At 41.1% G+C, this 112,813-nt stretch carries 133 protein-coding genes and 2 pseudogenes (1 of these 135 cut by a window edge); 56 read left to right on the forward strand and 79 right to left on the reverse strand.

Features of this window, described 5'->3' with window-relative positions; translation table 11 throughout:
- On the forward strand, window positions 1-272 hold a 272-nt coding region (locus ACWIUE_RS03705), incomplete at its 5' end, for a hypothetical protein (RefSeq protein WP_454134994.1).
- A gap of 172 nt (window positions 273-444) precedes the next feature.
- On the forward strand, window positions 445-1,041 hold the full coding sequence (locus ACWIUE_RS03710) for a redoxin domain-containing protein (protein WP_454134996.1): 597 nt from the start codon (window positions 445-447) through the stop codon (window positions 1,039-1,041).
- Window positions 1,042-1,170: 129 nt separating this feature from the next.
- Here the strand turns inward: ACWIUE_RS03710 and ACWIUE_RS03715 are convergent, their stop codons facing one another.
- The 5 genes from ACWIUE_RS03715 to ACWIUE_RS03735 form a co-directional block, all read right to left on the reverse strand.
- The gene (locus ACWIUE_RS03715) at window positions 1,171-1,359 is read right to left on the reverse strand and encodes a hypothetical protein (RefSeq protein WP_454134998.1); all 189 of its coding nucleotides are present in this window, start codon (window positions 1,357-1,359) and stop codon (window positions 1,171-1,173) included.
- 14 nt (window positions 1,360-1,373) lie between these two features.
- Entirely contained in the window at window positions 1,374-3,491 is a 2,118-nt protein-coding gene (locus ACWIUE_RS03720) for a sulfatase-like hydrolase/transferase (protein ID WP_454135000.1), read from the reverse strand.
- Between the two features lie 124 nt (window positions 3,492-3,615).
- The gene (locus ACWIUE_RS03725) at window positions 3,616-4,179 is read right to left on the reverse strand and encodes a hypothetical protein (RefSeq protein ID WP_454135002.1); all 564 of its coding nucleotides are present in this window, start codon (window positions 4,177-4,179) and stop codon (window positions 3,616-3,618) included.
- Between the two features lie 172 nt (window positions 4,180-4,351).
- Window positions 4,352-6,019 (reverse strand): phosphoethanolamine transferase, encoded by a 1,668-nt coding sequence (locus ACWIUE_RS03730; RefSeq protein ID WP_454135004.1) that lies wholly within the window; start codon window positions 6,017-6,019, stop codon window positions 4,352-4,354.
- A gap of 61 nt (window positions 6,020-6,080) precedes the next feature.
- A complete protein-coding gene (locus tag ACWIUE_RS03735) occupies window positions 6,081-6,782 on the reverse strand; it encodes a YebC/PmpR family DNA-binding transcriptional regulator (protein ID WP_454135006.1) in 702 nt (233 codons plus the stop codon).
- An 87-nt stretch (window positions 6,783-6,869) separates the two neighbouring features.
- Here ACWIUE_RS03735 and ACWIUE_RS03740 point away from each other — a divergent pair, with 87 nt between their 5' ends.
- Genes ACWIUE_RS03740 through ACWIUE_RS03795 form a run of 12 tightly spaced genes read left to right on the forward strand, consistent with a single transcriptional unit; the run spans window position 6,870 to window position 15,845 of the window.
- Window positions 6,870-7,475 carry a hypothetical protein gene (locus tag ACWIUE_RS03740; protein WP_454135007.1) on the forward strand — a complete coding sequence of 202 codons (606 nt, stop codon included), beginning with the start codon at window positions 6,870-6,872 and terminating at the stop codon, window positions 7,473-7,475.
- A complete protein-coding gene (locus ACWIUE_RS03745; RefSeq protein ID WP_454135009.1) occupies window positions 7,476-7,658 on the forward strand; it encodes a hypothetical protein in 183 nt (60 codons plus the stop codon).
- Window positions 7,574-8,776, forward strand: a complete 1,203-nt coding sequence (locus ACWIUE_RS03750; RefSeq protein ID WP_454135011.1) for a glycosyltransferase family 61 protein — start codon at window positions 7,574-7,576, stop codon at window positions 8,774-8,776. Before ACWIUE_RS03745 ends, ACWIUE_RS03750 begins: the two co-directional genes overlap by 85 nt.
- Window positions 8,777-8,828: 52 nt before the next feature.
- On the forward strand, window positions 8,829-9,830 hold the full coding sequence (locus ACWIUE_RS03755) for a glycosyltransferase family 2 protein (RefSeq protein ID WP_454135012.1): 1,002 nt from the start codon (window positions 8,829-8,831) through the stop codon (window positions 9,828-9,830).
- Between the two features lie 30 nt (window positions 9,831-9,860).
- Window positions 9,861-11,054 carry an NAD-dependent epimerase/dehydratase family protein gene (locus tag ACWIUE_RS03760; RefSeq protein WP_454135014.1) on the forward strand — a complete coding sequence of 398 codons (1,194 nt, stop codon included), beginning with the start codon at window positions 9,861-9,863 and terminating at the stop codon, window positions 11,052-11,054.
- Complete coding sequence (locus tag ACWIUE_RS03765) at window positions 11,051-11,914, forward strand: NAD-dependent epimerase/dehydratase family protein (protein ID WP_454135016.1); 864 nt, start codon at window positions 11,051-11,053, stop codon at window positions 11,912-11,914. The genes ACWIUE_RS03760 and ACWIUE_RS03765 overlap by 4 nt, the downstream gene beginning before the upstream one ends.
- Before the next feature lie 19 nt (window positions 11,915-11,933).
- On the forward strand, window positions 11,934-12,308 hold the full coding sequence (locus ACWIUE_RS03770; RefSeq protein WP_454135018.1) for a hypothetical protein: 375 nt from the start codon (window positions 11,934-11,936) through the stop codon (window positions 12,306-12,308).
- On the forward strand, window positions 12,308-12,865 hold the full coding sequence (locus ACWIUE_RS03775; protein WP_454135380.1) for a dTDP-4-dehydrorhamnose 3,5-epimerase family protein: 558 nt from the start codon (window positions 12,308-12,310) through the stop codon (window positions 12,863-12,865). Before ACWIUE_RS03770 ends, ACWIUE_RS03775 begins: the two co-directional genes overlap by 1 nt.
- Window positions 12,862-13,953 (forward strand): NAD-dependent epimerase/dehydratase family protein, encoded by a 1,092-nt coding sequence (locus tag ACWIUE_RS03780; RefSeq protein WP_454135020.1) that lies wholly within the window; start codon window positions 12,862-12,864, stop codon window positions 13,951-13,953. Before ACWIUE_RS03775 ends, ACWIUE_RS03780 begins: the two co-directional genes overlap by 4 nt.
- The gene (locus ACWIUE_RS03785; protein ID WP_454135022.1) at window positions 13,950-14,855 is read left to right on the forward strand and encodes an NAD-dependent epimerase/dehydratase family protein; all 906 of its coding nucleotides are present in this window, start codon (window positions 13,950-13,952) and stop codon (window positions 14,853-14,855) included. The genes ACWIUE_RS03780 and ACWIUE_RS03785 overlap by 4 nt, the downstream gene beginning before the upstream one ends.
- Window positions 14,852-15,079: a hypothetical protein gene (locus ACWIUE_RS03790; RefSeq protein ID WP_454135023.1), complete on the forward strand. Its 228-nt coding sequence runs from the start codon at window positions 14,852-14,854 to the stop codon at window positions 15,077-15,079. Before ACWIUE_RS03785 ends, ACWIUE_RS03790 begins: the two co-directional genes overlap by 4 nt.
- The gene (locus ACWIUE_RS03795) at window positions 15,039-15,845 is read left to right on the forward strand and encodes an NAD-dependent epimerase/dehydratase family protein (RefSeq protein WP_454135025.1); all 807 of its coding nucleotides are present in this window, start codon (window positions 15,039-15,041) and stop codon (window positions 15,843-15,845) included. The genes ACWIUE_RS03790 and ACWIUE_RS03795 overlap by 41 nt, the downstream gene beginning before the upstream one ends.
- An 87-nt stretch (window positions 15,846-15,932) precedes the next feature.
- Here the strand turns inward: ACWIUE_RS03795 and ACWIUE_RS03800 are convergent, their stop codons facing one another.
- From ACWIUE_RS03800 to glmU, 11 genes are all read right to left on the reverse strand, one after another.
- Window positions 15,933-17,126, reverse strand: a complete 1,194-nt coding sequence (locus ACWIUE_RS03800) for a M48 family metallopeptidase (protein WP_454135027.1) — start codon at window positions 17,124-17,126, stop codon at window positions 15,933-15,935.
- 11 nt (window positions 17,127-17,137) lie between these two features.
- Entirely contained in the window at window positions 17,138-17,959 is an 822-nt protein-coding gene (gene lgt / locus ACWIUE_RS03805) for a prolipoprotein diacylglyceryl transferase (protein ID WP_454135029.1), read from the reverse strand.
- Window positions 17,956-18,264 (reverse strand): hypothetical protein, encoded by a 309-nt coding sequence (locus ACWIUE_RS03810; RefSeq protein WP_454135031.1) that lies wholly within the window; start codon window positions 18,262-18,264, stop codon window positions 17,956-17,958. Before ACWIUE_RS03810 ends, lgt begins: the two co-directional genes overlap by 4 nt.
- On the reverse strand, window positions 18,243-18,974 hold the full coding sequence (locus ACWIUE_RS03815; protein WP_454135032.1) for an RluA family pseudouridine synthase: 732 nt from the start codon (window positions 18,972-18,974) through the stop codon (window positions 18,243-18,245). The genes ACWIUE_RS03810 and ACWIUE_RS03815 overlap by 22 nt, the downstream gene beginning before the upstream one ends.
- A gap of 11 nt (window positions 18,975-18,985) precedes the next feature.
- Window positions 18,986-20,194: a lipid IV(A) 3-deoxy-D-manno-octulosonic acid transferase gene (gene waaA / locus ACWIUE_RS03820; protein ID WP_454135034.1), complete on the reverse strand. Its 1,209-nt coding sequence runs from the start codon at window positions 20,192-20,194 to the stop codon at window positions 18,986-18,988.
- 3 nt (window positions 20,195-20,197) lie between these two features.
- Entirely contained in the window at window positions 20,198-21,127 is a 930-nt protein-coding gene (locus tag ACWIUE_RS03825; RefSeq protein WP_454135035.1) for a zinc ribbon domain-containing protein, read from the reverse strand.
- Between the two features lie 16 nt (window positions 21,128-21,143).
- Window positions 21,144-21,872 (reverse strand): Nif3-like dinuclear metal center hexameric protein, encoded by a 729-nt coding sequence (locus tag ACWIUE_RS03830; protein WP_454135037.1) that lies wholly within the window; start codon window positions 21,870-21,872, stop codon window positions 21,144-21,146.
- 295 nt (window positions 21,873-22,167) lie between these two features.
- Entirely contained in the window at window positions 22,168-22,500 is a 333-nt protein-coding gene (gene mazF / locus ACWIUE_RS03835) for an endoribonuclease MazF (protein WP_454135039.1), read from the reverse strand.
- Window positions 22,500-22,736, reverse strand: a complete 237-nt coding sequence (locus ACWIUE_RS03840) for an AbrB/MazE/SpoVT family DNA-binding domain-containing protein (RefSeq protein WP_454135041.1) — start codon at window positions 22,734-22,736, stop codon at window positions 22,500-22,502. Before ACWIUE_RS03840 ends, mazF begins: the two co-directional genes overlap by 1 nt.
- Window positions 22,737-23,040: 304 nt before the next feature.
- Window positions 23,041-23,253 (reverse strand): sulfur carrier protein ThiS, encoded by a 213-nt coding sequence (thiS, locus tag ACWIUE_RS03845; RefSeq protein WP_454135043.1) that lies wholly within the window; start codon window positions 23,251-23,253, stop codon window positions 23,041-23,043.
- Window positions 23,250-24,611, reverse strand: coding sequence for a bifunctional UDP-N-acetylglucosamine diphosphorylase/glucosamine-1-phosphate N-acetyltransferase GlmU (glmU, locus tag ACWIUE_RS03850; RefSeq protein WP_454135045.1), 1,362 nt, complete (start codon window positions 24,609-24,611; stop codon window positions 23,250-23,252). The genes thiS and glmU overlap by 4 nt, the downstream gene beginning before the upstream one ends.
- 97 nt (window positions 24,612-24,708) lie before the next feature.
- Here glmU and ACWIUE_RS03855 point away from each other — a divergent pair, with 97 nt between their 5' ends.
- The 3 genes from ACWIUE_RS03855 (at window position 24,709) to fliP (ending at window position 27,068) form a co-directional block, all read left to right on the forward strand.
- On the forward strand, window positions 24,709-25,473 hold the full coding sequence (locus ACWIUE_RS03855; protein ID WP_454135047.1) for a motility protein A: 765 nt from the start codon (window positions 24,709-24,711) through the stop codon (window positions 25,471-25,473).
- A 15-nt stretch (window positions 25,474-25,488) separates the two neighbouring features.
- A complete protein-coding gene (locus ACWIUE_RS03860; RefSeq protein WP_454135049.1) occupies window positions 25,489-26,196 on the forward strand; it encodes a flagellar motor protein MotB in 708 nt (235 codons plus the stop codon).
- A gap of 185 nt (window positions 26,197-26,381) precedes the next feature.
- The gene (fliP, locus tag ACWIUE_RS03865) at window positions 26,382-27,068 is read left to right on the forward strand and encodes a flagellar type III secretion system pore protein FliP (RefSeq protein ID WP_454135381.1); all 687 of its coding nucleotides are present in this window, start codon (window positions 26,382-26,384) and stop codon (window positions 27,066-27,068) included.
- Between the two features lie 484 nt (window positions 27,069-27,552).
- On the opposite strand, the gene ACWIUE_RS03870 is transcribed toward fliP, so the two are convergent.
- A complete protein-coding gene (locus tag ACWIUE_RS03870; protein WP_454135050.1) occupies window positions 27,553-28,086 on the reverse strand; it encodes a hypothetical protein in 534 nt (177 codons plus the stop codon).
- Window positions 28,087-28,218: 132 nt separating this feature from the next.
- Here ACWIUE_RS03870 and ACWIUE_RS03875 point away from each other — a divergent pair, with 132 nt between their 5' ends.
- Entirely contained in the window at window positions 28,219-28,368 is a 150-nt protein-coding gene (locus ACWIUE_RS03875) for a hypothetical protein (RefSeq protein ID WP_454135052.1), read from the forward strand.
- Between the two features lie 70 nt (window positions 28,369-28,438).
- On the opposite strand, the gene ACWIUE_RS03880 is transcribed toward ACWIUE_RS03875, so the two are convergent.
- The 3 genes from ACWIUE_RS03880 to ACWIUE_RS03890 are packed head-to-tail and all read right to left on the reverse strand — an operon-like array spanning window position 28,439 to window position 29,565.
- Window positions 28,439-28,633, reverse strand: coding sequence for a hypothetical protein (locus ACWIUE_RS03880; RefSeq protein ID WP_454135054.1), 195 nt, complete (start codon window positions 28,631-28,633; stop codon window positions 28,439-28,441).
- Window positions 28,578-28,892, reverse strand: a complete 315-nt coding sequence (locus ACWIUE_RS03885; RefSeq protein ID WP_454135056.1) for a hypothetical protein — start codon at window positions 28,890-28,892, stop codon at window positions 28,578-28,580. Before ACWIUE_RS03885 ends, ACWIUE_RS03880 begins: the two co-directional genes overlap by 56 nt.
- Window positions 28,893-28,899: 7 nt before the next feature.
- Complete coding sequence (locus ACWIUE_RS03890) at window positions 28,900-29,565, reverse strand: glycosyltransferase family 10 domain-containing protein (RefSeq protein WP_454135057.1); 666 nt, start codon at window positions 29,563-29,565, stop codon at window positions 28,900-28,902.
- Between the two features lie 83 nt (window positions 29,566-29,648).
- Between ACWIUE_RS03890 and ACWIUE_RS03895 the strand changes: the two genes are divergently transcribed.
- From ACWIUE_RS03895 to ACWIUE_RS03925, 7 genes are read left to right on the forward strand one after another with little or no spacing between them, the layout of a single operon-like run.
- Entirely contained in the window at window positions 29,649-30,884 is a 1,236-nt protein-coding gene (locus ACWIUE_RS03895) for an adenylosuccinate synthase (protein ID WP_454135059.1), read from the forward strand.
- 9 nt (window positions 30,885-30,893) lie between these two features.
- Window positions 30,894-31,325 carry a flagellar FliJ family protein gene (locus ACWIUE_RS03900; protein WP_454135061.1) on the forward strand — a complete coding sequence of 144 codons (432 nt, stop codon included), beginning with the start codon at window positions 30,894-30,896 and terminating at the stop codon, window positions 31,323-31,325.
- Complete coding sequence (locus ACWIUE_RS03905) at window positions 31,322-31,852, forward strand: MotE family protein (protein ID WP_454135063.1); 531 nt, start codon at window positions 31,322-31,324, stop codon at window positions 31,850-31,852. Before ACWIUE_RS03900 ends, ACWIUE_RS03905 begins: the two co-directional genes overlap by 4 nt.
- Window positions 31,853-31,867: 15 nt before the next feature.
- Window positions 31,868-33,874: an HsdM family class I SAM-dependent methyltransferase gene (locus ACWIUE_RS03910; protein WP_454135065.1), complete on the forward strand. Its 2,007-nt coding sequence runs from the start codon at window positions 31,868-31,870 to the stop codon at window positions 33,872-33,874.
- Window positions 33,875-33,920: 46 nt separating this feature from the next.
- A complete protein-coding gene (locus tag ACWIUE_RS03915) occupies window positions 33,921-34,529 on the forward strand; it encodes a restriction endonuclease subunit S (RefSeq protein WP_454135383.1) in 609 nt (202 codons plus the stop codon).
- Window positions 34,530-34,543: 14 nt separating this feature from the next.
- On the forward strand, window positions 34,544-35,074 hold the full coding sequence (locus ACWIUE_RS03920) for a restriction endonuclease subunit S (protein WP_454135067.1): 531 nt from the start codon (window positions 34,544-34,546) through the stop codon (window positions 35,072-35,074).
- Entirely contained in the window at window positions 35,058-35,324 is a 267-nt protein-coding gene (locus ACWIUE_RS03925; protein WP_454135069.1) for a hypothetical protein, read from the forward strand. Before ACWIUE_RS03920 ends, ACWIUE_RS03925 begins: the two co-directional genes overlap by 17 nt.
- Window positions 35,325-35,371: 47 nt before the next feature.
- Here ACWIUE_RS03925 and ACWIUE_RS03930 read toward each other — a convergent pair whose 3' ends face one another.
- From ACWIUE_RS03930 to ACWIUE_RS03940, 3 genes are read right to left on the reverse strand one after another with little or no spacing between them, the layout of a single operon-like run.
- Window positions 35,372-35,557: a hypothetical protein gene (locus tag ACWIUE_RS03930; RefSeq protein WP_454135071.1), complete on the reverse strand. Its 186-nt coding sequence runs from the start codon at window positions 35,555-35,557 to the stop codon at window positions 35,372-35,374.
- Between the two features lie 15 nt (window positions 35,558-35,572).
- Window positions 35,573-35,794, reverse strand: a complete 222-nt coding sequence (locus tag ACWIUE_RS03935) for a hypothetical protein (protein WP_454135073.1) — start codon at window positions 35,792-35,794, stop codon at window positions 35,573-35,575.
- Window positions 35,760-36,008, reverse strand: coding sequence for a hypothetical protein (locus ACWIUE_RS03940; protein ID WP_454135075.1), 249 nt, complete (start codon window positions 36,006-36,008; stop codon window positions 35,760-35,762). Before ACWIUE_RS03940 ends, ACWIUE_RS03935 begins: the two co-directional genes overlap by 35 nt.
- Between ACWIUE_RS03940 and ACWIUE_RS03945 the strand changes: the two genes are divergently transcribed.
- Window positions 36,008-36,220, forward strand: a complete 213-nt coding sequence (locus tag ACWIUE_RS03945) for a hypothetical protein (RefSeq protein ID WP_454135077.1) — start codon at window positions 36,008-36,010, stop codon at window positions 36,218-36,220. The two genes, ACWIUE_RS03940 and ACWIUE_RS03945, sit on opposite strands and share 1 nt — an antisense overlap.
- On the opposite strand, the gene ACWIUE_RS03950 is transcribed toward ACWIUE_RS03945, so the two are convergent.
- Entirely contained in the window at window positions 36,183-36,359 is a 177-nt protein-coding gene (locus ACWIUE_RS03950) for a hypothetical protein (RefSeq protein WP_454135079.1), read from the reverse strand. The two genes, ACWIUE_RS03945 and ACWIUE_RS03950, sit on opposite strands and share 38 nt — an antisense overlap.
- Before the next feature lie 85 nt (window positions 36,360-36,444).
- Here ACWIUE_RS03950 and ACWIUE_RS03955 point away from each other — a divergent pair, with 85 nt between their 5' ends.
- From ACWIUE_RS03955 to ACWIUE_RS03975, 5 genes are read left to right on the forward strand one after another with little or no spacing between them, the layout of a single operon-like run.
- Window positions 36,445-37,833, forward strand: a complete 1,389-nt coding sequence (locus ACWIUE_RS03955; protein ID WP_454135081.1) for a M23 family metallopeptidase — start codon at window positions 36,445-36,447, stop codon at window positions 37,831-37,833.
- The gene (locus tag ACWIUE_RS03960) at window positions 37,811-38,488 is read left to right on the forward strand and encodes a hypothetical protein (protein ID WP_454135083.1); all 678 of its coding nucleotides are present in this window, start codon (window positions 37,811-37,813) and stop codon (window positions 38,486-38,488) included. Before ACWIUE_RS03955 ends, ACWIUE_RS03960 begins: the two co-directional genes overlap by 23 nt.
- Window positions 38,489-38,505: 17 nt before the next feature.
- Complete coding sequence (lpxC, locus tag ACWIUE_RS03965) at window positions 38,506-39,402, forward strand: UDP-3-O-acyl-N-acetylglucosamine deacetylase (RefSeq protein WP_454135084.1); 897 nt, start codon at window positions 38,506-38,508, stop codon at window positions 39,400-39,402.
- Window positions 39,403-39,406: 4 nt separating this feature from the next.
- On the forward strand, window positions 39,407-40,048 hold the full coding sequence (locus tag ACWIUE_RS03970; RefSeq protein ID WP_454135086.1) for a hypothetical protein: 642 nt from the start codon (window positions 39,407-39,409) through the stop codon (window positions 40,046-40,048).
- Window positions 40,035-41,936, forward strand: a complete 1,902-nt coding sequence (locus ACWIUE_RS03975) for a sulfatase-like hydrolase/transferase (RefSeq protein ID WP_454135088.1) — start codon at window positions 40,035-40,037, stop codon at window positions 41,934-41,936. Before ACWIUE_RS03970 ends, ACWIUE_RS03975 begins: the two co-directional genes overlap by 14 nt.
- A gap of 13 nt (window positions 41,937-41,949) precedes the next feature.
- On the opposite strand, the gene ACWIUE_RS03980 is transcribed toward ACWIUE_RS03975, so the two are convergent.
- The 11 genes from ACWIUE_RS03980 to trpD all read right to left on the reverse strand — a co-directional run bounded on the left by ACWIUE_RS03980 (window position 41,950) and on the right by trpD (window position 51,297).
- On the reverse strand, window positions 41,950-42,108 hold the full coding sequence (locus tag ACWIUE_RS03980) for a hypothetical protein (protein ID WP_454135090.1): 159 nt from the start codon (window positions 42,106-42,108) through the stop codon (window positions 41,950-41,952).
- A 202-nt stretch (window positions 42,109-42,310) separates the two neighbouring features.
- A complete protein-coding gene (locus ACWIUE_RS03985; protein ID WP_454135091.1) occupies window positions 42,311-42,967 on the reverse strand; it encodes a phosphoribosylanthranilate isomerase in 657 nt (218 codons plus the stop codon).
- A 12-nt stretch (window positions 42,968-42,979) separates the two neighbouring features.
- Window positions 42,980-43,267 carry a hypothetical protein gene (locus ACWIUE_RS03990; protein WP_454135093.1) on the reverse strand — a complete coding sequence of 96 codons (288 nt, stop codon included), beginning with the start codon at window positions 43,265-43,267 and terminating at the stop codon, window positions 42,980-42,982.
- The gene (locus ACWIUE_RS03995; RefSeq protein WP_454135095.1) at window positions 43,254-43,631 is read right to left on the reverse strand and encodes a hypothetical protein; all 378 of its coding nucleotides are present in this window, start codon (window positions 43,629-43,631) and stop codon (window positions 43,254-43,256) included. Before ACWIUE_RS03995 ends, ACWIUE_RS03990 begins: the two co-directional genes overlap by 14 nt.
- Window positions 43,628-45,013 (reverse strand): restriction endonuclease subunit S, encoded by a 1,386-nt coding sequence (locus ACWIUE_RS04000; protein ID WP_454135097.1) that lies wholly within the window; start codon window positions 45,011-45,013, stop codon window positions 43,628-43,630. Before ACWIUE_RS04000 ends, ACWIUE_RS03995 begins: the two co-directional genes overlap by 4 nt.
- 5 nt (window positions 45,014-45,018) lie before the next feature.
- On the reverse strand, window positions 45,019-47,259 hold the full coding sequence (locus ACWIUE_RS04005) for an N-6 DNA methylase (protein WP_454135099.1): 2,241 nt from the start codon (window positions 47,257-47,259) through the stop codon (window positions 45,019-45,021).
- Window positions 47,260-47,320: 61 nt separating this feature from the next.
- Window positions 47,321-47,452, reverse strand: coding sequence for a hypothetical protein (locus ACWIUE_RS04010; RefSeq protein ID WP_454135101.1), 132 nt, complete (start codon window positions 47,450-47,452; stop codon window positions 47,321-47,323).
- The gene (locus tag ACWIUE_RS04015) at window positions 47,449-47,646 is read right to left on the reverse strand and encodes a hypothetical protein (protein WP_454135103.1); all 198 of its coding nucleotides are present in this window, start codon (window positions 47,644-47,646) and stop codon (window positions 47,449-47,451) included. The genes ACWIUE_RS04010 and ACWIUE_RS04015 overlap by 4 nt, the downstream gene beginning before the upstream one ends.
- A 50-nt stretch (window positions 47,647-47,696) precedes the next feature.
- The gene (gene trpC, locus ACWIUE_RS04020; protein ID WP_454135105.1) at window positions 47,697-48,623 is read right to left on the reverse strand and encodes an indole-3-glycerol phosphate synthase TrpC; all 927 of its coding nucleotides are present in this window, start codon (window positions 48,621-48,623) and stop codon (window positions 47,697-47,699) included.
- A 9-nt stretch (window positions 48,624-48,632) separates the two neighbouring features.
- Entirely contained in the window at window positions 48,633-50,036 is a 1,404-nt protein-coding gene (locus ACWIUE_RS04025) for a hypothetical protein (RefSeq protein ID WP_454135107.1), read from the reverse strand.
- A gap of 247 nt (window positions 50,037-50,283) precedes the next feature.
- Window positions 50,284-51,297, reverse strand: coding sequence for an anthranilate phosphoribosyltransferase (gene trpD / locus ACWIUE_RS04030; protein ID WP_454135109.1), 1,014 nt, complete (start codon window positions 51,295-51,297; stop codon window positions 50,284-50,286).
- 383 nt (window positions 51,298-51,680) lie between these two features.
- Here trpD and ACWIUE_RS04035 point away from each other — a divergent pair, with 383 nt between their 5' ends.
- The 3 genes from ACWIUE_RS04035 to ACWIUE_RS04045 all read left to right on the forward strand — a co-directional run bounded on the left by ACWIUE_RS04035 (window position 51,681) and on the right by ACWIUE_RS04045 (window position 53,547).
- A complete protein-coding gene (locus tag ACWIUE_RS04035; protein ID WP_454135110.1) occupies window positions 51,681-52,250 on the forward strand; it encodes a hypothetical protein in 570 nt (189 codons plus the stop codon).
- Window positions 52,234-53,088 carry an outer membrane beta-barrel protein gene (locus tag ACWIUE_RS04040; protein ID WP_454135111.1) on the forward strand — a complete coding sequence of 285 codons (855 nt, stop codon included), beginning with the start codon at window positions 52,234-52,236 and terminating at the stop codon, window positions 53,086-53,088. Before ACWIUE_RS04035 ends, ACWIUE_RS04040 begins: the two co-directional genes overlap by 17 nt.
- A gap of 255 nt (window positions 53,089-53,343) precedes the next feature.
- Window positions 53,344-53,547 carry a hypothetical protein gene (locus ACWIUE_RS04045; RefSeq protein ID WP_454135112.1) on the forward strand — a complete coding sequence of 68 codons (204 nt, stop codon included), beginning with the start codon at window positions 53,344-53,346 and terminating at the stop codon, window positions 53,545-53,547.
- 49 nt (window positions 53,548-53,596) lie between these two features.
- Here ACWIUE_RS04045 and uvrB read toward each other — a convergent pair whose 3' ends face one another.
- Both uvrB and eptA read right to left on the reverse strand, forming a co-directional pair.
- Window positions 53,597-55,570, reverse strand: a complete 1,974-nt coding sequence (gene uvrB / locus ACWIUE_RS04050) for an excinuclease ABC subunit UvrB (RefSeq protein WP_454135113.1) — start codon at window positions 55,568-55,570, stop codon at window positions 53,597-53,599.
- A gap of 94 nt (window positions 55,571-55,664) precedes the next feature.
- Window positions 55,665-58,073, reverse strand: coding sequence for a phosphoethanolamine--lipid A transferase EptA (gene eptA / locus ACWIUE_RS04055; RefSeq protein ID WP_454135114.1), 2,409 nt, complete (start codon window positions 58,071-58,073; stop codon window positions 55,665-55,667).
- 61 nt (window positions 58,074-58,134) lie between these two features.
- Here eptA and ACWIUE_RS04060 point away from each other — a divergent pair, with 61 nt between their 5' ends.
- Window positions 58,135-58,320 (forward strand): hypothetical protein, encoded by a 186-nt coding sequence (locus ACWIUE_RS04060; protein WP_454135115.1) that lies wholly within the window; start codon window positions 58,135-58,137, stop codon window positions 58,318-58,320.
- Here ACWIUE_RS04060 and ACWIUE_RS04065 read toward each other — a convergent pair.
- The 9 genes from ACWIUE_RS04065 to ACWIUE_RS04105 all read right to left on the reverse strand — a co-directional run bounded on the left by ACWIUE_RS04065 (window position 58,306) and on the right by ACWIUE_RS04105 (window position 66,527).
- Window positions 58,306-58,854, reverse strand: a complete 549-nt coding sequence (locus tag ACWIUE_RS04065; protein WP_454135116.1) for a hypothetical protein — start codon at window positions 58,852-58,854, stop codon at window positions 58,306-58,308. The genes ACWIUE_RS04060 and ACWIUE_RS04065 overlap by 15 nt on opposite strands.
- 79 nt (window positions 58,855-58,933) lie before the next feature.
- Entirely contained in the window at window positions 58,934-59,458 is a 525-nt protein-coding gene (locus ACWIUE_RS04070; protein WP_454135118.1) for an AmiS/UreI family transporter, read from the reverse strand.
- Window positions 59,459-59,584: a hypothetical protein gene (locus tag ACWIUE_RS04075; protein ID WP_454135120.1), complete on the reverse strand. Its 126-nt coding sequence runs from the start codon at window positions 59,582-59,584 to the stop codon at window positions 59,459-59,461. It lies immediately after the preceding gene.
- A 158-nt stretch (window positions 59,585-59,742) separates the two neighbouring features.
- The gene (locus ACWIUE_RS04080) at window positions 59,743-60,756 is read right to left on the reverse strand and encodes a DNA adenine methylase (protein ID WP_454135122.1); all 1,014 of its coding nucleotides are present in this window, start codon (window positions 60,754-60,756) and stop codon (window positions 59,743-59,745) included.
- Window positions 60,756-61,892 carry a DUF91 domain-containing protein gene (locus tag ACWIUE_RS04085; RefSeq protein ID WP_454135123.1) on the reverse strand — a complete coding sequence of 379 codons (1,137 nt, stop codon included), beginning with the start codon at window positions 61,890-61,892 and terminating at the stop codon, window positions 60,756-60,758. The genes ACWIUE_RS04080 and ACWIUE_RS04085 overlap by 1 nt, the downstream gene beginning before the upstream one ends.
- A 21-nt stretch (window positions 61,893-61,913) precedes the next feature.
- Window positions 61,914-63,545, reverse strand: coding sequence for an ABC-F family ATP-binding cassette domain-containing protein (locus tag ACWIUE_RS04090; RefSeq protein WP_454135124.1), 1,632 nt, complete (start codon window positions 63,543-63,545; stop codon window positions 61,914-61,916).
- A gap of 12 nt (window positions 63,546-63,557) precedes the next feature.
- Window positions 63,558-65,444: a hypothetical protein gene (locus ACWIUE_RS04095; protein WP_454135126.1), complete on the reverse strand. Its 1,887-nt coding sequence runs from the start codon at window positions 65,442-65,444 to the stop codon at window positions 63,558-63,560.
- Complete coding sequence (locus ACWIUE_RS04100; RefSeq protein ID WP_454135128.1) at window positions 65,423-65,569, reverse strand: hypothetical protein; 147 nt, start codon at window positions 65,567-65,569, stop codon at window positions 65,423-65,425. Before ACWIUE_RS04100 ends, ACWIUE_RS04095 begins: the two co-directional genes overlap by 22 nt.
- A complete protein-coding gene (locus tag ACWIUE_RS04105; protein WP_454135130.1) occupies window positions 65,562-66,527 on the reverse strand; it encodes a chemotaxis protein CheW in 966 nt (321 codons plus the stop codon). Before ACWIUE_RS04105 ends, ACWIUE_RS04100 begins: the two co-directional genes overlap by 8 nt.
- 102 nt (window positions 66,528-66,629) lie before the next feature.
- Between ACWIUE_RS04105 and ACWIUE_RS04110 the strand changes: the two genes are divergently transcribed.
- Both ACWIUE_RS04110 and ACWIUE_RS04115 read left to right on the forward strand, forming a co-directional pair.
- A complete protein-coding gene (locus ACWIUE_RS04110) occupies window positions 66,630-67,862 on the forward strand; it encodes an argininosuccinate synthase (RefSeq protein WP_454135131.1) in 1,233 nt (410 codons plus the stop codon).
- 38 nt (window positions 67,863-67,900) lie between these two features.
- A complete protein-coding gene (locus ACWIUE_RS04115) occupies window positions 67,901-68,152 on the forward strand; it encodes a hypothetical protein (protein ID WP_454135132.1) in 252 nt (83 codons plus the stop codon).
- A gap of 104 nt (window positions 68,153-68,256) precedes the next feature.
- Here the strand turns inward: ACWIUE_RS04115 and ACWIUE_RS04120 are convergent, their stop codons facing one another.
- The 7 genes from ACWIUE_RS04120 to ACWIUE_RS04150 form a co-directional block, all read right to left on the reverse strand.
- A complete protein-coding gene (locus ACWIUE_RS04120; protein WP_454135134.1) occupies window positions 68,257-69,267 on the reverse strand; it encodes a transaldolase in 1,011 nt (336 codons plus the stop codon).
- A gap of 11 nt (window positions 69,268-69,278) precedes the next feature.
- Window positions 69,279-69,899 carry a phosphoserine phosphatase SerB gene (gene serB / locus ACWIUE_RS04125; RefSeq protein WP_454135136.1) on the reverse strand — a complete coding sequence of 207 codons (621 nt, stop codon included), beginning with the start codon at window positions 69,897-69,899 and terminating at the stop codon, window positions 69,279-69,281.
- Between the two features lie 11 nt (window positions 69,900-69,910).
- Window positions 69,911-70,309, reverse strand: a complete 399-nt coding sequence (locus ACWIUE_RS04130; RefSeq protein ID WP_454135138.1) for an META domain-containing protein — start codon at window positions 70,307-70,309, stop codon at window positions 69,911-69,913.
- A complete protein-coding gene (locus ACWIUE_RS04135; protein ID WP_454135140.1) occupies window positions 70,306-70,590 on the reverse strand; it encodes a thioredoxin family protein in 285 nt (94 codons plus the stop codon). The genes ACWIUE_RS04130 and ACWIUE_RS04135 overlap by 4 nt, the downstream gene beginning before the upstream one ends.
- Before the next feature lie 99 nt (window positions 70,591-70,689).
- Entirely contained in the window at window positions 70,690-71,955 is a 1,266-nt protein-coding gene (locus tag ACWIUE_RS04140; RefSeq protein ID WP_454135142.1) for a DNA recombination protein RmuC, read from the reverse strand.
- Window positions 71,956-71,987: 32 nt separating this feature from the next.
- The gene (locus ACWIUE_RS04145; protein WP_454135144.1) at window positions 71,988-72,839 is read right to left on the reverse strand and encodes a YihY family inner membrane protein; all 852 of its coding nucleotides are present in this window, start codon (window positions 72,837-72,839) and stop codon (window positions 71,988-71,990) included.
- A gap of 192 nt (window positions 72,840-73,031) precedes the next feature.
- Window positions 73,032-75,170: a hypothetical protein gene (locus ACWIUE_RS04150; RefSeq protein ID WP_454135146.1), complete on the reverse strand. Its 2,139-nt coding sequence runs from the start codon at window positions 75,168-75,170 to the stop codon at window positions 73,032-73,034.
- A 67-nt stretch (window positions 75,171-75,237) separates the two neighbouring features.
- Here ACWIUE_RS04150 and ACWIUE_RS04155 point away from each other — a divergent pair, with 67 nt between their 5' ends.
- Complete coding sequence (locus tag ACWIUE_RS04155) at window positions 75,238-75,465, forward strand: hypothetical protein (RefSeq protein ID WP_454135148.1); 228 nt, start codon at window positions 75,238-75,240, stop codon at window positions 75,463-75,465.
- 105 nt (window positions 75,466-75,570) lie between these two features.
- Here ACWIUE_RS04155 and ACWIUE_RS04160 read toward each other — a convergent pair whose 3' ends face one another.
- The 6 genes from ACWIUE_RS04160 to uppS form a co-directional block, all read right to left on the reverse strand.
- Window positions 75,571-75,723, reverse strand: a complete 153-nt coding sequence (locus tag ACWIUE_RS04160; RefSeq protein WP_454135150.1) for a hypothetical protein — start codon at window positions 75,721-75,723, stop codon at window positions 75,571-75,573.
- Window positions 75,701-75,919 (reverse strand): KCU-star family selenoprotein, encoded by a 219-nt coding sequence (kcuS, locus tag ACWIUE_RS04165; protein ID WP_454135152.1) that lies wholly within the window; start codon window positions 75,917-75,919, stop codon window positions 75,701-75,703. The genes ACWIUE_RS04160 and kcuS overlap by 23 nt, the downstream gene beginning before the upstream one ends.
- Window positions 75,916-78,042 (reverse strand): carbon starvation CstA family protein, encoded by a 2,127-nt coding sequence (locus ACWIUE_RS04170; protein WP_454135154.1) that lies wholly within the window; start codon window positions 78,040-78,042, stop codon window positions 75,916-75,918. Before ACWIUE_RS04170 ends, kcuS begins: the two co-directional genes overlap by 4 nt.
- Before the next feature lie 105 nt (window positions 78,043-78,147).
- A complete protein-coding gene (locus ACWIUE_RS04175) occupies window positions 78,148-78,990 on the reverse strand; it encodes an ATP phosphoribosyltransferase regulatory subunit (protein WP_454135156.1) in 843 nt (280 codons plus the stop codon).
- A 25-nt stretch (window positions 78,991-79,015) separates the two neighbouring features.
- On the reverse strand, window positions 79,016-79,138 hold the full coding sequence (locus ACWIUE_RS04180; RefSeq protein ID WP_454135157.1) for a hypothetical protein: 123 nt from the start codon (window positions 79,136-79,138) through the stop codon (window positions 79,016-79,018).
- Between the two features lie 23 nt (window positions 79,139-79,161).
- Window positions 79,162-79,959, reverse strand: coding sequence for a polyprenyl diphosphate synthase (uppS, locus tag ACWIUE_RS04185; protein WP_454135159.1), 798 nt, complete (start codon window positions 79,957-79,959; stop codon window positions 79,162-79,164).
- A gap of 96 nt (window positions 79,960-80,055) precedes the next feature.
- Between uppS and ACWIUE_RS04190 the strand changes: the two genes are divergently transcribed.
- From ACWIUE_RS04190 to ACWIUE_RS04200, 3 genes are all read left to right on the forward strand, one after another.
- Window positions 80,056-80,289, forward strand: a complete 234-nt coding sequence (locus tag ACWIUE_RS04190) for a ribbon-helix-helix protein, CopG family (protein WP_454135160.1) — start codon at window positions 80,056-80,058, stop codon at window positions 80,287-80,289.
- Entirely contained in the window at window positions 80,282-80,533 is a 252-nt protein-coding gene (locus ACWIUE_RS04195) for a type II toxin-antitoxin system RelE family toxin (protein ID WP_454135162.1), read from the forward strand. Before ACWIUE_RS04190 ends, ACWIUE_RS04195 begins: the two co-directional genes overlap by 8 nt.
- A gap of 85 nt (window positions 80,534-80,618) precedes the next feature.
- Complete coding sequence (locus ACWIUE_RS04200) at window positions 80,619-81,473, forward strand: hypothetical protein (RefSeq protein ID WP_454135164.1); 855 nt, start codon at window positions 80,619-80,621, stop codon at window positions 81,471-81,473.
- An 82-nt stretch (window positions 81,474-81,555) separates the two neighbouring features.
- Here ACWIUE_RS04200 and ACWIUE_RS04205 read toward each other — a convergent pair whose 3' ends face one another.
- From ACWIUE_RS04205 to ACWIUE_RS04220, 4 genes are read right to left on the reverse strand one after another with little or no spacing between them, the layout of a single operon-like run.
- A complete protein-coding gene (locus ACWIUE_RS04205) occupies window positions 81,556-82,008 on the reverse strand; it encodes a tRNA (cytidine(34)-2'-O)-methyltransferase (RefSeq protein ID WP_454135165.1) in 453 nt (150 codons plus the stop codon).
- Between the two features lies 1 nt (window position 82,009).
- Window positions 82,010-84,427: a motility associated factor glycosyltransferase family protein gene (locus ACWIUE_RS04210; protein ID WP_454135167.1), complete on the reverse strand. Its 2,418-nt coding sequence runs from the start codon at window positions 84,425-84,427 to the stop codon at window positions 82,010-82,012.
- A gap of 14 nt (window positions 84,428-84,441) precedes the next feature.
- Window positions 84,442-86,592 (reverse strand): flagellar hook protein FlgE, encoded by a 2,151-nt coding sequence (gene flgE / locus ACWIUE_RS04215; RefSeq protein ID WP_454135169.1) that lies wholly within the window; start codon window positions 86,590-86,592, stop codon window positions 84,442-84,444.
- A 21-nt stretch (window positions 86,593-86,613) separates the two neighbouring features.
- Window positions 86,614-86,796: a hypothetical protein gene (locus ACWIUE_RS04220; RefSeq protein ID WP_454135170.1), complete on the reverse strand. Its 183-nt coding sequence runs from the start codon at window positions 86,794-86,796 to the stop codon at window positions 86,614-86,616.
- 41 nt (window positions 86,797-86,837) lie between these two features.
- On the opposite strand from ACWIUE_RS04220, the gene ACWIUE_RS04225 reads away from it, so the two are divergent.
- Window positions 86,838-87,086: a hypothetical protein gene (locus tag ACWIUE_RS04225; RefSeq protein WP_454135172.1), complete on the forward strand. Its 249-nt coding sequence runs from the start codon at window positions 86,838-86,840 to the stop codon at window positions 87,084-87,086.
- Between the two features lie 79 nt (window positions 87,087-87,165).
- Complete coding sequence (locus ACWIUE_RS04230) at window positions 87,166-88,542, forward strand: anaerobic C4-dicarboxylate transporter (RefSeq protein ID WP_454135174.1); 1,377 nt, start codon at window positions 87,166-87,168, stop codon at window positions 88,540-88,542.
- Between the two features lie 192 nt (window positions 88,543-88,734).
- Here the strand turns inward: ACWIUE_RS04230 and ACWIUE_RS04235 are convergent, their stop codons facing one another.
- Window positions 88,735-89,529 carry a TonB family protein gene (locus tag ACWIUE_RS04235; protein ID WP_454135176.1) on the reverse strand — a complete coding sequence of 265 codons (795 nt, stop codon included), beginning with the start codon at window positions 89,527-89,529 and terminating at the stop codon, window positions 88,735-88,737.
- A 66-nt stretch (window positions 89,530-89,595) separates the two neighbouring features.
- On the opposite strand from ACWIUE_RS04235, the gene ACWIUE_RS04240 reads away from it, so the two are divergent.
- The gene (locus tag ACWIUE_RS04240; RefSeq protein ID WP_454135178.1) at window positions 89,596-90,093 is read left to right on the forward strand and encodes a hypothetical protein; all 498 of its coding nucleotides are present in this window, start codon (window positions 89,596-89,598) and stop codon (window positions 90,091-90,093) included.
- On the opposite strand, the gene ACWIUE_RS04245 is transcribed toward ACWIUE_RS04240, so the two are convergent.
- Genes ACWIUE_RS04245 through ACWIUE_RS04275 form a run of 7 tightly spaced genes read right to left on the reverse strand, consistent with a single transcriptional unit; the run spans window position 90,079 to window position 94,882 of the window.
- Entirely contained in the window at window positions 90,079-91,059 is a 981-nt protein-coding gene (locus ACWIUE_RS04245) for a hypothetical protein (RefSeq protein WP_454135179.1), read from the reverse strand. The genes ACWIUE_RS04240 and ACWIUE_RS04245 overlap by 15 nt on opposite strands.
- Window positions 91,022-91,375 (reverse strand): flagellar motor switch protein FliN, encoded by a 354-nt coding sequence (gene fliN, locus ACWIUE_RS04250; RefSeq protein ID WP_454135181.1) that lies wholly within the window; start codon window positions 91,373-91,375, stop codon window positions 91,022-91,024. Before fliN ends, ACWIUE_RS04245 begins: the two co-directional genes overlap by 38 nt.
- Complete coding sequence (locus ACWIUE_RS04255; protein WP_454135182.1) at window positions 91,362-91,976, reverse strand: hypothetical protein; 615 nt, start codon at window positions 91,974-91,976, stop codon at window positions 91,362-91,364. The genes fliN and ACWIUE_RS04255 overlap by 14 nt, the downstream gene beginning before the upstream one ends.
- Entirely contained in the window at window positions 91,976-92,590 is a 615-nt protein-coding gene (gene nth, locus ACWIUE_RS04260; protein WP_454135183.1) for an endonuclease III, read from the reverse strand. The genes ACWIUE_RS04255 and nth overlap by 1 nt, the downstream gene beginning before the upstream one ends.
- Window positions 92,591-93,796 carry a hypothetical protein gene (locus ACWIUE_RS04265; RefSeq protein ID WP_454135185.1) on the reverse strand — a complete coding sequence of 402 codons (1,206 nt, stop codon included), beginning with the start codon at window positions 93,794-93,796 and terminating at the stop codon, window positions 92,591-92,593. It abuts the gene before it with no gap.
- Window positions 93,793-94,464: a uracil-DNA glycosylase family protein gene (locus ACWIUE_RS04270; protein ID WP_454135385.1), complete on the reverse strand. Its 672-nt coding sequence runs from the start codon at window positions 94,462-94,464 to the stop codon at window positions 93,793-93,795. Before ACWIUE_RS04270 ends, ACWIUE_RS04265 begins: the two co-directional genes overlap by 4 nt.
- Complete coding sequence (locus ACWIUE_RS04275) at window positions 94,430-94,882, reverse strand: hypothetical protein (protein ID WP_454135187.1); 453 nt, start codon at window positions 94,880-94,882, stop codon at window positions 94,430-94,432. Before ACWIUE_RS04275 ends, ACWIUE_RS04270 begins: the two co-directional genes overlap by 35 nt.
- Before the next feature lie 55 nt (window positions 94,883-94,937).
- Here ACWIUE_RS04275 and ACWIUE_RS04280 point away from each other — a divergent pair.
- From ACWIUE_RS04280 to ACWIUE_RS04310, 7 genes and pseudogenes are all read left to right on the forward strand, one after another.
- Window positions 94,938-95,303, forward strand: a pseudogene (locus ACWIUE_RS04280) (GTPase); the annotation flags it as partial.
- A gap of 699 nt (window positions 95,304-96,002) precedes the next feature.
- Window positions 96,003-96,803 (forward strand): annotated as a pseudogene (locus tag ACWIUE_RS04285) (GTP-binding protein); the annotation flags it as partial.
- Complete coding sequence (locus tag ACWIUE_RS04290; RefSeq protein ID WP_454135188.1) at window positions 96,790-97,155, forward strand: hypothetical protein; 366 nt, start codon at window positions 96,790-96,792, stop codon at window positions 97,153-97,155. The pseudogene ACWIUE_RS04285 and the gene ACWIUE_RS04290, both read left to right, overlap by 14 nt.
- The gene (bioD, locus tag ACWIUE_RS04295; RefSeq protein WP_454135189.1) at window positions 97,152-97,871 is read left to right on the forward strand and encodes a dethiobiotin synthase; all 720 of its coding nucleotides are present in this window, start codon (window positions 97,152-97,154) and stop codon (window positions 97,869-97,871) included. The genes ACWIUE_RS04290 and bioD overlap by 4 nt, the downstream gene beginning before the upstream one ends.
- Window positions 97,855-99,189 (forward strand): cytochrome c oxidase accessory protein CcoG, encoded by a 1,335-nt coding sequence (gene ccoG, locus ACWIUE_RS04300; RefSeq protein ID WP_454135191.1) that lies wholly within the window; start codon window positions 97,855-97,857, stop codon window positions 99,187-99,189. Before bioD ends, ccoG begins: the two co-directional genes overlap by 17 nt.
- Complete coding sequence (gene cmoB, locus ACWIUE_RS04305; protein WP_454135193.1) at window positions 99,167-101,005, forward strand: tRNA 5-methoxyuridine(34)/uridine 5-oxyacetic acid(34) synthase CmoB; 1,839 nt, start codon at window positions 99,167-99,169, stop codon at window positions 101,003-101,005. The genes ccoG and cmoB overlap by 23 nt, the downstream gene beginning before the upstream one ends.
- A gap of 9 nt (window positions 101,006-101,014) precedes the next feature.
- Window positions 101,015-101,449: a PaaI family thioesterase gene (locus ACWIUE_RS04310; protein ID WP_454135195.1), complete on the forward strand. Its 435-nt coding sequence runs from the start codon at window positions 101,015-101,017 to the stop codon at window positions 101,447-101,449.
- Window positions 101,450-101,502: 53 nt separating this feature from the next.
- Here ACWIUE_RS04310 and ACWIUE_RS04315 read toward each other — a convergent pair whose 3' ends face one another.
- Window positions 101,503-102,360, reverse strand: coding sequence for a menaquinone biosynthesis family protein (locus ACWIUE_RS04315; protein WP_454135197.1), 858 nt, complete (start codon window positions 102,358-102,360; stop codon window positions 101,503-101,505).
- 91 nt (window positions 102,361-102,451) lie between these two features.
- Between ACWIUE_RS04315 and recA the strand changes: the two genes are divergently transcribed.
- From recA to ACWIUE_RS04330, 3 genes are read left to right on the forward strand one after another with little or no spacing between them, the layout of a single operon-like run.
- Complete coding sequence (gene recA, locus ACWIUE_RS04320) at window positions 102,452-103,513, forward strand: recombinase RecA (protein ID WP_454135198.1); 1,062 nt, start codon at window positions 102,452-102,454, stop codon at window positions 103,511-103,513.
- A gap of 54 nt (window positions 103,514-103,567) precedes the next feature.
- The gene (gene eno / locus ACWIUE_RS04325) at window positions 103,568-104,854 is read left to right on the forward strand and encodes a phosphopyruvate hydratase (RefSeq protein ID WP_454135200.1); all 1,287 of its coding nucleotides are present in this window, start codon (window positions 103,568-103,570) and stop codon (window positions 104,852-104,854) included.
- A gap of 24 nt (window positions 104,855-104,878) precedes the next feature.
- Window positions 104,879-105,007: a hypothetical protein gene (locus ACWIUE_RS04330; protein WP_454135202.1), complete on the forward strand. Its 129-nt coding sequence runs from the start codon at window positions 104,879-104,881 to the stop codon at window positions 105,005-105,007.
- Here ACWIUE_RS04330 and rfbC read toward each other — a convergent pair.
- Genes rfbC through ACWIUE_RS04350 form a run of 4 tightly spaced genes read right to left on the reverse strand, consistent with a single transcriptional unit; the run spans window position 105,004 to window position 107,621 of the window.
- A complete protein-coding gene (rfbC, locus tag ACWIUE_RS04335; RefSeq protein WP_454135203.1) occupies window positions 105,004-105,564 on the reverse strand; it encodes a dTDP-4-dehydrorhamnose 3,5-epimerase in 561 nt (186 codons plus the stop codon). The two genes, ACWIUE_RS04330 and rfbC, sit on opposite strands and share 4 nt — an antisense overlap.
- Before the next feature lies 1 nt (window position 105,565).
- Complete coding sequence (locus ACWIUE_RS04340) at window positions 105,566-106,984, reverse strand: methyltransferase domain-containing protein (protein WP_454135205.1); 1,419 nt, start codon at window positions 106,982-106,984, stop codon at window positions 105,566-105,568.
- Window positions 106,981-107,367 carry a hypothetical protein gene (locus tag ACWIUE_RS04345; RefSeq protein WP_454135207.1) on the reverse strand — a complete coding sequence of 129 codons (387 nt, stop codon included), beginning with the start codon at window positions 107,365-107,367 and terminating at the stop codon, window positions 106,981-106,983. Before ACWIUE_RS04345 ends, ACWIUE_RS04340 begins: the two co-directional genes overlap by 4 nt.
- A complete protein-coding gene (locus ACWIUE_RS04350; RefSeq protein ID WP_454135208.1) occupies window positions 107,364-107,621 on the reverse strand; it encodes a hypothetical protein in 258 nt (85 codons plus the stop codon). Before ACWIUE_RS04350 ends, ACWIUE_RS04345 begins: the two co-directional genes overlap by 4 nt.
- Between ACWIUE_RS04350 and ACWIUE_RS04355 the strand changes: the two genes are divergently transcribed.
- A complete protein-coding gene (locus tag ACWIUE_RS04355; RefSeq protein ID WP_454135210.1) occupies window positions 107,587-107,838 on the forward strand; it encodes a hypothetical protein in 252 nt (83 codons plus the stop codon). The genes ACWIUE_RS04350 and ACWIUE_RS04355 overlap by 35 nt on opposite strands.
- On the opposite strand, the gene rfbH is transcribed toward ACWIUE_RS04355, so the two are convergent.
- The 3 genes from rfbH to mraY are packed head-to-tail and all read right to left on the reverse strand — an operon-like array spanning window position 107,739 to window position 111,462.
- Window positions 107,739-109,082, reverse strand: coding sequence for a lipopolysaccharide biosynthesis protein RfbH (rfbH, locus tag ACWIUE_RS04360; RefSeq protein WP_454135211.1), 1,344 nt, complete (start codon window positions 109,080-109,082; stop codon window positions 107,739-107,741). The two genes, ACWIUE_RS04355 and rfbH, sit on opposite strands and share 100 nt — an antisense overlap.
- A gap of 38 nt (window positions 109,083-109,120) precedes the next feature.
- Window positions 109,121-110,464, reverse strand: a complete 1,344-nt coding sequence (gene murD, locus ACWIUE_RS04365) for a UDP-N-acetylmuramoyl-L-alanine--D-glutamate ligase (RefSeq protein ID WP_454135213.1) — start codon at window positions 110,462-110,464, stop codon at window positions 109,121-109,123.
- Window positions 110,407-111,462 (reverse strand): phospho-N-acetylmuramoyl-pentapeptide-transferase, encoded by a 1,056-nt coding sequence (mraY, locus tag ACWIUE_RS04370; protein ID WP_454135215.1) that lies wholly within the window; start codon window positions 111,460-111,462, stop codon window positions 110,407-110,409. The genes murD and mraY overlap by 58 nt, the downstream gene beginning before the upstream one ends.
- A gap of 68 nt (window positions 111,463-111,530) precedes the next feature.
- Here mraY and gpmI point away from each other — a divergent pair, with 68 nt between their 5' ends.
- Window positions 111,531-112,813: the 5' portion of a 2,3-bisphosphoglycerate-independent phosphoglycerate mutase gene (gene gpmI, locus ACWIUE_RS04375; protein WP_454135217.1), read on the forward strand. It continues 193 nt past the right edge of the window; the window shows 1,283 of its 1,476 coding nt (coding positions 1-1,283); its start codon is at window positions 111,531-111,533; its stop codon lies beyond the right edge, outside the window.

The following is a 112,813-nucleotide window of genomic DNA, read 5'->3' on the forward strand; positions in this document are numbered from 1 at the left end:
GCATTACCATCGTTACGCCAAATTTCGCCACTTCGCCTGTCACAAAGCGATTTTACGAGAAATACGGGCATTTTAGGATACTTCCGCACCTTGCACCACAGGATGATGTTTGGCTAAATATGAAGCTACGCCACCTAAATGCGCCCTATAATTTGAGTAATGATGAAGTGTGTAACTTTTTGCGTGAAAGATTTGGCGTGGAGCTAATCGCTAAAAACGCCCACCACACGATAGAAAAGAGCAAAAGTTGCTATATTGTGACGCTACATTAGATGATTTTCGCAGAATCTCGCAAATTTCGCAGAATCTCGTGTAAAAAAGTTACAAAAATCGCATTAAATAATAAATTTTATTATTTGCATAAGTTTTTTTAAGGTTATTTTTATAAAATTCGCATTCACTCTTTTGCAAAAAAGAGCAAATTTTTTTAAACGGAGAAATCAAATGTTAGTTACAAAACAAGCACCAAACTTCACTGCCGAGGCGATTAAAGCTGATGGCACTTTCGAAAATAGCTTTGAGCTATACAGCAATTTAGGTAAAAACGGCGCGATTTTATTTTTCTGGCCCAAAGACTTCACATTCGTCTGCCCCAGCGAAATCATCGCATTTAACAACCGCGTGAAAGAGTTTGAATCGCGAGGATTTAACCTCATCGGCATTTCAATCGACTCAAAAGAAGTGCATTTCGCGTGGCGCAATACGCCCGTGAATGAAGGCGGTATCGGCGCGGTGGCGTTCCCTATGGTGAGCGATATCACAAAGTCGATTTCACGCGATTATGATGTGCTATTCAACGGCGCGGTGGCGTTGCGCGGGACTTTTATCATCGATAAAAATAAAGTCATTCGCCACGCGACAATCAATGACTTACCGCTCGGGCGCAATGTCGATGAGACTTTGAGAGTGGTGGATGCGATTTTGTTTGTCGAAGAGCACGGCGAAGTTTGCCCAGCGGGGTGGAACAAAGGCGATAAAGGTATGAAGCCAGATGCGGCAGGCGTGGCAAGCTACTTGGCAGAAAACGCTACGAAACTTTAATATTGCTTTAATCTTACTTTAATCTTACAATATTGCGCTGATTGCGGGATTTCCCGCGATTGGCGAGAATATGTGATTTACTTCGTCATTGCGAGCGAGTGAAACGAGCGTGGCAATCTATTTTGCAATCTAAAAAGTGGATTTGCAAGTGTGGGTCGGTGCTTCGCACAGACGCTTCGTTGTTTTCGCTTCGCTCAAACTGCCTCGCAATGACGAAAACACATTAGATTCTGCGAATTTCGTGCGAGATTCTGCGTTTTTCGTCAAATCGCAGAATCTAATGCAAAAAATCCAAATTTTCGCAGAATCTAAAAACATAATTTTCGCCGAATCTACTCTTTCATATTCACAAATTCATCGATTTCTACCCAATTTTGCGCATCAAAAATATTATCGCGCACCTTAAATGCCTTGCGAATATGCCATTTATCAATGCTGTGCTCTTGCAAACGCCACGAAATAGGCAGCGTGTGAAGTAACTCCCGATTTTGCGGATAATTTTGCAAGATATTTGGCGGCACATTTGGACATCCGCTTGGCAGATTCGCGCAAAAAATGCTCACAATATCGAAGTTTGCCATCAAACGCTTATCCACCTTCAACTCCCCACGCGCCCCAAAATCCTCGAATAAAAACAGCACATCAGGACGCCAATCATTCTTATCCAAAATTGGCAGATTTATGCCATCATTGCCCGCGTGGTCGCTCACAACCAAAATCTGCGTGTTATCATAAATCCCCGCATTTTTGAGATTTTTCACGAAATCGCGCAAATAATGCAGGGCACACGCTTCGGTGTCGTAATGCTGATAAAAATTAAGCATTCGATTAAAATTAGGATAATTCATTTTTACGCCGTGATTAAAGGCACCCCACGCGCTCCACTTGCCTCCAAACTCGCATTTGCCGTCCTTAAAGTGCATACCAAAAGGCAGGTGCGTCATCATCGAGTGGATAAATTTAAAAGTCGGTTTCGCAGAATCTACGCGCAGATTCTGCGAAAATGCGTAAAAATCGGCGGTGTGGCGGATATTTGCAAGGATTTTTGCCAGACACCAATCCGCCGAAAATATCCAATTGCCATCATTGTAAATGCTACCACGAAGCGGTTTTGGCGCAAACTTAAAAAGTCCAAAGGCGAAGAGTTGCCCGATGGTGTTGCGATTATTTATCGATTTGGCGCGGTAAATGCGCTCTTTTATGCCAAGATTTTCGCCCAAATAATCCACAAAAATCTCACTCGCAGAATCTATCGCAAAAATACCATTTTTCGCCAAATTGCCAATATCGCTCCCCGTGTAGGCATTTAGCGCGACTTGAAATCCGCCATTTGCAAAGGTTTGAGTTGTGTTAATAAATGCTTTTTCTATTTGCTCTGCGAGATTCTGCGCCCTTTTATTCATATTATAAACCGCGTAATGCTCCCCGCCGATGAGCGTTGCGACACTATGAATGGTTGAATCTGTCGTGCTAATCGCGTTTGGATAGAGCGTCCATCCATCTAACGCGCTTTTAAGGTGCGGAAACTGCGTGAAAATAAAAGGCGTATGCGAACCGCTAAACATATCAAGCACGATTACCACGATATTTTTGCCCGTTTTTGAGTATGAAAAAAGCGGAGATTCTGCGTAGGGTAGATTTGTGTTATTTACGATTTGGGGGGGGGCAGAATCCATATTGTCATTCTGAGTGAGCGAAGCGAGCGAAGAATCTCTACTTTTGAGATTTTTCGCTTCGCTCAAAATGACAGAAGAATCTATGCGTTTTTTAGCGATTTGCACCGCATTCACGCCACTTACAACAATCAGCGTAACAAAAATGATTTTCCACACAACAAGCAAATATTTTAGCGCAATCGCCACAAAAAGCACGCCCACGCAAAGCACCAAAACAAACTCCCTTGCGGCACTCACAAGCGCATTTTTATCATCAAAAGGCGTCCTTTGAAACACAAAGTGGTCCATCGCGCCATAATCGCCTGTGAAAATGAAACTATACGCAATGCCGATGAAAAGTGCCACACTTAACGCAAAGGCGGGGATTTTCTGCCACTTTTGCGGGATAAATGAAAGGGCATAAATCGCGCTAAAACTCGCCAATAAAAACGCCCCAAAGAGCGCGCCAAGTGTCGCTTTTGTCTGCGTGCTATCAAACTGCGTAATATCGCTATTATAAAGCGCGTAGGGGTTAAAAACGCAGATTAGAAGCGCAATGCAAAGGGTAGCGTAAATGGCGATTTGGGGGTAGATTTGGGTGGTTTGCGTGTTAGATTCTGCGAAATTTTGATTTTTTTTGGATTGCTTCGTTGCACTCGCTTCGCTTCGTGCGCCTCGCAATGACGAAGTGGTGGGGCGATTCGTAGAATCTATGGGCGATTTTATGCTAGATTCTACATTTTCTTTATCATATTGAGTTTTCGTAGAAAACAAAATATCTCTTAAAAATCTCACTTAAAATGCCTTGTAGTTTTTGCGAAAAATTATAGCAGATTCTGCGAATTGAAGTGCTGAAAGCGTGAAAGACTTTGGGGCAGATTCACCTAAAATGAGATTTGCCCCAAAAGATTATTTGTGATTATTTACCAAAGCGATATCGGTAACCTAAATTCACGGAGAATGGCTGATTTACGCCTTGTGCGCCGTGTAAGTTCCACCCGATGATTGGTAGTTTCAAAGTGGCGTCGATTCGGCTATTTTTACCGATGCCAAATGTCAAACCTGTCCTTGCGAAAAGTGGAGCGTTGCCTTGCTCGTATTTTCCGCCCCACCAATATGAATACCCCACGCCAAGTCCCGCAAATGCGCCCACCGCACCAGAGCTAACGAAGTTGATGATGATATCCGCATTACCCGTTAAGTCAAAGTGGCTATACGGGCTTGTAAGTCCGCCAGAATACACCGCCTCTAAAAACGCTCGTGCGCCGAAATAATTATTCACAAATCCCTCTGCACCGAAGTTTAGAGAGACATTCCACGCGTCAAAATCAAAGCGTTGCTGATAGTCGCCATTGTAAATATTATACTGCGTAGAGTTGTGTCCTGCCTCTGTATTCATCGCATAACCGCCATCAAAACCTACAAACATACCCGCATTAGCGATTGCAGCGCAGGCAACTGCTGAAATTAGAACCTTTTTCATTGTAATTCCTTTCAATTAAAATATAGAGAAAATCTCTGCGTGTGTAAATCGGCGATATGAAATTTTTGTAAATTTAATTTTTGTTTAATAAAATCGCAGATTAGATTGCCACGATTTTGCTACGCAAAATCTCGCAATGACAGCGTGGATAGAGCGGGGCAGATTCTGCGATTTAGCGTGTCATATCTAACTTTTCATCATAATCTTTCGTGCTAATTTCAAGCAAATTTAAAATCGTGTGAAATACAAAATCCTGCGAATACGCGCCATCTTTTCGCGCATTTAAAGTCTCAAAGTGCGGATTTTGCGGATTTTGAAACCACAAATATGAAGGCACTTGCTTTTGCGTATTTGGCGCAAGTGCGTAGGGCAGTCCGCCGTGCATATATTGCGTGTATTCGCCCAAACTCTCCCCGTGGTCGCTCACATACCACAGCGCAGAATCTGGGATAGATTTCAGCATTTCAATGATTTGTGCCACTACAAAATCCGTGTAGATTAGCGAGTTGTCATAGGCATTTTTTAGGTGCTCTGTGTCGCATTTGCGGACTTCATCGCTTTTGCAAACGGGCAAAAATTTCTCAAAGTCCTTTGGATAGCGCAAATCATACCTTGCCCCGTGACTGCCTAAAAGTTGAATGATGATGAAGGTATTATTTGAATCGCGTGGATTTGTAGAATCTGCGTTAGATTCTGCGTTTTGTGCGATTTTTATGCGATTCCCCCCCCCCGTTTGAGTTGTAATGATATTTTGAATTGTAGGCAGCATATCGCCATCTAACTGCCCTTTTTGGTTAAAATAAATCACATTGCTTTTTGCGATTCTATCGCATACACCGCCGATACACCCGCCCCCATTATTGCTAATCCAAAAGACTTCATACCCCGCCTTTTGCGCGACATCTAGCAAAGAGTCGCTGTAATGCGAGAGATTGCGAATATACTCGCCCTGCCGATATTTCGTCAGCATACAAGGCACAGAAATCGCCGTAATCACGCCACAGGACGCAAAATCGCTAAAATATATCAAATTGCTAATCGCCTTTGTGTGCGGATTTGTATCTCTCTCATATCCGCCGTGTGCGAAGTTTTGCGCCCTTGCGGACTCGCCTATGACAAGCACGAAAAGTTTATTTTTCGCGGTGGTGGTGGCGTCCTCGCCTAATTTCGTGTAGGTGGTGGGCGTTGTCGCGGTTTCGATGATGAAATCTGCCACAGAGCGGATTGGCGCAAAGGGGTTTGCCACCCGCATCAAACTATTATTTCTAAACGCAATAATGATATTTTGCCCCTGTGTGAGATAAAGTGCGGAGATGGTGACGCTTAAAAATGCGATGATAGCGCACTTTTGCAAGATGGCGGATTTTAGATTTAGCGACTTTACGCGGATAAAATACAGCACCACAAGCGGGACGCACACAAAAAGCACCAAATGCAAGGCAAATCCAAGCGTTACAAAGTCGCCAATCTCGCGCTTATCGCTATTTAGCAACGCGGCGATAATATCAGCATTCATCTCCAAATGAAGCAAATCGATGAAATATCCCGCAACGCCGGCGATGATAAATAGCAATGCGATGAAAATTTTAGCGTAGATTCGTGCGCACAAAATCTCTGCCATAAGCAACAGCAAAAGAAAAATTGCACTTGTGGTGGTGTATTTTACAAGCGTAGATTCTGCGCTTTTATCGATAAATTCGCCTAATCTCAACCAAACTTCATCATTATAAAAGCACACTAACGCAAAAATGCTAAACGCCAAAAGCGCGTGATAGTTGAGCGCAACGCCTTTGAGTTTCAAAAATTTGAGTTTCAAAAATATGAGTTTCAAAAATCGCACGAAAAAACCTTTTTAAAAAATCACGCAAAATTTATGTGAAAGCAAATCACGCCAAATTTATTCAAAGTAAGTTCGTCCAAACGCTTTGCACATCGTCATCATCTTCGATTTTGTCGATGAGTTTTTCGATTTCGGTGAGTTGCGATTCGTTTAATTCAATAGGCGAAGTGGGGATTTGGCGAATGCCAGAACTTGCGATTTCTAAATGCAAGTCTTTTATACCACTTGCCAAATTGCCAAACTCTTTAAAATCCGCATAAAGCAAAGCCGATTCGCCCTCTACTTCGAGCTTTTCTAACCCAAAGTCGATGAGATTTAGCTCCACCTCATCGATGTCGCAACCGCCGATTTTTACCTCAAAAACCGCCTTTTTGCTAAACATAAATTCTAGCGAACCATTGGGGATAATCTGCGCGTTAAATTTGTTGCAGTAGCTTTTGAGATTGGCAATCGTGCGCGTGGTGTTGTCGCTCGCACAATCAATTATCATCATCACGCCAAATTGCGCCTTTGCCTCATAAGATATTTCGTGCAAATCCGCGTCATTGCCGCTTGCGCGTTTGATTGCCGCCTCGATATTGTCCTTTGGCATATTTTGCGCTTTGGCATTTAAAATCGCGGCGCGAAGTTTGGCGTTTAGCTCAGGGTCTGCCCCGCTTTTTGCTGCAACGGTGATTGCCTTTGCAAGTTTGGGAAAAAGTTTTGACATTTTGTCCCAGCGTTTTTCTTTACTAGCGCGTCTATATTCAAATGCTCGTCCCATTTTTACCTCTTTTGCGTAGAATCTAAAATTTGAAATTATAGCATTTTTGGCGATTTTATGTGAATCTTATTTGCAAAGGACGGAATTATGAAAAGGATTTTGCTTATACTTGGGATTTTTAGCGCGTTTTGCTTTGCTGCAAGCGAGACGAAAACTACGATTGGATATTCTTGGACGAGACTTGATAAGGCGAGCTACCACGCCATAGAGCTTGGCACTTCGGTGGTGGCGATTACCAAAAAGGGCACGGTTCGCCCCTACACAGGGGCGGAAATCTCCGTGCCATTATTTTTCGATGACAAAGGGAGCAATCAAGCGCAAGGCGTGGAGTATGAAAAGGGCAAGGGATTTGGCACGGGGCTTCAAGTGCCGCTTGTTTTTGGACTAAAAATCGGCGGATTTTACATTCAAGCGATGGCAGGATATAATCTAAATTGGTTTAGCGAAGCACTCAAAAATGCCCCGCGTGGCGCACAAATCAGCACGATTAAAAAGACAAAAACCAAAACAATTTCGCACGGATACATTTATGGCGGGGGCATTGGATTTGATTTTAATATGAATTTGACGATAGGACTGCGCTACATTCGCGGTGCAATGCAAAATGAAGTCGAAAATCCAACTGAAGGTATGTTCCCAAAATACAAAACAAACTACGAAAAAATCTACGCTTTGATTGGGTATAAGTTTTAAATGCTTACAATAAAAATCGATGAAAAAGTTGCTGGTGCAGAGTTTGAAAGCATTTTTGATGTGTGTAAAAAATATAATCTTTACAAAATCGCGCTTATTTGTTTGGATGTTTGCGTAGATTCTGCGAATTTAGATTCTGCGAATTTGGGGGGGGGCAGAATAAGAATGCAGAACCTACGCTAGATTCTGCGAAGCAAACAAAAATCACAGATTCTGCGTTAATCTCCCTTAAATCCGCCATTTTAGCAAAGCGCACCACACTTCACATTCCGGCAAATAATCCCAAAATCCATCATTTAAATTCTGCGAAAATTGGCGTTTGGGGTGGAATTTTTAAAAATGGCAAAATTATTAGCAACAGCATAAATTCTAGCAATATCGCCACGCACACACAAAAGCAGTTTGATTATGTTGAAAATCTAAATATTTTTCACATTCGCTCTTTGCGCCACCTAAAAGACTTTGCCAAAAAGATATTTTTTACGCACATAAACGCAGAATCTAGGCGAAATAGGCAGATTCTGCGGGATGAAAATATCCCAAAAGTCATATTTTTTTGCACATATTTTAGCAATATGTATCATTTTATTTTTGAGGGTTATGCGAGATTATTGCTGATTTTAGACTTTTTGCAGAATCCAAATGCAGTCATCATCGCTCCGCCAAAATATCGTGGGTTTCAAAAATATCATCGCTGGTTTATTGATGAAATTTTGGAGTTTATCCCAAAGGACAAAATTTTGTATTTGGATTATCAAAATTACAGCGTGAAAAATATCTATTTTTGCTCCAATCCGCAACTTTCATCACACATAAATACCGCCATCCAAAGTCTGCAAAAGCGATTTTATGAGGCAGATTCTGCGGGATTTGAGCGAGTTTATATCAGTCGCAAAAAGTCGCCACGAAGATTTTTGATTAACGATGATGAAATCGCAGAGATTTTGCAAACGCAGTTTGGATTTAAGCGCGTTTTTATGGAGGATTATAATTTAAAGCAAAAAATAAATTTGATGATGCGCGCAAAAATACTCATCGCAGTCGAAGGCACAAGTGCGATAAATGGACTTTTTATGACCGCGCCAAATGCGAAATTGATAACTTTGCGAAGTTATGATATGACTGAACACATTTTGGCAATCGCAGGGGGATTTAAACACATTTCATTTTTGCCAATCATCTGCGAATACGCCGATAAATCAAACGCAAAAGATGATTTGTGGGTGGAGGGCAATTTATATTTGCCAAAGGAATATTTATTGCAAAAACTCAAAGATTATGAAGTAGATTCTGCGAATTAAGATATTTTTGCTAAAATTCGCACTTTTAAATTTCATAAAAAAGGAAACACAAATGAATAATATCAACAAAAATTCACAAGATTCTGCGAAAATCGCAGAATCTAACGCCAAAATCACAGAATCTGTCTGCTGCCCCCCCCTTCTTAGCATTTTAATCCCCACTTACAATCGCCTCTCGCAACTCAAACGCGCAATTGATTCCATCCTCTCACAAAATTATAACAACGAATTTGATGGCAAAATCGAAGTCATAGTGCAGGATAATGCTTCAACTGACGGCACATTTGCATATTTGCAAACGCTAAAAAATCCGCTTCTAAAAATCTATCAAAATCCGCAGAATCTCCACATTTACGGCAATATGGTCGCTCCGCTAAAAAATGCAAATGGCAAATTTGTGATGTATTTAACCGATGATGATTATTTATTACCGCACTCTTTGCGTAAGATTGTGGCACTTTTAGAAAACACGAAATATGATTATATTCGCCTAAATTTAATCACATTTTTTGAAAAAAGCATTTCCGCATCTATTCATCGAAGTATTCCAAAAATGCTAGATTCTGCGAATGCCACTCTGCCACAACTCGCCTCAATGCTAACCTCAGCGCATATCTTAACAGGCAATATTTATCGCAAAGAGCGCGTTAGTTTAGAGATGATAGAGGAAGCGAGGGATGATGAAATACAGCGATGGTTTGCCTATGTGGTGTTAAGCACGGCGATGGTGGAAAATATGGCATTTATCCCGGAGGTTTTGATAATGCATACTTGGGAAAATGAACTCTTTTGGGATGGCGAGGAATGCAATGGCGATTACAACAAATACAGCGTGGTAACGGATGGTTTATACAAAGTATTCGCAGAATCTGCTTTAAGCGATGATTTGAAACGCGCCATTTTTATTTTAGAAGACCCAAATATCAAACTTTACCCCTACACCACAAAATATCTCACAAAAAGCGATATTTTCAAAGCAAATATGCGAAGAAGTATCATAAAAAATGGCGTAAAATTTAAAAAAATGGTAAAAAATATCGTTTTTAGATTATAATTGCGTTTTTATTTTTAAATAAGGATTTGCGTGAGAATTTTACTAAGCGGGGCGAGCGGATTTTTAGGAGGCAATCTGGCAAAAAGTCTATGCGATGATTTTGAGATTATCGCACTTGTTAGAAGCACCTCAAATCTTACGCAAATCAAAGCACTTCCCATTAAAATCTACAATGTTGATGAAATCGCATTAGAAAATATTTTCCGCACTCATAAAATCGATATTGTAATCCACACCGCCACTTGCTACGGGCGGAAAAATGAAGCATTAAGTCATTTGGTGGATACAAATCTTATTTTTAGTTTGCGACTTTTGGAGTGCGCGGTAAAATTTGGCGTGAAAATCTTTATAAACACCGATACTTTGCAAATTGATAATTTAAGCAATTACACCATTAGTAAAAAGACTTTGAGGGATTATTTACCGCAATTTAGCGACGATTTGCAACTTATAAATTGCAGAATCGAGCATATTTATGGTATCGATAATGATGAAAGCAAATTTACCACATATCTTTTAAATGCGTTTTATGCGAATGCTCCGCACATTCCGCTCACGCACGGAGCGCAAAAACGCGATTTTATTTACATCGATGATGTGATTAGCGCGTATAAAGTCATTTTAGATTCTGCGATAAAACATCCGCAAAATATTTTGCAAAGTTATGATATTGGAAGCGGGGAGTTTATTAGCGTTAGGGAGTTTGTGGAGGTGCTATTTTGCGAGTTTCAAAAATATAAAAATATTTCTACAAAACTTCACTTTGGAGCGATAAAATATCGTAATTTAGGGGAGATTAGCGAAAATATAACGCCACTCAAAAATTTGGGATTTAAGGCAAAATACAATTATAAATCCGGCATTGCAATGCTTGTAAAAGAGTATTTTGCAAATATTGCTAAAAATCCAAATTGGGGGGGGGCAGAAAGGGATAAATTAGATTCTGCGATTTTAATCGCAGAATCTGGCGTAATTTTCGCAGAATCTCACAAAAACGCAGAATCTAAAAAATATTTTTCCTCAAATAGAGTTCAAAAACAATCGAAGGGGTTGCGGTATTGCTTTGGATTATTTTCGCGTGAAACAAGTGAGATAGGACTGATTCGTCCATTGAGCGCAGTTTTATGCGAAAATAATTCAAATGATTACCCAAGACCAAATTGTCAAAACGCAGAATCCAGCGAAATTCGACACAAAACAACGCACAGCAGGAGAGTTGCGTGAAAAAGGCGATTCTCCTCACCGGCGCCACCGGTTTCATCGGCAAACAAGTCTTAAAATATCTCTTATCGCAAAATCACCACATTATCGCCCCCACGCGCAATCCAAGCAAACTAAAATCCTTTCAAAATCACCGCAATTTAGAGATTATCAAACACAACATTTACACGCAAGATTTGAATGTAAAATGCGATATTTTGGTGCATTTAGCGTGGAGCGGGATGGATAATGTGCGTGATTTTAGTCACATAGAAACAAATTTTATGCGCTCTTTGGCATTTTTGAAAAATGCTTTAAAATGCGGTGTGAGGCAAATTGCGGTCGCTGGAAGTTGCTTTGAATACGGCACACATTGGGGCAAGGTTAGCGAGCATTTTATCCCAAATCCGCAGACGAGTTATGGTATCGCAAAAGTTTTTTTGCAAAAGGCACTTTGCGAACTGCAAAAAACTTATGATTTTCGCTTAAAATGGTTGCGAATTTTTTATCTTTATGGCGAGGGGCAAAATCCACATTCACTCATCCCGCAACTTCAAAGTGCCATAAACGCGGGGCAAATGAGTTTTGATATGAGTGGCGGGGAGCAAATGCGCGATTATTTGGATATACAAATCGCGGCAAAATACATCGCAAATATCGCGCTAAATGACGCATTTGATGGCGTTTGCAATATTTGTAGCGGAGCGCCAATTAGCATTAGAAATTTATTAGAGCGATATTTACGCGACACAAATCAAAAAATCCACCTAAACTTTGGATTTTATCCATATCCAAATTACGAACCACTCGCATATTTTGGCGATGATAAGTTATTAAACGAACTATTGCAAAATCCAAATTGGGGGGGGGGCAGAAAGGGATGAATTAGATTCTGCGATTTTTGTGCTTTTCGCAGAATCTCGCAAGAAAAACGCAGAATCTATCGCAGAATCTGGCAAATTTTTCGCAGAATCTAATAAAAACGCAGAATCTATCGCAATTTTTATGTTACAAAATTTAGATTCTGCGAACTTTAAGAAATTCGCAGAATCTGGCGTAAAAATCGCAGAATCTACAATCGAAGTATTGGTTGTTTCGCTTCGCTCACAAATTCTGCGAATTGCGGTATTGCTTTGCACGAAGTTTTTTCCGTTGCGAGGAAATAGAACTAATGGTTTATGGTTGCTTCGCTTTGCTCGCAAATCCTACGGATTGACGAAGCAATGGGAAAAACTTCGTGTGAATAGAATACCCAAAGACAAATTGCAGGTGGCGTGATGGAAATTATCGCTACTTCTTTTCACAACCTTTTCATCCTAAAACCATCCATTTTTAGCGATTTGCGAGGCGAGTTTATCAAACCATTTAGCGTTGAAATTTTTAGTGAGAATAATTTGGAATGCGACTTTGTGGAGGCATTTTACTCCACCTCCAAAAAAGGCGTTTTGCGCGGTATGCACTTTCAGCTCCCGCCAAAAGAGCACACAAAACTAGTCTTTGTATCAAGCGGGAAAATCCTTGATGTGGTGGTGGATTTGCGCGCAGAATCTGCGAGTTTTGGGCGAGTTTTTAGCGTGATTTTAGATGGCACAAATGCACTTTATATCCCCAAAGGTTTCGCGCACGGATTTTTGAGTTTGGCAGATGATAGCAAAGTGCATTATATGCAAACTACTTGCTATGACAAAACTTGCGATAGCGGGATTTTATTTAGTAGTATAAATTTTGATTGGGAATGCGAGGCAAAAAAATATAATATCGATGATTTTATCATCTCGCCACGCGATAGAAGTTTTGAAAGTGCAGAATCTTTTTACAAAAAGGGCATTTTTTGAAAACGATTTTATTAACGGGCGGAAGCGGATTTGTGGGGACAAATCTCATTTTAGATTTGCATAAAAAGTTTAAAATCATCGCACTTGTAAGAAAAAATAGCGATATTTCAACCATCCAAAGCAAATGCCAGATTCTGCGATATGGTGGCGATTTTGAGGAGATAAATCATATTTTTAAAACGCATAAAATCGATGGCGTCATCCATCTAGCGACAAAGTGGATTTCATCCCACACGCCACGCGATATAAAAGACATAATTGAGACAAATATTTTATTTGGGACGCAACTTTTGGAGGCGATTAAAGCACATAATGTCGCATTTTTTATTAACGCAACGACATTTGGCGCATACTGCAACTCAAACTATTATCGCCCAGCAACGCTTTATGCAGCGAGCAAAAAGGCATTTGAGGATATTATGAAATATTACGCACTTGTGGTAAAAAAGACTATTTTTTGCAATCTTTTGATTTTTAACACATTTGGTGCGCACGATAAAACCACGCGACTTTTTAATCTACTTGATAATCTCGCGCTAAAAGGCGGGGCGCTTGATATGAGCGATGGGAGGCAGATTGTGGATTATACGCATATTAAAAATATCGTATTTGGATTTGAGTGCTTAATTGATTTGATTTATAAAAATCCGCGATTTTGTAAAAATAAACTTTTCACCTTGCAAAGTGGCAATCGCCAAACTCTGCGTGAATTGGTGGAAATGTATGAAAGATTGCTAGGCAAAAAACTGCAAATAAATTGGGGCAAAAGGGCAAAGAGAGAATTAGAGATTACAAAACCATTTAGTGGCGGGACTAAATTGCCAAATTGGGATGAGATAATTTCGCTAAAAAATGGACTAAAAGAGTTGATTTCTGCTAATTTCGCAGAATCTGGGATAGATTCTGCGATTTGCGCTAAAAATCCAAATTGGGGGGGGGCAGAAAGGGATGAATTAGATTCTGCAATTTTTATCGCAGAATCTAATATGAAATTCGCAGAATCTCGTAAATTTTTCGCAGAATCTCGCCAAAACGCAGAATCCAGCGAAATTCGACACAAAACAACGCACAGCAGGAGAGTTGCGTGAAAAAGGCGATTCTTCTCACCGGCGCCACCGGTTTCATCGGCACAAACATCATCGCCAAACTCAATAAAAAATACGACTTCATCGCCATCGTGCGGGAAAACTCAAACACAGCGCAGATAGAAAATCAATGTGAGATTTATCGCTATAAAAATATTGATGATTTTATCGCGTTTTGCAAGGGGGCAAAAAGTCGCATTTGCGGGGTTTTGCACCTTGCGACTTTGTATGTAAAAAGTCATAATTCTAGCGAGATAAAAAGCATTATTGATGCAAATGTGACCTTTGGCGCGGAGATTATCGAGGGATTGGCGAGGGTTGATTTTGGTGGATTTTTTGTGAGTGTGGGGACATTTTGGCAGTTTTATAAAAACTATCCAAATAATCCGCTAAATCTCTATGCTGCGAGTAAAAGCGCGTTTGAGCGCATTGTGGATTTTTATGCAAACACGACTGAAATGACCTTTACATCGCTATTTTTAAATGATACTTATGGTCCAAATGACACACGCCAAAAGATTTTCAATCTTTGGATAAATGCTGGCGATGAAGTGCTGGAAATGAGCGGTGGCGCGCAAAAAATCGACTTAATTTTTATTGATGATGTGATAAGTGCCTTTGAGATTATTATAAATTTAGCGACTTCAAAAAATCACACACTTTTAAAAAATAAAAAATTCACCTTGCATTGCAAAGAGCGGAAAACTTTGCGAGAGTTATCAGAGATTTTCCAAAAAGTTAGCGGTAAAACGCTAAAAATCGCTTGGGGTGCGAAAGAATATATGAAAAGAGAAAACTTTATCCCATTTGAGTTTGGCGATGAACTGCCATCGTGGGAGGAAAAAACGACCTTTGAAATGGGAATAAAAAAACTTTTAGATTCTGCAAAAAAGGATGAAAAATGAAAATATTACTAACGGGCGGAAGCGGATTTGTAGGGCGAAACTTTATCAAAACTTATAGCGCAAAATACCAAATACACGCCATCGTGCGGGAAAATAGCGACATAAAAGATATAGAAAATCACTGCGAAATTTTTCGCTATGATGGGAAAATTGCAAATCTTAAAAATTACTTAAATAAGATTTTTGCTAACGGGGGGGGGGGGGAATTTAGATTCTGCGAATAATGTGGATTTAGATTCTGCGATTTTTGATAAAAAATCTCACAAATTCGCAGAATCTTTGCCATTTGCGAATAATTTTGGCATTCTCCACCTTGCGACAAAGTATCTCTCATCGCACAAACCAAGCGATATTAGCGACTTAATTAGCGCAAATATCACATTTGGAAGCGAGATTTTGGAGGGCACTCTGCCCTTTTGCCCGAAGTTTTTTATAAATATTTTGACATTTTCGCAGTTTGCAAATAGCGCAAATTACAATCCATTGGCGTTTTATGATGGCACAAAAGAGGCGTTTTATAATATCACAAAACTTTATAGCGAGGCATTTAAAAAAACAAAATTTCTAAATCTTTTGCTTTATAATACTTACGGAAGTGGCGATGTGCGCGGGAAATTTCTCAATCTTTGGGATAAAATCTCGCGCGACAATCAAACGCTAGAAATGAGTGCTGGGGAGCAAAAAATCGACATAAGTCATATTGATGATATTATGCGTGGATTGGATTTAGCGATTTGTGATTATGAGATGATGGATTCTGCGAAAATTTACACGCTGGAAAATCGCCCACGAAAGAGTTTAAGAGAGATTGCAAAGATTTTTGAAAGCGCAACGGGACGGAGATTAAACATCGCGTGGGGAAGCAAAGCGTATCGCAAAAATGAGATTTTTGACCCGATTTCTAGCGTAGATTCTGCAAAATTTATAAAACTGCCACATTTTAGCGCAAAAATCTCGCTTGAAGATGGTATCAAAAGAGTGTTTTGCTAGATTCTGCGATTCGATATAATTTCGCAGAATCTAAAATCTGTGCAAGATTCTGCGTTTCGCGTGAAAATTCGCAGAATTTCGCAGAATCTACTCTAACGCACGCAGTCGCTCTACTAGCGGTGGGTGGCTCATATAGAAAAAGACAAATGCCTTGTGCGAGTAGGGAAACGCCTTGTTTTCGCTCACTAGCTTTGTCAAGGCATTGTATAAATCCGCCTTATTTGTGAGATTCGCGCCAAATTCATCTGCCTTATACTCCGCCTTGCGCGAAAAAAAGTTGATGATTGGCATAAAATAAAATGAAATTAGATTCGCAATCAAAATGAGAATGCAAAGCACAAGCGCACCATTTTTGCCCGAATCAAAGCTCTCAAAAAGCCACTGCGGGAGATTCCCAGCGATAAAAAATAGCGCAAAAAGCACAAATGCCATAATCGCGATATTTTTTAGTAAATCCTTATGCTTGAAATGCCCTAGCTCGTGCCCCAAAATCGCCAAAAGTTCGTCAGTAGAGACTTTTGAGAGTAGCGTGTCAAATAGCACTACGCGCTTTGCCTTGCCAAACCCGCCAAAATAGGCGTTTAGCCGTCCATCCCTTTTGCTTGCGTCCATCACAAAAATGCCGTTCGCTTTGAATCCCACGCGCTGCATTATCGCTTCTATGCGGGATTTTAGGGCTTCGTCATTTAGTGGCGTGAATTTGTTGAAAATGGGCGCAATGATTAGCGGATAGATGATATTTGCGCCCACTGCGATAAAAAGCATTAGCACAAAGCCCCAAATCCACCAAAGCGCGATATTTTCGATTAGCCACACTAGCGCAAATGCGATGACAAAGCCCAAAATTAGCGTCATCACAAAACCTTTGATAAAATCCACCGCAAACAGCCCCGCACTTATTTTGCTAAAACCAAAGGCTTTGTCGATGACTAGGCTTTTGTAGGCGTCAAGTGGGAGCGAAAAAATGCTATTTATTGCCAAAAAAATCACCACAAAAATCGCCCCAAATAGCGCACTATCAGTAAGATTTGCCACGCCGATTAGATTTTGCAATAAATTTAGTCCAAAATTCGCCCAAAAAATAAAAATAACACCACTCCAAATCGCCTCAAAAATACTAAAAATTTGCGTAGTTAGCGCGTAATTTCTAGCGATTTCAAAGTCGCTTTCACTTAAAATCACAACCTTATTTTGCGCCTTTATATGCGCTATTTGAAGCATTGCGACAATACAAATCGGTAGCACATAAAAGCAAATAAAAATCACACTTAAAAATATCATATTTTTGTCCTTTATAGTTGTAGTTTTTTAATGTCGCGTTTTCGCACGGCGATGATAAATCCAATCGCTACAAATAGCGTGATGATGGACAAAATCTGCCCCGCGCTTAATCCGTAAAAATAGCCCATTTGCGCATCCGCCTCTCTAAAAAACTCGCAAATAAATCTTGCGATTGAATAAAATAGCATATAAAAGCCGATGAGTTCGCCTTGAAAACGCAATTTTTTGCGAATCAAAAATAGCACCACAAACACGCAAAATCCCTCCAAAAACGCCTCATAAAGCTGACTAGGATGCACAAGTTTGTCGCCTACCAAAATGCCGATTGGGAGATTTGTCTCTCTGCCGACTAATTCGTGGTTTAAAAAGTTGCCGATTCGCCCCAAAATATAGCCCAAAGGCAACGCAATCGCCGCTGAATCCATAAGCATAAGAAATGATTTTTTGTTGCGCCACGCACACAAAAATGTGCCGATGATAAAGCCCACAACCGCGCCGTGATAGCTCATACCGCTAATGCCGACAAATTTGCCGTCTTTAAAGGGATTGAAAATCTCCCACGGGTGCGCTAGATAGAAACTCGTATGCGAATCATAAATCAAAATATAGCCGATTCGCGCCCCCAAAATGATGCCAATTTCTGCGTAAATGAAAAAGGATTCAAGCAATTTTGGCGAAATGGGATATTTGTCCTTTTTGATAAAGAACTGCACGGCGATTAGCCCGATGATTAGCGCACCCGCGTAAGCTAAACCATACCAATAGATATTCACGCCACCAATGCTAAATGCGACTCTATCGAAGTTTTGGTAGATAAGATTCCAGCTATTCACTCCACATATTCCTTAATCTTTATGTCAAAAAACTTATTAAAATCAATATTTTGCAAAAACTCATAAAGCCGTGAATTAGCCACGATTATGTTGATTTTCACACCGCCATTTTCTTTCAAATTTAAGATAAATCCTAGCAAGTATGAATCCACCACCACGCTATTTATAAAATACAGCGTGAGCGCGGAGTCGGCGATTTCCTCTTTGATTTGCGCCTTTATTTCGATATATTCATCATAATCGCGCAGTTTGCCATCGATTATGACTTCTTTGCCGCCTCTAACTAGCCTTGTAAAAACTTCCAAAAGTTCCCTCCCTCCGCGCAAAATGCGTAATCAAAAATGCGGATTTTGTAAGAATGTAGCATAAGTCGCTTAAAAGATTCGCCACCATAGACGCTATCGCCTAAAATCGGGTGCTTTATGCTCTGCAAATGGACGCGAATCTGGTGCGTTCGCCCCGTTTTTATGGCGACTTTTAGTAGCGTTTTTTTGCCATAAATTTGAAGCGGAGTGATTTCGCTAATCGCGCTTTTGCCGTTTTTGAAGCTAATCTCACTTTTTGCATAGTGATTTTTTGCCGTGTATATGGGCTTATCAATGATTTGTGGCTCTGCGACAATCCCGCTTACAAGTGCCAAATATTCTTTATAAACGGCGCGATTTTTAAACTCCGCTAGGGCTTTGGCGTAAAATTCGCTATCCTTTTTTGCAAGTAAAAGGGCGCCACTTGTGGGCTTATCCAATCGATGAAGCAAAGCAAAATCACCAAATTTTTTCTCCAAAATCGCGCAATCCACCGCATTTGGCTTATTTATCGCCAAAATATGCTCATCCCTAAAAATCACTTCACATTTATCGACTTCTAAGATTTTTAGCGGAGTTTTGGGGCTTATCACATCACTAGCGCGAATCTTTTTGCCCGAGCTTTCAACAAGTCCGCTATCTAGCAAACTTTTTGCCTCTCTATTTGATAAATTTTTTTGCATTGCCAAAATCTTATAAGCTTTATCCACTTTGAATCGCCCTAATCTGCGAAAATTTCGCTAATTTTATTTTGCATATTTTTTAGTGCCAAATCTTTGATTTTGCTTTTTGGGAGATTTTGCAAATCGCCTAAAACCGCGATGAGTTCGTCATTTTTGACAATCTTATAATTTTCAATCAGCTCAAAAAGGGCGCTCTGGTTAAAAATGTGTTCGCCACTGATGATTTGTGTGCCAAAAAATGCGCATTCAAGCGGATTGTGTCCGCCCATTTTCACAAAACTCCCACCCAAAATCACGCAATCCGCAATCGCATAAATATTGATGAGTTCGCCAAGCGAATCAAGTAAAATCACGCTAGATTCGTAGTCTAATCCGCTCTTGCTGTATTTTGTCGCACTTATTTTGTGCGCCTTTATGATTTCCCAAACTTCGCCAAATCGCTCAGGGTGGCGGGGTGCGATGATTAGGCGGTGCAATGGCGAATCCATAAAATTTGCCTTAAAAGCGCGTAAGATTAGCTCTTCTTCGCCTTTGTGAGTGCTAGCAGCAACAATGAGCGTTTGGCTTTGCAAATTTCTTTTAAGATTCTGCGAAATTTTGGGGCGCAAGAGTGCTTTAATATTGCCGATAGTTTCGATTTTTTGTGCGTTAGATTCTGCGCCAAGTGCTAAAAATCGCTCAATATCTGCCTTTTGCTGAACGAAAATTTTATCTACATATTTAAAAAATTGCGTGTAAAAAAACTTATATTTTTTGTATTTTGGGTAGGATTTTGTGCTAATTCGCGCATTTAGCAAAATCGTGTGCGCTCCGCGTTTTTTGGCGCAAAAAAATAGCATAAACCATAGCTCCGCCTCCAAAACTACGAGTTTTTTTAGGCTTTTTGGCATTATAAATGGGATAAAAATTTCAAATGGCAAGTAAGCAATTGCCACGCTTTTATGCGCTGAAAATAGCTCATTTGCCTTTGTGTATCCCGTGTTTGTGGTGGTTGTGATTAAGAGATTTTTTTGCAAGATAGATTCGCTTAAAATGGCTTGAAGCGAATTTATTTCACCCAAAGAACAAGCGTGAATCCACACTTCTGGCGCAAAATTTGCCGATTCAAACGCGCCATTTTTCCACATAAAAAATCGCGCTGGGATTGAGTGGCGATATTTTGGCTTAAATGCGCTAAAAAAGCACAAAATAGGGAGCATAAAAATATATGCCACGCAAAGCAGGGCATAATAGCAGATTGCAAACATACGCTATTTTTTAGCTTTGCTTTTGGTGGCGGATTTTTTAGATTCTGCGGATTTGGTGGATTTTGCGCTTGTTTTTTTCGCGCTAGATTCTGCGGATTTTTTCGCGCTTGTTTTCGCGCTTGATTGTTTAGATTCTGCGCTTTTTGTGCTTTTTGCACTTGATTTTTTGCTAGATTCTGCGGATTTTTTAGTAGTTTTTTTATCAGAATCTGCATATCTCTCTCTTTCGCTTTGCTCTAAATACAAGATTCGCCCACAATGCGGACAAGTCGTAATCGCATCAGCTTTAAATAAATCCACGAAAATTCTATCGTTGATTCGTATAAAGCACCCGCTACACGCTTGTTTTTTGATAGGCACGACACTACTATCCTTCGCCCATTTGCGGACTTTTTCATAAAATACGATGAGTTTATTTTCGATGGTTTTTGCGATGAGTGCCTTTTCGTTGAAAATCGTTTTTAGCTCATCGTGAATCACGCCCACACGCTCATTCACGCTAACTTGCGTCTCTTTGATAATCTCTTGCAATTCGTTCATTTTGTCGATGATTGCGCTCTCTTTTTCTTTGAAATTAGCGATTTTTGCCTCCAAATCGGCGATGATTTGATTTGCAAAGGTGATTTTTTCCTTTGAGATGCCATTTTCAGCGTCCAATGCGCGAAACTCTCTCTCGCTTTTTGCAACCGCCATTTTTTTCTCTAATTGCGCGATTTTCTCGCTATTTTCGGCAATTGTTAGCTCACTATTTGAAATCTCCACGCGCGATTTTTTAATATCATTGCGAATCTCTTCTAAATCCCACTCCAAGCTATTTAGCTCTTTGACTTTGGATTCAAGTTCGTATTCAATCGCGGCGATTTGTGGCTCTTTTGCAGAAGCCCTTTTGTCAATTTCTGATATTTTGATAAGATTTAGCAAGTCGTTATTCATCGTGCTGTCCTTAATTTTAACTAAATGGATTTTTTGAATCGCAAATTATAGCGTTATAGTCAATTTTTTTCAAATTTTTTTGCAAAATTGCGCAAAAATGCCCTTCGCTGTGGTAATGCCCGACATCGATGATGGAGACTTTTTGGCTTAAAAATCGCATTGCATCGTGATATTTTACATCGCCTGTGATAATGCAGTCATTTTCGCCTAACGCTTCATCGCCGATTGCCCCGCACCCTGCGCCACAAACGATGATTAGATTGTTTGCAAAGTCGCTTGAACGCGTGATTTTTAGGTTGGATTTTGGCATTTTTGCTTTGATATGCGCCAAAAGTTTGCCAAAATTATCGCAAAATGGCACTTTGATAATGAATCTATCTTGCGAAAAATTTTTAAATTTAAGCACATCACGCACAAAAGATTCATTTAAATGACTTAAATCGAAATTCGTGTGAAGCGCGATGAGCGCGATATTTTTGCGAATGAGAATCTCTAAAATATTATTTGGATAAAAATCCGCGCATAGATTTTTCAACGGCTTAAAAATCAGCGGGTGATGGGCGATTAGTAGCGAATCTTGCGGGAGATTTTGCGCGATTTCTATCGTGGCTTCAAGCGATAAAAAAATCTCTTTTATTTTTGCATTTTTTCGCCCAATCAAAATCCCGCTATTATCCCAGCCCTCTTGCAAATCAAAGGGCGAAATGCTATCCAAAAACTCATAAATTTCAAAAAGCGTTTTCATAAAAACTTCCTTAAAAATGTCCTTAAAATTTGCTAGATTCTGCGAATTATACACAAATCGCAGAATCTTAATATGTTTTCGCAGAATCTCGCACGAAAATCGCAGAATCTAATATTTTTTCGCAGAATCTCGCACGAAACGCACGAAAATCGCAGAATCTAAAATAGATTCGTCATTGCGAGACTTGCGAATGCAAGTCGTGGCAATCTATTTTATTATTTTGTTTTTGGATTGCCACGATTTGCATTCGCAAGTCTCGCAATGACGAAGCACAGCGCAGATTCTGCGACTAAAATCAATAAATTTGAAGCAACAAAGCGATATTTTTCTTTATTTGCTCAATTATATTTTTATCGCATTTCTTAATAAATTTCGCATTTCGCGCCTTAAAATCCATACTTTTTATTTGGTCGCTCAAAATCGCTCCTTCCCTATCTGCCACAGCGCAGGGCACTTCAAAGGGATAACCCTTAATTTTACTAGTAATTGGCACGCAAACGCACAAACCACTTTTTGCATTATAAGACTTCGCACTTAGCACAACAGCGGGTCTTTTGCCCATTTGCTCGTGTCCATTTTGTGGGTTAAAATCTAGCCAAATAATATCCGCATATTCAGGTATATACATTACCATTCCTTGCCTAATGAATTATCAATCCACTCGCTATCGATATTTAAATTATATTCATTGATTTCATCGCACATTTGCGCTAAATCCCTTTGTTTTTCTATGATGATTTTATCATCCTTTATTGCCATTTGCAGTTTTGAATCGATATTCAACCCTAATTGCTCTAAAAACGCACTTGGGATGCGTAATCCTAATGAATTTCCCCATTTGTTTAACTTAATCTCACTTATCATTTTTTATCCTTAAATATTAAAGTTTATACAATTATACTATAAAGATTCTGCGATTCGCTTTAAAATCGCAGAATCTAATATTTTTTCGCAGAATCTCGCACGAAACGCACGAAATTCGCAGAATCTAAAATAAAATTCTACCCACCCCCTTAATCCCCATCCGCAAGGGAGGGGGAGAGAAAAAATTTTTATGTGAATCTCTCCGCAAGGGATATAAATATAAAAGCCCCTCCCCTTGCGGGAGGGGTTTGGGGTGGGGTATTTATCGCAAAAAATGGAGAGATTTTAAGATTCTGCGAATCTCTCACCCGCCGCCCATAAATTGTAGCATTTCGATTTTATCGCCATCTTTTAAAATTATGCGTTTATAGTCCTCTTTTTTCACAAAATTCGCATTTAGCGTGATGGCAAAAATCCTTGATTTTGCGCCCTGCTCCACGCCCAAAATCGCCAAAATTTCATCGATATTTTTGCCATTTTCAAACTCCATAGATTCGCCATTTACAAACACTCTCATTTCTCACCTCCAAAAAAGCGATAGAAAAATCCCGCCTTATTCACCTGCTTTGCCCGTGCCACGACTAAATCGCCATCTTTTGCATCGCTTGTCACCACGCTCCCAGCGGCGATTAGCACATTATTTTCGATATAAATCGGCGCGACTAGCTGCGTCCCACTGCCGACAAAGACATTTTTGCCGATGAAAGATTTATGCTTATTTTTGCCATCATAATTGCAGGTAATCACCCCCGCACCGATGTTTGTGCCACTTTGCACTTCGCTATCGCCCAAATAGCTCAAATGCCCCGCCTTTATATCCATCAAATGCGAGTTTTTCACCTCCACAAAGTTGCCGATGTGCGAGTGTTTGATAAGCGAGTGCGGGCGGATTCGCGCAAATGGTCCAATTGTGCTATGCGCAATCTCGCTTGATTCAACCACGCTGTGCGCTAAAATCTTGCTATGTATAATCTTACTTTTGCCCTTCAAAACCGCGCCATTTTCAATCTCGCATTCGCCTTCAAACTCCACGCCAAACTCCAAATAGATTGTGTGTGGCAGGTGAAAAATCACCCCTTGCTTCATCGCTGAATCTCGCAATCGCTCTAACGCAAAACCCTCCGCTTTTGCAAGTTCGACTTTTGAATTTACCCCCATAAAATCGCACTCATTCGCCACAATCCCGCAAATATCATCGCTAAATTTTATAATATCCGTTAGATAAAATTCGCGCTGATTGTTATGCGAATCAATGCGTGGCAAGGCAGATTCAAGCAAAGCGCGATTTAGGCAATAAATCCCCGCATTTGCCAAATTTATCGCTTTTGTAGCCGAATCGGCGTCCTTTTCTTCGACAATCGCGCTAACTTTGTCGCCATTCATCACCACGCGTCCGTAGCCTGTGGTGTTTTCTAACTCCAAAATGCCAAGTGCGATTTGGCTTTTTGATTGCGCGAATTTTTGCAAAGATTCAGCGCGAATGAGGGGCATATCGCCACTTAAAATTAGGATTTTCTCATATTTTGTGGCGATGGGTGCTTTTGGCGTGGCAGATTCTGCGCCCTGCATTATCGCTCCTGCGGTGCCGGGATAGTTTTTGTAATCTTGCAAATGCAAATGCAGCGACTTCTCTACAAACTCGCCATATTGCTTACAAATCGCATTTTTTATCAAATCCGCTTCGTTATACAGCACGATATGAATGTCATCGCTAAGTTTTGCCACTTCATCGATGATACAAAAAAGCATTTCTTTGCCACAGATTTTGTGCATAACTTTTGGGATTTTACTTTTCATTCGTGTGCCAAATCCACCCGCCAAAATTATCGTAGAGATGGGCGATTCAGCGGGTGATTCAATGATAATATTTTTCATAAAAATCAATCCTTTTTGTTTTTTATAAAAATTTTAACACAAAAAAAGATATAATCGCAAATTTATTTTCAAACAATCTCATAAAAAGCGAGAAAAGATGGATTTAGGAAGCGTAATTGGTTTAGCATTTATCATTGTGCTACTTTTTTGGTCGACTGTGCTAGGTGCTGGAATCTCCGTATATATCGATATCCCATCGGTTATGATTACCTTTGGCGGTTCGATAGCGGCACTTATGATTGCTGTAAAGTTCGAGCAGATGCGCAATATTTTTCGCTATATGGGCGTTGCTTTCAAACCGCACACTTATGACATCCCGCAACTCATCAAAACAATTACCGAATACTCCATAAAAGCCCGTAGAGACGGCATTTTGAGCTTGGAGCAAAATGTCAATCAAGAAGAAAACGACTTTTTACGCAAAGGGCTAAGTATGGCTGTCGATGGCGCGGAGCCGGATTCGATAAGAGAGCTTTTAGAGATTGATATGGAGCAAAGTTTTTCTAGGCATAATGGCAATGCGGATATTTTCGAGCAGTGGGCGGCGTTGGCGGGTTCATTTGGTATGCTTGGGACGCTGATTGGGCTTGTGGCGATGCTTGTAAATATGAGCGACCCTAGCTCTATTGGACCTGCGATGGCGGTGGCGTTGATTACGACTTTGTATGGTTCGCTCATTGGTAACACCGTGGGTGCGCCGATTGCAAATATTTTACGCATTCGCGCACAAGATGAAGTGCTAATGCAATCGCTCGTGATTGAGGGCATTATAAGTATTCAGGCGGGGGATAATCCGCGCATTTTAGAGACGAAACTTTTATCATTTCTGCCACCTAGTGAGCGCGTTAGTCAATTTGACTAAATTTAGGATTTTATAGTGGCAAAGAAGTTTGAGCCAAAGCCAAAGGGCGGATTGCCCCTGTGGCTAGGGACTTTTGGCGATTTGATGAGCTTGCTTCTCACATTTTTTATTTTGCTTTTATCGATGGCGACTTTTGATGCTAAAAAGCTAAAAGAGGCGGAGGCGAGCATTCGCGGGGCATTAAGCATATTAGAGGGCGGTATCAAAATCGAGCCAAGCGTAAATCGCATAACCCTACCCGGCGACATCGTCCCACCGCCCGAATACGCGCAAGAAGTAAAGCTAATTGAGCAAAGTTTGATTGAGCTAAGCGAATCGCCCAAAGTCTCCGCAGGTGCGGCAAATATCATAGGCGATGGGATAAATGGCTTTATCATCACGCTCCCTACAAATATGCTTTTTGATAAAAATTTTGCTGTAAATGAAGACGCAAAGCTATTTTTGCGCCGTGTGAAGCAGATTTTTGAGCGAATGCCAAAAAATACAAATATCGAAATTTTAGGGCGGGTGAATCTTTCAAGCGCACAGATAAATTTGGAGCGCGCTTCAAATATCGCACTTGCAATCTCACGCGAACTTTATGCTTTGCAAATCGATGGCGCGAGGATTAGCACAATCGGGCGCGAGGATAAAAGTGTAGAAACTGACACGATAAACATTCGCTTCTACGCAAAAGAGGGAGATTCTGCGCCAAAAGGGATTTTGGATAAGGGTGCTAAATAATGCGATTTGCGCGATTTTTGGCATTTTTGATTTTTATATCGCCGCTTTTTTCCGCGCCAAATGAGACAAATGCGATTCAAACTCCGCCGAATCTAGATGAAAATGGCAGACTAATTTTAGAGCAACCGCGTGGCACAACGGGCAACACGATAAATCCAAGCCAAGTAACGGATTTACCCGCCACAATGTCGCCTACTTTGCCGACCGTGAATCTATCCATAAACGCCCCAAAAGAGCCGGGCGATTTGGTAAATACGCTAAATATCATAGTAATCATCACGCTTTTAGTTCTTGCGCCTAGCCTTGTGCTTGTGATGACAAGTTTTACGCGAATCATAATCGTGCTAGGCTTTTTACGCACGGCAATGGGGACGCAACAATCGCCACCCACGCAAATTTTGGTAAGCCTTGCGCTGATTTTGACATTTTTTATAATGGAGCCTGTGGCAAAAAAGGGCTATGAAGTCGGCATAAAGCCCTACATTGCAAAAGAAATCCCTTATGATGAAGCATTTGTGCGCACAATCGCGCCATTTAAAGAATTTATGCTAAAAAATACGCGTGAGAAGGATTTGGCGTTGTTTTTTCGCATTCGCAAATTAGAAAATCCAAAGACAATCGATGATGTCCCGCTAACCGTGCTACTACCCGCATTTATGATAAGCGAGCTAAAAACGGCATTTCAAATCGGCTTTTTGCTCTACTTGCCATTTTTAGTCATCGATATGGTTGTAAGCTCTTTGCTAATGGCACTTGGTATGATGATGCTCCCGCCTATAATGATTTCATTGCCTTTTAAGATTTTGATTTTTATTTTAGTGGATGGGTTTAATTTGCTGATTGGTAATCTTGTAGGCAGTTTTAAAACCTAAAAGTGCGATTGTCTTTTTGACGCTTTTGCGGGATTCTACGCACTCAAACGCTCGATGAACCATCTAGTTCTATCTCGCATTTTTGTGCTTGAAAACCCACAAAATCGCCTAAAAATACTTCCGCACAGACACTTTTTTGTTTGCGAAAAACCGCTATTACTTCGATTGTAATTTGCTACCGCAAATTATTTTAATATTTCGTCATTGCGAGACTTGCGAATGCAGAATCTGATGCAAAAAATCCGTCATTGCGAGTCCTTGCCAAAGGCAAGGGCGAAGCAATCCACAAAAAAATTGTCATTTTGAGCGAATGAAGTGAGCGAAAAATCTCTTTTGTTTGATTTTTTTGAGATTCTTCGCTACGCTCAGAATGACAAAGATTGATTAGATTCTGCGATTCGCAGAATCTAGCGCAGATTCTGCAATTTTATAAAAAATACGCATTTGGCAAATAAATGCCTTATGCGCTTTTATTTGAGATAATTTATTTTTCTTTACACGCTATGTCGTGTCCTAATTTACAGGCTTTTTTGTAAAAATGCTTTGATTTAATTTTGGCAGCTTTTTTCTCACTACCTTTTTTAGAATCAGCTTCCCTGTAATAGTAATGTCCAAGCAGATTACAGCTATTTATCTCATTGTATTCACAAGCCTTGTGTAAAAACTCTACATATTTTTCAGGATTTTCTTGCAATACTTTTCGATAGCCGTGTGCATCGCCATACTCAACAGCTATTGTAAGGCACGAAGGACCATCTCTTAAATCACAACCCTTAAAAGCATATTCTACACGCAATTTGCCGAATTCTGCTTCATAGCGCGATTCTAGATATTTGCTACTATAAAATAAAGATACGAATCGGCAAGCTTTGCCCTCTCTTGCCTCACATCTTGCCTTCAATTTCTCTAAATTATCCTCTATAATTTTATAGTCAGCATCCCTATTTATGTTTAGTCCTTCAAGGCTTATCGCAAACGCAACAACTGCAACAATCATTGATAACAATATTGCTTTCATAGCAATCCTCCGCTAAAAATGTTATTTCTTTGCTTTCAAAAACCAAAGATTCTGCGATTATAGCGCAATAAAATATCAATCCATCATCGCAATGCAATTTTAAAAATTATCAAGTTACGATTTTATGCAAAAATGAGAAGTAGGTTGCATAGATTCTGCGATTTTCGTGCGAGATTCTGCGAATCGCAGAATCTAATTTTAAATCGTCATTGCGAGACTTGCGAATGCAAGTCGTGGCAATCCAAAAAATTGTTATTATTAGCGCGAAGCGAAGAATCTTAAAAAAATGCAAATGGATTGCTTCGGCACTTTGTGCCTCGCAATGACGGCGTGAGAGTGTAATTCGCAGAATCTAATGCAATTTCGCAGAATCTAAATCGTAAAAACCCCACCCCCTAACCCCCTCCGCAAGGGAGGGGGAACAAAACGCAGAATCCTCCGCAAGGGAGGGGGAATTACAAATTCTGCGATTCGCACGAAATTCGCAGAATCTACCGCCAAAGTCGCAGTTTTCGCAAAATGCCTTTCGTCTTTGAATGCACTCCAAATTGTCGCATTGCAAATTTATAGAGATTTTCCCTGCTTTGCGTGATTTGCGAGTTACTCCGCATAAATGCGTCATCATAATTTTTATCAAAAATATTAAACAAAAAGCACTCCATCCGCCAATCAAAAATCTCTTTGTGATGAAAATCCAAAAATAGCGGTTCTCTCAACTTCGCCAAATACGCGCTTTCATCGCTATCAATGCGCTTTATTTCATCTAATATTTGCGGAAAATCACTCTCAGATTCTACGAAAATCACTGCATTTTTATTGATTCCCCCCCCCCCCCGTATCTAACGCACCAAAGGCACTTTTATCGCCCCAATAAATGGGAATCGTCCTTGCGGCGACTGCTTGGATTAACTTTTCTGTGGTGTATCCGCTCGTGCTTGAATTCTCAAAGCATAGACTGAATTTGCACTCGCTTTGAAAGGCAAACTTATCCGCCACCGCGCCACCGACATTATTCAAAAATCGCCCCGCAGAATCTACCCTTTTATATGCCGATAAAATCTCATAAAACTCGCGCCGAAGCGGATTTGCCCCGCCATTGCTAACGATAAAATTGCAGAATCTGCGTTTTTGTCGCAGAATCTCATTTGAGATGCCAAGATGCTTGTCCCGTGCGCGTAAATAATCGCCTCCATAAAACAAATAAAGCGGATAGCGCAAATATCGCTCACCAAAATTAAGATGACAAAACGCAATGGCATAATCGCAGAAATTAAAGTCCGGGGCGATATTTTCGCCTGTGTAAAAAATGCGAACGCAGTCATATTTGATATGCTCTGCGCCAAACACGCTGTAAAATAAATATTGCGGATTGTCGCTATCTAAAATCACTTCATATTTTTGCGCTAAAATCTCTAAGATTCTGCGTTTTATCCCATCCATCGTGGTAAAATCCGCAAAATGCACTCTTATTTTTTTCATCATCAAATCCTTAAAATTTCGCAGAATCTTACCAAAATTATTTAGATATAATTGCGATTTTAATTTGATTTTTGGGAGTGAAAATGAGTAAATGCGATGTTGTGGTAGGCATTCAGTGGGGCGATGAGGGCAAGGGAAAGATTGTAGATAATTTGGCAAAAGGTTATGACATTATCGTCCGCTATCAGGGCGGTCATAATGCTGGGCACACGATTGTAGTGGATGGCAAAAAAGTCGCACTGCACCTCGTGCCTAGCGGGATTTTGTATGAAAACACGCTAAATTTAATTGGCAATGGCGTGGTGCTAAATCCGCAGGCATTTTTGGATGAAATCGCGCAGTTTGAGAGTGCGGAGGGGCGCATTTTTATCAGTCCAAAGGCGCATTTGATTTTGCCATATCACGAAGCGCGTGATAAAGCAAATGAAAGCGATGAGAAAAATGCGATTGGCACGACTTGCAAGGGCATTGGACCTGCTTATGCTGATAAAGTCTCGCGCGTGGGATTTCGCGTGGGCGAAATGTGCGATATTGAAAACTTTATAAAAAAACTACGCAAAAAGTTAGAAAATATCCCGCAAATAAATATCGATGAGTTAGAGGCGCAAATGAGGGAATATTCGCAGAATCTGCGCCCTTTTATCAAAGATATTGACGCGATTTTGTGGGATGGCATTGCTAAAAATAAGCGCATTTTATTAGAGGGCGCGCAAGGAAGTATGCTAGATATCGACCACGGGACTTATCCCTTTGTGACGAGCTCTACGACAATTTCAGCGGGTGCGTGTAGCGGAAGCGGGATTGCGCCAAGGGATTTGGGCGAAGTGATTGGCATTATGAAGGCGTATTGCACGAGAGTAGGCAAAGGGGCGTTTCCAAGTGAGGATTTTGGCGAGTGGGGAGCGATTTTACAAAAAAAGGGCGGAGAAATCGGCGCGACAACGGGCAGAGTTCGGCGGTGCGGGTGGTTTGATGCGGTGGCGGCAAAATACGCAATCGCCCTAAATGGCGTTAGCAAAATTGCTTTGATGAAATTAGATGTATTAGATGATTTCCCAAAAATCAAAGTTTGCGTGGGATATGAAAGAGGTGGCGAGACAATCGCAACTTGCGAAAATCTAAACTATCCATTTGATTTAAATGATATTACGCCGCGTTATAGGGAATTTAGCGGATTTAGTGGCGTTAGCGGGGTGCGGAAATTCGATGATTTGCCACAAAATGCAAAGGATTATATTTTCGCATTGGAGGCGATTTTAGGTGTGAAAATCGCCATAATCTCCACAAGTCCCGAGCGAGATGATATTATAATGCGTTAGGATTGCGCGGTGCAAACAAAATTTAGCAAGATTCTGCGATTAAAGCAAAGCATTGTGAGTAAAATCGAACTTGAACTTATGAAAGTAAATGCGGAGATTCTGCAAAAAAAGGGCGAAATTGCGGATTTGGAGCGACTAATTAGCGAGTTTTCTTTGCCAAAGGGGAGCAAAAATTACAGCGAATTTTTGAGATTTAAAGAGGGCATTAGCAATATTCGTGCGAAAATCACGGAGGAAAATGCCTTTTTGCAGATGATGGAAGCGCGAAAAGTGGATATAACAAAGCAATTTCAAAAATCAAAAATCGAGTTTGAGAAAATCAACTATTTGCATTTAAATGAAGTGCAGAATCTACTTAAAAAAGCGCAGAGAGCGGAGCTTGTAGCGATGGATGAGATTGCGCTAAATAAATTTATGGCACAAAAAAAGGCGGAGCGATGAGAATTATTTTTATGGCGATTTGTTGCGTGGGGTGGGCGGTTTGCAATATGATTGATTGCAGTGCGATTTTTGCAGAGCGGAAAAATGAACTGCAAAGCAAACTAAACAAAATCGCCGAGCAAAAAAAGATGCTAAATATTTTATACGATGAGCAAAAACGCGCAAATAGCGATAGAATGGAGCAGTTAAAACTGCAAGAAATCAAAGTGCAAAAGCTAATCGATGAGGCAAAAATGCGAGAAAATGAAATCAAAAATTTGATTAAGCAAAATGAGGAACTTCTCGCCCAAATTGACGCCAAAAAAAGCACCAAAATCGCCGAAACCTACGCAAAGATGAAGGATTCAAAGGCAAGTGAGATTTTTGGCGCAATGCCACTAAAACAAGCAGCAGAGATTTTATTTACAATGGATGCAAAATCAAGCGGGAAAATTCTCGCCAAAATGGACGCACAAAAGGCAGCAAAACTCACAGAATTGCTAAAAAATGGTCCGCCATTTTCGCAAGATGAAATAATGGATGAATAATCAAAAGAGGGCAAAATGAGCGCGTGGAAGCTAGAAAACGATGTCGATGACTTTGTAAAGGCGACTTTTGAGGATTTGGGGCTAGTTAAAAATAGCGATTATTTTGAGAAAACCGCCTCGCCTTATATGCAGGACGCCCTAAAAGGCGCAAGTAAAAGTGGCAAGGGTGGCAAAGCTGCGATTGATTTTGTGGTGGAGAAATACAGCATTCCTGTGGTTATCGAAAATAAATTAGGCATTAAAAAGCTTTGCGCCGCAGAATCTCCGCTAGTTTTAAAAGAGGATATTCCAAGCGTTAGGGATTTCGCGCTAAATGGTGCGTTGCATTATGCAAAACATTTAGTCAAAGCAAATGCGTATAAAGAAGTCATAGCCGTAGGCATCGCAGGTGAAAGCGCAAGTAGCGTGGAGATAAAAGTCTTTTATGTCGCTGAAAATAATACTTATATCGATACAAATTACAAAGATTTGGGCTTTTTGCGCGATAAAGAAGCTTTTGATGAGTTTTATGAAAATATCAAGCTAACCGATGAGCAAAAGCATAATTTTGCCATTTATAAAAGGGGGCTTATATCCACGCACGCCAAAAATTTAAGCAAAATTATGAATGACTTTTCGATTTTACCGCACGAACGGGCTTTATTTGTCGCGGCGTGTTTGCTTGCTATGCAGGATATCAAAAGTGGCACACAAACGCTAGAAAAAGGCTTGATTCCTGATTTGCTTTTAGGCGCAGATGGAGATTACAGAGATAGTATAAAAATCCAAAATCACATAGAAAAGTTTTTGCAAAACCACAATTTAGCGCAAGATAAAATCACTCTAATGACAAATTCATTCCACAGAATGACAATTAACGCAAACAGAGACATAATTAGAGCCTTGCACAAGCATTTAGAAAAGAGCAAATATCTCAAAGGTAAAACCGCCAGCACAAATAAGCAAGTTTTTACCTACATTTTCGAGCATATTTTCAACGAAATAAATACGCTTAATAAAAACACCAAATTTTATGACATTATGGGCGAAATGTATAATGAATTTTTAAAATACGCGATGAGCGGGGGCAAAGAGATAGGCATAGTGCTAACGCCCTTTTATGTAACCAAAATGATGAGCAAAATATTAGAGATTGACAAAGATTGCAAAGTGATAGATTTAGCCACAGGCTCGGCGGGATTTTTAATCGCGGCTATGGATTTGATGATTAGCATAGCTACGCAGGACGCCAAAACGCAGAGTTTTAATCTAAAAGACAAAATAAATCAAATCAAACAAACACAGCTTTTAGGCATAGAAGAAAGCGCGGATATTTACGCCCTAGCTACTACAAATATGATTTTGCGAGGCGATGGTAGCTCACAAATCATTCAAAACGACAGCTTTAACACCGCTTTGACGCAAACCATAAAAGACTTCAAAGCCGATAGAATCTTGCTAAATCCGCCATTTTCTTATAAAGAAAACGGAATGCCCTTTATAAAATTAGGACTTGATAATATGCCACGCCACGCATTAGGCGCGATTATTATCCAAGATTCTGCGGGGAGTGGCAAAGCGATAAATACAAATAAAGCCATTTTGCAAAAACACACGCTAAAAGCAAGTATCAAAATGCCAAGCGACTTATTTGCGCCGATGGCAGGCGTGCAAACGAGCATTTATATCTTTGAGGCGGGAACTCCGCATAATTTTAGCAAAAGTGTGAAATTTATCGACTTTCGCAATGATGGCTATAAGCGCACCGAGCGAAGTTTGCAAGAGGTGGATAACCCCACAGCGCGCTATAATGACATCGTAGAGATTTATAAAAATGGCAAGGCTTCAAGCAGATTTTTGCAAAGCAAGTGGAATTTAGATGAAATCTATATCGAGGATTTTATAACGCCTAGCGGGGCGGATTGGAATTTTGAGCAGCATAAAAAGGTGGATTCTAAACCCACATTGCAGGATTTCAAAAAATGCGTGAGCGAATATCTCGCGTGGGAAGTCGCAAATGTCTTAAAAAAGGATTGTCTTTAACCCCGCTCAAATAAGCGCAAATCTCGCAAATATCGAATCAGAATTCATCGCACAAGGTGGCAAATGGGAGGAATTTAGAATCGGGGATTTGTTTGATATCGTGCTTTCAAGTGGGGATAACAAGGCAAATGAACTGCCAAGTGGCGAGATTCCGCTAGTTTCCGCAGGTGAAAGCAATAACGGCATTACAAAGCACATAAAGCACGGCGATGGCAAAGCGCAAATTTTCCCTGCAAATATCTTAACCGCCGATATGTTTGGCAATTTTTTCTATCAACCAAAAGAATTTTACGCCGTTTCGCACGGCAGGGTAAATATGCTTTTTCCAAAATCGCAATATTTTTCACGCTTCAATCGCTTTATAGGCGGTTTTATTTGCGCTTATAGCTTTAAATTTAAGTCGCTTTTTGGATTTTCAAATATGCTCTCCAAAACAAAAATAGAAAAAGAAACGCTAGAACTCCCAACGATGGATGGCAAAATCGCCTTTGATTTTATGGAATCTTACATAAAAGAGCTAGAAGCACAGCATATAAGAGAGCTAGAAGCATATTTGGAGGCTACGGGACTAAAAGATTGCGAGTTAAATGCAAAAGAAAAAACCGCCCTAAATGCCATTGAAAACGGCGCAACGAGAGAGAGAGAGAGAGAGTAAAACCGCCCGCTGATTTGCATTGGCGCGAATTTAGCGTAGGCGATTTATTTGAGAAAATTTTACGAGGCAATATCTCCAAACAAGGCGATTTAGAAAAAGACGCAATGGGGATTAGCTTCATAGCGCAAAATGACGAATGCAACGGATATGTATGCAAAGTAAGGGCTGAAAATCACAGAGTTTTTGAAGCGCACTCCATCATCATAGGGCGACAAACGGGCGTAAGCTACTATCAGCCCGAGCCTTTTGTCACAACGGATGGCGTTTTGGTTTTGACAAATCATAAAATTATCAAAAATAGATTTGTGGGATTGTTTCTAACCTCGCTATTAGCGCAACAGCTTCGCATTTTTGGATACAGCTACACCGTATCATCAGCAAAACTAAAAGCACTCAAAATCGCCCTCCCCACGATGGATGGCAAAATCGCCTTTGATTTTATGGAAACTTTCATTAGCGCGGTGCAAAAAGAGGCGATAAAAAGCGTAATTTTATGGAAGCAAAAGCGCACAAACGCCACCAAAGCGATTGTGGAAAATCGCTAGTCTAGCGAATTTATATTTTTCACACAATTCGCAGAATCTAGCCCAAAATCGCAGAATCTACTTCACTTCGTCATTGCGAGACTTGCGAATGCAAGTCGTGGCAATCCACTCACGCCGTCATTGCGAGAGAATGAGCGAATGCGAATTCTCGTGGCAATCCATTAAGATTCTGCGAATCGCACGAAAATCGCAGAATCTAACGCAGAATCTAAAATTTTGCAAATATTTAACTATTGACAGCATAAATTAAACGCGCTATAATTCGCGCACATTAAAGGCGGTGCTTTACCGCCACCCTTAAAACTTGAAACTTGCAAAATTCACATAAATTTCAACTAAAATATCCCTTAACTCACTATCAAAAGCACTTATAATATCATCTAAAAATGTCTCCATTTTATCGCTATCTATCCCCACGCCGACTTTGACTTTACCAAAAATTTGACAAGTAGAATACTTCGATGGTAATGCAATACAAATCAAAGTGCAAAAAATCCGTCATTGCGAGATTTTGCGAATTACACACAAAATGCAGAATCTGCCCCACTTCGTCATTGCGAGTCCTTGCCTTTGGCAAGGGCGAAGCAATCCAAGATTCTGTGATTCGCACTTCATTTTGTCATTCTGAGCGAAGCGAAGCAACCATCTATTTTCAGATTCTGCGATTTTGTCGCCTAATTTCATTTCAAAGTCTCTTATTTTCTCGCAAAAGGGCTGCACCCCCCCTCCCCGCTCCCCCTACGCGCCAAAAGCTCACGCTTTTCGCTTTTAGGGGGAGTGCCTCGCTTAATCCGCTTCTAGCAAAAAATCGGCGGGTTGCACTACTGCAACCTTTTTCCCGATTTTTTGCACCACGAAGCGGGCGAGATTTTGGTGCTTCGCACGGATTTATTTTTTTGGATTGCCACGATTCTGCATTCGCAGAATCTCGCAATGACGGAAAATAGCAAATTAGATTCTGCGTTTCTCATACAAAATGCAAAATGTGGATTGCCACGATTTTGCTTCGCAAAATCTCGCAATGACGGATTTTTTCGCGCTAGATTCTGCGAATTTATATTTTTCGCACGATTCGCAGAATCTCAAATTTTCGCACGAGTCGCAGAATCTAATGAAAAAAATCAAAAAACGCAGAATCTAAAATAAAAATTACCCACCCCCTAACCCCCTCCGCAAGGGAGGGGGAATTTTTGGATTGCTTCGGCGACAAGTTGCCTCGCAATGACGAAATGCGGGCAGATTCTGCGAAACACACAAAATTCACAGAATCTCGCAAAAAAATCACAAATTTTCGCAGAATCTTTACGCATTTAACGCGTATTTTTAAAGATTTTTGCCTATAATTGCGATAAATTTTAGAAAGCAGGCAAATGAAAATCACCAAAAAAACTTTTACAAATCTTTTCAAAAAGCGCAATATCGCCCCAAGCATCGGCGTTTTGCTGTGTGCTTTGATTGTGTATTTTATCCATACTTCGCCATTTTTTGAGCGAAATCCTCCGCAGATTTCCTTGCCAAATGCCTCGCATTGGAACTTAAAGTGGGATATTCCTATCAAAATCACCGATACTTCGGGCATTAAACGCTACAAAGTCGCTGTTAGTTTAAATGGAGCGCAAAAGACTTTGCTTAACAAAACGCCAGATTCTGCGTCAAATGAAGTCTCTTTTATGCTTCCCATCCCAAAGATGAATATTAAAAATGGCGATGAGTTGATTTACACAATCACCGCGCAAGATAAGAGCAAAAATCGCTTTTTTCGCGGAAATATCGCACAAAGCGAGTTGAAACTCACCATTGACACGCAGTTACCGCAAGTTAGCGTTATCCAAATGAGCAATATCATCGTGCGGGGCGGGGCGGCAGCGGTGGTATTTTATGCAAAAGATTCTGCGATGGCAAATATTTCACTTACAAATGGATTTCAAAGTTTTGTGGCGTTTCCATTTTACAAACCAAATTATTTTGTCGGCATAATCCCTTGGTATATCAAAAATCCATCCTTCAAAAGTGCCATAATCGCGCAGGATAAAGCAGGAAATACAAGGCGATTTAATATCAATTTCGCGCGTTACAATCGCAACTACCGCACTTCAAATCTGCCACTTAAAAGCACATTTATCGAGGGGAAAATCGCAGAGATTATCGAAAATGGCAATATTTACACACTTGCGGATTTCAAAGATGAAATTAGCGCATTTGCCTATGTGAATGAAACTATCCGCCAAAGTGACGAGGAAAGGATGAATGCAAAACTGCTAAATGTGCCACGCGAAATAAATGAATTTGCCACATTTAAACCCGCAAATGACGCGCGAGTGGTGGGACTATTTGGCGATTATCGAAAGTTTAGTTTTAATAAAATGGATGCGGGGGATAGCTGGCATTTGGGCGTTGATTTGGCAAATATCAAAAATATGCCTATAATTGCCTCAAATGAGGGCATTGTGACATTTGCTGAGGAACTTGGCATTTATGGCAATACGATAATCATCGAGCACGGATACGGCGTGGCGTCGCTTTACTCGCATTTGCAAAATATGGCGGTGAAGGAAGGCGATTTTGTTTATAGTGGCGATATTATCGCGCGAAGCGGGGAGAGCGGACTTGCATTTGGCGACCACTTGCATTTTAGCATTTTGTTGCAGGGACTGCCAAGCACCGCAAATGAGTGGATGGATAGCAAGTGGTTGAAAACGCACATAAATGATGTTTTAAAAAACGCAAGGGAGGTAATTGACACTTATGCCAAAGATTGAGCAGAAAAATATGCAGATTTTCATCATCCGCGCGGATATTCCGCTAGATGAAGTGGAGCGATTTGTCACGCAAAATAAGAGCGTTTTGCGACTGCACTTGCTGATGGTGGAGGATTTGAGTGCGGAAATAAGGGCGATTTTGGATAAATATGAGTTAGATTACTTGCAACCAAAAAATTTTAATTTTGGGGCAAAAAGTGGTGCAAAAAATGTTAGCGTGCTAAAAAATGCGAATTTGATACACAAAGATTCTGCGAATTGTGGGAAAATCGCAGAATCTAATTTGGATTCTGCCAAATTCGCAGAATCTCCGCAGAATCTCGCCAAAATCGCAGAATCTACCGATTTTCGCGTATTTACGGAATTACTTCGCAGTGGCGTGGAAATCAAAAGTGAGCAGAATCTAGCGATTTTCAATCGTGTGAATTCCGGTGCGAAAATTAGCACGAAAAAAAGTGCCTTTATTTTCGGCAAGTGCGAGGGCGAAGTGCGCTGTGATGGCGAATATATGATTTTATCGCAAATTGCAAATGGCAAAATTTTATTTAACGGAATGGCAATCACGCAAAAAATGCTAAAATACAAACTAAATCTAATCGCAAAAGACGGCGATATTGGACTAAAAATAAGCGACGCACTAAGTGCAATAAACTAAATTTTTAAGGATATAAAATGAAACAGCGAAGCATTAAAAAACCCGTAGAGTTAGTAGGAATCGGACTTCATAAGGGCGTAAGCGTAAAAATGATTTTAGAGCCTTTGGGCGAGAATTGCGGGATTGTCTTTTATCGTAGCGATTTGGGCGTGAGTATCCCGCTAAAAACTGAAAATGTCATCGATACGACTTTGGCAACGGTGCTTGGTGTGCGCGAAAACCCCGAAGCGAAAGTCTCCACAATCGAGCATTTATTAAGCGCGATTTATGCTTATGGCATCGATAATTTGCGCGTGGTGCTTGATAATGAGGAAGTGCCGATAATGGATGGCAGTGCGATTGGGTATTGTATGCTTTTGGAGGAAGCGGGGATTTTGACGCAGGACGCGCCAAAAAAAGCACTCGCGATTAAAAAGCCCATCGAAGTAAAAGACGGCGAAAAATTCGTCCGTGTCGAGCCTAGCAAGGATAGCATTTTTGATTTTACAATCAATTTCGAGCACACCGCAATCAAAACGCAACAATATAGATTTGAATATTCGCCACAAAAATATAAAGACGAAATCGCCCGTGCGCGGACATTTGGCTTTTTGCAAGAGGTGAATTACCTGCGCTCTATCGGACTTGCAAAGGGTGGCAATCTCTCAAACTGCATTGTGCTTGATGAAAGCGGGATTTTGAATAAAGAGGGTTTGCGCTACAAAGAGGAATTTGTCCGCCACAAGATTTTGGACGCCATCGGCGATATGAGTGTGCTTGGAATGCCACTCATTGGGACTTATGTGAGCTTTGCAGGAAGCCACAAGCTAAATCACTTTTTGACACAAAAGATTTTAGCAGATAGCAAAGCATATCAAATCGTAGAATTGCCAAGCAACGCAGAAAACTTTGAATTTGCGATAGCGCACTCGTAATTTTATGCCAAACTCGCCATTAGATTCTACGAATGAAATGCGAGATTTTGCGCTAGATTTTGCGAATCGCCCCACCGCTTCGTCATTGCGAGATTTGCCAAAGGCAAATCGTGGCAATCCACACTTTTTTGCCATTCTCGCGCGAGTGAAACGAGCGAAGAATCTCAATTATTTTTTTAGATATTTCGCTATCGCTCAATCCGTAGGATTGGATAAAGAAACTTCGGCTTTGCCTTGTTTTGCGAACGAAGTGAAGCAACCATATGACAAAGAATTCGCAGAATCTAATATAAAAAATACCCACCCCCTAGCCCCCTCCGCACGGGAGGGGGAGCAAAATATAGATTCTGCGAATCGCCCCAAATTCGCAGAATCTAATATAAAATCCCCCCCCCCATTTGCGATAAATACCCCACCCCAAACCCCTCCCGCACGGGGAGGGGCTTTCTCTATCTCCCCCTCCCTTGCGGATGGCAAATCCAAATTCTCCCCCTCCCAAATGCGCGCGGGGGACAAAGGGGGTGGGTTAATCCCAAATCCCACACTAGATTCTGCGAATCGCCAATCCACTTCGTCATTGCGAGGCGCACGAAGCGAAGCGAGTGCAACGAAGCAATCCATAGGATTTGCAAGTGAAGCGAAGTAATTATCCAAATATAGATTCTGCGAATCGCCCCAAATTCGCAGAATCTAACACACAAACCCAAATCTACCCCCAAATCGCCATTTACGCCACCCTTTGCATTGCGCTTCTAATTTGCGTTTTTAATCCCTACGCTCTTTATAACAGCGATATTACGCAGTTTGATAGCACACAGACAAAAGCGACGCTTGGCTCACTCTTTGGGGCGTTTTTATTGGCAAGTTTTAGCGCGATTTACGCCCTTTCATTTATCCCGCAAAAGTGGCAGAAAATCCCCGCCTTTGCGTTAAGCGTGGCACTTTTCATCGGCATTGCGTATAGTTTCATTTTCACGGGCGATTATGGTGCGATGGATAGATTTTGGTTTGACAAACATCCATTTGTTTATGACAGCATAGAGCCGATAATCGCGCAAATGCGGATTTTCATCGCCGTTTTGGTGGCGGGCATTCTTTTTGTGATATTTGCGCTAAAATATTTGCTCTTTGTGTGGAAAATCATTTTTGCCACGCTTCTAATCGTAAGTGGCATAGATGCGCTAAAAATCACAAAGCAAAGAATGGAGGCAAACAAAGCAGGGGAGGCATTTTTCTCATACTCCAAAACGGATAAAAATATCGTGGTAATCGTGCTTGATATGTTTAGCGGTTCGCATACGCCTTTTATTTTCACGCAGTTTCCGCACCTAAAAGGTGCGCTTGATGGTTTCACACTCTATCCAAACGCCATTTCTAGCGCAAATCTCACCATCCCTACCGCCGCATCTCTCATCGGTGGCGAATATTACACCGCGATAAATATGAATAAAAGAGCGCAGAATCTCATAACGCAAATAGATTCTGCGTTTATAAACACTGCAAATGCCTTCGCACAGGGCGGATTTAGCGCAAATCTGCTAACATTTGTAGGAAGCAATGTGGAGAATATCAAATCGCAGTTGAGCGAAAATGTCGCACTCATCGATTACAGCACAAATCAATTCGTGGATTTTTACGCGCAAAGCGAAGGTTTCGCGGATGATTTGACGCAGATAAAAGAGTTATCGAAAAACTTTGACATCGCTCAACTTTTGGTGTATGGTGCTTTTAAGTTCGCCCCTGAGTTTGAAGCGCGAAAACTGCTCTATGATGATGGTTGGTGGCGACTTAGTGGCGAAAAACGCTTAAAAAGTCGCTCCACCACTGCGATAAATTACACGGCGAATTTTTATGCGACATCGCGCATTTTGAAGACAGATTCTGCGAAACCGACTTTTAAATTTATTTGGTCGCTGATGACGCATTCGCCCTTTGGCGTGTATTTTGATGGGCAAAAATGCGACTTTTTCACGCAAAAAACGGCGTGGGATGACTTCTTGCATCCGCAAATCCGCCAAAATCCGCAATATTCTATGCACAAGTCCTATTTTCAGCACTATGACGCAGAATCTTGCGCGTTGCAGTATTTGCACGATTTCGTGGCAAATCTCAAAAATGCGGGGATTTATGATAACACGCAGATTTTCGTAATAAGCGACCACGCGGGCAATGATAATATCAACTTTCCGCTTCCAAATGATAATGATAAAAATAATGTCCGCCCCGATGTGCTGTTTTTATTCAAGGATTTTGGGGCGCGTGGGGAGTTGAAGGTGGATAGGCGTTTGATGGCAAACTTCGATATTGTGAGCATTTTTTGCGCGAATCTGCCACGCGGATGTCCAAATGTGCCGCCAAATATTTTGCAAAATTATCCGCAAAATAGGGAGTTAATCCACACTGCGACTTATCATTGGATGCTTCACAAGCACAAACCGCAAGAGTGGTTAATCTCAAATGCGCTCAAAGTGCGGGGCGATATTTACAAGGCGGAGAATTGGCGCAAGGCAGATGAATTTGTGAATATGAAGTAGATTTGTGCGGAGATTATGTAACTTTTTCCCCTCCCTTGCGGAGCGACTCTCCAAACTTCTCCCCCTCCATTGCGCTAGGGTGGCGCAGGGGGTGGGTAGATTCTGCGAAAATTTGGATTTTTTGATTAGATTCTACGAATTTTGCTTTTAGATTCTGCGATTTTTTCGTCATTGCGAGAAGTCGCACTTTGGGCGACTTCGTGGCAATCCAAATTTAGATTCTGTGATTTGCATAAAATTCGCAGAATCTCGCATAAAAATTTAATAAAACGCAGAATCTAGCGCGTTTTTCGTCATTGAGAGATTTGACTAACTCAAATCGTGACAATCCAAATTTAGATTTTGCGATTCGCAGAATCTCGCAATGACGAAGTTTAGCGCAGATTCTGCGAGTGGAGTGTTTCGATGATTTGCTTCATTTTAGCAAAATCTTTTTTGCCCTGCGTTTCAATCCCGCTTGAAATGTCAATCGCATAAGGATTGAGCGACATTGCGCGGGGCAGATTGTCCGCATTTACCCCACCTGCGAGAAAAAAGCGCGTGGCAAAATCAAAGGCAAAATACCTAGATTCTGCGATTTTCGCACTTAACTTCTCCCACTCAAACGCCACTCCACTCCCCGCATTCGCGCTATCTAGCAGGATAAAATCCGCATTAAATTCTAACGCCAAATTTAACGAATGCGAATCGCGCATTTTAATCGCCCTAATAATGGGCGCGATTGTGCCACAATCTTTTTGCATAGATTTACGCAACGCGCTAATATAGGCGTTATTTTCATTGCCGTGAAGTTGCACCATATCGATGATTTTACTTTGCACCGCTTCGCAAATGTGCTCCACAGGGCTATCTACAAACACGCCCACCGCTTTGATACCCGAATTTAGTCGCGCTTTTAACTCCCCCGCCAAAGCAAAATCCACAAATCGCTTGGATTGCCTCGCAAACACAAAGCCCACAAAATCGGGCATTAGCTCGTTTGCGAACTCAATATCACACTCCCTAAACAACCCGCAAAATTTGATTTTCATAAGATTTATCTTTTATTGAAATGTCTTGTCTGTGCAATCTTCTAAAATATTTCTTATTTTTTCTCTTAATTTTTCTTTTGTAGATAGAATATAATATATAAAAGCTGATATAACCGTGCCATTGTTGCTTTCTTTCAGTCTGCTATCTTTATAATATTCATTTATACAAGATAATTTTTCTTTGACCTCTTTTTCGCTTATATTTTTATATTCTTGTTTTGAGCATAAAACACTAAAAAGATTGAAAAAAGTTTCTCTTGGGTTAAATTGTAAAGATTTTAATATATTAACATTTAGCATAGTAAAAATGTGTCCCAAAATTATCGCTTTGCAAAACATCGTCACTGAAATTTTCATTGTCTTCAAAAATAAGCCTTAAATTATGCTCCATACTTAAAGGGATATGTTTGAAGTTTGTATTATGAAACACCATTTTGCTTTGCTTTTGATATTCTTTTTGGGTTCTAAAAAATATAATTGAAAAAGGCGTAATCATATTCTTAATCTTATCACTACCGTCTTCTGCAGCACTAATTCTATGGTTGCCATCTATACGATAGAAAACACTATCGCCTCCTTCTTCTTTTAATGTGCTTAAAATTGCATAGCCTCTAAATGTCAAAAAACCACCCAAAGAAAATTCCATTACACCTTTTAATTTCATTGCTGTCCTTCTAATATAATTTTTTCTACCTGCAATTTAGCAGATTCTAAAATATTTTTAGCTTCTTTTTGTAAATTTATAAATTTTTGTTTGCGCCTAATAATTTCATTGGCGATTTTCTCTTGCACACTTAATGGTGGCAAAGGGATTTTTAGATTTAAAAAGTCATTATAATTTATCGAACTCATAATCGAACCGCTCGCTTCTCTTTTAAGCAAAGTTTGAAATAAATTTGTGCGCAAAATGTTTATTAAAAAATCTTTTAATAGATTTTGCTTAACCTTGCTTATGACAAAAAAACCAGTTGAAGCGATTAGATTTTCTTTCTCCTCGCTCACAAGCGCAATAGCTTTCATTGAGCCACTTAAAGTTGAAACTAATAAATCGCCCTTAAACACCCTTTGCCTCGCCCTACTTGGAAAGTCTTTGTTTATTAGTATCGTGTCTTTGATAAAGCCGTTTTCTTTTTCAATACAGGATAAATCTATGTAGTTGATAAAATCATATTTTTCCATAGATTCTAATTGTTGATTGATAAATGCAATATCACGGATTTTAGCGACTTCGTATTTGCCCTGATGTATGGCGTTTTGTAGGGTGTTGTAGTAGTGTTGGTGATACTCGACGTCAAAGCGAGTGTTGCTGATTTCGCTAAGTTTGACAAAAAATATTCGCCTTTTTAAATCGCTTGTGGCTTTTGGTGGCAAGCTAATGCCTAACTTGCTTAAAAGAAAACTATCAATAGAATCTAAAATCTCTTGCGCTTCGCTCTCTTTACGCCTTTTTTCTAAATACGCGTTATCCATAATATCAACAATGTATTGCTGAATTTCTTTTGGTGGAATTTCAGGGATTTTTAAATCTTTGATTCTTTCTATTGCTAATTTTGGTATGGTTGTTTGAATGTAATTTTGTTTGATTTGTTGTTGCACAAAATCCATTTTCAAAACAATATTTAAGAATTTTGGCAAAATATTTTCAGCGACTTGCAACTTAACGCAATTTTCAGTCAAAATAACTCTATTGTGTGTATCATTGTGAAACAAAAATATTTTTCCAATAGTTCCCGCATTTGATATAGCGATTTCATTATTAAAAATTTCATAACGCTTTAATATATTAAAAATCTCTTTATCGATTGATTTTAGGGAATTTATATCAATATGTGTTTTCTCAGAATCTAAGTCATCAACTCGTAAATATTTATACATAGTAGATTCTTTCGCATAGGTTTTACCTTTGGGGATTCTCTTGCCACTTTTGATATTACAAATATGCTTTAATGATTGCGTTTTTATTGAATTTGATAGATTTGCGCTGTGATAATCAGCGTCAAATCTCCCACCGCTAATTTCGCTCCATTTTCGTATAAAGATTTCCATAAATTTTACTCTGCGATTTGTGCTAAAAAGTCGCGTAAATGTTGCGCGATAGAATCTAGCTCATTTATGCCTGTTGCCTTACCTGTGGCGTCATAGCCGATATTTTCAGCAATAGCCATAAAAATATCATAATCAAGCCCTTCTTTTTGGAATATTTGTGCTTTTTCTAGTTCATAAGATTTAATTAAAGGCGACTGCAAATTTTCTACTTGCTCTTTATATTTTTGGACTATGTCGGATTTTTTGCTTATATAAGGCTCTCTTTGTTTAGTTTCCTTGCTTGGATAGTCTTTGTTTAGCTTTTTTAATGCTTGTTTTTTGGTATATTCTAACGCAGTTATTTTGTCAATATATTGAAATTTTGTTTTTATGTGAGTTTGCAATAAAAATTTAGTTTCTTTGATTTTTTTAGTTGTTTCGCTTTTATGTTTTTGTAAAAACAGCACCGAGCTTTTTACTCCCGCGCCCGTGTGAGAAAACGCCGTTTGTGGCATAGATACCACAGCCACGATTTTATACATTTCCTCGATAGCATCGCGCACATATTGCAAACTTGAATTTGTAAGGATTCCATCGGGAATTACGATAGCCAAAAAGCCTTTTTCTTTTAAGAATCTATATGCTTGCTCGATGAACAGCACTTCTGTGTTTTGATTTTCACGCTTTTCACGTTCGACTTTGTCTTTAATATCAAGCCAATTTACTTCTTTATTGCTAAAATTGTATTGGTGCAAGTAAGCGCGTTCAGTCTGCTTAATGATTGAGCCAAAAGGTGGATTTGTGATAATAAAATCAAAATAATTTTCTTTAAAATTTGCATTGTTCGTTTTATTGGCGATGGTATTAGCATTTTGTTGCTCTAATTTTTCTTTGTCTTTACTTGAATATTCGCAATTATTTTGTGTTATGGGCGAAAGTCCATCGCAAACGATAATGTTTGTATGTCCATCGTCGTGGATAATCATATTCATTTTAGCCACTCGTGCAATTTGCTCATTTATTTCAATTCCAAAGAGGTTATTTTGTGCAAAATCGTGCCAAAATTTATAATGGTCGCTTATATCTTGCTTGTTTATGATAACTTCGCCATTTTCATATCTTTTAAGGTTACCATTTTCATCTCTTTCTCCAAAATTTTCATCAGCTAACTTACGGACTTTATCAAGCGCGTGAAGCAAAAACCCACCACTTCCGCAACTTGTATCAAGCACAATAGAATTATTATCAATCGGTAAAACTTGGACAATAAAATCTACAATTTGTCTAGGCGTAAAATACTGCCCAAAATCTCCACGAAAAAAACTCCCCATAAAGGTTTCAAATGCCCTGCCTTTGGAATCTAAATCTGTTTGTGAAAGATTTATTTTTTCTAAATATCCCACAACAGAGCGTATTTTTTCGGGGCTTAATCTAATATTATCTTTAAATACTTCTGAGTCTTTTTTGCGCCCTTGCTCATAGAGAGAATGAATCCTTTGGGCTAATTCTTCATTTAATATTTTATTGCTTACAAGTTTGCCATTTTCTTCCCTAGCTATAAATTGAAATTGATATGGTTTTTCTCTTGGCGTATTTTTTTCGTCCCAAATTTTACAAAATATAAGTTTATCAAGCTCATCAAAAGCTGTGCTTGGATTTAGCTCACCACCTCCCCAAAGCGCATTATGTGCTTGTTTAAAGGCTTGTGTTAAGTCGGATTCGCTAATTTTTTGTAAATCAAAATATTTTTGCGCACCTATTTTGCCTCCACGAACATATTTGAAATTAAGGATTTTATTTGACCCAAAAGCAGGTATATCCGGGATTGCACTTCTATCTTTTGGCTTTTTATCCAACACTTGGTAATACTCATCTTTAAGCCCCGAGCTTACCCACACAAATCTTGCGCCCTCTGCCACCGCATAGCTAAAAGCTTGATTTATGGCGTTTTGAAATTCTAAATCGCTTATTTCTTGTTTTTTGCACTCTACGATGATATGTGGAATTTTGCAGTCTTTGTCGCTATATACAACAATATCAGCTTCTTTGGTGGAAGAACCCATTTGGATAGAGGCAAAAAGTTTGATTTGCTCTTGTGGATAGCCGTATTCTAAAACTAACTTACAAAATGTAAGGGCTTGGACTTTTTCCTCTGGATTGTGATACTTGCGCTCTTTGTTTTGATATGTGTAAGTGATTAATTTTTTATCGTCACTAAAAGTTATAATGCCTTTTTGAATGGCTTTATTTATAAGTTCATTGTTCATTTTTGTCCTTTATATTTTATAATTTTAGCATTTTTACATTTGTTTTAAAATTACTTTTAGTTTATTTGGCACAAACATTTCTGCCAAATCGCTTGGATTGCCTCGCAAACACAAAGCCCATAAAATCGGGCATTAGCGCGTTTGCGAACGCAATATCACACTCCCTAAACAACCCGCAAAATTTGATTTTCATTTATCTTTTAGTCGCTCAAAAACGGCGCGATTGTGGGATTTACGCAAATCATCTAGCATTTCTTTGCGCAATTTTTCAAAATTAGATTCGCCTTTTTTAGAATCTTGCCGCAAAATCGTAGCATTCGCATTTTTTGCGACTTTTTCAAAATCGCTTAAAAATTCCTCTTTGACATTTTGGATAATTAAAGTCATTTTGCATTCCTTTTGTAAAATCTATGGCGATATTGTAGCAAAATTTGGATTCACAAATTCGCGCCTTTTAGATTTGCTAATGCGTGGGTTTTGTCGCTTTCGCGCATTAGCGATTCGCCGATGAGCACGGTGTTTATGTCGTGCGATTGCAAAAGGGCGATGTCCTCTCTTGTGGCGATTCCTGATTCGCTTACAAAGATTCTATCCTTTGGGACAAGCCTTTTTAGGCGAATGCTCGTGCCTAAATCCACTTTGAAACTCCGCAAATCGCGGTTATTTACGCCGATGAGTTTCGCGGAGGTTTGCAGGGCATTTTGCAAGGCAGATTCGCTATGAGATTCTATCAAGACACTTAATCCAAGCGATTTGGCAATGTCGCAAAACTCCACCATTTGCGCTAACTCCAACACCTCGCTGATGAGCAACACACAATCCGCGCCCAAAACTTTCGCACCATAAATCATATAGCTATCGATGATGAAATCCTTGCGTAGCACAGGGATTTTCACCGCCTTTGCAATCTTGCGCAAATAGCTATCCGCGCCCAAAAAATACTCTGGCTCGGTAAGGCAGGAAATGCAATCCGCTCCCGCATTCTCATAATCCCGCGCGATTTGGAGATAGGGGAAATCTTGGGCGATAATGCCTTTTGAAGGCGAAGCCTTTTTGACTTCGCAAATAAAGCGCATTGTGTGGCGCGAATCTACGCCATTTTGGCTTGAATCCACGCTCAAATCTATGTGCGAATCCGCTACATTTCGCGCCACATTTGCACTAGAATCTAACGCCTTTTCAAACGCAAAGGGCGGTTTTATTGCCAAATCTCGCAATGACGAATCCGCGCTAGATTCACGCGATTCGCATTGATTTTTATACAGCGATTCGGCTTTTTCACGCATTTCATTAAAAGGGATTTGCGCCTTTTCTCGCTCTACTCGCGCTTTTGTAGATTTTATAATCTTTGCTAAAATGTCCATTTATTCCCTTTATTGCGGATTTGTATGATACGCGCCTACAAACGCCAACGCCAATGCTTGATTGAAGCGGTAGCCTAGATAAATGTCTAATCGAAATCCTGCGACATAATGGCAATATTCAGCACAAGCGGCTCTACTTGTTGGATAAAAGTCTGTCTCTGGGTTTTTTCTTATTTGTTGCCTTGCTTCCTCAAATAAAGCGTTGTTTGTAGAAAAATTATTATGCAAAATCAATGTTTGTGCTTGGTAATATTGCGTAGCAGCGATTTTTATGATTTTGCTACTTGAGATATATGCAGAGCCTCTATCCCAAATTTCGCCACTATATAAGCCCAAATAACTACTAGCATAAGGGTCATATGATTGCATAAAATCAAGAATATCCTCCCAAGAAGCCTTTTTTTTGTAATCTAAAACATATTTGTTCCACCAGCCTAGCGCGTGTTTTACGCCATCTTCATCAAGTTCATATTCTGTTAATTCTGGAGCGGGGACACTCTCAAACTCCCAAAATGTAAAATACTCCAAATCATTTTGATTTACATTCACCAGCTCCCAAATCTCATCATAAACTATGCCTAATTTATTGTGCTTTGCCTTTGGGATTATGAGTTCTTTTGAATCTATGTCATAGCCTTTGAGATTGAGCGCGTTTATGGTATGCCATTGCTTTTTGATATTTTTTTCATTAAAGGGCTTATCGCCATAGATATTTGCGTGTAATTGTATTTTGTCTTTAAAGTTATTTTGCGTATATTCAAAGGATTCGCTTTTAAGTGGCAAGTAGGCTTTCATAGTGGATTTATCTTTTAAAAACTCTCTCTTAATAGAATTTGGGATAATGTCATAGATGAAGTCATAAAGCGTTAGATTTTCAGTGCCACCAACAAGCGTAGTCCAATAGTCATCAATGCCACGATATAATTCGTTGTTTGCATTATTTCTCTCTTGTAGCTTCATTTTTGCGATTGCTTCATAAATGTTTAGATTTTTGCCATTATAGGTAAATCTAAAATTCTTTTGCATAAAGTCTTTGTATGTTAATTTTGGATTATTTGTTAGCTCTTTGTGCTTTTCGTAGAGTTTGATAGTCTGCCATTGCGAAAAGATTAGCTGAGAAAATGGATATTGCTTTACCAGCAACGAAAACTCATCATTGTGATTTTTATGAAAATCTAGGACTTCAAAAATGATTTGCTTTGGCAGGGGAATCCCAAAGGCATTGTAGTCTTTGTCTTGCAAGTTTGCTAAATCTTTTGGCGTGATTAAGTCTTTGTTACGCCCATCCCAATGCAATGAATCATATTCGCTTACTAACTCAAATCGTATGTTAAGAATATTGTAGTCAAACATAGCATTTGCGACATTTAGCGTGAAAATCAACAATAGCGCGAGAAATCGTAGCTTTGGCATAAAAATCCTTTGTGTTTTTAAAATTTAAAAGTGTGATTGTAGCGAAAATTCGCGTTTTTTAGATTCGTGTTTGATTTGCGATAAAATTAGATTCACGCTAGATTCGCATTAAATTCACTAGATTTGTGTGAATTATCTAAATTCACACGCTACAAACGCAATCGACAAAACCGCCACCAAAATTACCAAACCTATTTTTTTCATTTTTTACCCCTTTTGAATCTAAAAATTTAAGCGTGAATCTTGCCTAATTTTTATTGCTCTCTACGATAAACCGCTCTAATTGCGCCAAAGCCTTGCCTGAATCAATCAGCGATTCTGCCATTTTCACGCCTTGCGCTATATCGCTCACTTTATTGGCGACATACAGCGCAGCCCCAGCGTTTAGGCACACAGCTTCTCTCTTTGCCCCCATCTCTTTGCCACTTAGAATCTCACGCGTGATTTTGGCGTTTTGCACCGCATCGCCCCCGCGAATCTCATCTTTTTGGCGCAATGGATAGCCAAAGTCGCTAGGCGCAATCTCATACTCTCTAAACTGCCCCTCTATCACTTCACACACGGCAGTTTCCGCGCTCACTGAGATTTCATCAAGTTTGTCCTTGCCAAAGACTACCATTGCGCGTTTCACGCCCAAATTATTCATAACCCGCGCTAGTGGCTTCACAAGGCTTTCATCATACACGCCCATAAGCTCCATATTCGCACCAGCGGGGTTTGAGAGCGGTCCTAAAATGTTAAAAATCGTCCTAATGCCTAGCTCTTTGCGAATGGGCGCGACATAGCGCATAGCGATATGGTAATTTTGCGCAAACAAAAAGCAAATGTGGATTGTTTGGAGTAGCTCCAAACTGCGCTCGGGCGGGAGATTGATATTTACGCCAAGTGCTTCTAGCACATCAGCTGCGCCACTTTTGGAGCTTGCCGCGCGATTGCCGTGCTTTGCCACGCTCACCCCCGCACTTGATACGACAAGGGACGCGGTGGTAGAGATATTAAACGAATTTGCGCCATCGCCCCCTGTGCCGACAATTTCAAGCACATTGTGATTATGCAAAAGTTTTATGCAATGCTCTCTCATACTCATCGCGCTACCCGTGATTTCATCGATACTCTCACCTTTTAGGCTTAATGCGGTGAGATATGACGCCATCTGCGCTGGACTAGCAGTGCCCTGCATAATCTCATTCATCACTTCGCGCGCCTCTGTGAAACTCAAATCTTGCCTTTGTGTGAGTGCCAAAATCGCTTCTTTTATCATTTTTTGCGTTCCTTTTTATCTAAAATCACAGAATCTTTAAATCGCAGAATCTGCCCCAAAACTTCGTCATTGCGAGAGAATGAGCTAATGCGAACTCTCGTGGCAATCTAAATCGTAGATTTTACTTTGATTTTTGAGAGATTCTGCACTTAAATCTTATATTTTTTCAAAAATTTTTCAAATTTCGCATATTTTTTTGCTAAAATTTCGCCTTGCAATTTTGGCATTTGGCATTTTTGCAATATTTTATTTTTGAAAGGATTGATTATGACAACTTTTTATTTTAGTGGCGTTAGTGTTTCAAATGGGGGGGGGATTTAGCTAAAACGCTCAAAATCTCTCATAACTCTTTCAAATTCTCACACACACTTCAAAAGGCATTTTTGGCGATTGTATTTGCATTTTGCATATTTGGCACAAACGCGCTAAATGCGCAGGATTGGACTATAAGCGCGAAGTCAAAAGAGGGCGCATTTGTCGGGGCGGACTTTGAGTTTGCGCCGGGGTGGAGCATAGCGGCGATTGGCGGATATCAGTGGTATTTTTATGATAAGCCACATTTTCATTTAGGTGTGCGACTAATGGGGCGTGTGGGATATTCGTATAGTTCGTATGATTATCCATTTAGCAGTTATTCTATTGATTATCACACCGTTGGCATTCGCGTAGCACCGCAGTTTATTTGGGATTTTCTAAGCATTGGCAAACACACGCTTGGGTGGAATATCGCGCCTATCGGACTTGGGGCAAATATCGTTACAACAAGCATAAGCTACAAAAACGGCATTGGCGCTTCTGGTGCTTCTAGCACAAGTGCCACTGCGGCTGCATTTGCCTATGAGTTTAGCACGGGGCTTCATTACTACTATGATATCAAGCATCAAGCGTATTTAAGCATTCGATGGGGCGGTATCGGCGGATGGATAGGGGCGGGCTATGCGTATAAATTCTAAAATTTTACGCATAATTTTTGCTCTGCCTTTGGTGCTTTTTAGCGTAGAGAACGCAGAATCTACGAAAGATTCTACAAAAGATTCTGCGCCACAGCACATTGACAAAAAAAGCGATAAATCAGCAGAATCTAAAAAAGAATCCAAAAAAGATTCAGCGAAAGATGATGCGAAAAAAGGCGCAGATTCTGCGAAAGATTCAGCGAAAAATCCCACAGATTCTGCGAGTGATGATTCAAACAAAGGCGCAGAATCTACCCAAATCGCACAATCCACAAAAGAGGAAAGCGGATGGATGATAGGCGTGGGATTTATTATGGGCGGACCTATTGGAAGTGCAGATGAAGCTAAGTTTTTTGAACCATACAATATTTCACAAAAGCGATTTGATTACGGCGCAGAAGTGATTTTGGGGCATAAAACATTCTTTGGTGAGAGCGGAATCTTTGGAATGCGCCTTTATTTAGACTATAACTACCGCAGGACAAAGGATTCTGATTTAACTGCACATTTTTTAGGATTGACTATCGATACGCTCTTTAATATCTACCAAACAGAAGCGTTCAAAGTCGGCGTGCTTGCTGGTGTGCGCTCTGGCTTTGGCTTTGGACTTAACCATCAATGCCACAAAGAGACTTATGTTTGGAGTGATTCAAATGAAGAAGTTTGCGGACAGGGTCTTGGCGATATTGATTGGACGGTGGATTTAAATGTCGGCGCGCGTCTTATAATCTACGACCACAACGCATTTGAGTTTGTGCTACAACCACGCTTTGGAGTGTGGCGTTTTAAAGGCAAAAATACGATGTATGGGATTATAAGATATATTTATACATTTTAGAGTGCGGATTGCGCGAGATTTTGAATCGTAGAAACTAATTTAGATTCTGTGATTTTTTGTCATTGCGAGTGGCATTAAGCGCAAATCAAATGCAAAAATCCTTGTCATTGCGAGGCGAATCTACGATTCGCCGAAGCAATCTATTTCAGCGACTTTTGAATCAAGGGTGAATCTCGGACTTTAAAGCGAATCTAAATGCAAATTATTTATTGATTCAAATTTGGGTCATTTATTTTTATTTTTGATTGAAATCGCGTGATTTGGATGGTTGCTTCACTGCGTTCGCAAATCCTACGGATTGCTTCGCCCTTGCCTTTGGCAAGGACTCGCAATGACGAAAATATTTGCGATTCGTGTTTGATTTGTGGATTGCTTCGATTCGGCGTTGCCGAATCTCGCAATGACGAAAAGGGGATTCGTGGATTGCTTTACGCGAATCTGCGATTCGCCTCGCAATGACAGATTTTTTTCGCGCTAGATTCTACGATTCACGCACGATTCGCAAAATCTACCCTTTGCGTATCTTTGCGATTTCATCGCGGATTCGTGCGGCTTCTTCAAATTCTAGTTTTTTACTTGCCTCAAACATTCTTTTTGTCATCTCTTTGATGATTTTATCGCGTTCGCTCTTTGGGATTTTGCCGATTTTTGGGCGCGGTTTGTGCGAAACTTCGATATTTAGCTCATCTTCTAATTTTCGCGCGGTGGTTTTTGGGATAATGTTATGCGCTTTGTTGTGTGCCTCTTGCTTTGCCCTGCGGTATTCGCTGGTATCGATTGCAGTTTGCATTGACTTTGTGATTTTTTGTGCGAAAAATATGACTTTGCCGTGAATGTTTCGCGCAGCGCGTCCCATCGTTTGAATGAGACTTGTCTCACTTCGCAAAAAGCCCTCTTTATCCGCATCCAAAATCGCTACCAAACTCACTTCGGGCAAATCCAAGCCCTCGCGCAGTAGATTTACGCCAATTAGCACATCAAATTCACCCAAACGCAAACCGCGTATCAAATGATTGCGCTCAATAGCGTCAATGTCGCTATGCAAATACTGCGTTTTTAGCCCTAATTCGTTGTAATATTTGCATAAATCCTCTGCCATTTTTTTAGTCAGCGTCCCCACAATCGCTCGTTCTCCACGCGCCAAAACCGCCTTTATCTCATCGTATAAAATCGCCACTTGATTTGCGCTATCCTTTACCTCGACTTTTGGGTCAAGCAGTCCTGTGGGGCGGACGATTTGTTCGGCAATCTGCCCCTTGCTTAAATTAAGCTCCAAATCCGCAGGGGTGGCAGATACGAAAAGATAATGCGGTGCTTTGTTGATAAACTCATCGAAATTTAGTGGGCGATTATCTAGTGCGCTAGGTAGGCGAAATCCATACTCCACAAGCACTTCTTTGCGGCTTCTATCGCCTGCGAACATTCCGCCAAATTGTGGCAGGCTCGCGTGGGACTCATCGACTATGACTAAGTAGGGCTTGTTTTTTTGCTCGAAATAATCTAACAGGCAATATGGCGTCTCCCCTGCTTTCTTGCCTGTGAGATGTCTCGCGTAGTTTTCGATGCCCTTGCAAATGCCTGATTCGCGAATCATCTCTAAATCAAACTCCGTGCGTCCCTTTAACCGCTGATATTCGACTTCTTTATTTTGCGCTTTAAATTCTGAAAGTCTAGAATCTAGCTCCACTTCGATATTGTGAATCGCCTCGCTTAGGCGATTTGCCCCGACTATAAATTGATTTGCCGCATACAGCACAAATGAATCTAGCACTTTTAGCTTTTGTCGCTCTAGTGCCTCATACACCGCGATTTGCTCCACCTCATCGCCAAAAAACTCTATGCGGATAAACTCGCTCTCATTATACGCTGGGAAAATATCCACCACCTCCCCGCTCACGCGAAACTCCCCGCGCTCAAACGCCGTATCATTGCGCGTGTAGCCCATATCGACAAGTTTGATGAGAAACTCTTTTTGGTTGCGCGACTCGCCTACCTCTATTTTTTCTATCATTGTGAGGTATTCAGCGGGGTTGCCTAGCCCGTAGTTCGCGCTCACGCTCGCCACGACTATGACATCATCATACGCAAGTAGCGAAGTAGTCGCGCTTAGGCGCAGTCGCTCCAAATCGTCATTTATGCTCGAATCTTTTTCGATAAACAAGTCCCTGCGCGGAATGTAGGCTTCGGGCTGGTAGTAGTCAAAATGGCTTATGAAATACTCCACTTTATTGCGCGGGAAAAAGCCCTTAAACTCGCTATAAAGCTGGGCTGCAAGGGTTTTGTTATGCGTCATTATGAGCGTTGGCATATTTAAGCTAGCGATGATATTTGCCATAGTGAATGTCTTGCCACTGCCCGTAACGCCTAGTAGCGTGGCATATCGCGCCCCTTGTGAAAAACTACGCGTGATTTTGCTAATGGCTTGTGGCTGGTCGCCTGCGGGGGAATATTGCGATTCAAGGGTGAAAGATTGCTTTGGCATTTGATAAACCTTAAAATGATTTCAAATCGGCGATTATAGCAGAATCTACGCTAGATTCTGCAAATCACGCAAAAATCGCAGAATCTAGCAATATTTACTTCTTAAATATATTCATCTTTTCATCAAAAATTTCGCTCTCCACGCCTAAAAATCCCAAAACACTATGAAAAATATGAAAATGCGAAGCCCTTGCCAAATCTTTGAGTCCATTAGGGCGCGAACTCCACACGATAAATGGGATTTCATATTGCTCTTTTGGCGCGAAAGCCATCGGGACGCCGTGCATATACACGCCATTTTCGCCTAAACTCTCCCCGTGGTCGCTTACAAAAATCATCGTGCTATCATAGTCGCTAAGTTTGCGCAGTTGCTCGATGATGGAGTGGAGCAAAAAATCCGTGTATAAAATCGTATTGTCATAGGCGTTTATGATTTCGCTTTGCGCACAGCCCTCGACGCTTTTGCATACAGGCGCAAATCGCGCAAACTCTGGCGGATATTTTTTGTAATAAGTCGGTCCGTGGCTTGTGCTTGTGTGAATCACAATAAGCACTTTTGGCGAATCTGCTACCTTAATCTCATCGCTTAGATTCACTATAAGCGCGGATTCATAGCCGTCATCAAACTTCGCGTATTTTTGCGATAGCTCGGTGTAGCCCATAACATTTTGAATGTGAAGCGGTGGCTCACCCCAATTTGCGCTCCGCCACGCCACGCTAATACCATTTCGCGAAAGATAATTTGGCAAGATTTCATACAAATCAGAGCTGTCCTTGTGTGAGAGCATATTTTTCACAGAGCCACTCGTGTAAGTGGTGCTTGACTTTGCCTCAAAGTGCTTTAAATGCCCCCCCCCAATTTGCGCTAGAAGCGGATTTGTCTCACGCTCATAGCCATAGAGTGAGAAATTTTGCGCTCTAGCCGATTCGCCTATGACTAGCACCACTACGGCTTTTTTGTCATCTGTGATTTTGGCATCTGGCAGTGGAATCTCGCGCTTGTTTTTTGCCCACTCGCCTTGCAAATATCGCATTGAATTGATGATATACGAATATGGCATAGAGAGTGCGCCAAGCTGTTTTGAGTGCTTGTCAAACCACAGCAAATTGTGAAAATTTATCCCAGCTAACACTATAAGCGTGGCAAATGTGAGTGCGCTACATTTGGCAAATGCCTTGCGCGTGGGCGTTGCGATTTTTTGAAAAAGCACAAAATACGCCGGGACAATGCCCAGTGCGACTATCCAAAGCACCATTTTGATGGACAAAAATTCGCTTGATTCGGAATAGCGCGTGTTGAAAAGATTGCCCATCATCGTTTTATCCAAAAACACGCCATAAGTTGCCACAAAATACACCGCCAACGCATTTGTAAGCGAAGTGAGTGCGAACCAAATTTTGGTGATTTTAAGCGAAATTAGAGAGAGCAAAAATGGTATAAATGCGGTGAGCGCGAATAAAAATAGCACAAGAGAGACAAAAAGCACACCCGCACCAAATGAATCTAGGGCAAGATTTGCACGGATAAAGGCAAGTAGCGGAAAATGAAAAAATACCACTTGAAGCGCGGATAAAATCAAAATAAAGGCGATTGCGTTAGAGCTAGATTTGTTAGATTTGTGGGAATTTTTGGTGGATTTGGCGCTAGATTCGCTATTTGTAGAGCGCGAAAAATATGTCCGCAAAAACGCAAAAAGATAATATAGTGCTGAAATTAGCGCGAGATATAGGACAAAAAGATTGTGTTTGTTGATAAGTATCAAAACCACGCAAATCGCGCTAAATAGCGCAAAAATAAGCAAACCAAAGCGCGAATCCACCCACGAAAAAATGCGCGTTTTACTAGCCACAAGCGCACCAAAAATCCCGCACACGCACCCAAGTAGCGCACCGCCTAGCACATCAATCGGATAATGCGCCCCAACGCCAATGCGCGAAAGTCCCACAAGTGCGCCAAGTAGCACAATCCCAGCAATAAAAGGCACACGCCATTTCGCAAGGCGTGGCATAAAAGCGATAAGCAACACACAAAGCGTGGTAGAAATCGTAGTGGTATGCCCTGATGGGAAGCTATTTGCGCCCATTAGCTTTTCGCCAATGATATTAAACGCATCTTCGCCAAAAGCCCGTGCAGGGCGGGGCATAGCATAGATTGCCTTTAAAAAATGCGTTAGCACAAGGGATAGCAAAGAACCAGCGATAAGCCCCTCCCAAAACTTCGGCGCAATCAGCGCAAAGCAGAGCAAAAACGCAAAAAGCACACCCGCATCGCCTAACTGCGTGAGATTGTGCGCGAGTGTGGGCGCGTGTTGCCAAAGCGCGTTTATTGCGATAAAAATGTCTTTATTTATTTGCGGATAGGTTTGCGTATCGGTAAAGCCAAATAGCGTCAGCGTCCCAAAAAAAAGCGCAAAAACGCCCACCACCGCACCCAAATGCCACAAACGGATTTGAGCGAAATCATCACGGATTTGATTATTTAGCTGATTATTTTTTTGATTCATAGTGCGAATTATACAAAAAATATTGATTGATTTTTGGAGTGTGCGGTAGATTCTGCGAATTTTGGATTATTTTAACGCGAGATTCTGCGATTTGGGGTTATTTTGTAGGGAGATTCTGCGAAAATATTTAGTGAAAATAAGGCAGATTCTGCGATTTTTGTGCGATTCGAAGAATCTAGTAAAATTCGCAAATTTCGCAGAATCTCGCCATAAATTCGCAGAATCTAATCCCCTAAATTGCGCTTAAAATCACCGCGATTATCGTAATGATAAGTCCGCTCCCCACCGCAATCCCCGCACTTTTTCGCTTATTTTTGCAAAATGAAGTCATAATGATACCAGATAGATAAAATATCGCCAACGACAGCGCGAAGCACACCGCCAGCGCGTTAAAATACACCGCGCCCTTTGCCTTATGCATCAGCACCAAAACACCATACACGCTGCGCTCCATCACGCGCACCTTCCACTCGCCACCGCTATTTTGAAGCGAGACAGAGTATTTCAGTCCGCCCATCGTAAGGGCATTTTTTTGCGTTTTTAGCTCCGTGTCGCGCGGGATTTTTAGATTATTTTCACGCAAAATCTCAATAATCGCGCTAGATTCTGCGCCCTTTTGCGGGGCATTTGGCAAGGCAAACTCTATGATTTTCGCCCCCGCCGAATCTTTAAAGTCAAATATATATCCAATGCCTGTAAGCACATAAATTAGGCACATCGGCAAGAAAAATAAACTCAAATACAGATGGATTTGCATCCAGCTTTTTTTAGAAATTCCCATTTTGTCTCCTTTGGTTTTAAATGTGGGCGCAATTTTAAGGGCGAAGTGTGAAATATTTGTGAAATTTAGTGCGCAAAATCTACCAGCTCCACACGCCTAGCAAAATCAAAATCCCAGCGAGCCACCCCGTGATTATGCCTTCAACTAGCGCAAGATATGCGGAGAATTTGCCTAAACTTTTGCCAAGCGCGCACTCTACAAATCCCGAAAACCAAAGCACCGCCCACGCCCACCAAATCATCGCACCAAAGGCGTTTGCACTGCCAAAATATCCCACAAAGTCAAGCACCCCCGCCAAAATCGCATTCACACTCACAAACAGCGAGAAATACCCATAGGGGCGCAAATCCCACGCAAAGAGATTGTTGCAGGCGTTGAATAAATATGTGATGCCAAAAAGAAGCGCGATTGCGGGGGCAAAAAAGGCGAGATTCTGCGAATCATCGGCGATTAGCAACGCCACAAATACAAAGTTGCAAAACACCGAAATTACGCCAACCACGATATTTAAAAAGGCAAGTGCTTTTCTATCAAAGCGCAGAATCCTGCCAAGCCCGTTATTTATCAGCACCAATCCAACATAAAGCAACACCAAACCTAACATTTATAATCCTTGATTTTGCGCTTTTTGTAGCCACTCTTGGCAGTCTTGTAGCACAAGTTTGCGCGTGGTAATGCGCTCTTTGTCGCGCTCATTTTTTAGGCGCAACTCCGTAGCATTCAGATTCAAGCAACACAATTTCGCGTGGCACAAGCACTAAAAAATAGTGTGGCAATTATGATAAATGGCGCGAATCCAAACGGCACAATTTGTGCAAATCTTATGTATTTTTTCATTTCATACTTCCTTTTTGAAATTTGGTAAAATTGGATTTTATCAAAAACTCACTAACTTTTTCGCAAAATATGCAAATATTCAATGGTGGATTCTTGCTTGTGATTGCGCGTAGAATCTGCCTTAAATCGCTGATAGATTTTGCTAACACGCTCATATTTGCCATAATTTTTAAACAAACTTGCGATTTGCTCTAATCCCAAAATCCCCTCATCGTTGTAACTCAAAAAAATCCACTCAAAATCCGCTTTTTTAATAAGATTTTCCAGCGCATTTAATGCACTGCCCTTTTTGCAAAAATCACTTTTTGCATACTCTCTTAGTCCCGTCTTGCCCTGCGGAGTGAAGTCATCATACAAAGCGATTGTATTTAGCAAATGGTAGTTTGCGCCGTATTCACGGGCATTGTAAGGCGGGTCAAGGTAGAGAATATCGCCTTTGATTTTAGCGATTAAATCACTTGCATTTTCATTAAAAACCTCGTGCGAATTATCATTGATTTCAAAATCCGCACCCTTAAATTCCATAGTTTTAAGCGCGGATTTTTTAAGGTTTTTTAGAAACGCACCATACACAGAGGCGACATTTGCGACTTTATCGGCGGATTCTAGTAGTGAGGCGAGCAAAAAATAATACGCGTTAGAATCTATGGCGTTTTGTTGCTTTAAATTTTCGATTTTCACGCGAATCGCATCGATTTTCATCGCGTTAGAATCGCTAAAATATAGCCTTTGGTGTGCCTTACCTTGCGTCCCGCCAAGTGAGTAATTTTCATAGATTTTGCCCTTTATGCCTTGCAAGTTATTGAGGTTTGCCACGAGCGCGTCTAGATTTTGTATGGGCGTGTGGTTTGCTATGTAGTTTTGATTTAGCACGAAACTATAAAATTCCCTATCATTTGCGATGACTTTGCGCACATTGCGCTTAAACGCCCTGCCAATCGCCCCTGTCCCCGCAAACAAATCGCAAAATACGCATTCGCGCAGTGGCTTAGATTTCGCCACTTTTTGCGTGATAGAATCCACAATAAAGCCACTTAATTTGACTTTTGAGCCTATGTAGTTCATCAAAATATCTTTTCAAAATGGATTTTATCATCACTAATTACAAATTCCACATAACAAAGTGGCAAGATATTATTTTGTTTATTAAATATCTCGCAAGATTTTTTAAATTCTCTATAATCACTAGAATCTTTATTTGTTTGCCTACAAATAATCATAGGTTGAATGTCGCAGGCACAATTAGGAATGTAGTATTGCTCAAGCCAATCAACATATCTTTGCACTTGCATTATGATACTGGGATAAATAGTAGTAGATTTTAACTCTATGGGGATAATTTTTCTAGGATTATTGCCGTGTTCGCCAATACAAGCCACTATATCAATCCTTTGCATTCCAACACCACAGCTTACTTCATTGCCAAGCCATTCTATATTTTGATTTGCTAAAATACCAAATAGTTGAGTGTTATAAAAATGTTGTAAAATATATGTTTGTAAATGTGCCTCAAATTGATTTTTTTTATTGTATTTTTGAATAAGTCTAGGCAAAATTTCTATATTTTCTTGCCTACCACTATAACTTTGTCCATTTTGAATAGTAATAATTTTTTGTGCGATTAAATCAAAGCTAAAATTTTGTCCCTCTAAAACTTGTTTTGAATTTTTATCTCGTATGAGTTTTGTAAGCCTTTCACTTTCATACATTGTAATCATAGTATTTCCACGATTACCTTTGAGTTTCCTATAAATCAAACTCCACAGCATTTGATTTGGCGAGTGAATATGCTTAATCTCATCTAATGCTTCCCATTCGCTTACACCTTGTGCATAAACACTATAAGGCTCTATTAAACAACGAAAGGTTAGTGATTTTTGCAGTTTATCTTTTAGGAATTGTTGCGAATCATTATTATCTAAAAAAACTAAACTTTTAATTTTGAAAACGCCATAAAATTTTCCCTCATAAATACTTTGATGAAAATTTTGTTGCAAATAAAAAATGGCTAAATCCCCAATTTGCACCCTAGAAAAATCTGCAATCATTCCTAAAATAGTGTTTTCTGTTTGTGTTTTGTGGATTGTATTTGAACTACTATTAAAATCAACCACAATGTCTTTCATGCCTGTGCCAACAAATTGATATTCCAAATGATATTTAAAGGTTGTCGCATCTACAATAAACACATGTGTTGTCATTTTTTTCCTCCATTTTAAAATTTAAATGCCCTTACTCTCCAAATATTCCTCATAAGTTCCGCGAAAGTCGATGATTTTGGCGGGGAGATTCGCGCCATTTTTATCATTTTTTTCAAACTGCGGGACTAGCTCGATTATGCGATTTGCATACGCGTCAATCAGCTCTCTATCGTGGCTTACGCAAATCACATTCCCGCTAAATTTATACAACGCCTCGCCAAGCGCGATGATAGACTCCAAATCCAAGTGATTTGTGGGCTCATCAAGGACTAAAAAATTCCCGCCCTCTAGCATTAGCCGACTTAGCACCATTCGGTGTTTTTCGCCCCCGCTTAGGCGATTTACCTGCTTTTCTTGCTCTTCGCCACTAAAAAGCATTCGCCCCAATGCGTTGCGAATCTCACCCGCTTCTTTGCGCTTATCAAATGCCCGTAGCCACTCAAATAGCGTCTCTTCGCTCTTAATCTCTTCGCTTACATTTTGTGGGAAATAGCCTCGATGAGTAGTCGCGCCCCATTTCACATTGCCGCAATCAGGCTGTAAAACTTCGACAAGGATTTGCAAAAGTGTGCTTTTCCCCACGCCATTTGGACCGATTAGCGCGATTTTGTCATTTGGCAGGATTTTTAGGCTCACATTTTCTAGCACCTTTTTATCTCCATAAGATTTGCTGATTCCCTCACATTCTAGGGCTTCATTGCCGATGGTGCGATTTGGCTTAAACACAATGCTAGGGTCGCGCCGTGAGCTGACTTTAAGCGCGGAAATATCAAGTTTTTCTAATTGCTTTTGTCGCGAAGTGGCTTGCTTTGCCTTACTGGCATTTGCTGAAAAACGCGCGATAAAGTTTTCTAATTCCTCTTTTTCTTTTAGCTTTTTGTTGCGCTCGGCTTCTTGCTGTTTGGCGATAAGGGTGCTTGCGATATACCAATCATCATAATTCCCGCTAAACTCGCGCACAGAGCCAAAATCCATATCCAAAATATGCGTGCAAATAGAATTTAAAAAATGCCTATCGTGGCTAATCACCACTATCACGCCCTCATAATGCTTTAAGTTGTTTTCTAACCACGCGATTGAGGGCAAATCAAGGTTGTTTGTGGGCTCATCAAGCAATAAAATCTCAGGCTTTGGGAATAGCACTTGGGCAAGCAAAATCTTAAATTTATCCCCGCCTGTAAGGCTACTCATAAGGTTTTGATGGCTTTTAGCTGGGAATCCCAAATCCTCCAAAATCCGCTCAATCACCACTTCGCACTCATAAGTAGGGTCTTCCTCCGCGCAAATCATTTCTAAATCGCCTAACTCGTTATTGACTTTTTCATCGCTTAAATCGCCATTTTCATAGAGCCATTCTTTGCGTTTGATTGCGTCATAGAGGCGTTTGTTGCCGATAAGCACGGCATCTTTTAGGCTTAGATTTTCATAGGCGTATTGGTCTTGTTTTAGCACACCCAATCTTGCATTTGGGGCGATTACCACTTCGCCACTTGTGGCTTCGTCCTCGCCTGAGAGAATCTTTAATAGCGTGGATTTTCCCGCGCCATTTGCGCCGATAAGCCCGTAGCGTTTGCCTGAATCTAGGCTAAGATTCACATTTTCAAAGAGTTTTTTGGTGGGGTAGCGCATTGAGAGATTTATCATTTGAAGCATTGTTGAATCCTTTTAATTTGATTTAGTAAAAGCCTTGCGTCTTTGAAACAGCAAAAGTAGCAAAATCACGCCAAGCCCGATTATTATGGTAATGCCAAAGCTTTGCAATGCCAAAATCTTGCTAAAAGACAAAAAGCCAAATCCCGCGATTGTCGTAAGCGCGGAGAAAATTATGGCGTGAAGCGTTTTGATATTTTCGCCCTCATTTTTCACATAAATGCCATAATCGATTGATGAAACCACTACGATTAGAAGCGAAAAAAGGTGCATAATATTTACCTTTATGCCTAAAAAATACACAAAAATTGCCGCGAGTGGCGCGATGATATACACTAGACTTGTGAGTGAGCGCGTGATTAAAAGCACGATTGCAATCATCGATGAGATGACGATAGCCAAAATCAAAAGCATAGGCTTGTAAATCCCGCTTGTGATTTCGTTGCTTAGCGTTTCAATGGAGCGAGTTTCTACAAAGTCCAAATTTTGAAGCGAATCCACGCCCTCCACGCTAATCGCGCTGTAAAATTTGCCATTATGCTCTACAACTGCTAAATTGCGAATGTCGCTTTTTATTTGCGCCTTTTGTGCGACTTGCATTGCTTTTTGTGGCAGAGATTCGCGCGAATCGCTAATTATTAAGATTTCAACGCTCTCTCCAAGCACATTTTTAAAATAATCCTTATCCGCCAAACGCGCCTTATTTTGGTAATCCAATCGCTCCAAATCATAATCCAACTCCATATTAAAAGCACTCACAGCTAGTGCAATCACAGCAATCACAGCAATGATTTTGCTACTAACTTTGGGACGGCGAAAACGGCGAATCTTACGATAAAAAATGGGCTTTTTAAACCCGATAAATTGATACAAAAGCCCAAAACTCAAATACGACACAAGCAGACAAATCATCGCATAAAGTGAGAGTTGCGCTAGTAGCGGAAATGGGATAAAAAGGCAGATAAAAAACCCAATAAAACTTGTGATAAAACCATAAAACACGGATTTATTAAACGCAAATTTGTGCATATAGTGCCTAAAAAAGTGGTGATGAAGCATATAATCGATTGCCAAATTGCCAATCGCCACGCCAAATTCTAATGCCATAATATTGACATTTTCATAGATTTGCGTGAGTGCCGTAATGCCAAGCAGATTTGCCGAAGCAATGGTGAGTAGCGTATTTAGCGACAAAAACGGGATTCGCAAGATAAAGAGATACAACAGGATTAGAAACACCACTGAACTCGCCGTAATCACGCTAATATCGCTAAAAATCCCGCTGTCATTTTCGATTCGCAAAATATCGCTTGAAAAGTAGCGAAGCCCCTTAATATCCTTTGTGGCGGTTTTAAACTCATCATAAAAGTCCGCCGTGCTTGTATCTTTTGTGAAATTGATGTTATAAATATTATCTTTTAAGTGCGTGATTTGGGTGATTTTATCGATGGATTTGAGTTTGGTTAAAATCGCAGAATCTTTTGCATTTGGCGCAGAATCTACCCACCCCCTAGCCCCCTCCGCAAGGGAGGGGGAAGTTTGAGATTCAACCTCCGCAAAAAAAGGGGAAGTTTTAGATTTAGCCTCCGCAATGGAGGAATTAGAAGCCCCTCCCCTTGCGGGAGGGGTTTGGGGTGGGGTATTTTTAGCAATAGTGGAGGGATTTTTGGTTTTTATCGCAGAATCTGCGCTATTTTTTTTAGATTCAGGCAACGCGATTAAAAGCTCATTTTGCGAGGCAAGCTCCAAATGAATGTCAATTAGCTCTCTTTGCTCGACTTTTGGGAATAAATCCAAAATATTCGCGCTAATTTTACTTTTATCAAAAAATGCAAAAAACACCGCCACACTAACCACACACAGCCAAACACTGCTATATTTTATAAAAAAATTTTTTTGCATTTTTGCTCTTTTTTTAGTTTAGATTCTGCGATTCGCCCAAATCTGCGAAAATCGCCCAAAGATTCTGCGATTTTGAGATTTTTCGCTACGCTCAAAATGACAAAGATTCTGCAAATCTCACGCATCAATCAAATATTTGTGCATACACGCTTCGATTTCTAGCGGATTTGACTTTGAGATAAATTCATTTGCATTTAGCGAAATCGCCATCTCTTCGTTGCTACTGCCACTCATCGATGAATTCACCACCACAGGGATGTGCGCGGTTTTTTGATTTGTCTTAACCTGCTTTATAACCTCAAATCCCGAAGTCTCTGGCATCTCCAAATCCGTAATTATCATACCAATCTTTGATAGCTCGCAATCATCGCTAAATAGGTAATCTAACAAGGTTTTGCCGTTTATGAAATCATTATGCGCGATGCCAAGCTTATCCAAAATCAGCTGCATAGTTTTTAGCACCACAGGGCTATCATCGGCGATTAGGACGACTTTATCCGTTTGCACTTTTTTCACTCGCTTTAACTCTGCCTCTTTTTCTTCATCAATCCACGGGAACACATCAACAAGCATTTTTTCAATATCCACGATTTGCACCAAGCTCCCATCAAAATACCGCGTCCGCCCCACGAGTTTATTATTATTCGAGCTACCGACAATCCCGCTATTTTGCTCAATCTCTGTCCATTTTTTATTCAAAATCCTATCTGCCTCATAGATTCGCACGCCAATCGTCCATCGCGAAAACTCGCAAATCATCACAATATCGCCATTTAGATTGTCATTATGCACGATTCGCGTGGATAAATCCTTGCCTTTGTTATGCACATCATAATAAAACCACTTTTTCAAATCCACAAGCGGAATGGTAAGGTTGCGAATGGTGATAAGCCCCTCCAACAGGGAGCATTTATCATAGCTAATCTTTGTGATTTCGCCTTCATATTTAATCACCTCGCGAATCTTAAAGACATTTGTCGCATACAAATCGCCGTCCCTATCGAGCTTAAAGCACAAAAGTTGCAGTTCGTTATTCTTATGCAAACTTGTGATTTGGTCAATCTTTGCTAAATTTTCTATCATTTTTCACCCTTTCGCAGAATCTATAAACGAAATTATACTCGCATTTTTACATAAAAATGCTAAAATTGCGCTTTTTTAAATTTATATTTTGGAGTTAGAAAAATGGCAAAAAAAAGCATTAAAAAAGTCGTTTTGGCTTATAGTGGCGGACTTGATACAAGCGTGATTTTGAAATGGCTTGGGGATAATTATGGTTGCGAAGTAATCACTTTTACCGCAGACATCGGGCAGGGCGAAGAAATACAACCAGCACGGGCAAAGGCACTCTCACTTGGCATCAAAAAAGACAATATTTTCATCAAAGATTTGAGAGAAGAATTTATCGCTGATTTTGTTTTCCCTATGTTTCGCGCAAACGCCGTATATGAGGGCGAATACTTGCTAGGCACAAGCATTGCGCGTCCCTTAATCACAAAGCATTTGGTAGAAATCGCAAACAAAACCAAAGCCGATGCAATCGCACACGGCGCGACAGGCAAGGGCAATGACCAAGTGCGATTTGAGTTAGGGGCTTACGCGCTAAATCCAAATATAAAAGTCATCGTCCCGTGGAGGGAGTGGGATTTAAATAGCCGTGAGAAATTGTTAAAATACGCACAAGATTCGGGCATAAAAATCGAAAAGCAAAGAAATAAATCGCCCTATTCTATGGACGCAAATTTGCTTCATATCAGCTATGAGGGCTTAGGGCTTGAAAATCCTAGCGTTGCACCCGAAGAATCTATGTGGCGATGGAGCGTAAATCCTAAAAAAGCCCCAAATCAAAGCGAAATCATCACTATCGAATTTAGAGGCGGCGATGGCGTGGCAATTAACGGCAAAAAATTAAGCCCCGCGAAATTTTGGGACACACTAAACAAATTAGGCGCAAAGCACGGCATCGGGCGATTGGATTTGGTAGAAAATCGCTATGTGGGAATGAAATCGCGCGGTTGCTATGAAACGCCCGGCGGGACAATCTACCTAAAAGCCCACCGCGCAATCGAATCGCTAACGCTTGATAGAGAAGAAGCGCATTTGAAAGATAGCATAATGCCACAATATGCGAGTTTGATTTATAATGGATATTGGTTTAGCCCCGAGAGGGAGGCACTTCAAGCACTAATCGACAAAACACAGCGCAATGTCAGCGGAATCGTCCGCTTAGAACTCTACAAAGGCAATGTCATCGTGCTAGGGCGCGAATCCAAAAATTCGCTTTTCAATGTCGCATACAGCACATTTGAGGAAGACAGCGTGTATAATCAAAAAGACGCGCAAGGATTTGTCAAACTAAACGCCTTACGATTCATCATCGCAGGAAAGGCAAAATTGCGAAATAAGGGGCAAAAATAAAAAATATCTGTCATTGCGAGATTTGCCTTTGGCAAATCGTGGCAATCTACGAATCGCCAAACTCCGTCATTGCGAGATTCGGCAACGCCGAATCGAAGCAATCCAAAAAAAATGCGAATCCCCCGCCCGTCATTGCGAGGCGCACGAAGCGTAAGCGAGTGCAACGAAGCAATCCACAAATCAAACACAAATCGCCACTACGCCATCATTGCGAGACTTGCTTCGCGGATTTAGATTTAGATTCTGCGATTTTTGCAGAATCTGCCAAAGATTCTGCGTTTTTCGTGTGATTTTGCGAAGATTCTGCGTTAGATTCTGCGAATTTCGTGTGATTCTGCGTTTAGATTCTGCGATTTTATGAAAAACGCAGAATCTAATATATTTTTCGCAGAATCTAAATGCTTTTTAGCATTTTCTCAAACTCATTTTGAAATGCGCTTAATCCGTCATTTAGCAGATTTTGCGCGATTGCCTCCACGCTAAAATACCCCAAAACTTCATCCACATCGCTAGGCACTTTCACAAAATCGCACTTTTGCTTTACAAAATCCCGAATTGTCGGCAGTGGCGCGGTGTTTATGGAGCGGGGCAAAAGCAAGTTTGCCACATAATAGGACGCAAAAAGCGCATCGCCCTTCACGCCTGTGGAGGCAAAGAGTGTGCGAATATGCGGAGAGCCAAATCGCTCAATTTTCTCATAGCACTTCATCGCATTATAAATGCCAAGTTTGGGGGCTGAATCTAAATTCGCTGAATCTACATTTGCAGAATCTACGGGCGATTCGGCGGATTTCGCACTAGATTCAGCACTTTTCGCAGAATCTACAAATCTATCAAAGCGCGAGACAAACACGCTAATCACCGCCTTTGGCGCATACTCATCATTTGCAAAGTCGCTCCCAAGCGCGTCCAAACAACTTTGCACTTGATTTTGCGAGAAAATTAGCGTTGCGTTAATGTTGATTTTATCTTTATAAAGCGCACTCATCACCTCAAATCCAGCGCGTGTGGCGGGGACTTTTATCATCACATTTGGCATATTTATGCACTCAAAAATGCGCCGCCCTTCATCGATACTTTGCGCGGCATCATCGCATAGCATCGGGTCAATCTCAATGCTGATAAATCCATCATCGCGACTTCGCTCCCACAGGGGCAAAAGACTAATTGCCGCACTTTTTATATCGCTAAATGCGAGATTTTCATAGATTTGCTTCGCGCTATGCCCCTCACCACGCAGTTTTTCAATCGCGCTTTTATACGCCACACTATTTAAAATCGCATTTGCAAAAATCGCAGGATTGCTTGTCGCCCCGCAAATCTCGCCCCGCCCTATCATCGCACGAAACTCATTTTGCAAAAATTCTCGCTCCACAAAGTCGCACCACAAACTAAAATTATCCATTTTGCTCTCCCTTAAACATATCGCAGAATCTCTCTTAAATCCTTGCGTGAAATGATGATATTTGCCTCCCTTTTTAGCGCGTCTTTGGCGCAAAAGGCGACTTTTTGCTTTGCGTGTTGAAACATCGCAATATCATTTGCGCCATCGCCCACCGCAAGGGTATTTTCAGGCGAAATGCCAAGCAGATTTTGCACCTTGCAAAGCATTTGCCCTTTTGAAGTGCCAAACATCATCTCACCGCCCACTTCACCGCTTAAAACGCCATCTTTTGCGTGTAAAATATTGCTAAACTCCGCATCAATTCGCAGAATCTCCCTAAAATGCGCTGTCGCAAGAGAAAATCCACCGCTAAAACATACGATTTTATACCCGCGCTCTTTTAGCGAAGCGATAGTCTCCACCGCGCCCTCCATCAAAGGCAAGTTTTCGCACACCGCTCGTGCTTTTTGCTCACTCATACCGCGCAAAAATGCCACGCGTTTTTTTAAACTTTCATAAAAATCTAACTTGCCATCCATCGCTAAATGCGTGATTTTAGCGACTTTTTCACTCACGCCGTGCGCCTTTGCTAACTCATCAATCGTCTCGCCATCCATTAGCGTTGAGTCAAAGTCAAAAACGGCAAGTTTCATCGCGCAAAACTCTATCGTTGCAAAGTGATTGTAAAGTGCCCATTATCAAGGATTATGGCGTTTTTCACATTTGCGACATTAAACTTCCCTGCCAAATTTTGCAAGAATATCCGCTCAAACTCCATCTCCGCCTGAGCGCACATCATCCGCGTAGAACCGCCATTTGCGCTAATTTCGATAATATTTTCATCCACCCAAGCAAACGAAGTAAAATAATTATTGCACCCCGCCTTGCCAAAAATCTCACTATCTTTCACGCTGAAATGCGCTCCCTTGGGCGACTCTAACAATATATCATTTAACGAAATGGCGGTGATATTGTATTTCGCGTTTGGCAGGGCGATATTTTGCCTAGCACACGCGATAAAAACGGCACTCAAAATTATCGCAATAAAAATATTTTTTGTCATTTCAATTTTTCGATTTCATCCAAAATTTCTTTTTTTGATTTGGGTTCAACTAGTCTATTTCCCACCTCTACGCCGTTTTTAAAGAATATCAAAGTGGGGATTCTGCGGATTTCAAAGTTTTGGGCGAGTGCTTCGTGTGCGTCAATATTGATTTTTATCACTTTGTATTCGCTCTCTAACTCCGCTAAAATCGGCGCAATGCGGACGCAGTCTCCGCACCACGGCGCATAAAAGTCCGCAATCACAAATCCATCTTTAATCTCATTTTGAAAGTTTTCCATCGTGCTGTCCTTTTTTGGTTGAATTTATCGGCGAAGTGTAGCAAATAAATGTTAAGAAAAAATTTAACGCTAGATTCTGCGAATTTCGCAGAATCTCCCCTAATTTTCCGCTAATTTTGCCTTGTATTTCACGCCTAATTCCTCTAATTTCTGCACCTTGCTATAAATCGAACCTTTGCCATCTTTTAGCTGATTTAGCGATTTTTGAAACGCTTCATCCGCCTTTTTTAGGTTGTCTCCCACGCTTTCCATACTGCTATAAAATCCGCTAAATTTATCATACAGCGAGCTTGCCGTGCTTAAAATCTCAGCGACATTATTATACTGCCTTTCATTTCGCCAAATGTTTGCAATCGTCCGCAGTGTCGCAAGAAGCGTGGTAGGGCTAACCAAAATGATATTTTTTTGATACGCGTATAAAAATAATTCATTATCATATCGCACTGCCTCCAAAAACGCCCCTTCGATGGGGATAAACATAAGCACAAAGTCCAAGCTTCCGCCATCCATCGCGCTTTCGTAACTCTTTTTGCTGAGTTCTTTTATGTGCGTTTTTAGCGACATAATATGCGCTAATAAATCATTATTATTCGCAGAATCGCCACTTACAAACCGCTCATAATCCTTAATATTCGCCTTTGAGTCGATTATGACTTTTTTATTATTCGGCAGATTTATAATCACATCGGGTCGCAGAGACTTGCCTTCATTGTTTTTCTGCGTCTCTTGGAGATTATAATCCCGCCCTTTTACAAGTCCGGAATCTGCAAGCAGATTTTCCAAAATCATCTCGCCCCAATCGCCAAGCGTCTTATTATTCCCCTTTAATGCCTTGCTTAAATTATCGGCGTCTGCGGAAATGCGAATGTTTAAATCCTTCAAATGCCGTATTTCTGCCATTAGATTGCTTCGCTCTTTTATATCATCATTGTGAATTTCGCTAATTTGCTGTTTAAATGCGTCAATTTGCGTTTGCAGGGGTTTTAGAAGTGAGTTTAGTTGCTCTTTTTGATTCTGCGCTCCGCTTTCTAAATTTTTGCTTAAAATATCCTGCGAGAGTGCCTTAAACTCGCTTTTGCTCTGCTCTTTTAGCGTGTCGAAAAATTCTTTTTCTTTTGCGCGGATTTCCTTTTCATAATCTAATGCAGTGCGAAGCGAAGCGCGCTCATCGCTTACTTTTCGCATTTCTTCATTTAGATTATCAAGTGCGTTTTCCAAATCGATGATACGCGCTTCATTCACGCGATTCGCAGAATCTAGGAATTTATTTTTATCCACCATTTGCTTTTTTGATAAAGCGAAAATCACCGCCAAAACTACGCCCACCACGCCAAAAATCACTCCCAAAATCGCCACATAAATCATCTTTTGCCCCCTTAAAACTCAAATCAATTTTTTTAAATCAGCATACTCTCATCTTTTTTCCCGCCGAAATTGCTTACAAATCCCTGCGTTAGGCGCATTCCATACAGCACCACAATCCACGAGCAGTAAATCCACAAAATAAAAAACATCAAAATCGAAAACGAACCATAAATCGTGCTATACGCTTTATTATAAAACACATAATACACAAACGCCCATTTTAGCACGCTCCACACAAACATCGTAATAAAAGATGACGCGAGCAGCGAGAGAAATGGCAGTGGTTTATTTGATAAAATCTTAAATAGCATAAAAAATAGCACCCAAGTTAGCGCGAAAGGCAAAATGTCCGCAAAGTCGATGAATTCGGCGATTTGCGTTTTGTTTATCGCACTTTGCACTTCTAAACTAAAATATAAACTCACTCCAATCCCCACGGGAAATAGCGTCATCAACGCCCAATACACGATTAGCGCGTCAAAAAATCTGCGCTTTTTGCTCTCAAATAATTTCGCGCTGATATTTTCCAAATTGCGGAAAAACATTATGGAGGCAAAGAGCGCGTAGATAAATGCGCTCATCCCAAGCGACTGCGAGTTTTGCATAAATTGGTCTAAATACTGCGAGATTATTTCGGTGTTTGTGGGGGAGAGATTTGAGATGATTAGCTCTTTTATCGTGCCGATTTGGGATTGAAAGTTTGGGATTGAGAGCAAAATTGATAGGATGATGATAATCACAGGGACGATGGCAGAGAGCGTGTAGAGCGAGAGTGACGCGGCGTAGGTTTCGACATTGTTGAAAAAGCTAAGCAGTGCCATCGCGCGGGATTTCACCTTGCTAAAAATCTCTTTTAAGTCCTTAAATTCGCAGAATCTCGCCATTTTTACCCCCAAAAGTCAAAGTTGAAATTATAGCGAGTTTAAAATAGATTCTGCGAAATTATTTTTATTTTGATTTTGTTTTTGATTTTATTTTGCGTTGAATTCGCCTTTATTCCGCTTTTATTTCGCCAAAATCGCAGAATCTAAATTTACATCAACGCAGATTCTGCGATTCGCCAAATTTCACAGAATCTACTTAATTTGCTCCCAATTTTTCAAATCAAAAATGTTATTTTTGACTTTAAATACGACATTTATGTCATATTTATTATTCTGCTCCCTGCCTGTGCCGCCATCTACGATTGTGTAAATCAACTCTCTATTTTTGATAGGATTTTTAAGCACGCTTGGGGCGATATTTGGACACACGGAGTTTATCTCATCGCACGCCACCGCCATTGTGTCGGCATTTGTGATGAAAGTCTCATCATCGATTTTTAGGCGACCTTTTGCATTAAAATCTTTAACCATAAAAAATATATGCGAATTCCTCGCTGCTCGCATTGGAAAGTCGATGATTGGCGCACCAAGTCCGCCATTTCCGTGGTCGCTTACAATGATGATTTTCGTGCTATCATAAATGCCCTGCGTTTTTAGCGCATTTAGCAATGTTAGCAAGTTTTTCACATAGCATTTGTGGTTTGAGTAGGCAAGGTCGGATTTATCATTTATAAGTTTATTGCGGTATTGCGCGATGCTATCGATTGGTTTGCAGTCATTATCTGCGCGAAGCATCCACGGGAAATGCTCCAATCCTTCATATAAAAATTTAAAGGTGGGTTTCGCAGAATCTGCTTTGATATGCTTTGCAAATGCCAAAAAATATCCTGCTTGATTTGTGGTGTGGTGCAAGTGATTTGCGTAAATAGAATTGCCAAAAATCCACCCACCAAGCAAATAAATGCGTGTGCGAAAAATATATGGCGCAGCGCGAAATAATCCATAGGAAAATAACTCGCCAATGGGTCTGCTATCGCTTGAAATGTGCTTTGGCGGGAAGTTTGCGCGGTAGAAGTCGCCCCAAATGTGGTGCTTATTTTGCGGAAAAATAAAAATATCTTTATTTAGTGCTTTTGCTAAAAGCACATCATTGCTTGGATAGCTCGTCCCAAGTGCGACTTTAAATCCCGCCTTGCTAAACTCATTCGCAGAATCTGCCACCGCACGCGTCCCCTCAGTGATAATATTATGCGATAAATTACGCGAATTTATATTCATCGGCGAGTAATATATCCCGCCACTTATCGCAGGTGCCGAACCAAAAGTGATATTTGCCACAGAGAGCGTATTTCTAAAATAAGTAAATCCGCTAAATTCATCAAAGAGATTTTTGTCATCCTTTAAAATCTGCGTGAAATTATCGCTTTGCACCATATCGCTAAAAATTATCAAAATATTTTTCTCTTTTGAGAAACTAAAAAGTGGCGCAATCTCGCTTGGCATTTCAAATGCGCTAGATTCTGCGAATTTGCTGTGTTGCTTTGGTATGGTTTTGCCCGTGTCGATGGTGATTTTTGCGATATCGATTGTGCTTGAAATTAGCATAGTTGCAAATAAAAAAATCAGTGCTTTTTTGAAAAATCGCCTGCAAAAGCAAAGTATTAAAAACGCCACAAACATCATCGCAAATCCATATCCAATGTCAAAGTATTTCGCCCAAATGCTCGATATCCCCGCCCCGCCATCTTGGAATAATAAACCATCGATTTGCGCGTAAGGTCGCCCCGTGAAAATGTTGCCACGAAAAATAAACGCATAAGATGAGTTGATTAAAAACACCACCACAAAGGCAAAAACGCCGATTTTCAAAAGTCTTGTTTTGTAGAAAAAACTCGTGGTGTAGATGATTGCACCGCTTGTTAGGATAAAAAATCCCACTAGCGCGCATAAAGTCGAGGTCGTCTGCGTGGCGTCAAACTGCGTCACATCGCTTGAATACAGCGCAAATGGCGAGAAAACGCAGATTAAAAAGCAAATATTTAAAATCGCAAAGATGGAAATATCGCGGTAGGTTTTGTAGTCTTTGTCGCTAAAATCGCCGTGCGATGGGAAAATCGCGCAAATTAGATTGCGTGGGAATTTGGGGAATTTGGGGAATTTGGGGAATTTGGGAAATTTGGGAAATTCTGCGTTTTTTTGGGGAGATTCTGCGGATTTTGTGCGATTCGCAGAATCTCGTGTAAAATTTGAAGTTTTCGCAGAATCTAGCGCAGAATCTGCGGGATTTTGGGGATTTTTTGTATTAGATTCTGCGTTTTTTGTTTGATTTGCAGAATCTAATACGGAGGTTTCGCTTAAAACTTCCTCATCCCTTGCGAAGGGCAAATCCAAAACTTTCCCCTCCCTTGCGGAGGGGGCTAGGGGGTGGGTAAATTTTATTTTAGATTCTGCGTTTTTCGTGCGATTCGCAGAAACTCGTGTAAAATTTGAAGTTTTAGCAGAATCTAGCGCAGAATCTGCGGGATTTTGGGGATTTTTCGTATTAGATTCTGCGAATTTCGCAGAATCTGCGTTATTTTTGCGATTAGATTCTGCGTTTTTCGCAGAATCTGCCTTATTTAGCGCACCGCGCCGTTCTCTCTCTCTCTCTCTCTCTCTCGTAGCGTTTCATTTGCAAAAATCCTAATTTGTGAAATTTATAAAGATGAAATTGTAGCAAAAAAGATTGATTTCATACCAGATTCTGCGATTTTGGTAATTTTTCGAATTAGATTCTGCGAATTTAATTTGATTAGATTGCCACGATTTGGCATTCGCCAAATCTCGCAATGACGAAGTGGGGGCAGATTCTGCGATAAATTGCGCTTAGATTCTGCGTTTTCTGCTCAAAACGCGCGAATTTCGCAGAATCTAGCAATCTCTCAACAGCACTTGCCGCCGCCACCTGCGCCGTATTTTTTCTCAATGCACTCTTTGAAAAACTCTTTGCGCGATTTTGGCGTCCTATCAGGGTGATGATTCTCCATATGCTCGATATATTTATCATAGCTAGGAAGCCCCACTAGTAGGTGAAAAAATCTATCCGAACGCCTATAAAGGCGCGAAATGCGCCCTATAAGCTCTTTTATCTCCCTTTTCATCCGTGTGCTGCGATTTTGCCTTCGTAATCGCTAGCTTTTACATAGTCTGTTTCGGCTAGTGGGATGTCATTTTCGCCTTTCACACATTTTAGGCAGATTCGCACACACTGAATCAGCACAAGGCAGGTTACAAACATAAATAGTGCGCACAAAAATGCGTTTATAAAGTTGTTTGTGGCAATCGTTTGAAACTTGTCCGCTTGCTCGGTTAGCCCTTGTGCGAGTGCTTCGGCAGCTTTTGTGCTGTTTATTTGCCATTGTGCGATGTGCGAGACTGAATCGTGGATTTTCTCGCCGTTTGAAGGCAATAGCTTACAAACACCCGCATACAATGTGCTAAATAGCACCCACACAGCAGGGAGTATCGCAACCCACGCTTGTTTTGCTTTACCCATTTTGAAAAGTATCGTTATAACCGTTAGAAGTGCGATACCTGCGAGCATTTGGTTTGACACGCCAAAAAGCGTCCAAAGCGATTTTATCCCGCCTTGCGGGTCGGTCACGCCTTGATAGAGGATATATCCCCATCCAGCGACACAAATCAAAGTCGCCACCACACCCCAAAACATCGATTGAATATTGCCAATGGGTTTATAAACATTACCCAACACATCTTGCACCATAAAGCGTCCTGCGCGAGTCCCCGCATCCACCGCCGTTAAAATGAAGAGCGCCTCAAACAAAATCGCAAAGTGATACCAAAACGCAGTTGAACCAGCGTTAAAAATAGGCACTTGCGCGATAATAGTCGCTAGTCCAATCGCAAATGTCGGCGCACCGCCTGTTTTGCTTAAAATCGAGTTTTCGCCAATCTCTTGCGCCTTATTGATGATATCCTCTGGACTGATTGTAAAGCCCCAAGAGCTAATTGTCTGCGCGGCAATCGCTGCTGCTTCTTTGGCATCGCTAATTCCTGCCGTGCCAAGCCCTGCTGGTGCGACATTCACAGAGAAATATAATCCCGGAGTTAAAATCACAGCGGCAATTAACGCCATCACCGCGACCGCAGATTCCATAATCATCGAGCCATAGCCGACCATTCGTGTGTGCGATTCTTTCTCTAACATTTTTGGCGTAGTTCCGCTTGATACAAGTGCGTGAAACCCGCTAATTGCCCCACACGCAATAGTTATAAACAAAAATGGGAAAAGTTGTCCGCTAAACACAGGTCCCGTGCCATCGATGTATTTTGTAGTTGCGCTAAATTGAATATCAGGTGCGACTACCAAAATCCCACCTGCCATAAGCACGATTACGCCGATTTTTAAGAATGTGCTTAAATAATCGCGAGGTGCGAGCAAAAACCACACAGGCAAAATCGCCGCGATAAATCCATAAATGATAATTATGTAAGTTAGCGTAACAGGCGATAGCGTGAAAATGGCACTCAAAGTCTCACTTGCCGCGACATCTCGCCCAAAATAAAGTGCTAAAATTAGTAGCACAAATCCAATCACGCTCGCCTCACCAACTCGTCCCGGTCGCAAAAATCGCATATAAACGCCCATAAAAATCGCAATGGGAATAGTCATAGCGATAGTGAAAAGTCCCCACGGAGATTCTGCGAGTGCATTTACCACGACAAGCGCAAGAATGGCGATGATTAGCATCATAATCGCCAAAATCCCAATCATTGCGATGCTACCTACGCCTTTGCCAAGTTCTAATTTTATCATTTCGCCCAAACTCTTGCCATTGCGTCTCATTGAGATGAAAAGCACGGTCATATCGTGCACCGCACCTGCCAAAACAACGCCCACAACAATCCAAATAAGACTTGGCAAATATCCCATTTGCGCCGCCAAAATCGGTCCTACAAGCGGTCCTGCCCCAGCAATCGCCGCGAAGTGATGCCCAAAAAGCACGATTTTATTTGTCGGCACAAAGTCGCGCCCATCGTTTTTAACTATCGCAGGTGTGGCGCGATTATCATCCAACTCTAACACCTTTTCTGCGATATACTTGCTATAAAATCGATAGCCTATCATATAAAAGCACACCGCCGCCACCACAAGCCAAGTGGCACTTATGCTCTCGCCCTGATGCAACGCAAGCACGCCAAAGCACCACGCTGCAATCACGGCGAGCAACGCCCAACCGATATTTTTCACAATCGCATTCATATTTCCTCCTTTTGATTTAAAAATGCGAGGCAATTTAGCACAATTTTGCTTGTATTTTTATAAAATTATTAAGATTCTGCGAATTTTTTGTAAAAACGCAGAATCTCACAGCATAAATTCTACGATTTCATTCGTATAAATCGCAAATCCGCTTGAATGTATCTTATCAATCACATATTTTCCACCCCGCAAAAACACGCGATTTCCGCTAAAAGCACGAAAAAAAATATTATCATAATAACCAATCTTTGGATAATAAAGCGGGGAAAAAATCATATTTTCATACTCGCAGAAACTCGCACTAGCAAGTAATTTTTGCAGTTCGCTTTGGAGAAACGCAGGGGCGGTTTTTGTGTAATTTATTAGCGAAGTTTTATCCTGCACAAAGAGCAAATCGCGCAAATATTTATGTTTTTTTGCAATTTTTTGCACTTGCATTTGCGAAAAAATCTCAATATCCATCCCGCTTTCATCGGCGCAGAGGCGAGGAATTTTCATATTTGCGATTTGTAAAATGGGATTTAAATCTAACCTTGCAAAAATGCTAACCGCCACGCACAGCATACTTGCGATATTTTCATCGCCCCGCCCAATGCACTCCGCGCCAATTTGCTCAATTTGCGTGCTTGGATAGGAAAATGCCGGCTGAATATAAAACCACTTTTTATGCCCCAAATTCCGCAGGTGGCGGTTCAAAATCTTAATGACATCGATTGTATTATCATTTCGCAAAATCATCTGTTTATTCCCATCGGTGCTTATGCGGATAATCTTTCGCTTGCCTAAAATGCGCTCATCGTTTGTGAAATTGAAACTTGGCGTGGAGATTTCCTCGAAATGATTTTCGTAAAAAATCTCAACGGCGATTTTTTCAATCTCTCTTTTTAACTTCGCGCTACTACCAAAGTGAATCGTGCTACCTTGCGGCACTTCGTAACCTAAAATCACAATCTATCCTTTTAATTTAAATGCTTTAATTTAATGCGAAAATTATAGCAGATTCTGCGATTTTCGCAGAATCTCGCGTGGATTTTGGTAAATTCGCAGAATCTCGTGCGTGAATTGCCACAATTTTGCAAATCGCAGAATCTCGCAAATAAAAGTGCGCCAGATTCTGCGCTATTTTACCTCGCCAAATCGCCGATTTCGCACTCTAAAATCATCCACAATTTCACTCAACTCATCCGTCTCAAAGTCCGGAAACAGCGTTTTTGAAAAATACAACTCCGCATAGGCGCATTGATAAAGCAGAAAGTTTGATAGGCGCATCTCCCCGCCCGTGCGCACTAGCAAATCCACAGGCGGGATATTTGCGGTGTCAAGGGCGGATTCAAAGATTTGCAAAATTTGCTCTTTTGTGAGTTTTGCTTCTTTTGCCTTGTCATTTTGAGCCGTAGGCGAAAAATCTCTGTTTTCATTTTTGAGATTCTTCGCTTCGCTAACGCTTCGCTCAGAATGACAAAAATTTTCAAAATCCATCATTTTTTTTATCGCCCTTGCGATTTCATCTTTTGCGCCATAATTTAGCGCGAGAATTTGCGTGAGTGCGGTATTTTGCGCGGTTTTTGCTTCAAGGTGCGCTATCAAGTCCCGCAGTTTTGGCGAAAACGCACTAATATCGCCAATCGCCTTAAATTTGATATTATTTTCAATATAAGTTTTTTCCTCATCCCTCAAATATTTTTCTAGCAACTTCATCAAAAAACTCACTTCACTCTTTGGACGCTGCCAATTCTCCGTAGAAAACGCGTAGAGCGTGAGAAAATCTATGTGATTTTTGGCGCACCACTGCGTGATTTTGCGGATGACTTTTGCGCCCATTTTGTGTCCATCCGTGCGTGGCAAAGTTCGATTTTTCGCCCACCTGCCGTTGCCATCCATTATAATTGCGAGATGATTTAATGTATTTTGCTGCAAAATGTTTCCTTGTAAAAAAGTGCAAATTTTAGCGAAAAATATTTTAATTTAAGTTTTTGTATATATAATCGTATATATTTTTTTGGGAGTAAAAGTATGAAATCAATGATAAATTTGCGACTTGATAATGACATTTTGGATATGCTAGATTCTGCGGCAAGAGAGATGAATCTCACTCGCACGAAGTTAATTGAACGCGCGATTTTAGCATATCAAGATAAAATCGATGAAATGGTGAGCGATAAGATTTTAGATGATATAAAAGCAGGAAAAAGAAAGGCGATTTCGCTAGATGAATTTTTCGCAAAAACGGGATTAGATAATGTATGAAGTCATCATCGAAGAAAGCGAAAATCTCTTTGTTGCCAAACTAAATCCAAAGGACAAAACGCTAATTAAAGCAAAATTATTAGATTTGCAAAATGGCAATTTTAGCGGTGATAAGGCACTAAAAGGCAAATATAAAGGCAAGTTTCGCAAAAGGGCGGGAAAATTTCGCATTATTTATATAAAAGATGGCGCAAAGTTGCTAATTTGCGTGATTAGTATCAATTATCGTAAAGATATTTATTAGATTCTGCGTTTAAATATAATAATTTTGTTAAAATTTCGCGCTTTATTTTCGATATTACCTAAATTAAATCAAAACGGAGATTTTAATGAGTAAAGTAGCGTTAAGCATATTGCTAGGGTTGAGTTTAATCGCATCGCAGGGCGTCGCGCAAGAGAGCGATGAGATTATGTATGAGGATGAAGTCGAGTATGTGGATGAATATGCGGACGAAGGCGATGAAGGCGTGGAATACGCGGATGACGCGGACGCGATAGAATACGCCGATGAAGGCGATGAAGTCGCGGATAATGAAGCGTATGACGCCTCACAAAGCGCAATTAGGAATGATAAAAGTGCTGATAATACAGATATTACGCGCTGGGTAGATTCTGAGGCGGATATTAAAAGAAAGCAAGCAAGGGCAAAGCAAAAGGCAAAAGAAAGTAAAGAATATCAATTCAGTCTCACAAGAAAGCGAAGCGGATTTTTCCTTGGTGCGGGGATAGGTGGCGGAGCAGGTTTGAGTTTAAGTGCATTGCAAAATGCAAATGTTAATAACACATCAAATCTTAATGGCACATTAAACGCATTTCTTGGATATCAGCTTGCATTTAATAGAAATAGCGGTATTCGCTTCACGGGGGAGTTTGAGTATAGCATAAACGCCATTACCGCCAATCAAAAAATGAGCGCAGTAAATGGATTTAGAGGATTAGGATATGCTGACTTATATGTGGAAGGCGATATGGGACGCAACTATACAGAGACGCTGGGCGTGTTTTTAGGATTAGGGGCAGGATATGCACGATTAGGCAATGCTGGTAGCGCAAGTGGATTATTTCAACTTGGAATCCACACAGTTATAGGCACACATCATAGATTTGAAATCATTCCTATTAGACTTCATATCTCCAATATACTTGGAGCAAATATTATGTTTAAATATTCATATATGTTCTAAAAATTTACTAGATTCTGCGATTTAGCGCAGAATCTCCCACAAAAAATATTAGATTCTACGAATTTGCGTAATTTCGCAGAATCTAGCGCATATTTTGTCGCACTACTTCATACGCCACGATACTAACGGCATTTGAGAGATTTAAACTTCGCGCGTTATTTTGCATAGGGATTTTATAGGTTTGCGCAAAATGCGCATTTATCAGCTCCAAAGGCAGTCCCTTATCCTCCCTGCCGAAATGCAAAAAGCACCCATCAGCGAATCGCGCCTCAAAATAGCTACGATTCGCCTTTGTGCTTAAAAAAAAGTGATTTAAATCGATAGGATTGTCGCGCTCAAATGCGCCAAAATTATCCCATTTTACAAGCGAAATCTTTTCAAAATAATCCATTCCTGCGCGTTTTAGGTGCTTGTCATCGATGGTAAATCCCAGCGGATAGATAAGATGAAGCCTCGCATTTAGTGCAAGGCAGAGACGCCCGATATTGCCCGTGTTGTGCGGGATTCGTGGCTCGTGCAAAACGATATTTAGCATTTTATAATTCCTTTATTTGTGCTTCAAAGTCCGCTATCGCCCCTAAAATCGCCGTCCTACACGCGCAAAATGGCGTTTTTATGTCGTTGCTTTTGACGACAAGCATTGCAATCATCGCGCTTTGCAGTAAATGGCACATTGAGCCTTCAAACAAAATGCCTACTTTGGGATTATTTTGGCTTGTGTGCGCCAAAAATTCGCTCATTTTATCGATAAATGCAAATAATTGCTCTTTGGTTGAAATCTCGCAATTTAGGGCATTTATAAGCTCACCCGCAAATAAAATCGCGCCTTTTTTCAAATCCGCCTTTGCCAAATCTACTTGCGATTCGCTTATCAAAAAATGCGGTAATTTTTCCCTTTTTGCGATGGATTTTAGGGTAAGATTTGGCGCAAAAACCGCGCCTTTGATTTTTGCCCCAAAGCTTAAATTATGCACGGATTTTGGCTTGTAATGCGCTATTGCAAGGGCAAAACTCTCTTTGCTTAAAGAAAAAATCGCGTTGCCAAACACTTCAAAATCCGCGCAATTCCCCTCTACTTTGAAGCAATCAGCTGGGATTTCGGCGCGTTCATCGCCGTAGATTGAGCCGCTTGCGTGTTTGGCAAAGCCACGCACAAATCCGCAGTCCATTCCGCACATTATGATTTCATCGCTCATCGCGCAAGCTAGGCTAAATCCAGCGTTTCCTACAAACGGAGCGCAAAATTCAAGCGGGGCGATTTGGGGCGCGATTTTATCGAAAATATAACTTGCCGCGCTTCCGCCACGCATAAAAAGTAGCGTGTTTTGCGATATTTGCAACACTTTTGGATTGACAAGCGAAGCGCAAAGCGTGGCTGTGTCGCCTAAATTTGAACTTTGCAAAACCTCCGCAAGATAGGGGACGCGCTCGATTTCGATTTGAAAATCTATGCGAATCTTATGCGCTTTTAGCACCTTTAACGCCGTGCCACAGCTAAAAATCAGCATTTTGTTTTGATTTGCGCGGATAAAATTGATATTTGATTCAAGGCTAGGACCGCTCCCTACCACGCAAATTGGGGTTTTTAGCTTGTGATTTAGGCGCAAAAATGGCGCGTTTTTGGCGTTTATAAAGGCATTTTTTAGCCCCACCATTTCGTCCTCAAAACTCCCCCACCCACGCGCATTTGCACGATATGTCTCAAATGTGAGTTGCTTGAACGCCTCTATTTTGGGGCTTTTTAGCAGTGATAGCTCTAATCGCAGAAAATTATTTGTAATTTTTTTGCTATAAAAGTAGTGGTTTAAAAGTCCCTTATTTAGCAGGTTTTCGATGAAAATATAGCAGGATTTGGGGCTGGTGCGCGAAAAAAGCAACTCATAATCGACAAAGTAGTTTGAGAGCGCGAAAAGTTCGGCTTCCTCTTCATAAATCAAAAGTGAGTGAAAAAAATAGCCCATTTCTAATAAAATATCCAAAAATAGTCCGCCACAAAGCCCGAAAATATTGGTTTGGGGGAGAAATAGTGGAGGGAGATGGTAGGCATTTTGCGCGATTGTCTCTTGCGCGTATTCGCGGGTTGTTTCGTCATTGCGAGATTTGGCAACGCCGAATCGTGGCAATCCATTAGGAATAATCTGTGTTTTGGGCGAATCGCTTACTTGCAACGAATTTGTATTGATTCGCTTTTGGGTCATTGATTCGTGTTTTTTATTAGATTCGCGTGATTTGGATGGTTGCTTCACTTCGTTCGCAAATCCTGCGGATTGCTTCGCCTTGCTATCGCAAACTCGCAATGACGAAGCGGGAGCAGATTCTGTCTTTTGTTCCCCCTCCCTTGCGGAGGGGGCTAGGGGGTGGGTATTTTGTGGATTAGATTCTGCGTTAAGATTCTGCGAAATTGCGCTAGATTCTGCGTTTATAGTGGATTTTGCACTACTTTTTTTTTGCGAATCTACCCACCCCCTTAATCCCCCTCCGCAAGGGAGGGGGAGAGATTGAAGTTTGCCCTCCGCAAGGGAGGGAGAGAGTTTGGATTCTGCGTTCGCATAATTTGCAATACCCACCATTTTATTTATCGCCTCCGCTGTCGCTTTTAAATTCGCTACGCCATAATTTCCATCGCTATTTTTTTGCAATTTTTTTAAGCGCAGATTGTTTGCGTAAATGCGCCATTTATCGTTGTTTAGCGGGGTTTGGGCGATATTTTGCGCCACACTTACAAACGCGCCTTTGGGGTAGAGAAAACGGCGATTTTGCAAATCCACTATGTTTATTTCATCTTGTGTAAAATAGAGTTGATATTTGCGATTCGCGCCATTTAGCGCATTTTGAAGCGATTTTGCGATTTTGTTACGCTCAAAAAATGCGATATTTTTTAGCATTCGATTTTGCATTATGATTTGCGCATTTTTATAGGCGGATTCATCGCCCTGCTGGGCGCGAATCAGCACCTCAATTAGACTCTCTATTGTTTAAGTCCTAAAAGTGTATTTAAGATTTGGTCAGAAGTCGTTACGGCTTTGGAGTTTGCTTGAAAGCCCCGCTGAACGACTATTAGTTGCGTTAGTGCGCGGGATAAATCCACATTGCTCATCTCTAGCTTTGAGCCACTCACGCCCCCCCTGCGCCCTGTGTTTGGTGCGCCGATGATGGGGTCGCCTGAGTTGCCACTTTGGCTAAAAATATTGCCACCTTCGGCTTGGAGTCCTGCGTTATTTGCGAAGTTTGCGAGTGCGACTTGCGCGAGTGCGAGTGCCTTGCCGTTGGTAAATGAGCCTAAAAGCGTCCCATTTGCGTCAAAGCGGATATCCACCAAATCCCCCGCGATGTAGCCATTTTGCGAGATTGTATAAGTTTCAGAAATTCTATCTACGCTCGTTAGTCCGCCAAAAGTGCCGTTATCGCCAAATGCGAGTTCTAATCGCTGTGGCGAAGTCGAGCCATTTTTAGGGTCAAATTGAAGCACGGGCGGATTCATCCCCGCTAGTGAGCCATCCGAGTTAAACACCGCGCGTCCGCCCTCCAAAATATTTGGGCGAGTGGGGCTACCGCCGATAAATTGCGCAGGTTCGGGCAAAATCGCGCGGAAGCTCCACTCATTACCCGAAATCTTATAAAACTCAAAGCGCACCGTGTGCTTTGAGCCTAAACTATCCACCACATCGACACTTGTAGCGTGAGTCGCCACGCCAAAGACGCCTGAACTCGCCACATTGCCACCCTCCACAAGCGAAGTAGTCGCGATGCCCCGCATCACATCTTTCAAAATCACATTATTTGTGATATTATCATTATAAAAACTACTTACCGCGATATTTAGATTATTCTTAATATCATCGCCATCATCGGCATTTTCAATCTCAAACATACCATAGCGATTCACACTCACAAACACACTCGCAGTCGAATCGCCATAAGTAACCTGCGGATTTTTCACGATATTTGCATCTTGCTGCATTAAAGCGCGTAAATCCTCTGTCGTCCTAAACTGCCCCGCGGTTGAATCGGCGTCCTGTGCGTTTGTATATTGATAAGAAAACGCCGTAATCACGCTATCGCCTTCTTTGAAATTCGCCAATGCGCCTGTGCCACCGCTTGTGATGATGATATTTTTCGTCTTTTCATCGCCATCGCGCTCATTTTTATTCTCCAAGCGAAGTGCGCCATTATCGATATAAGCCTCCACGCCGGTTTTGTCGCTCGTGGCATTTATGGCATTTTGCGCAGCGATAAGCGATGAAATGCCAGTCACTGCTGAATCATTTGTAAAAGAGATTTCTTGCCCATTTATGCCGATAGTGCTTGTCTCATTTGTATTTTGCACATTTTGGCGCATTTGCGCGGTTTGATAGCTAATCCAAAGTCCCTGATTTTCTTTTAGCGCGAGTGCATCGCCATCCGCGTTAAAAAGCGCACCCATATCATAGGCGATTTGACGCAGTTTGTTTGCTGAATCATAGATTGGGATTTCAGGGTCGATTTCAGTGGCGATAGATGAGTCAAGCGCGGAGAGCGGAACCATCTGGTCTGCCTTGCGCCCTGCGTTTAGATTCGCACGAAGCGAAATTGATGAAGTAGATTTGGCAGGCATAACCATCGCAGGGTCGATTTGAATGCTACGAATGGGTCCTGTGTGATCGACTTTGAAAAATTCATCCTCCGTCATATACTCGACATTTTCTAACTCCCCGCGAATCCACCCTTGCACGATATAACCGCCCGTATTTACCAAATTACCATTTGCATCAAAGAGAAATTCGCCATTCCGCGTGTAATTATGCGTAATCCCCCTATCGGGGCTAACGATGAAAAATCCATCGCCCTCAATCGCCAAATCCGTTTTAATGTCTGTATTTTGCGTGTTGCCCTGCGAGAAAACTTTGGTAGTGGCTTCGATACCCACGCCTAGCCCGATTGAGAAGTCATTTTGCCCTCCAAGCCCGTTTTTGTAGGGCGAAGAGGCGATTCGCTTGATTTGGCTAAGCATATCCACAAAACTTGCGCGCGAGTATTTGAAACCCACTGTATTGACATTTGCAATGTTGTTACTTTCCACATCTAACGCTATTTGGTGCGCTTGCATTCCGCTTACACCAGACCACAAAGACCTTAACATATCTATCCTTTTATTTAGAAATTATTGCGATTTGTAAGCAAATAATATTCCTAAAAATTGCAATTTAGATTCTGCGATTTGCAGAATCTTGCTTGAAAATTTGTATAAATCTTGTGCGAAAATCACAGAATCTTGCTTCAAAATCCGCACAATCCGCTCTGCCCTTTTTTGAAAAATCTTTAAGAAAACTTTTAGTAAAATCATCGTAGAAACGCGCAATTATTTTGGGATTTTGGGGGCGTAGCTTGATATTTTTGAATTCAACTTTTTTCAATTCGACATTTTTATCAGCATTTTCATTTTACGAAACGCCCATAGATTTTGCGATTCAAGGCGAATCTAAAATATCCACGATTCAAAGCGAATCTAAAACAGATTCTACGATTCAAAGCATATTTAAAAACACAAAATCCCCCCCCCCGTTACAACTAAATTCACATTTATTTTCTCCCCGCCCCGCGCAAACTTCATTTAAAGGCGTTGCGATGCGATAAGCGCAATGTTGCAAATGATAGTTTGAAGCGTTTGATTTGCGCGCTTATGCGAATCTAATATCATTTTAGGGGGCATTTTATGGACTTTTTGACAACTTTGAGCGATGGGACGCAATTTACCATTCAGCTAATCATCGTTTTGATTTGCTTGTTTTATGGGGCGAAAAAGGGCGGTATTGCGCTTGGATTGCTAGGTGGGATTGGCATTTTTGTGCTGACATTTCTTTTTAATGTCGCGCCGGGCAAGCCTAGCATTGATGTGATTTTCACAATCCTTTGCGTGGTGGTGGCGAGTGCGACTTTGCTATCAAGCGGCGGACTAGATGTGATGCTACAAATCGCGGAGCGGATTTTACGGCGCAATCCAAAGTTTCTAACGATACTTGCGCCGTTTGTGACTTGGTTTCTAACGATTTTGTGCGGGACGGGGCACGTGGTTTATACGATGATGCCTATCATCTATGATATCGCGATAAAAAATAATATCCGCCCCGAGCGTCCTATGGCAGGGGCGTCTATCGCTTCGCAAATGGGGATTATCTGCTCACCTGTGAGCGTGGCGGTGGTAAGTCTCACAGCGATGCTTTTAGCCTCTGGCGTAAAGCAAATACAGGGATTTGATGGATATATCGACTTGCTAAAAATCACAATCCCAAGCGGTGCGTTTGGCGTGCTGTGCGTGGGGATTTACTCGTGGTTTCGGGGCAAGGATTTGGATAAAGATGAAGCGTTTCAAGAGCGTATCAAAGACCCCAAATTCAAAGAATATGTCTATGGCGAGAGCAAAACGCTTTTGGGTGCGAAACTCCCTATGATTCAGTGGGTGGCGATGTGGATATTTCTTGGGGCGATTGCGATTGTGGCGGTGCTAGGGATTTTCAGCGATTTGCGCCCATCATTTGGCGGTAAGCCTATGAATATGGTTGCTGTGATTCAAATGTTTATGCTAATTGCGGGCTCTGCGCTAGTGATTTTTACAAAGGTAAAAGTCAGCGACATAGGCAATAACGCGATTTTTAAATCAGGTATGATTGCGATGGTGGCGGTGTTTGGGATTTCGTGGATGGCAGATTCGATGTTTGCCGTGCATACGCCAATGCTTAAAAATGCGCTTGGTGGCGTGGTGCAAGAGCACCCTTGGACTTATGCGGTGATGTTGCTTCTTATTTCAAAGTTCGTAAATTCACAAGCGGCGGCACTAGCGGCGTTCGTGCCACTCGCACTTGGCATTGGCGTGGAGCCGGGCATAATCGTGGCATTTTCAGCGGCGTGCTATGGATACTACATTTTGCCTACTTATCCAAGCGATTTGGCGACAATTCAGTTTGACCGCTCGGGGACTACGCACATTGGGCGGTTTGTGATAAATCATAGCTTTATTATCCCGGGGCTAATTGGCGTATTTAGCTCTTGCGTGGCAGGGTGGCTACTCGCGCTAGTAGCGGGATTTTTATAGGATTTTAAGCAAATTCGCAGAATCTAGCGCAAAATCCGTCATTGCGAGAAGTCGCACTTATGGCGACTTCGTTGCAATCCACGAAATTAAAATAGATTGCCACGATTCTGTGTCAAACGCAGAATCTCGCAATGACGAAGTGGTGGCAGATTCTGCGATTTTCGTGCGAGATTCTGCGAAATTTGCAGAATCTCACTCCATCAGCGAATAAGTCATATAAAATCGCAGTTTTACCTTCGTGGTGGGGCGCGGATACTCCCTAAAAGCAATCTTAATATTTGTCAGCATATCATTATCCAAAATGATTGAGTTTGCGCTAGAAATCACGCGCAGCTCGGAAATATCGCCATTTGGATGCAGGTAAAACTCGATGACATTTTTCCCCTGCAAGTTCAGCGCAAGTGCGCCCTGCGGATACCCGCGCCGATTGATATGATATTGCGTGATACGCCCTATATTGCGCAAATTATTGATGATGAAATCAATCTCCGCCATCCCATAATCGCCCAATTCATCGCCATAAAGTTCAAAAATCTCCGCTTTGATATCGCTTGGAATTGCCCTGCTTGCGATGTAGCGTATCATTTCTTGGCGTTTTTGGTGGGGCAAATTTGGATTTATATTTGCGCCATTGTAAAGTTGCAAGGATGATAAATTTAGCGCATTTAGCGCAGAATCTGCGGGATTTTGGGGAGATTCTGCGGTTTTTGAAATTGCTTGATTTTGCGGTGGCGCGGGGGGATTTGGCGTAGAATGTGGCAGATTTTTAGGGATAGATGAGTTGATTTTATGTGGAGAATTTTTCACCGCAGAATCGCCACCGCGCTTAAATCCTAACTGCACTTTTTTGGGCGTTTGCGGGGTAAAAAAGTGCAGATTTTTATTCACAAAATACAGCGCAAAAATGGCGATGATATGCGCTAAAAGCGAGAAAAGCAGTGCTTTTAAAATCGCATTTTGCCTAAAAAGTGCTAGATTTTCTTGCATTGCGATGTCCTAGATTTTGCGAGATTTGCGCGAGATTGGGCGAAAATGGGGTAGATTGCGCGAATTTTGTATAAGATTCTGCGAATCGCAGAATCTAAAAAAAATTCGTGCGAAGCACCCAAATCTCGCCCGCTTCGTGGTGCAAAAAATCGGGAGCAAGGTTGCAGTAGTGCAACCGCCGATTTTTTGCTAGAAGCGGAAAAGCGAGGCACTCCCCCTAAAAGCGAAAAAGCGGCTGCTTTTTGGCGCGTAGGGGGAGCGGGGAGGGGGGTGCAGCCCTTTTGCGAGAAAGAAAGCAAATCTAAATCAAAAAATAGCGATTTTATCGCAGAATCGCAGAATTTAAAAATAGATTGCCACGATTTTGCTTCGCAAAATCTCGCAATGACGAAAAAAATGCAGAAAATCGCAGAATCTGCCACAAAATCGCAGAATCTAAATTTGGATGGTTGCTTCGCTTCGCTCACAAATCCTATGGATTGCCACGATTCTGCTTCGCAGAATCTCGCAATGACGGAAAACAAGCTAGATTCTGCGGTTTTCATAAAATTATGCCTTTTGTAATTGCTCGTAGTTTTTAATCAAATGTGCGATTTTGTGCTCGCGCAAGAGTTTCGCAGAATCTCGCTCTTTGGGGATTTTATCGATGATAAAGGCATTTGTCGCCCCGACAAATAAAATGTAGTTCGCATCCGCAGAATCTAATATCAAAATCTTATTTTTCGCGTCAAGTGCGATGTTTTGCGCCACTGAAATGGGCGACTTGCGGAAAATCGAAATGGGGGCAGTGTCGCTTTTTACGCGCTTTTTGATGATAAATAGCGCGATGATTAGCGCACACAAAATCGCAATCACCGCAAAATACCGCCACAAATCCACGCCCTTTGGGGATAAAAGATTATTTTGCTCTTTGATTGCGCTGATGCTATCCTCCAAAGATTGCGGATTTGCGGTGAGATTCTGCGAACCCAAATTTGACGAATTTGGCGAACCAAAATTTTGCGAATTTTGCGCGAGATTCTGCGAACCCAAATTTGACGAATTTTGCAAACCCAAAGATTGCGGATTCTGCGAATTTGGCGCATTTAGCGCAGAATCTGCCAAAATATTCCCCGCAATGCTTTCTTTTTTCGTAGCGATGATTTTTATCGCACCATTCTTTTTTTGCACCTTTTGCACCGCCAAATCAAAATGCAGTTCAAAATCACTCACACCAAAAACAAGCACAACCCCGCCACCCTGCGAGAAAATCTCGATATTTTTTATTAGCGCGGATTTGCTAACTAATTTATTTTTATTAAACGCTAAATTATGAAATTTGAGTGCCGTAAAGTCCTGCCTTGCGGTTTTTGTGATATTTCCATCAAACGCAGAATCCACCAAAAATAAAATCTCCACGCCATTTTTTATGCTTTTAATCTGCACATTTTCCAAACTACTCGCACACAAAAACTGCGCAAACACCGCGCACAGCGCAAATACGCGCCAAAAACTATATTTTCTCTTTTGTGAGATAATAAATGATTGCATTGCTATCCAAAATCTCATTTATGCGGATTGCTAGACTTTTTTCATACACCATAACCTCGCCCTTGCCGACAATGCGGTCATTTACAAAGACTTCGACACTCTCCCCTGCGGGTTTTTGCAAGTCAATCACCGTCCCTTTTTCAAACTTCAAAATTTCTTCTAGCGAGATTTTCGTATTGCCAAGTTCAGAGCGGAAATTCACCTCCATATCAAGCAGTCCAGCGTAACTCTCCATCATTTCTTGCAGGTAGTTTGCAAGTTCGATTTCCTTTTTATTATGCACCAAGCGCTCATCTAAAATCTCATTTTCTGCCATTTTTGCGTCCTTTTATTTGGTAAATCACAATTTTCATCTTTTCGTATTTATAAGCGAAAATGTCGCACCCTGCGGGGATTTCTGCGTTTTCCAAAAACTGCGGAATGCCAAGTTTCAAAATCTGCCCTTGCTCTTCAAAAAGCACCTTTGCCTTGCCGACAATTAGATTTGCAATCTCTTTTGCAATGTCGCTCAAAGTGCTTTTATCGGGCGCAGAATCCGCAGAATCAAGTGCAGAATCGGGCGCAGAATCTAGCGCAGAATCAACCGCAGAATCCGCAGAATCTAGCGCAAAATCTAAAAAAGATTCTGCGAAATACTCCAAAAGTGCTTTGTTTGGCGCGATTATAAACTCCATCTCTCCAAGCGATATTTTGGAGGCAAAATCCGCGAAATCACTAGATTTTAGTGCAGATTCTGCGATTTTCGTGTGATTTTTCGTAAAATCCGCAGAATCCGCGATTTTCGCAGAATCTCTCGCGCCATTTTTCGCAGAATCCGCAGAATCTAAATCTCTCGCAAAATCCGCAGATTCTGCGCGTAGTTCAATATCCAAGCATTCTTTTATCGCGCAAAGAATTGCTTTTTGCAAAATTTCCATCACCGCCCCTTTTTGCAAAATTCCACCGCAAAGCATTCATCGCATTTTGGGTTGATTGCCTTGCAGATATATCGCCCAAATAAAATGAATGCTTGATGAAGTGCGGCGCGATTGTGCGCGAAAATGGCGTTTAAGTCGCGCTCCGTTGCTTCGGGCGTCTTTGCGTTGCTTAATCCCAAGCGGTGCGAAATGCGAAATATGTGCGTATCCACCGCCATTAAGTTCGCTTCGCAAAATTCTAGCAAGATGACATTTGCAGTCTTTTGCCCGATACCTGCGAGTGATTTCAAATCCTCCGCATTTAGCGGGATTTCGCCACCAAATCGCTCGAGGACGCCCTTTGCCATTGCGATGATATTTTTTGCTTTGTTGTTAAAAAATGACACTGATTTGATTAGATTTTTCACAGAATCTAACTTTGCATTTGCCAAAGATTTGACATTTGGATATTTCGCAAAAAGGGCGGGAGTTACGATATTTACGCGCTTATCGGTGCATTGCGCAGATAAAATCACACAGATTGTGAGTTCGTAGAGATTTTTATAAACTAACTCCGTTTTTGCCCCTTTGTAGCGTTCTAAAAATAACTTTTCGAGTTTTCGTGCGTTTTTCATTTAATACTTCACAAATCCATTATTTTCAATGCCATAAAGTTGCGTTTTATACGCTACCTGCGAGTTTTCTACACTTTCTTTGAAAAATCGCTCTATGCCATCTTTCATTTTGCTTAAAAATAAATCCACGCCAAGCGCAGTGGAGTAATTCACCCAATCATACTTCAAATCGCCCGATAACAGCGCACTATATTCGAGCAATCGCTCATCGCTTGTGCCAATTGAGTTTGCAATAAGTAGATTTTTGGTATTTATGCCTCGCAGAAGCGATAGAAGCGCGGGATTGTAATTTATTTGCGTGGAGAAAATATAAGGCGGAGTGTCCTTTAAAAGTCCAATTTGACTTAAAAGCAGTCCTGAAATCACCACGCGCGTGTTTAAAAACACGCTACTTTCCTTCAAAAGATTTTTTTGTCGCTCCAATCTCGCGCTAAAATTCGTAGCGTCCTTATTTGTGACAACCTCGCTATAACGCTTATAATCCTCACTTTTCGCCTCGACAATCCCGCCAATCATCGCCCCAAGCGCAGAATCATCATTGTAACTAATAATATTTTTCCCCGAGCTTTTATCCAAAAGCATCGCAATTTGCGCATCATAATCAATCCCGCCAAAGGTGATTTGCTCCATAGAATTATCAAAATTCTGCGGAGATTTTAGCGTGGGGATATAAATTGGGATTTTTAGTCGCCTTAAAAGCGGGAGATTTTCCTCTTTTGAAAGAATGGCGATTGCAAAATTGAAATGCTCATTTTGCATCGCATTTAGCGCGTTTTCGATAGATTCTGCGTTTTCATCCACGCTATCAAAAACCTTAAATTTAAAGTCAATATCGCGGAACGCCAAATACGACAAAATCGTATCAATAGTCGTTGTGGAATACTTGCCAATCGTCTTTTTGGGGATTAAAAGGGCGATATTTAGTTTATCTTGCAGTGTATCAAAGCGGATTTTGTAATAAATGCCAAGCTGTTTTGTGAAATCTAACATAATATTTTGCAGCTCTTCATCCTCAATCTCGCGGGAAAATCGCGCTATAAATGAAAAAACCTTCTTTTCCTCCGCCAAATCTTTTAGGCAGGATTTGGAGCAGGGCTCGGGATTTAGATTTATAATCTCAATTTTTGCCACAGGAATATTTGAAAAAACATTGCCCTGCGCGTAAAGTGCGCCAAAAAATACCATAAAAACTACTAAAAATCTCATTTTTTTCCTTTATTTAAAAAATCTTTTGCGACTTTGAAGTCCGCCATCGCTTCCTTTTTCAGTCGCTCATTTCGCAATAAATCGCCAATGTGAAATGTTACTATAAAATCCCTAATATTGCTTAATATTCTGCCTCGCAAGTTTTCCAAACGCTCATCATTTCCTAACACAAAATGCGCCACTTCCTCGCCAAAAATCACGCAAAGTGCAGAATCTTGCGCTTTTAACTGCGTTTTGAGATAATCTCCGCAGATTTTTATATGATTTGCATTTGGCGAAATGTGCGTGGCGCACTTTATTAGCGATAAAATATTATAAGATTCTGCGCCAAATACGCGCTTTGCGATATTCTCAATCATCTCAAAACTCGCGCTATGTGGCAAAATCGGTTTTAGCGAAATAAAGCAAATTTCGGCATTATTTGCTTCGCCTGCGATTTTAGATTCCGCGCTTTTTGAGAGTTCGCAAAGGGCGCAGTTTGCGATGATTTGCGAGAGTGGCAACTTACTTTTTTCGCTAACGATTTTTTTAGGCGGGGGGGAGTAATCGTAGTATTCCTCGCCGCACATTTTTCGTAAATAAAGTTCCTTTAACAACTTCGCTTTTTGCGCTAACTCACTCATAAAAACCTCGCTATTTGCAATAAAAATAAACTTTTGCAACGCCATCAAATAAATCGCCATCATCCAAATTTAGCACAACTGCGGTGGATTTTGTTTGCAAAGATTCTGCGTTTTTGAAAAAAATGTAGCAGTTTGCGTGGGGATTTTTCGCGGTTGCTTCAAGTGCGACATTTTGCCTAATGCGCGAGAAATATCGATATTGCAACTCCCTTACACGAAGCAAATTTGGGCGAGTTACTTTGGGCGATTTATGTGAATAAAAATTAAGATTCTGCGATAAAAAGAGCTGTGAATGGCGCGTTTTAAGCATTTCATCGCCTATATTTTGCGTGAAATCCTTTAAAATCCGCACATCGCCGTTTTTTATACTAAACTCATCATTTGCTAAATTATAAACTTTGCTATACTCAAAATTTATCGCAAACAGCGGGACAAAAAGCAAAATCACGCAGAATCTCATCACATTTTCTCCAAAATTTTGCTATGATTTTAAAAAAATTTTACTTAAAAGATAGGCGATGCAAACTCAATCAAAAATCATCATTTTAGGCAAACCAAATGTCGGCAAATCATCGCTTTTTAATCGTCTATTAAAAGACAAAATCGCCATCACAAGCGACTTTGCGGGGACTACGAGGGATATAAATATCTGCCCTTTGGAGTTGGAAAATAATGGGCGCATTTTTTATATGAATCTCTGCGATACTGCGGGGCTTATGAAAAAGGCAAATGGCATTTTTAAAAATGTCAAAAAGATGATATTTGATTTTATCGATGAAGGTGATTTGATTTTGTATGTGATTAGCGCGGGAAGTGGCATAGATGAGGAAGATTTGCAAGTATTTCGTTCGCTAAAAAATGCGGTGCTAATTGTCAATAAAATAGATATTGAAAAAATCGAGCGGTGGGAATATGGCGCATTTGGCGCAAAGAAAATATTTTTTGTGTCGAGTTTGCATAATAGGGGATTAAAACAACTAAAAGATTTTTTGGGATTCGCACTAGGGGTAGATTTAAAGGATTCGTCATTGCGAGGGAGCGAAGCGAGCGAAGCAATCCAAGATTCTGCGAATCCATCGCCAAAATCCACTTTAAAACCTCTTTCTCTTTCGCAAAAAGGGCTGCACCCCCCTACCCCGCTCCCCCCTACGCGCCAAAAAGCAGCCGCTTTTTCGCTTTTAGGGGGGAGAGCCTCGCTTAATCCGCTTCTAGCAAAAAATCGGCACTCGCACTACTGCTCGTTTGCTCCCGATTTTTTGCACCACGAAGCGGGCGAGATTAAGGGTGCTAACGCACAATTTTTGGATTGCCACGAAAATTCTTGCGAATTTTCTCGCAATGACGAAACTATCGCAGATTCTGCGAATCAAACAAAAATCGCAGAATCTACGCGAGAATCGCAGAATCTAATCGCAGAATCTCACACAGCGCACGATTCACAAGACAAACAATCGAAGCATTTGCGGTGTTGCTTTGGATTATTTTCGCGTGAAACGAGCGCAAATAGAACTAATGGTTTATTTGGCGAAGTTTTGCGCGAAAATAATTCAAATGAATACCCAAAGGCAAATTGTGCGAAAAACGAATCTGCCACCATAAAAATCGGCATTATTGGGCGCGTCAATGTCGGCAAATCCTCCATTCTAAACGCCCTTTTAAACAAAAATCGCTCATTAGTTAGCGAAGTAGAAGGCACGACAATCGACCCTGTCGCCGATGAAATCGCCCATAAAGGCAAAATCCTGCGATTCGTAGATACCGCTGGGATTCGCCGTGCATCAAAAATCGATGGCATTGAAAAATTCGCGCTAATGCGGACAAAACGCATTTTGGAGCAAAGCGACATTGTGCTTTTGGTGTTAGATTCATCGAGCGATTTTGTCGAGCTGGACGAGAAAATCAGTGGTTTAAGCCAAAAATATCATTTGGGCATTATCATTTTGCTAAACAAATGGGATATAAAATGCGCGGATTTTAGGGCGTTGCAAACGACTATCAAGCGCAAATTTGCCTATCTATCTTACGCGCCGATTCTTACCATAAGTGCGCTAAAAATGCGCCACATTGATGAGATTAAAGAGACGATTTTGCGCGTGTGGGAGAATTTCAACCGCCGAATCCCCACAGCCGAGCTAAATGCGCACATAAAAATTGCCACGCAAAAGCACCCAATCCCAAGCGACAAAGGCAAGATTATTAAGATTTATTACGCCACGCAGGTGGATTGCGCCCCGCCTACGATTATGCTTGTGGCAAATCGCCCAAACGCCCTGCATTTCAGCTACAAGCGGTATTTGGTGAATTATTTTCGCGCAAATTTTGATTTTAGCGGAGTGCCGATTGTGATTATCGCCAAAGGGAAAAATGAAAATGCAGAATCTTGATTATAAAATCTATGTTTTGAGCTTTTTGCGCTTTTTTGATAATTGTATTTATTTATCTGCTATTTTCTCGCAAAAAGGGCTGCACCCCCCTACCCCGCTCCCCCCTACGCGCCAAAAAGCAGCCGCTTTTTCGCTTTTAGGGGGGAGTGCCTCGCTTAATCCGCTTCTAGCAAAAAATCGGCGGTTGCACTACTGCAACCTTGCTCCCGATTTTTTGCACCACGAAGCGGGCGAGTTTAAGGGTGCTTCGCACGGATTTTTATTAAATTCTGCGATTCGCACGAAAATCGCAGAATCTACGCCATTTTCGCAGAATCTCGCAAACAAAGCACATAAAGGACTTTTAAAATGATTTTATTTATCGCAGGGACGGGCAGTGGCGTCGGGAAAACAACAATCGCAATGCGATTAAACACACTTTTGATACAGAAGGGATTTCACATTATTTCATCCAAACCCATCGAAGTCGGCGCAGAATCTACTGCAAAAACCATCGCAGAATCCGCCTCAAAATCCATCGCAGAATCCACCGAAAAAACAACCTCAAAATCCACCGCAGATTCTGCGCTTCACGCGCAAAATCAAAGTTTTCCGCTTAATGTCGATGAAATTTGCTTTTATCGTTTCAACGCCCTTGCTTCGCCATTTGTCGCGGATAAGGAAAATGCAATCGATTTAGTCGCGCTAAAAGAGAAAATATTTGATTTGGAGAGGCAATGCGATATTTTAGTCGTGGAGGGCGTGGGCGGACTTTTAGTGCCGATAAAAAGGGATTATTTTGTGATTGACTTAATCAAAGATTTAGGCGCGCTATGTGTGCTAGTCTCCACAGATAAATTAGGGTGCATAAATGAGATTCTGCTACATAACGAGGCACTAAACTCGCGTAGAATCCGCTTCATAAACGCCATAAATCTCTTTGATAAATTGAAGTTTTTCAAAGTCAGTTATCCATTTTTGAAGCACCTAAAAAATATATTTGTGTTTCAAACGCAAGAGAGCGATTTATGCGAGTTTATCGCACAAAGAGTAAAAAAAACGGAGGGAGAATATGAATACATATTATAAGAAAAAACGCTACGGCGCGTATGTTTTGACGACAATTTTGGTGATGATTTTGCCATTTATCACGCTTGGGGGCAATCATATTTTTTTGCTCTCATTTGATAAGATGCAACTGCATATTTTAGGCATTTCCTTTGATATGCAGGAACTTTATGTAATGCCATTTTTGCTAATTATGCTGTTTGTGGGCATTTTTTTGCTTACCACGATGCTTGGGCGCGCGTGGTGCGGGTGGGCGTGTCCGCATACGATTTTTCGCGTGATTTATAGGGATTTGATTGAGACGAAATTATTTAAGTTGCTAAAAAGCACGCAAAACAAACAGCAAAAGGCGGATTTAAGCACTTTTAGCGCGAAGGCAAAAAAGGCGGGGGCGATTTTCATTTGGTTTATTTTGTCTTTTATTGCGGCGTCAAACTTTTTGTGGTATTTTGTCCCACCTAGCGACTTTTTTGCGTATTTGGCGGATTATCAAAATCATTTGGTTTTGGTGGGATTTTTATTTTGCATTACGATATTTTTGACAATCGAAATCATCTTTGTGGCGGAGAATTTCTGCATTTATATGTGCCCGTATTGCCGTGTGCAAAGCGTTCTTTATGATAATGATACAAAAACGATTATTTATGATTCCACGCGGGGCGGGAGCGTGTATAAAGATGGCGCATTGCTTAAAAAAGCAGAGATTAGCGGAGAATGCGTGGCGTGCGATAAATGCGTGCGCGTCTGCCCCACTCACATTGACATTCGCAAAGGTTTGCAATTAGAGTGTATAAACTGCTTGGAGTGCGCCGATGCGTGCAGTAGCATAATGGATAAGTTTAAGAAAAAATCGCTAATTTCTTGGAATAGCACGAATTCTTTGGCGCAGAATCTAAAAGTGCGCTATTTTCGCGGGAAAACGCTAGGATATATCGCCGTGCTTTGTGTGGCGATAATCATCGCAATAACTCTTGGCGCGGGGAAATCCACAATGCTTTTAAATATCAATCGCACCGCGCAATCTTATAAGATTTTAGAAAATGGCGCGGTGGAAAATCACTACACAATGCTTTTTCAAAACACCTCAAACCGCGCGCACACCTATTATTTCAAAGTGCTTGGCGATGAAAATATCAAAATAAAGCAACCTCTTGAACCTTTCAAAATTGACGCACACCAAAGCACCAAACGGCGCGTGTTTTTGATGACGGAGAAAAATCTATCAAAAAGCGATAAAAAAGACACGATAATTCCTATCAAAATTATGGCATACAGCGTGGATGATGAGAATATTAGCGTTGTGAAAGAGAGCATTTTTGTTTATCCAAAATCGCGCTAAACGCATCGCGCAGAGATTAAATGCGAAAAATATCGCACCGCTAATTCGCAGAATCTCCGCTTTGCGCGAGAAAATCGCAGAATCCACTTTGAAGTCCCCCTCCCTTGCGGAGGGGGATAAAGGGGGTGGGTATAATTCTAAAATAATCGCAGAGTCTCAAATTGATTCGTCATTGCGAGGCGAATCGCAAGATTCGCCGAAGCAATCCACAAAATCTAATGTGAAAATTACCCACCCCCTAACCCCCTCCGCAAGGGAGGGGGAAGAAAATGCAGAATCTGCCCCCGCTTCGTCATTGCGAGATTCTGCGAAGCAGAATCGTGGCAATCCACAATTAAATCAATCGTGCGAAGCACCCGAAACTCGCCCGCTTCGTGGTGCAAAAAATCGGATTGAAGGTTGCAGTAGTGCGTACGCTGATTTTTTGCTAGAAGCGAAAGCTGGGCACTCCCCTAAAAGCGAAAAAGCGGCTGCTTTTTGGGAACACAATTTAAATGAAGTCGGGGGGAGCGGGAGCGGGGTGCAGCCCTTTTTGCGAAAAAAAACAAGCGAATCAAATGTTAAAAATGACGACAATATCGCAGATTCTGCAAAACAAATAAATATGGATTGCCACGATTCTGCTACGCAGAATCTCGCAATGACGGAAAATAACGCAGATTCTGCGATTCAAACGAAAAACGCAGAATCTGGTTTAAATTGTCATATTGAGCGAAGCGAAATATCTCAAACTAATAGAGATTCTTCGCTTCGCACTTCGTGCTTCGCTCAGAATGACAAAATGGATTGCCACGATTCTGCTACGCAGAATCTCGCAATGACAGAAAACAGCGCATTAGATTCTGCGAATCCACAAAACCAAAATTTAGATTCTGCGAATGAAACAAAAATCGCAGAATCTGCCCCCACGCCGTCATTGCGAGCGAGCAAAGTGAGCGTGGCAATCCACAATTTTTGCGATAGCAAAAATGATAAAAATCTCGCAGATTCTGCAAATGAAACGAAATTCGCAGAATCTCGCGTCCAAATCGATGACATCATTCGCGTAGATTCTGCGAATTTACGAGATTGCGCGGTAGATTCTGCGGAATTATTAGCGTTATTAAAGGACTTAAAACCTTGGCGCAAGGGACCATTTGAAGTGTGTGGCGTGGAAATCCAAAGCGAGTGGAACAGCGCGATAAAGTTTAATATCATCAAAAATCATCTAAATATCACAGGCAAGGCAGTCGCGGATATCGGGTGCAATAATGGATATTACGCATTTCGCCTTTTGCCCCTGCGCCCCGCGAAAATCGTGGGTTTTGAACCGAGTGCCTTTTGCAAAATGCAGTTTGATTTGATAAATGCGTTTGTAAAAAGCGAAATTTGCTTTGAAATGCTTGGGGTGGAGGATTTGGCGGAGTATGATTGCAAATTTGATTGCATTTTGTGTCTTGGGGTGCTTTATCATCGCACAAATCCGCTTGATTGCCTTCGCATTTTGAAAAACGCCCTAAATAAAGGCGGCGAAATCTTTGTCGATACGCTGATAATCGAAGGGAGTGGCGAACTCGTGCTATCTCCATTAAGTTATGCTAAAATGAAAAATGTGTATTTCATCCCAAGCATTGGCGCGTTTCAAAATTGGATGCGCCGTGCGGGATTTAGGGAGATTGAGTTGCTTGAAGTGCGAAAGACTACGAGTATCGAGCAAAGGAAAACGGCGTGGAGCGGGGGGGAGAGTTTGGAGGACTTTTTAGATAAAGATGACAAAAATAAAACGATTGAAGGGTATAATGCGCCCATTCGTGCGTATTTCAAGGCAAAAATTTAAGGGGGCAAAATGAGCGAAAGCGAGATTTTAGATGAGATTAGCACGCTAAAAGTGTGCAAAAAGTTAGCGACGCATTTGTGTGGCGAGATTGTCGAGATGACGCCAAATAGCGCGGTTGTGAAGTTTTCTCCGAGCAAAGATATGATTTGCGATGAAAATATGCTAATCCACAATGGATTTTTATTTAACGCGGCGTCATTTTGCGCGATGGCAGCGGTAAATGAGGCAAATAGTGTGATAATTTATAGTAGCACGAAGTTTCTCTCGCCATTTGAGTTTGGCAATGAAATCACTTTCAAAGCAAAGTCCGCCCAAAGCGATTTGAAAAAGCGGGAAGTCGCGGTGGAGGGATTTTTGTATAATCTCAAAATCTTTGAGGCGGAGTTCCACATCGCGGTGTTTGAAAAGGGACTTTTTAAGATTGATTTTAGCAAGGTAAAGTAGATTTTGCGATTCTCGCTAAAAACGCAGAATCTAGCGCAAAATCTTTAAAATTTTCACCCAAATCGTAGTTTTTCGTATTCTACGGGGATTAAATAATCCTCCGTGCAAATCAAATCTTTATAAATCCCCGCTTCAAAGCCAAGCGCGAAAAGTTTATCCAACGCATTCATTTGCACTTCGCTCATTGCGATTGATTCGCCATTTGCATACATATTTAGATATGTGTTTAGCTCGGATTCGCTCACGCGCACTTTGTCCCGCAACATTGCCGATAAAACGCGCTTATTATTCACCGCCACACGCACAGCGTCCCCTAACAATCTTTGACATTCAATCGCGCGTAGCAGTGGTATTGAGCGCAAAATCGCCATTCCGCCCAAAGGCAAAGGCAGAGATTCACGAGCCATTTCCACCCATATATCCCACAAATGCGCCTCCACTTCAAGCGTTTCGCTAAAATTCAAAATCGATTCGTGGATTAGCACTCCCGCATCGACTTCGCCACAAATCACGGCATTTTCAATGTCTAAAAAATTTTTATAGATGATTTTTGCATCTTTGTAGCGCATTTTGAAAATCATCGCATTTGTCGTGTATGCGCCACTTAATGCGACTTTGAAATTGCGCTTCAACTTCGCGCCCTTGCGTTTGACAATTTTTGGTCCATAGCCATTGCCAAAGCTCATCGCGGTATTTAAAAGCGCGTAATTGTCCTTTATAAAGGGATATGCGCCAAAAGAAATCGCGCTTATGGGATATTTGCACTCTAATGCGCCCTTATTTAGGCTCTCAATATCAAGGGCGACATTATCGAATCTAATATTTTTGCTCCCCACCCACCCGTAAAATAACGCGTAATACATAAAAATATCATCAGCATCGGGCGAATGCGCCACCATAATTTTACTCATAAAATCTCCAAAAAAACTATAAAAAATTATTAAATTTTAACCAAAATTTGCATAGAATCCCAAAATATTTTTTAAAAAACGGAGTGAAATTATGGACAAAGAAGTAAAAATTGACAAAGAAAAGCAAAAAGCCATCGAACTTGCGCTAAAACAAGTCGATAAAGCCTTTGGCAAGGGAGCTTTGATAAGATTAGGCGACAAACAAACAGAAAAAATCGACAGCATTTCAACAGGCTCTTTGGGGCTTGACTTGGCACTTGGCATCGGCGGAATCCCGCGCGGACGCATCGTAGAAATCTATGGTCCTGAATCAAGCGGAAAAACAACTTTGAGTTTGCAAATCACCGCAGAATGCCAAAGGCAGGGTGGAATCTGCGCTTTCATAGACGCAGAACACGCGCTAGATGTGTATTATGCTAAAAAAATGGGCGTAGATGTGGAAAATCTCTATGTATCACAGCCCGATTACGGCGAACAAGCATTAGAGATTTTAGAGACGCTTACGCGCAGTGGCGGGATTGACTTAATCGTAGTGGATTCGGTTGCCGCACTCACGCCAAAAGCAGAGATTGATGGCAATATGGGCGATGCACATGTAGGACTTCAAGCGCGGCTTATGAGCCAAGCACTGCGCAAAATCACAGGCACTTTACACAAGATGAATACCACGGTGATTTTTATCAATCAGATTCGTATGAAAATAGGCACGATAGGCTATGGAAGCCCAGAAACCACGACAGGCGGGAACGCTTTGAAGTTTTATTCAAGTGTGCGAATCGATGTGCGCCGAATCGCTAGTCTTAAACAAAACGAACAAGCCATCGGCAATCGCGTCCGCGCAAAAGTCGTAAAAAACAAAGTCGCACCGCCATTTAGAGAAGCGGAGTTTGATATAATGTTTGGCGAGGGAATCTCACGGCTTGGGGAAATAATCGATTATGGCGTGAAATTAGACATTATCGATAAATCTGGCGCGTGGTTTAGCTATCAAGACAAAAAACTTGCGCAAGGCAAGGAAAATTCAAAGATTTTCTTAAAAGAAAATCCCAAAATCGCAGATGAAATCGAAGCAAAAATCAAAGAGCAAATTGGCGCAAATGATGAAATCATCGAGTTTGTCGATGAAAATGCGGACGATTCGAGCGAAAAATAGTGCAGATTCTGCGAATCGCAGAATCTAAAAAAATTACACAACAAAGGACACAAAATGACTTACATTGATGATATTTTCGCAGATGAGGTGTTAGACAGCAGGGGCAATCCCACGATTCGCGTGAGCGTTACGCTAAGCGATGATACTTCGTGCAGTGCGATTGTGCCTAGTGGCGCATCTACTGGCAAAAGAGAGGCTTTGGAGTTGCGAGACGGCGACAAAGCGAGATTTAAGGGCAAGGGCGTTTTAAAGGCTTGTGAAAATGTCAATACCAAAATCGCAGAGGCACTTATCGGCACTTCGCCCTTTAATCAAGGCGACATTGATAAGCTAATGCGTGAAATTGATGGCACGGAAAATTACAGCAAATTGGGCGCAAATGCGATTTTAGGCACTTCTATGGCGATGGCAAAGGCAGCGGCAGCCACGCTTCAAATCCCGTTATATCGCTACATTGGCGGGATTAACGCAAACATTCTCCCTGCGCCTATGCTAAATATCATAAATGGCGGTAGCCACGCGGATAACAATGTGGATTTTCAAGAATATATGATTATGCCACTTGGCTTTGAATCGTTTAGAGACGCGCTCCGTGCGAGTAGCGAAGTGTATGGTGAGCTAAAAAATATCCTAAAATCAAACGGACATATCACAAGTATCGGCGATGAAGGGGGATTCGCACCAAATCTTAAAAACAACGAAGAGCCCATCGAGCTAATCTTAAAAGCAATCAAAGGCGCGGGATACAAGGATGGAGAGCATTTTGCAATCGCGCTAGATATTGCAAGTAGCGAGTTTGTCGATGATAAATTCAACTATCGCTTAGGCGCGGAAAATCGAACCCTTACAAGTGCCGAGCTAGTGGCATATTACGAAAATCTATGCGCAAAATATCCTATCGTATCTATCGAAGATGGGTTAAGCGAGGATGATTGGGAAGGTTGGCGGATTTTGAGCGACAAACTTGGGGGCAAGATTCAGCTTGTGGGCGATGATTTGTTTGTAACAAATGAAAAAATCTTGCGCGATGGAATCACCAAAAATATCGCAAATGCCGTGCTTGTAAAGCCAAACCAAATCGGCTCAATTAGCCAAACGATGAGCACCGTCCGCCTTGCCAAACGCAATAAATATAACTGCATTATGAGCCATAGAAGCGGAGAGAGCGAGGATAGCTTTATCGCGGATTTCGCTGTCGCGCTAAATACAGGCGAGATAAAGACAGGAAGCACCGCTAGAAGTGAGCGAATCGCAAAGTATAATAGGTTGCTAGAAATCGAAAATGAATTAGATTGCCCAGAATATTTGGGGTGGGAAGTGTTTGGCAAATCTTTGAAATAAAATCTATGCGAGAGATTCTGCGATTTGGATAATTTTAGGGCAGATTCTGCGAAAGTTTGTAAAATCGCAGAATCTAATATAAATTCGCAGAATCTAGCGCAAAATCAAATAATTGCGTGGCAAAATTCGCAGAATCTCAATCCTACACCCTAAACTATCAACCCCATAAAATCATCGCCCAAAAATGGCGCATTTGCGTCCTTTTGCGATAGATTCTGCGGGGGCAACTTCCAATCGATGGCGATTTTTGGGTCTAGCGGATTTATCACGCTATCTGCTTGCTTTTCAAAAAACTCACTGCATAAATACAAAATCTCAACATCATCGCTCATCGCCTGAAATCCGTGCGCAAACCCATCTGGGATATATAAATATTTCGCATTTTCCGCACTTAAAATCACGCCAAAATATTGCAAAAATGTCGGCGAATTTTGCCGTAAATCAAGCGCAACATCATAAATCGCCCCCTTCAAACAGCGGACGATTTTTATCTCGCAAAATGGCGGAGTTTGGAAATGCAGACCGCGAATTATGCCTTTTTGCGTGGTTTGCGAGTGATTTATCTGTAAAATATTTTTATCAAATCCAATCTCCCTAAAATCATTCGCGCAAAAATATCGCTCGAAATATCCCCTTTCATCTTTTATCGGTTTTGGCGTGATTACAAAGCAGTCTTTTAGCGGTGTTGGCGTAAATTCAAAGCGACTCATTTTACGCCACCTTCGCAGAATCTAGCGCAGATTCTGCATCAAAAATACAATCATTCGCAAAATCTAGCGCAGATTCTGCATCAAAAATACCAATAATCGCAGAATCTCGCAAAGATTCTACGCCAAAAATGCAATCATTCGCAGAATCTCTCGTAAAATTCGCCAGATTCTGCGCTAAGAGTGCAAAATTTAAATAATTAAAACCTTTGGGGTGGCGATTATAAATTTGCATTTTGCCCCCCCCCTTCGCAGAATCTACGCTAGATTCTGCGAAAAGCGCATTTACCTCGCTAATAATTTCATCCTTAATATTCCACGCGCCAATCCAAATAAAATCAGGGCGCATTTTTTTCAGCGCGGATTTATCCAAAACTTTTATATGCGAGCCGGGCAGCAAAAGATTTTGCTTGTGCGGATTAGAATCCACCACAAAAGAAATCAAATCATCTTTTATCCCGCAAAAATTTAGCAAAGTATTGCCCTTTGCTGTCGCGCCAAATCCCGCTATGCGTTTGTTTTGAGACTTTATTTTAAGCAAAAGAGATAAAAAATCAAACTTTATTTTATTGGCATTTTTTTGCAGATTTTGATACCCAAGTGCAGAATCTAAATGCGCTTTTTTCTCATCCAAAAGGACTTTTTTGATATTTTTGCTTTGCGCTATATTTTGCTTTGAGGCATAAATGCGCAAACTCCCGCCGTGCGTGTTTATCTCATCCACATCATAAATATAAAGTCCCTCCCTCGCGAACAAATCCATAATCGAATGCAAACTATAATAATAAAAATGCTCGTGATAAATGGTGTCAAATTGATTGTATTTGATAAGATTTAGAATATGCGGAAATTCAAAATTTGCCACGCCACCATCTTTTAGCGCGATTTTAACCCCTCGCACAAAATCGCGAATTTGCGGAATGTGAGCGATGACATTATTCCCAATAATCAAATCCGCCTTTGGCAAATCCTCCGCTAACTTCGCGCTAAAAAAATCACAAATAATTTCTATGCCCTTTTTTCGTGCCGCATTTGCCGTCCCCAAAGTTGGTTCAACGCCGATATTTGGAATATTTAGCGCATTAAAAAATTGCAATAAATATCCATCATTTGCCGCAATCTCAATCACTTGCGAGTGCGCCCCCAAATGCAATTTTTTTACAATCATCTCTGCGTAATTTTTAGCGTGCGCCACCCATAATTTCGAATACGAACTAAAATAAACATAGTTTTTTGAAAAAATCTCTTTTGCATTTTTATACTCTGGGACCTGCACCAAAAGGCACTTTTCGCACAAAAATACATTTAAGCGATAAAACATCTCTTGCGTTTCTCGCGGGTTTAAAAACGAATTTGACGGCGGGGAAAATCCTAAGTCCAAAATCTCTAATGCTAACTTTTCGCCACAATTTTTGCACTTCATTTTGCGCCCCCTATTTGCGCGCTAAACTCATTTGCGAGCGCAGAATCTAGCGGGAGATAAAACTTATCCATCAATTTATGGATGATTTTTTCATCTAAATTTTCAAAATCTATTTTTTGCAAAATCTCAATTATTTCATTTGAAAATCGCTTTTTAACGCACTTTGCAGGATTGCCAATAATAATGCTATATGGTTCAAAACTCCCACGCACCACGCTTCTCGCCCCCACAATGCAACCCTTTGGCACTTTCGCCCCAGAGCAAATCAAAGCATCTATTCCAATCCAAACATCATCGCCGATGATAATCTCGCCTTTTGCGGTATTTTGCTCGTCTTTATCGCTAAAATATGCGTAAAATGGGTATGTTGAAAAATTATTCATATAATGCCCCCCCCCGATAGGAATTTCACCCCACTTGCAATCGAGCAAAAACTCCCAATCCGCACTTTTGCTTTATCATTGCCGTAATCTAGCACATTTATCGCGCCATAAGTCGCATTTCCAATTGCGACATTTTTGAGATTGAAAATAGAAGCAGGGAAAGTAAAATTATGCGTATTTTGCGAACGGAACTCTTTTTTAAACCTCTCAAAAGCGAGTTTGTTTGTAAGTTTATTTATAAGCGACTTTATCATCTTACGCCGCCTTTTGAAACGCAGAATCTACATTTTGTGGATTTATTTTAGATTCTGCGAAGTGGAGATTTTCGCAGAATCTAGCGTAGATTCTGCGATTTTTGGAAGGGATGAAGATTATTTGGACGAAATTATATTCTGCCCCCCCCTATTTGCGATAAAATCAAAAATGCTTTGGATGATAAAATCTAACTCATCTTTGCCAAGCGCGGGATAAACGCCTATCCAAAAACTATCCTTGCTGATTTTATTTGTATTTTTCAAATCGCCAATAACGCGGTAATCCACCCCTTCTTTTAGCGCATCAAACGCAGGATGAAGTAGCATATTTCCGCCAAAAAGATTGCGCGTTTGGATATTTCTGCTCTCTAAAAATTCCGTAATTTCATTACGAGAAAACTTCGCACCATCCCTCAAAGTCAGCATAAATCCAAACCAACTTGGAGTGGCACTCTGCTCTACTTTTGGCAAGTGGAAAATTTCGCTTAGAGATTGTAGATTCTGCGATAGGTATGCGTGATTTTCCCTTCTCTTTGCGACAAATAAATCCAACTTTTGAAGTTGCGCTACACCGATTGCCGCTTGCATTTCAGTCGCCTTTAAGTTGTAACCAAAATGCGAATAAATATATTTATGGTCGTATCCAAATGGCAGTTTGCCTTGCATCTGCGAAAATCTCGCACCGCAAGTATTATCTTTGCCACCCTCACACCAGCAGTCTCGCCCCCAATCTCTAATGCTTAGGGCGATTTTTTTAAGCAAGGGATTATTTGTATAAACTGCCCCGCCCTCGCCCATTGTAATATGATGTGCAGGATAAAAACTAGAAGTGCCAATATCGCCAAAACTTCCAGTCATTTTCCCATCAAACTTCGCACCCAGCGCATCGCAATTATCCTCAATCAACCAAAGATTATGCTTATCGCAAAAATCTTTAATCGCTTTTAAATTAAAAGGATTTCCCAAAGTGTGTGCGATAAAAATCGCCTTTGTTTTAGATGACAGCGCAGAATCTAGCGCATCCACGCAAATATTCCCACTCTCTAACTCCACATCCAAAAACACAGGCACAGCACCAAACTGCACAATCGGCGCAATTGTCGTGGGAAATCCCGCCGCCAGCGATATAACCTCATCGCCTCTTTTTATCGCCCTATCTTTTAGCAAAGGCGAGGTTAGCGTGGAGAATGCCAGCAAATTCGCACTTGAACCAGAATTCACAAGCAAGGCGAAATTCACTCCTAAATATTTTGCGAGTGCCATCTCAAACTCTCGCGCATACCTACTTGCCGTAAGCCAAAAGTCTAATGCAGAATCTACCAAATTCACCATTTCTTTTTCGTCAAACACTCTCCCAGCGTAATTTATGCGATTTCCAGCGATAAATTTACCATCGTTTTTGTGCGCCAAATGGTAATATTCTGCGACTTTTTGCAGAATCTCTTGCTTTAATTGCTTCATTTTGTCCCCTTAAATTTTTATAAAATTATATAGAAATTTTATTCCAATGCAAATTCTTTAAATTTTTCGCCTCGTTCGGCGTAGGATTTGAATTGGTCTAAACTCGCACACGCTGGGCTTAAAAGGCAGATTTGATTTTGCGTGTCGTTAAATTCGCGCTTGATTTTTGCAACGGCATTTTGCAAATCGCCACAAACCTCGCATTTTAGGTGCGATTCATCGCAAATTTCTTTGATATGATTTTCACTTTTCCCGATTGCAAAGACTTTGGTGCGGTATCGTTGCAAAGTTTTCGCTAACGGCGCAAGAGAAACGCCCTTATTGTCGCCTCCCAAAATCAAAAATATAAATTTATCAGCGTAGATTTTCAACGCTTCCTCCACCGCCGAAATATTCGTAGCCTTGCTGTCATCGACAAAAACGCGCCCTTTTGCGTCCAAAAATTCCTCCACTTTATGCGTGTCAATCTTAAAACTATTCATCAAATCATAGTCGATTTTGCCCGTGAGTAGCGATGAAATCGCAAGTGCCATCGCAGAATCTAGCAAAAACGCGCCTTTAAAGCGTAGATTCTGCGATTTTATGTTAAAAATCTCCGCTAGATTCTGCGAATCTTTATAAAGATAAAGTTTGCCCTTAAAATCCCGCACAAACGCAGAATCTGCATAAATTTGTGGGATAATCGCGCTTGAATCCGCATTCATCATCGTTAGCGGTTTTAGCTTGGAGGCGACATAAGATTCAAAGTCCCCGTGCCACGAAATATGGTCAGGCGCGATAGGCAAAAGCGCGTAAATATCGGGCTTTGCGAGATTTGTATAGTGGAGCATAAATGAGCTAGTTTCTAGCACCCAAAGCGTAGCGTTGCAGTCCATTTCGCATAGCGGAGTGCCGATATTGCCCCCGCTTTGCGCCCCAAATTCACGCAAAAGCAAAGCGCACATTTGCGTAGTGGTGGTTTTGCCATTTGTCCCGCTAATCCACACGCTTTTTGGCATTATGGGCGCGAAAAAATCGTATTCGCTGATGAGATTTGGGGCGTTTTGAGCTAGAATATTATGTGGCGGGATACCGGGAGAGATGATTGATAGCGTAGATTCACGCCCATTTTGCGATAGATTTGCAATCTCACCGCTTGGCAAAAGTCGATTGCCAAATTCATCGTGCGAAATTTTCTCAAATTTATCATCATAAATATCGCAAAGGACGCCCCTTTGCGCCAAAAATCTGCTTAAAGAACGCATTATTTTGCCGTGTCCCAAAAGATTCACACGCCTAAAATCCCTATAAAAAGCCAAAATCTTATCCACGAAAATCTCCAAATCTAGCGGATTTTCAAACTCAAAAGCGCGAGTAGATTGCTTAATAACGCGATTATCCAAAAGCGAATGATGATTTTATTCTCACTCCACCCCTTGACTTCAAAGTGATGATGGATTGGCGACATTAGAAAAATGCGCTTTTTACGCACTTTGTAGCTCCCCACTTGCAAAATCACGCTTAGCGTCTCCACTACAAAAATAAAGCAAATCAAAATTAGCAAAATCTCATTATTCGTCACAATCCCCATATATGCGATAAATCCGCCGATTGCCAAGCTCCCGCTATCGCCCATAAACACCTGCGCAGGGTAGCAGTTATACCATAAAAAGCCAAAGAGTGCGCCCAAAAGTGCCGATGAGACGATGAAAAGCTCCCCTGCGCCGATGATTTTTGGCAAAAATAAATACGAGCTAAAAACGGCATTTCCCGCTAGCCACACGAAAATACTCAAAGTCGTAATGGCAAAAATGCTAGGCATAGTGGCAAGTCCGTCCAATCCATCTGTGATATTTACCGCGTTACTCGTGCTTACAAGCACCACAGCCCAAAAAACTATCGCAAAATAGCCCATATCAAAGATTGGATTTTTGAGAAATGGCACATATAAATGCGTATTGTGATTTGCCAAAAATAAAATTAGCGCAAGAGCTAGTGACAAAAGCAAAAGTGCGAAAAACTTCGCGCGTGAGGTTAATCCTGCGTTGCTTTTTTGAGTGATTTTGGTGTAGTCATCTTTCATACCGACTACGCAAAAAAGTCCCATTGTGAAAATGCCAAGCGCGACATAAACATTCACAAAATCAGCACAAAGCAAAGTTACAAAAATACTCACGCCGACAAATACCACACCGCCCATCGTGGGGGTGTTTGCCTTGATTTGATGAATCGGCAGTGCGTTTGAGATGGGCTGAGAAGCGCACTTTAACTTCGCCCACGCAATAAACTTTGGATACAAAATAACACACAGCAAAAACGCCACGATAAAGGCAATCCCGGCGCGAAATGAGAGATATTGAAAAATATTTATGCCAAAAACGGCGTAGAGTTGATAAAGCATTGTGACCCTTAAAGTGATTTGCAATAAAATTTAGAGCATAATTATAACTAAAATTTTAAGGATTAAAAATGCAAAAAAAAGTAGTTTTAGTAATCACAGACGGCATAGGATATAACGAATCACCCGAGTGGAACGCCTTTGCAAACGCAAAAAAGCCCACTTATGATTGGCTTTTTAAAAATGCGCCGTATTCTATGCTGTGCTCTTTTGGCGAGGAAATCGGGCTACCACAGGGACAAATGGGCAATAGCGAAGTGGGGCATATGTGTATGGGCGCGGGGCGGGTGCTGTATCAGGATTTGGTAAAAATCACACGCGCATTAGATTTAGGCGAATTAGCGCAAAATGCGACATTATTAGACTTTGTCAAAGATTTGAGCGTGGTGCATTTGTGCGGATTAGCAAGTGATGGCGGGGTGCATTCGCATATTTCGCATTTGCTAGGACTAGCGCGAATCTTAGAAGCGATGGGCAAAAAAGTATGGATTCACGCAATCACCGATGGGCGCGACATTCCGCCACTCTCTGCCCCAAAATTTATAGAGCAGATTTTGAGTGCCGAATCTAAAAGCGTGAAACTTGCCACAATCTGTGGGCGATTCTACGCAATGGATAGGGATAATCGCTGGGAGCGTGTAAAAGTGGCTTATGACACTATCGCAAATGGCGCAAATGGCGCGAATCTAACGCCGTTGCAATATATCGATTCGCAATTCAAACAAAACATAACGGACGAATTTATAAACCCCGCTAGTTTTGGCGAGTTTAGCGGGATTAAGGACGGCGAGGGCTTTATCTTTACAAATTTTCGTAGCGACAGAGCGAGGGAGATTATCCGCGCAATGGGTGAATCTAATTTTAGCGAGTTTGAGCGGACAAAAAAGGACATAAAAATCCTTTGTATGTGCGAGTATGACGCGAAATTCCCCTATCCTGTGCTATTCCCAAAAGAAAATGTGAATGAAACTTTGGCGCAAATCATTAGTGAAAATAATCTCACGCAATCCCACATCGCAGAGACGGAGAAATACGCCCACGTAACTTTCTTTTTCAATGGTGGGCGCGAGGAAGCGTTGCGTGGCGAAAATCGCGTGCTAATCCCATCGCCAAAAGTCAAAACCTATGATTTACAGCCAGAGATGAGCGCGGAGGCGGTGTGCGATGCGGTGCTAAATGCTATGAAAAATAAGAGCGATTTTATCGTGGTAAATTTTGCAAATGGCGATATGGTGGGGCATACGGGCAATTATGAAGCGTGTATAAAGGCTGTGGAGGCGGTGGATAGAGAGCTAGGGCGGATTTTGGAGTGCGCAAAGTGCGAGGATTACGCGGTGATTATCACAAGCGACCA

It is taken from the genome of Helicobacter sp. 23-1045, from assembly GCF_053654655.1.

Excerpts from the sequence above, each read along its gene's own strand:
- trpD (WP_454135109.1), bottom strand. The coding sequence starts at position 51,297 with ATGATAAAAGAAGCGATTTTGGCACTCACACAAAGGCAAGATTTGAGT.
- ACWIUE_RS04205 (WP_454135165.1), bottom strand. The coding sequence starts at position 82,008 with ATGCTAAATATCGTTTTGCACGAGCCACGAATCCCGCACAACACGGGC.
- ACWIUE_RS03970 (WP_454135086.1), top strand. The coding sequence starts at position 39,407 with ATGCCAAACTCGCCATTAGATTCTACGAATGAAATGCGAGATTTTGCG.
- ACWIUE_RS03890 (WP_454135057.1), bottom strand. The coding sequence starts at position 29,565 with ATGAAAAAAATAAGAGTGCATTTTGCGGATTTTACCACGATGGATGGG.
- ACWIUE_RS03990 (WP_454135093.1), bottom strand. The coding sequence starts at position 43,267 with ATGCTAAATGTTAATATATTAAAATCTTTACAATTTAACCCAAGAGAA.
- ACWIUE_RS04025 (WP_454135107.1), bottom strand. The coding sequence starts at position 50,036 with ATGCCAAAGCTACGATTTCTCGCGCTATTGTTGATTTTCACGCTAAAT.
- eno (WP_454135200.1), top strand. The coding sequence starts at position 103,568 with ATGACTTACATTGATGATATTTTCGCAGATGAGGTGTTAGACAGCAGG.
- ACWIUE_RS03735 (WP_454135006.1), bottom strand. The coding sequence starts at position 6,782 with ATGGGACGAGCATTTGAATATAGACGCGCTAGTAAAGAAAAACGCTGG.
- ACWIUE_RS04220 (WP_454135170.1), bottom strand. The coding sequence starts at position 86,796 with ATGATTTTACTAAAAGTTTTCTTAAAGATTTTTCAAAAAAGGGCAGAG.
- bioD (WP_454135189.1), top strand. The coding sequence starts at position 97,152 with ATGATTTTATTTATCGCAGGGACGGGCAGTGGCGTCGGGAAAACAACA.
- ACWIUE_RS03755 (WP_454135012.1), top strand. The coding sequence starts at position 8,829 with ATGAATAATATCAACAAAAATTCACAAGATTCTGCGAAAATCGCAGAA.
- ACWIUE_RS03905 (WP_454135063.1), top strand. The coding sequence starts at position 31,322 with ATGAGAATTATTTTTATGGCGATTTGTTGCGTGGGGTGGGCGGTTTGC.
- flgE (WP_454135169.1), bottom strand. The coding sequence starts at position 86,592 with ATGTTAAGGTCTTTGTGGTCTGGTGTAAGCGGAATGCAAGCGCACCAA.
- ACWIUE_RS04270 (WP_454135385.1), bottom strand. The coding sequence starts at position 94,464 with ATGGCGTTGCAAAAGTTTATTTTTATTGCAAATAGCGAGGTTTTTATG.
- ACWIUE_RS03725 (WP_454135002.1), bottom strand. The coding sequence starts at position 4,179 with ATGAAAAAGGTTCTAATTTCAGCAGTTGCCTGCGCTGCAATCGCTAAT.
- ACWIUE_RS04085 (WP_454135123.1), bottom strand. The coding sequence starts at position 61,892 with ATGACAACACATGTGTTTATTGTAGATGCGACAACCTTTAAATATCAT.
- ACWIUE_RS04255 (WP_454135182.1), bottom strand. The coding sequence starts at position 91,976 with ATGGAAATTTTGCAAAAAGCAATTCTTTGCGCGATAAAAGAATGCTTG.
- ACWIUE_RS04080 (WP_454135122.1), bottom strand. The coding sequence starts at position 60,756 with ATGAACTACATAGGCTCAAAAGTCAAATTAAGTGGCTTTATTGTGGAT.
- ACWIUE_RS04145 (WP_454135144.1), bottom strand. The coding sequence starts at position 72,839 with ATGGCGAGATTCTGCGAATTTAAGGACTTAAAAGAGATTTTTAGCAAG.
- fliN (WP_454135181.1), bottom strand. The coding sequence starts at position 91,375 with ATGGCAGAAAATGAGATTTTAGATGAGCGCTTGGTGCATAATAAAAAG.
- ACWIUE_RS03800 (WP_454135027.1), bottom strand. The coding sequence starts at position 17,126 with ATGATATTTTTAAGTGTGATTTTTATTTGCTTTTATGTGCTACCGATT.
- ACWIUE_RS04235 (WP_454135176.1), bottom strand. The coding sequence starts at position 89,529 with ATGCAAGAAAATCTAGCACTTTTTAGGCAAAATGCGATTTTAAAAGCA.
- ACWIUE_RS04105 (WP_454135130.1), bottom strand. The coding sequence starts at position 66,527 with ATGATAGAAAATTTAGCAAAGATTGACCAAATCACAAGTTTGCATAAG.
- uvrB (WP_454135113.1), bottom strand. The coding sequence starts at position 55,570 with ATGCCAAAGCAATCTTTCACCCTTGAATCGCAATATTCCCCCGCAGGC.
- ACWIUE_RS03825 (WP_454135035.1), bottom strand. The coding sequence starts at position 21,127 with ATGAATAACGACTTGCTAAATCTTATCAAAATATCAGAAATTGACAAA.
- ACWIUE_RS03830 (WP_454135037.1), bottom strand. The coding sequence starts at position 21,872 with ATGAAAACGCTTTTTGAAATTTATGAGTTTTTGGATAGCATTTCGCCC.
- serB (WP_454135136.1), bottom strand. The coding sequence starts at position 69,899 with ATGAAACTTGCCGTTTTTGACTTTGACTCAACGCTAATGGATGGCGAG.
- ACWIUE_RS03855 (WP_454135047.1), top strand. The coding sequence starts at position 24,709 with ATGGATTTAGGAAGCGTAATTGGTTTAGCATTTATCATTGTGCTACTT.
- ACWIUE_RS04170 (WP_454135154.1), bottom strand. The coding sequence starts at position 78,042 with ATGAATGCGATTGTGAAAAATATCGGTTGGGCGTTGCTCGCCGTGATT.
- ACWIUE_RS03870 (WP_454135050.1), bottom strand. The coding sequence starts at position 28,086 with ATGAAAGCAATATTGTTATCAATGATTGTTGCAGTTGTTGCGTTTGCG.
- ACWIUE_RS03910 (WP_454135065.1), top strand. The coding sequence starts at position 31,868 with ATGAGCGCGTGGAAGCTAGAAAACGATGTCGATGACTTTGTAAAGGCG.
- ACWIUE_RS04310 (WP_454135195.1), top strand. The coding sequence starts at position 101,015 with ATGAGCGAAAGCGAGATTTTAGATGAGATTAGCACGCTAAAAGTGTGC.
- ACWIUE_RS04040 (WP_454135111.1), top strand. The coding sequence starts at position 52,234 with ATGCGTATAAATTCTAAAATTTTACGCATAATTTTTGCTCTGCCTTTG.
- eptA (WP_454135114.1), bottom strand. The coding sequence starts at position 58,073 with ATGAATCAAAAAAATAATCAGCTAAATAATCAAATCCGTGATGATTTC.
- ACWIUE_RS04350 (WP_454135208.1), bottom strand. The coding sequence starts at position 107,621 with ATGATAAAGTCGCTTATAAATAAACTTACAAACAAACTCGCTTTTGAG.
- ACWIUE_RS04345 (WP_454135207.1), bottom strand. The coding sequence starts at position 107,367 with ATGAATAATTTTTCAACATACCCATTTTACGCATATTTTAGCGATAAA.
- ACWIUE_RS04110 (WP_454135131.1), top strand. The coding sequence starts at position 66,630 with ATGGCAAAAAAAAGCATTAAAAAAGTCGTTTTGGCTTATAGTGGCGGA.
- ACWIUE_RS03775 (WP_454135380.1), top strand. The coding sequence starts at position 12,308 with ATGGAAATTATCGCTACTTCTTTTCACAACCTTTTCATCCTAAAACCA.
- ACWIUE_RS03740 (WP_454135007.1), top strand. The coding sequence starts at position 6,870 with ATGAAAAGGATTTTGCTTATACTTGGGATTTTTAGCGCGTTTTGCTTT.
- waaA (WP_454135034.1), bottom strand. The coding sequence starts at position 20,194 with ATGTTTGCAATCTGCTATTATGCCCTGCTTTGCGTGGCATATATTTTT.
- thiS (WP_454135043.1), bottom strand. The coding sequence starts at position 23,253 with ATGAGAGTGTTTGTAAATGGCGAATCTATGGAGTTTGAAAATGGCAAA.
- kcuS (WP_454135152.1), bottom strand. The coding sequence starts at position 75,919 with ATGAAAAGGGAGATAAAAGAGCTTATAGGGCGCATTTCGCGCCTTTAT.
- ACWIUE_RS03955 (WP_454135081.1), top strand. The coding sequence starts at position 36,445 with ATGAAAATCACCAAAAAAACTTTTACAAATCTTTTCAAAAAGCGCAAT.
- ACWIUE_RS04195 (WP_454135162.1), top strand. The coding sequence starts at position 80,282 with ATGTATGAAGTCATCATCGAAGAAAGCGAAAATCTCTTTGTTGCCAAA.
- ACWIUE_RS04130 (WP_454135138.1), bottom strand. The coding sequence starts at position 70,309 with ATGACAAAAAATATTTTTATTGCGATAATTTTGAGTGCCGTTTTTATC.
- ACWIUE_RS04245 (WP_454135179.1), bottom strand. The coding sequence starts at position 91,059 with ATGCAATCATTTATTATCTCACAAAAGAGAAAATATAGTTTTTGGCGC.
- ACWIUE_RS03875 (WP_454135052.1), top strand. The coding sequence starts at position 28,219 with ATGAGAAGTAGGTTGCATAGATTCTGCGATTTTCGTGCGAGATTCTGC.
- ACWIUE_RS04015 (WP_454135103.1), bottom strand. The coding sequence starts at position 47,646 with ATGACTTTAATTATCCAAAATGTCAAAGAGGAATTTTTAAGCGATTTT.
- ACWIUE_RS03980 (WP_454135090.1), bottom strand. The coding sequence starts at position 42,108 with ATGACGAAAAAATCGCAGAATCTAAAAGCAAAATTCGTAGAATCTAAT.
- ACWIUE_RS04190 (WP_454135160.1), top strand. The coding sequence starts at position 80,056 with ATGAAATCAATGATAAATTTGCGACTTGATAATGACATTTTGGATATG.
- ACWIUE_RS04065 (WP_454135116.1), bottom strand. The coding sequence starts at position 58,854 with ATGGGAATTTCTAAAAAAAGCTGGATGCAAATCCATCTGTATTTGAGT.
- ACWIUE_RS04005 (WP_454135099.1), bottom strand. The coding sequence starts at position 47,259 with ATGAACAATGAACTTATAAATAAAGCCATTCAAAAAGGCATTATAACT.
- ACWIUE_RS04230 (WP_454135174.1), top strand. The coding sequence starts at position 87,166 with ATGGACTTTTTGACAACTTTGAGCGATGGGACGCAATTTACCATTCAG.
- ACWIUE_RS04095 (WP_454135126.1), bottom strand. The coding sequence starts at position 65,444 with ATGCAAAAAAATTTTTTTATAAAATATAGCAGTGTTTGGCTGTGTGTG.
- ACWIUE_RS03945 (WP_454135077.1), top strand. The coding sequence starts at position 36,008 with ATGACGGAAAATAGCAAATTAGATTCTGCGTTTCTCATACAAAATGCA.
- ACWIUE_RS04090 (WP_454135124.1), bottom strand. The coding sequence starts at position 63,545 with ATGCTTCAAATGATAAATCTCTCAATGCGCTACCCCACCAAAAAACTC.
- ACWIUE_RS03840 (WP_454135041.1), bottom strand. The coding sequence starts at position 22,736 with ATGATAAGTGAGATTAAGTTAAACAAATGGGGAAATTCATTAGGATTA.
- mraY (WP_454135215.1), bottom strand. The coding sequence starts at position 111,462 with ATGCTTTATCAACTCTACGCCGTTTTTGGCATAAATATTTTTCAATAT.
- ACWIUE_RS04100 (WP_454135128.1), bottom strand. The coding sequence starts at position 65,569 with ATGCGTGAGATTTGCAGAATCTTTGTCATTTTGAGCGTAGCGAAAAAT.
- recA (WP_454135198.1), top strand. The coding sequence starts at position 102,452 with ATGGACAAAGAAGTAAAAATTGACAAAGAAAAGCAAAAAGCCATCGAA.
- glmU (WP_454135045.1), bottom strand. The coding sequence starts at position 24,611 with ATGAAAAATATTATCATTGAATCACCCGCTGAATCGCCCATCTCTACG.
- ACWIUE_RS04010 (WP_454135101.1), bottom strand. The coding sequence starts at position 47,452 with ATGAAAATCAAATTTTGCGGGTTGTTTAGGGAGTGTGATATTGCGTTC.
- ACWIUE_RS03895 (WP_454135059.1), top strand. The coding sequence starts at position 29,649 with ATGAGTAAATGCGATGTTGTGGTAGGCATTCAGTGGGGCGATGAGGGC.
- ACWIUE_RS04140 (WP_454135142.1), bottom strand. The coding sequence starts at position 71,955 with ATGATTTATGTGGCGATTTTGGGAGTGATTTTTGGCGTGGTGGGCGTA.
- ACWIUE_RS03790 (WP_454135023.1), top strand. The coding sequence starts at position 14,852 with ATGAAAATATTACTAACGGGCGGAAGCGGATTTGTAGGGCGAAACTTT.
- ACWIUE_RS04000 (WP_454135097.1), bottom strand. The coding sequence starts at position 45,013 with ATGGAAATCTTTATACGAAAATGGAGCGAAATTAGCGGTGGGAGATTT.
- fliP (WP_454135381.1), top strand. The coding sequence starts at position 26,382 with ATGTCGCCTACTTTGCCGACCGTGAATCTATCCATAAACGCCCCAAAA.
- ACWIUE_RS04340 (WP_454135205.1), bottom strand. The coding sequence starts at position 106,984 with ATGAAGTGCAAAAATTGTGGCGAAAAGTTAGCATTAGAGATTTTGGAC.
- ACWIUE_RS04070 (WP_454135118.1), bottom strand. The coding sequence starts at position 59,458 with ATGTTAGGTTTGGTGTTGCTTTATGTTGGATTGGTGCTGATAAATAAC.
- rfbH (WP_454135211.1), bottom strand. The coding sequence starts at position 109,082 with ATGAAGCAATTAAAGCAAGAGATTCTGCAAAAAGTCGCAGAATATTAC.
- ACWIUE_RS04120 (WP_454135134.1), bottom strand. The coding sequence starts at position 69,267 with ATGGATAATTTTAGTTTGTGGTGCGACTTTGTGGAGCGAGAATTTTTG.
- ACWIUE_RS03715 (WP_454134998.1), bottom strand. The coding sequence starts at position 1,359 with ATGTTTTTAGATTCTGCGAAAATTTGGATTTTTTGCATTAGATTCTGC.
- mazF (WP_454135039.1), bottom strand. The coding sequence starts at position 22,500 with ATGTATATACCTGAATATGCGGATATTATTTGGCTAGATTTTAACCCA.
- lpxC (WP_454135084.1), top strand. The coding sequence starts at position 38,506 with ATGAAACAGCGAAGCATTAAAAAACCCGTAGAGTTAGTAGGAATCGGA.
- trpC (WP_454135105.1), bottom strand. The coding sequence starts at position 48,623 with ATGGACATTTTAGCAAAGATTATAAAATCTACAAAAGCGCGAGTAGAG.
- ACWIUE_RS03745 (WP_454135009.1), top strand. The coding sequence starts at position 7,476 with ATGCTTACAATAAAAATCGATGAAAAAGTTGCTGGTGCAGAGTTTGAA.
- ACWIUE_RS03995 (WP_454135095.1), bottom strand. The coding sequence starts at position 43,631 with ATGAAATTAAAAGGTGTAATGGAATTTTCTTTGGGTGGTTTTTTGACA.
- ACWIUE_RS04200 (WP_454135164.1), top strand. The coding sequence starts at position 80,619 with ATGAGTAAAGTAGCGTTAAGCATATTGCTAGGGTTGAGTTTAATCGCA.
- ACWIUE_RS04315 (WP_454135197.1), bottom strand. The coding sequence starts at position 102,360 with ATGAGTAAAATTATGGTGGCGCATTCGCCCGATGCTGATGATATTTTT.
- ACWIUE_RS03710 (WP_454134996.1), top strand. The coding sequence starts at position 445 with ATGTTAGTTACAAAACAAGCACCAAACTTCACTGCCGAGGCGATTAAA.
- nth (WP_454135183.1), bottom strand. The coding sequence starts at position 92,590 with ATGAAAAACGCACGAAAACTCGAAAAGTTATTTTTAGAACGCTACAAA.
- ACWIUE_RS04290 (WP_454135188.1), top strand. The coding sequence starts at position 96,790 with ATGCAGAATCTTGATTATAAAATCTATGTTTTGAGCTTTTTGCGCTTT.
- ACWIUE_RS03985 (WP_454135091.1), bottom strand. The coding sequence starts at position 42,967 with ATGAAAATCAAATTTTGCGGGTTGTTTAGGGAGTGTGATATTGAGTTC.
- ccoG (WP_454135191.1), top strand. The coding sequence starts at position 97,855 with ATGAATACATATTATAAGAAAAAACGCTACGGCGCGTATGTTTTGACG.
- rfbC (WP_454135203.1), bottom strand. The coding sequence starts at position 105,564 with ATGAGTCGCTTTGAATTTACGCCAACACCGCTAAAAGACTGCTTTGTA.
- ACWIUE_RS04135 (WP_454135140.1), bottom strand. The coding sequence starts at position 70,590 with ATGGAAAACTTTCAAAATGAGATTAAAGATGGATTTGTGATTGCGGAC.
- ACWIUE_RS04265 (WP_454135185.1), bottom strand. The coding sequence starts at position 93,796 with ATGAGATTTTTAGTAGTTTTTATGGTATTTTTTGGCGCACTTTACGCG.